The following is a 115,343-nucleotide window of genomic DNA, read 5'->3' on the forward strand; positions in this document are numbered from 1 at the left end:
TCGGCGATGGCATCGAAGCTGGATTTGTCCACCCAGGCAACCGTACCCACTGCATCGGTAACCAAAACTTTATCGTTACCACCTGAGGAAATATCCTCTGTTAAAATGGTACCGTTCAATATGTTTTCTGTCTGGACAGCGTCATCCGCCAATTTAGCATTGGTCACGGCATCGTCTCCTAATTTTACGGTAGTAACCGCTCCATCGGCCAATTTTGCCGTTACTATGGAAAGGTCCTCCACCTTGAAAGGATCCAAGGTGGTACCCACTCCAGTTATAGTAACCTGATCGGCGATGGCATCGAAGCTGGATTTGTCCACCCAGGCCACAGTTCCTACGGCATCGGTAACCAAAACTTTATCGTTACCACCACTTAATATGTTTTCTGTTTGGACCGCATTGTCTGCCAATTTAGCATTGGTCACGGCATCGTCTCCTAATTTTACGGTAGTAACCGCTCCATCGGCCAGTTTTGCGGTTACTATGGAAAGGTCCTCCACCTTAAAGGGATCCAAAGTAGTACCTACTCCGGTTATAGTAACTTGATCGGCGATGGCATCGAAGCTGGATTTATCCACCCAGGCAACCGTACCCACTGCATCGGTAACCAAAACCTTATCGTTACCACCACTTAATATGTTTTCAGTCTGGACCGCATCGTCGGCCAATTTTGCATTGGTAACGGCATCATCACCTAATTTTGATGTTACTATGGAAAGATCCTCCACTTTGAAGGGGTCTGCAACTGTACCTACTCCTGTAATTGATATTTGGTCGGCGATAGCCGTAAAGCTCGATCTGTTAACCCAGACTACAGTACCAACGGCGTCCGTAACCAATACCTGGTCTACACCTCCGCTTAAAATATTTTCTGTCTGAACAGCGTCATCCGCCAATTTAGCATTGGTAACAGCGTCATCCCCAATTTCCAATACCACATCACCCAACAAGGCATTTACATCTCCACTCACGTCAATGGTAGTGGATGTAATATTACCATCACCTGTTAGACTACTCAAATCGGCATTAAAAGTTCCCCCATTCTCTAGGGTAAGTGTCAATTGATTGTTAGCGGGATTAAAACTAAAAACCTGAAGTTGCTGGCTATCCGTAGATGTTAACTCCCAAGAGCCCCCATCCCAAAAGTATATTGTTCCTGTATTTGTATTTACATAAATATCCCCAACATCTGCACCAGTAGGTGTGGTTGTTCCAGGTGCGGTGACGAGTGTACCACTCAAAACCTCACAATTACACTGGTCTTCCAAATTTACTGTGGTTTGCGCCATAGCAAATCCAGAAATTAGAAATATGATTAATAAAATCCCCTTCCTCATGGTATATACTTTACTTAAGTTGGTCATTGTTGGTGTGGTTTAATATTCGAAAATGCTCAAAACTGCTGTAATTGAACTAAACCGATTTATAACACCCTACAAAATTAGCCGTATACATGGCAGTGAGAAATAAATGTTGTGTAACGCTATATTTGTACTGTCTATACATGGATAATTGAGGTTTTGATTTATCTTAAAGCCTATTTTCGAGGGATATCACTCGTCGATTATCCCAATAATAGCAACACTTGCCGAAATTCAACTGTAAGAAAAATCTGTGGATAGAGCGGCTTTAAATCGGGGAAAATTCACCAATACTTTAAAAACCTTGGGGTTAAATTTAGATAGATTTTCATGGTGTTATCCTCTTTGAAAAACGAAAATTACCCACTCTGGAAAGTTTAATGAAACATATGGAAAGTAATACAATGAAGAATACCCAAAAACCATCAATAAACTAACTTACAATACTTTATATATTTTATTTTAGAAACACTTGAGAGAAATATATAAGCTGAATCCAGATCATTTGATTTCGAAAATCCTGTTTAGGAAAAAACAATTCTACATATATGCTTTCCCAATCTCATCACTGCCAGGGATGCCTGTTTTTTTTTAAGGAATATAATGCTACAGACCATCTAGTTTTAATGAATGTCATTTATCGACTTTCAACCTGCACATTGATACTTGTCTAATTATTGGTTTGTGGAAGTCTCTACTTAATAAACTGTTGTAAAACAATCAAAAAATCAAATTGGTTTGACCCTATACGTAATTCTTCTGTTGGTGATAAGGGTGTAGCCCTTAATCACACTTTTGGGAGAAAACTCTGAGGTAGAATTGGCAAGAGTAGCCGTTGATGTTAAAAAATTCCCTATTACTACACCGGGAGGCAATGGAATAGTAAACTTGAACCTATTGGTATTGTCCGTATTTCCATCCAAGTCCGTATAAGGCGATGTACCAGATTCAGCATCAGCCCCACTGCCCTCCACCACGGTAGCCAAATAGGTCTGACCCTCACCATAATCGGTAGACTTGACCAATTGATTGTCCCCTGCAGTAGCACTTCCTTGATTTATATCGGTCAAGAATAATTCTATGATTGCCCCTGGCCTGGCCCAACCTTCTACTACCATATTGGTACCAGCGGCGTAGGCGGCCGAAATAATTGGGAAGTTGATTAACCCATTGGGACCATTATCCCCATCACCATTATCGTTAAGTGTTACCCCATCACCGTTCATATTGGATGCATCCAAATCTATACCCAGAGAAGGAGACCTTTGGCCATTGTTATATATGGAATTTTGGGAAATCAATACTCCTGATACATTATTGGCAACTACGATTCCTTCCCCTTGGTTGCTGTGAATAAGGTTTCTAAAAACAGTGGCATTGGATGCTTTTAAACGAATACCGGAATCATCGAATATTCCTCCGCCGCAGGCGATACTGTTAATTCCATTATTGGTAATGGTATTTTCGGTAATCATAAGTCCCGCATTATAATTATCTCCTTCAATGCCTATTCCAGCTGCCTCATTGATCAAATTGTACCTAATTACCACTCCGCTACCATTCATTAACAATATATTGTCTGTGCAGCTGTCATTGGCCCCATTTCTATAGAAATGGTTGTATTCCACAACCGTAGCGGTACCACCATCCACCTTTAGGGCAGCCAAATTGGATCCGCTCAGAAAATTTCGGGAAATAGTGGCCGCACCATTTTTAGTCTCCACGGCATATTCCAAATTACCGGATTTAACACCAAGAGCATTAACCCCAAGTAAATTTTCATATAGAAACGCGGTGCCCGCATTTACTTGTATGGCCGATTTGTCATTGTTGTAAACAGCAAGGTTCCTTAAGGTTGCTCCAACCCCTTCCAATCTAAAAAGTTCCTTAGTCTCCCCATGAACCTGGATTTCGGGTAGATTATAGACCGGCAGTGACGCTGCGGAAATACCCACAGAAGAACCCCCATTCCCAACGGTCCCTAAATTGGTATCACCGGTATAAGCAGTTTGCGTCCTGCCATCAATTACAGTATTGGTTCCTATTATTTTTGAAAGTTGATTTCCGTCGGAGATAGAAATATTAAAGTACCCGCTGGCAAAATTGGCATCTGCCGCTCTGCCCAATGGATCCGATGTCGGCGGAATCATAAAAATGGAAGTCTCCTCCCCTGTCAGTGGATTGAAAATGGCATTAGCCTCTATATCCAAACCTATCTCATTTAAATTATTGGAATTGACTATAAATTGTTCCAAGGAGCCCTGCCCAAATTGATTGGTGTTGACAATCGTATTAAAGTTGAACCCAAAATCTATACCTACAACCCCATCACCTGCTACGGAGACCGTTGAAACACTCTGGGCATTATTTATTACTCCCAAAGCAACATCCTGTTGTGCGGCCGGGTTGGCTCCTCCCACCTCATCAGTCACCTCTATCAAGGAAGAAGGACCACGATATTTCCTAAAAGTTTGTACGGGATAACAAGTAGAACAATTGAGACCGCCCCTATTGGATTTAACAGTTGAATTGACCGCTTTTATACGATACGCCCCATCTGCCATTCCTCCAAAGGAATAATACCCATTAATATCCGTTGTTTTTCTCTGGATAAAAGTACCTGCAGCATTAAAAAGTTCCACTATGGCACCAGAAACTCCCAACCCCCCGGAAGTTACCCTATTCCTGCCCGGCCCACCTGGATAATTAACATCTTCAAAAACGGTTCCAGCAATTAAATTGGAGGGTACCTTGAGCACTACTGCAGCAGAAATCACAAAATCCTGCCCTACATTGACGTTGGCAGTTACCTGACTATCCGATGGTAGTATATACGAAGATATATCATAGGTATCCAAATCTACACCATGGGAAGTTGAAGAATTATATATTGGCAAAACGGTATTATCGAAAATAGTGGAATTATAGGCATTGTTGCCAGTTTGACCGCCGTCTCCCGATAGTATATAGGTTGTTCCTGATTGATTGGTTACCGAAAGTCGCTCAGGATTCGTGGATCCAGAACTAGATCCATCCAAATTGGGGTCTCCCTCCCAGGACAAAAATGTGGCTTTGGCCCCAGAACCGGCAATGGCATAGAATGAATCCAAGGTAAAGGAGGTACCTGCATTACTAAGACCGTCAAAACCTTGATATAGATTAATGTTAACGGCTGGCAAGGAAGGATCTTCATAAAACACGATCAAAGTCCAGCCCCCAAGTACCGTAGCTGTTGAGCAGTAATTACCGGTATTATCTATGTTTAGGCCACTAAAATCGTAGGTATTGGTAGATGGATTGGGAATTCCCTTTACAATGTTGGTCACATCACTGACATAGCCGTAAAAGTTCCTATTGGTCAAAGTGGTCTGGTACAAATAATTGGCAGAAACGTTCTGGCCCTCAAAGATTACATCCGGATCACGTACACTATTGGAATGTGCCCAATACAAATAAGCCCTTTCCACAGTTGCCGTAGCCGGAATAGGAGAGATTAAGGTATTGGATGAGGAGTTTGTTATGAGACAGGCGTTGCCACTATTGCTTTGAGTTCTTAATGTTCCCCCTGTAGTGGAATAGTCAAAGTACCCATCGAACTCCTGAAAAAGTGTCAAAGGGTCATTGGCCAAAATCTGGGTATTGATGGTTCCTGTTCCGGTATCCGAATAATTGATGGTACCATAGGACGCTGTAGCCCCTGTAAACCTAATGGTGAAATCTTCGGCAGTTTCCGGGATTCCATCATTAATTATAGGTACCGAAATAGTCTGCACATTGCCCAACTGACCGTTAAAGGTCAAAGTCCCGGCGGTTGCGGTATAATCGCTTCCAGCCAAAGCGGAACCGTTCACTGTTTCAAAATTAACAGTAAAAGGCACATGAATAAAACTGAACAAAAAAGAATATCCGTGGCGTACACGTGTCTGGGTTACCGTAAAAACAGCATTACCAACTGTTTCATCAAAAGAAATGTCATTTATTACTATTTTGGGACCTTCAACAACACATTTTATGGCAGCCTGCCACCCAGTTCCAGTGGTACTCCCATTAGAGGTGAACCTAAAAGTTAAACAGCCTCCTGCACCGTATGGAGAATCAATTGAGGTAGGAATATTATTGTTGTCGTAGACTCCAATTGGCGTACCCGTTGCCGTGGTGCCACCATAAACATAGAGTATATCGCCAACGGCAACATCAAAACTTGTAAAATCCACACTAATATAATTATTGGACGTGTCCGGGCAAATGGTATGGACCCTACTCTCATTATTGCTGTAATTCCCACCAACACTTCCAGAATCAAAGAAAACGGCATTACAGGTATTGGTCGTTGCCCCATTGGTAATTATGAGGGCATCATTATCCAAAATAGTTCCCGTGCCTATATCGGTAATATCTACTGTAGATAGGGATTTTCCTGTAAAACTAACAGTAAATATCTCCAAATCCTCCACTACGGTATCATCTAAAATATTTATGGTGATAGTCCTTGTAACCCCCGAGGTGCCTGTAAAACTTAAAGTTCCTGTCTTGGCCGTATAATCACTCCCGGCTGTAGCTGTACCGTTATTGGTAGTGTAGTTTACCGTAAATGCTGAAGCATTGGAACCTGTATGGGTTACGGTAAAAGAAGCCGTTCCTGCATTTTCATTTACAGATACATCGTTAATGGTCATAATAGGGCCAAAGGTGGCAGTGAACTGTACATTATCTATGTAGAAGTAGTCACTACCGTCCCAATCCCCGCTTCCGGTAATAAATCGTATGGAGGAAGATGCTGATATTTGACTAGTAGTTAAATTATAGGAAATGGAACCTATTCCATCGTTATTTAAGGTTGAAACTGTCTGCCAAGTTGATCCATTCCACAATTGCACCAATAAGGTTTCCCCTCCCCTGCTGGATCCATTATAATCGAAAGTAAGCGTAACCGTACCGGCGCCCGCCAAATTAAGATTCCTTTGGATGGTCTCATCCGTTAAACGCCTAAAACGTAATTGGCTACTATTGATCCTTATATTTCCGCCGGAAACACTGTTATCATCATTGCTTTCGGTCCAACTGGAAGAAAAATTGTTGGTCCCATTGTTGTTGGAATAGGATGATGAATTAAAATTATCCAAATAGGTTTGTTGCCCTGACATTTGGGCAAAGCAGAAGAACACCATAAAAAGAACAGGTATTCTTTTTTGAAGGCAAATCCTTGTTATCATTAAGTAGAGACGATCCTAAGAGATCAACATATCAAATGTATTCCAAGAAAAGATGCAAGTTTTGAAAATGTTGTGTACCTAACAAATATAAATGCCAAAGATTAAAATTACGACATCTTCAAAATTGAAAGCAGGCATTTTTGCCATTTAAAAGCACTTATAAGAATGTACTATTGCCCATCTTGACAACCCTCAATTCTTTTTAACCCTGTAAGTAATTCGTCTATTGGTAATTACAGTATATCCTTTTATAATACTCTGTGGTGAAAATTCTGAGGTTGAATTTGAAATAGTGGCGGTCGCAGTTATAAAGTCTCCCTTCTCTACACCCGGTGGAAGTGGAATTGAAACCTTAAACCTATTGGTGTTGTCGGTATTACCATCCAAATCTGTATAGGAAGATGTACCTGATCGGGTATCCGAACCACTGCCTTCTACGACCGTTGCCAAATAAATCTGGCCCTCACCGTAATCCGTAGTCATTCCCAATTGGTTATCCCCTGCAGTGGCACTTCCTTCGTTTATATCGGTCAAAAACAATTCTATAATTGCCCCTGGCCGTGCCCAACCTTCAACTATTAAATTGGTGCCGGTTGCATAGGCCGCTTCAATAATGGGAAAATTCAGCAAGTTATTTGGGCCATTATCCCCATCGCCGGAATCGTTTAGGGTTACACCATCACCATTCTCTTTGGAAGCATCCAAATCAATACCTAGGGATGGTGACCTTTGGCCATTATTATATATGGAATTTTGAGAAATCAAGATACCTGAAACATCTTCGGCCACCACGATTCCCTCTCCATGATTGCCGTGAATTACATTCCTATAAACAGTAGCATCTGCTGCCTTTAAACGAATACCGGAATCATCGAATACTCCCCCACCGCAGGCATTGTTATTTACACCATTATTGGTAATGGTATTTTCAGTGATCATCAATCCTGCAGCATAGTCATCTCCTTCAATCCCTATTCCTGCAGCTTCGTTGATCAAATTGTAACGAATTGTAATCCCACTACCACCCTCAATTAAAATATTATCGGAACAGGTATCGTTTGCCCCATTACTATAAAAATGGTTGTATTCCATGACAGTAGATGTTCCCCCATCCAAATGAACTGCGGCCACATTTGAACCACTTAAATAATTTCTAGCAATAGTTGTTGCCCCATCCTTGATTTCCACTGCATATTCCAAGTTACCGGATTTTGCTCCCAGGGCATTTACCCCGAGCAAATTCTCATATAGAAAAGCGGTACCGGAATTTACCTGAATTGCCGATTTATCATCCGTATATATAGCCAAATTACGCAGGGTAGCACTATTCCCTTCCAATCTAAAAAGTTCCATGGAGTCACCACGAACCTGAATTTCCGGTAAGTTATAATCGGGAAGTACTGCAGCTGCAATACCTACAGTGGTACCCCCATCCCCTATGGTTCCCGAGTTACTATCACCCGAATAGGCGGTTTGTGTCCTACCATCAATAATGGTATTGGTTCCCGTTATTACTGATAACTGGTAGGCATCAGTGATATTAATATCAAAATACCCGCTGGCAAAATTGGCATCGGCGGTTCTACCCAATGCATCTGATGTTGGAGGTATCATAAATATGGAGGTGTCTTCCCCAGCTGCCGGGTCAAATATAGAATTGGCCTCAATATCCAAACCTGTTTCATTTAGGTTATTGGAATTGACTATAAATTGTTCCAAGGAACCTTGTCCGAATTCGTTGGTGTTTACTATGGTATTGAAATTGAAACCAAAATCGATGCCTACAACACCATCTCCTGAAACAGAGACCGTTGACACGCTCTGGGCATTGTTTATGACCCCCAAAGCAACATCCTGTTGTGCAGCCGGATTTGCGCCTCCCACCTCATCCGTCACGTCTATTAATGAGGAAGGGCCACGATATTTTCTAAAAGTTTGTATAGGGTAACAAGTAGAGCAGTTGAGTCCACCCCTATTTGATCGCACTGTAGAGTTAACGGCTTTTATGCGGTAGTCCCCATCGGCCATCCCCCCAAAGGAATAATACCCATTAATGTCGGTAGTCTTTCTTTGAACAAAATTACCAGCGGAATCAAAGAGCTCAACTACGGCTCCTGATACTGCCAATCCCCCAGAAGAAATTCGGTCCCTACCAGGCCCTCCTGGATAATTCACATCCTCAAAAACCCTACCGGCAATTAGATTGGAGGGTACCTTAATAACCACTGCGGCCGAAATTACAAAATCCTGACCCACGTCCACATTGGCGGTAACCTGAGTATCCGATGGTTGTATATATGTTGATATATCATAAGTATCCAAATCTACACCATAAGAATTTGCCGTATTATACACCGGACTTACAGTATTGTCGTATATGGTGGAATTATAGGCATTGTTCCCTGGTTGCCCTCCATCCCCGGTAAGTACATAAGTAGTACCCGATTGATTGGTGATGGATAGTTCTTCCGGGTTACTGGAACCAGAACTGGAACCGTCTAGGTTGGGATCTCCTTCCCAAGATAAAAAAGAAGCTTTTGCCCCAGAACCTGCTATGGCAAAGAAAGAATCCAAGGTAAAGGAGGTCCCTGAGTTACTTAGACCATCAAAGCCTTGGTACAAATTAATATTTACAGCAGGCAAAGAGGGATCTTCATAAAACACTATTAGCGTCCATCCCCCAAGTACCGTAGCTGTGGAACAGTAATTTCCAGTATTATCTATGTCCAAATCGCTAAAGTCATAGGTATTTGTGGACGGATTGGCAATCCCCTGTACTATACTGGTTACATCACTTACATACCCATAAAAATTACGGTTGGTCAGTGTAGTCTGGTATAAATAATTGGCAGATACGTTTTGCCCTTCAAAGGTTACGTCAGGGTCCCTGACCGTATTGGAATGCGCCCAATATAAATAAGCCCTTTCCACCGTGGCCGATGCTGGTATGGGAGAAACCAATGTATTGGAAGAGGAGCTTGTTATGGCACAAGCATTACCGCTGTTACTTTGCGTTCTCAGCGTACCACCTGTAGTTGAATAATCATAATACCCATCGAATTCTTGGAATAATGTCAAAGGATCATTGGCCAAGATCTGCGTATTGATAGTTCCCGTTCCGGTATCCGAATAATTGATGGTGCCGTATGAAGCTGTAGCCCCTGTAAACCGAATCGTAAATTCTTCGGCATTTTCAGGAACCCCGTCATTGGATATCGGTACTGAAATGGTTTGGACATTTCCCAACTGACCGTTAAAGGTCAATGTCCCACTGGTGGCGGTATAATCACTACCTGCCAAAGCGCTGCCATCAACCGTTTCAAAATTTACTGTGTACGGAACATGCACAAACCCAAACAACCAACTGTACCCATGTCGTGCCCGGGTCTGTCTTACCGTAAACACCGCATTACCTATATCTTCATCAAAAGAAATGTCGTCTATAACTATTTTGGGGCCCTCTGGATAACAGTTAACCTCGGCTTCCCAGCCTCCAGCCGTATTGGAACCATTGGAAATAAACCTAAAAGTTAAACATCCTGAGCTATGGGTTGACTCTATTATATCCGGCACATTATTATTATTGTACTGTCCTATTAATGTGCCAGATGTTGTAGTCCCTTCATAAATATATAAGAGATCGCCATTGGCAACATCGAAGCCAATAAAATCCAAACTAATGTAATTATCTGCAGTATCAGGGCAAATAGTATATACGATGTCCTGGTTGTTGCTATAATCATTAATCCCCCCAGGATCCAAAAAGGTGTCGCTACATGTATTTACCGTAGTGCCATTGGTCATTATTATACCATCATCATCAACAATGGTTGCAATAGCCGTATCCGCAAGATTAACACTGCCATCGGATGATGATGTAAGCTGTATGGTAAAGGTTTCGTTACTTTCAATTATGCCGTCATCATTTATGGCGACGGTAAAGGATTCGGTATCTCCAGACGTACCATTGAAACTTAAAGTTCCCGTAGTAGAGGTATAATCACTTCCTGAACTAGCAGTACCATTTACCGTTTGATAATTTACGGTAAAAGGACCTGTTGCGTTCGGACCGTTATGGGTAACGGTGAAGATTGCGGTTCCTGCCCCCTCATTTACCATAATATCCTCAATATTCATCCTTGGTCCTCGTGGCTGACATGAAATTGATGCCTCCCATCCTGCGCCAGTTACACTATAATCGGAAGTAAACCTAAAAGTTAAACATCCTGAGGCGTTGGTTGCTGTTATCGTAGATGGCGGTGGATTGCCATTATGATATTGACCAATTAGTGTGGCCGAAGTGGTTGTCCCATCATATACATATAAAAAATCATATCCTGATTCAACGTCAAAACTATTGAAATCCAATTTTATATCTGTATTGGCGGTATCAGGACAAAGAGTATATATCAGGTTTTCATTATTTGAATAATTTCCAGTTCCTCCAGAATCGAATAAAGCACCACTACAACTATAATCAGTGACGCCATTAGTAATTATTTTGGTATCATTATCGACAATTGACGCAGTACCTGTATCTGTAATAATTACTGAAGGGTTAGATCTCGCCGTAAATTGAATGGAGAAGTTCTCTAAATTTTCGACCTCCGTATCATCCAATATATTAACAACCATGGATCTTGTAACTCCTGAGGTGCCCGTAAAAATTAAGGTGCCAGTAGTAGCGGTATAATCGCTTCCTGAAGAGGCAGTGCCATTCACGGTAGTATAATCCACTGTAAAAACACCAACGGTATTTGCTCCAGTATGTGTAGCTGTAAAGGTAGCCGTTCCATCCCCTTCGTTAACGGTAATATCGTCTATAGTAATTACTGGGGCTGTGGAATACTCTATGGTTAACACAGGAGCCCCTGAGGAACTGCCATCATGTGACTCTGCTGTACGTTGACCCGAACCGGTAATAACAAAGACCATGGAATTACCACTACTCCATCCGCCCCGATCTACAATTTCCTGTACAATAGCACTCAAATTTGGTGTCTGTTGATTTGGACCGGCCTGACCTACAGTATTCCAGGCTGGTATATTGTTCCATGCCACAGATGCAGAAGTGAGTGTTCTGCTAGATATATTGTAGTCCCCATTTCCAAAATTACCCGGATTATTTTCATCTTGCCCCCTAATAACAAGTGATGTTGATTGTGAATCAGTTTCGTCCGTAGTAAACTGAATATTTGCACTAATTATAGTAGCCCCTTGGGGAACATTGATATTTCTGAACCTTATACCAACCAATTGGTCATTGCTCCCGTCTCTAATAAGTTCCAAATCCGAACTTCCTCTATCCATATCCCCATTGGAAACCCTTTCCTCGGCATCGTCATTATCGTTTGAAACCTGGGAGGTTACGGTTGTTTGTCCAAAACTGCTGGATACCGATAAAAACAGAAATAATAATAAACAGAAAGCTGAAATACCCTTGGACGGTAAAGAAGTATATGATCCTATAATTTGTTTAATAGTATTGGTAACCACAGGTAAAAACATTCTTAGAATAAGGGTCACCGCATTAAAGGGCGTTATTATACGCCTAAATGCTTTTGAACTGGCTTTATGATGGTCTTTAAGTTTGATAATATTGGTTTTTTATCCCACTTTTTAGCGTTTCAAGTTTTTCAACCTTAGTAAAACAAGTAGAATTGAGCTTAAAAATATATCGGAAGATGACAGCTACCTAAATTTTGTTGTATAACGAACGTAACCTACAGTGAATGCCATGTTTTCTGCTGTTTCCACTAAAAGAATTTTTGGAAATTGACTAATCTATAAGTGTATTTGAACGATAACCCCCTATAGTCAAGGTGCTGCTATATTTAATGTAGAATGGCAATTAAAGTAATAGTGGTTTTGAATAAAGGTCTAGGCAATACGGTTACATATCAACCCTGTAGGTTATTTTCCTGTTGGTAATAACCGTACTGACCTTAACTGTTAGCAAGGCCGAGGATGATGCTGTTGACGGACAACTTGACCCCGATTTTGAGGCCAAAACACGATACCTATATCCATTTTTATCGGCCCCTGCAGTCTTAACGGTCAAGGCTGTAGACTGCGTTCCGGCATACTCCGCACCGTTTGAAATGTTGTTGAAGACTGTTCCCCCATCTGTACTTACCTGCCATTGATAGGTATCTGCATTTGTTGCGGTTACGGTGAAAATAGCATTGCCACCTGTAAATATTGATTGGTCCGGTCCAATAGTAGCCGTAGGCGGGGTATCTTGCGTAACAACTATGGCTGTTCTGGCACCACTGCGGCAATTGGTTGTGGTATTCCGTGCTTCCGCGTAAAAAGTCCCTGGACCGCTGGGAGTATAAGTTGTATTGCCCAATAGTAATAAAGTACCTCCACTGGGCGAATCGTACCAGTCCACCGTCTCCCCAAAACCTACCGATGCGGTTATGCTTGGTACTGCATCTCCTAGGCAATAGGATTTGTTTCCTCCACTGCTAGGCGAATTCACTACTGGGCAGGCGCAATTGGGGGCAGTAACAGGTAATTGATTTGTACAACCATTGGCCCCAGTCACCGTTACCACAATGTTGGTTCCAGAAGGAACATTGGTTATGGCCCACACATTGCCCGATGTATTTGTAACAGTTCCAGCCGTACTCGTAACTGTTCCCGTACTAACAGTTACTTCCAATTGATAGGTAGTAGGTGAAAATAGCCTAAATACACATGTGGGAGGACTAGAAACGGATATTGTAGGTCTTGGAAGAATGGTTAGTTTTACAGCAGTTCTAAATAAGCTTCTGCGACTTGAATCTGAATTGTCCACACTTTCTCCGTAATAGGTTACACTACCTACCGTGTTTAAAGTTGGAGAAACCGGAGAACCACCACTTGTAGCCGTATACCATACCACATGGGCCCCGGATGGTGGGGTAGCAGATGCAGTGAGTGTCTGTATTGGATTTTGGGCACATTCTGTAATATCCCCATTGCTGGTAGGTGGAGGAAGTGCTGATTCTATTTCGTCGAAAGAATACTCATAATTGCCGTTTCCTTTACAAGAAGAAAACTCCCTTGTTCCCAAGTAAATTCTTTGGGAATTATTACAATTTTTGTCTGTATCAATATGCCCCCCATTGTTATAAATTATAGCATCTGAAGGCAAATGAAGGTCGGCATTTTGGACCCAAGTTAAAACACCATCGCTTTGTACGGCTATTAACATTATGTTGACGTAAAAATCCCCATTATTTGGTAGCGAAAGGGTGTCATCAGCACCGGATTCGTTTCCAATAATAAGCTTGTCTATAGTATAGGAAGTTATGTTCACATTTAGGGTTACAGTATTACCACTACCAATGGTTACCGTACCCACGTTACTATTTTGACCTGGATATGATGTGGCATTTACCCACGCAATACCATTATAAATTTGCCATGTGCTTGCACTACCCCAATTTCCTGTAGCCTTCGACCTATAATCTCCAGTAACCTGAGCAAATACAGGGATACTAAAAACTACAAACAAAACTATTAAAACCGTTTGTTTTAATTTCTGGCTCAAAAATTTGGATCCAAAAGACATCTATTACTCCCTATTACGACTGGCTAATAACTAAAATCAAAATTGAAGCCAAGTCTATATTTAACATTACCGAAACCATGGATTCCAGAGTCAAGTGGTGAAATTATTAAAAAATAAAAGTGCATGGAACAATATGTTGTGAAGTACCAACAAATTGTGGTAAGGAAGTCACTTAAGAGGATTTTCGGACCAAATGATCAGCAAACATTAATAAAGTCAATGGACTTATAATACTATTAATACTATCAACATGTATTAAACCTTGACAATTGTGCATAAAAAAGCAGCTGTTTTCACAGCTGCTCCAAATAATATTTAAAACCGTAAATTTATTCCAAGATCAGGAATTCGGACCTTCTGTTCAGTTGATGTTCAGCTTTGGAGCATCTTACACCATTGACACACCTATTCACTAAACGGGTCTCACCAAAGCCTTCACCCTGCAAACGTTCCTTAGCAATTCCTTTTGAAACCATATAAGCAACGGTAGATTCCGCTCTTTTTTGTGACAACCATAAATTATAGGCATCAACCCCTTGACTGTCCGTATGGGAAGTAACCTTAAGTTTTAAACTTGGATACTTTTCCATGGCAGCAATTACCTTTTGAATTTCAATTTCAGCATCCGGCCTAACATTATATCTATCAAAATCAAAGTATATGGTGCTAAGCTGTAATAATTTGGCCAGATCGTCGCCATAGCCCGCTGTTACGGTATCTCTTTCCAAATAGAAATCTACGATCAATGGCTTGCTATCGGATATATTTAGGTACTCTTCGGAAGGCACATATCCTTGCATGGTAGCCCTGACAAAATTACCTTTATTACAGTCTATTGTAATACTATAGTTGCCATTTGAATCCGTAATTGCCGATGCCAATTCCTCATTGTTTTCATCTATAACCTTTACCGTTGCCCCTACCAAGACTTCATTGGATATTTTATCCCTAACGGTACCTGTAATTGGTTTTATACAATCGAATTCCAATTTTTTAGTCTCTACAAAACTATAGATATCGTCCTCACCCACTCCATTCTCCCGGTTCGAAGCAAAATAGCCGTTTCTGGTCTCTTCATTTATAATGAAGGTAAAATCATCCAACTCGCTGTTTACGGGTTTTCCTACATTTAAAACGGTCCCTATATACTGACTGTTGGAAATTTTCGTAGCAAATATGTCCAAGCCACCTAAGCCAGGATGACCGTCGGAAGAAAAATATAGTACATTTTCACTGGTAACATAAGGGAAGGTTTCCCTAGCTTCCGTATTGATAATATTTCCCAAATTTACTGGAGTTCCATAAGTACCATCACTATTAATGGCTACTTTAAAAATATCCGACTCCCCATAGGTACCTGGCATATCGGAGGCAAAATATAATATTTTTTCGTCTGGACTAAGGGTAGGGTGTGCTATGGAATAGGATTCACTATTAAATGGAAGCTCCTCAATCTGGGACCATATTCCGTTTTCTTTAACTGCCTTGAAGATCTTTAGGCGTACAACTCCCTTCTCATCCTTTACTGTTTTGCCATCAAATAGATTATTTCTGGTAAAATAAAGGGTGTTACCATCCTTTGTAAAAACCGAAGTAGATTCGTGATATCTGGTATTTATATTGTCTCCAAATTTAACCACCTTGTTTTCAGAGATACTATCTGCATTTACCTTGTACAAATCCAAGAAATCTTTGGAATTCCAAGTATGTCTATATCGAGCCAAATTACCGGTATCCCTATCTGAGGAGAATATCAGCCCTTGCCCATAAAAGGAAGGGGCAAAATCCGAATACCTGGAATTGAAAGCAAATTTACCAATTTCATATCTCCCTGAATTTTTCTCAATTTCTGCCAAGTAGTCCCTTTCGGCCATATAAAGGTTGGCCCTAACATCTGCTGAAGTTATTTGGGAAAACTCTGCCATTACATCCTTGGACAAATCATATTCCCCCAACGATCTCAACGTCTGAGCATATCTAAAATAGTACTCCGGTCCAATTCCCTCCTTATATTCAGTTAGGAGTCTTTTGTAAATTTCGGATGCCTCTTTGTATTCAGCATTAAAATAATAAGAATTTCCTAGTTTCATTAACAGATCCGCTGACGTATATCCCTTGTCCAAGACACGTTTATAGATATCAATGGCCGGGCTAAAGGAATAGTCCCGGTATTTTTCATCTGCCTTATTTATCAACCTATCCTGGGCAATGAGCACATTACCTAGGACAGAAAATAATACTGTCAGCAAAAAAATTCTTTTTATCATTTTATTTTTTTTAAAAGAAACGCGGAGAAACCATTCTTCGGAACGATTTAACCAGTTCAAATCTTAAAAACACTTCAAAGGACCCGTCATTAAATTGTGTGCCTCCCAACTCCGTAGTTTCCCTATCATAAGCCAGACCAATCATGAACTGATCACTTAGCTGAAAGCCAAGCAGACCACTTACAGCAGCATCCCATCTATAGGCGGCTCCAAAGCTAAATTTGTCATTGAACAAGAAACTGGCCGATAAATCTATTTGTAAGGGTGCCCCGCCCACGACTTTGGTCAAAACTGCAGGCTTAAACTTAAAATTATTATTTAGGTCAAAGACATAACCAGTAATCAAATAAAAATTCATTCTCTCCTTGGAAAGAAACTGAACTGAATTGGCATCCCGTTGGGAATTATCAAAATATTCGGTTTCCACCATATTGGGGGCCGAAAGACCGGCATAAAACTTATCCGTATGATAATATACCCCTACCCCAAAATTTGGGGAAAACTTATTGTCGATGTTCTCGCCCTGTATATTTTCAGAATCAAAATTGTTCAATCCATTAAAATCCAGACTCAACATATTCCCCCCTACTTTTAATCCAAAGGATAATTTGGCATCCAAGGCAACATCAACGGTATAGGACAACACGGCATCGAACTGGGTTTCCTGAACCACACCATCCCCAATATTATCATTGATAATAGAAATACCGTAACCCAATCTACTATTCCTTATTGGCGAATGCAGATTTAAGGTCTGTGTTTTAGGCGCACCTTCCAAGCCAACCCACTGGGAGCGGTAGAGTGCCGCTGCACTCAATTGTCCCCTAGACCCAGCATAGGCCGGGTTTACACTCATAGTATTGTACATATACTGGGTATATTGCGCATCCTGCTGGGCGTACAGTCCTGCAAAAAGGGAAAACAACATTAAAACGGTAACGAGGAGACTCTTTTTATATATCATCTACAATAAAATATTTTATTTACTCACATAAATATAACCACTATCTGTAATATTCTGCTGTTTATTTTCATATTGGAAAATATAATAATAAACTCCTGCGGGCAAATAATTGTTTCCAGTTACAGTAGATCTTGCCTTGGATCTACCGTCAAATACATTATTTTGGTTGTTATACCCTTTACCTTCGTAAACGGAAACACCCCATCTATTGAATATTTTTAAGGTATTGTTATTGGCATTTCTAACTCCCCTAATAAATAGGAAGTCGTTTTTGCCATCAGAATTAGGGGTCACAAGTTGATTTACTTCAATTTTTTCATCCTCATCCCCTTCTTCAATAATAACTGTTACCGTGCCAGTATCACAATTCTCCGCATTGGCAGCTTCACATATCATGTAGTCGATAGTGTAAGTACCATCGGCAGTGCCGGGGGCCACACTTACACTTCCATCCTCATTGATCGTTAGAACAGCCGTTGGCGTAGAAGTGAGCACCACATCTGTAGCAGCTACCGGATCGCCATTAAGGGTATCGTTGTCCAGCACGTTGCTACCAAGGATCAGTCCAGTGTTATCCGTATCTGTTGTATATGCGTCGTCTACCGCAACAATTACATTGTCCATATCAGGGCCTACCTGAACGGTTACCGTACCAGTATCACAATTGTCCGTATTGGAAACTTCACAGATGGTATATTCTATGGTGTAGATGCCATCGGCAGTACCCGGGGCAATGCTAACGCTGCCATCCTCGTTTATGGTAAGTTCGTCCGTTGCTGTGGAAGTAAGAATTACATCCTCAGCGGCTACCAACTCGCCGTTGATGGTGTCGTTGCCAAGCACGTTGCTATCGGGTATAACACCACTAACTCCGGTTTCCACGCCATAGGTGTCATCCACGGCATCGATCACATTGTCCATATCAGGACCTACCTGAACGGTTACCGTACCCGTATCGCAATTGTCCGTATTGGTTACCTCACAGATGGTATATTCTATAGTGTAGGTGCCATCGGCAGTGCCGGGTGCCACGCTAACGCTGCCATCCTCGTTTATGGTAAGTTCGTCCGTTGCTGTGGAAGTAAGAATTACATCCTCAGCGGCTACCACCTCGCCGTTGATGGTATCGTTGCCAAGCACGTTGCTATCGGGTATAACACCACTAACTCCGGTTTCCACCCCATAAGTGTCGTCCACGGCAACAATTACATTGTCCATATCGGGACCTACCTGAACGGTTACCGTACCGGTATCACAATTGTCCGTATTGGAAACTTCACAGATGGTATATTCTATAGTGTAGATGCCATCGGCAGTGCCGGGGGCCACGCTAACGCTGCCATCCTCGTTTATGGTAAGTTCGTCCGTTGCTGTGGAAGTAAGAATTACATCCTCAGCGGCTACCACCTCGCCGTTGATGGTGTCGTTGCCAAGCACATTGCTATCGGGTATAACACCACTAACTCCGGTTTCCACGCCATAAGTGTCATCCACGGCATCGATCACATTATCCATATCGGGGCCTACCTGAACGGTTACCGTACCAGTATCGCAATTGTCCGTATTGGCCACCTCACAAATGGTATATTCCATAGTGTAGGTGCCATCGGCAGTGCCGGGGGCCACGCTAACGCTGCCATCCTCGTTTATGGTAAGCTCGTCCGTTGCTGTGGAAGTAAGAATTACGTCCTCAGCGGCTACCAACTCGCCGTTGATGGTGTCGTTGCCAAGCACATTGATATCGGGTATAACACCGCTAACTCCGGTTTCCACGCCATAAGTGTCGTCCACGGCATCGATCACATTATCCATATCGGGGCCTACCTGAACGGTTACCGTACCAGTATCGCAATTGTCCGTATTGGCCACCTCACAAATGGTATATTCCATAGTGTAGGTGCCATCGGCAGTGCCGGGGGCCACGCTAACGCTGCCATCCTCGTTTATGGTAAGTTCGTCCGTTGGTGTGGAAGTAAGAATTACGTCCTCAGCGGCTACCACCTCGCCGTTGATGGTGTCGTTGCCAAGCACATTGCTATCGGGTATAACACCACTAACTCCGGTTTCCACGCCATAAGTGTCGTCCACGGCATCGATCACATTATCCATATCGGGACCTACCTGAACGGTTACCGTACCCGTATCACAATTGTCCGTATTGGCCAACTCACAGATAGTATATTCTATAGTGTAGGTGCCATCGGCAGTGCCGGGGGCCACGCTAACGCTGCCATCCTCGTTTATGGTAAGTTCGTCCGTTGGCGTAGAGGTAAGCACTACGTCCTCAGCGGCTACCACCTCGCCGTTGATGGTGTCGTTGCCAAGCACATTGCTATCTGGAATAACACCACTAACTCCGGTTTCCACCCCATAGGTGTCGTCCACCGCATCGATCACGTTGTCCATATCGGGACCTACCTGAATGGTTACTGTGGCCGATGCACAAACATTAGGATCGGGAATAACGTTACATACTTGATAAACTATAGTTACAGTTGTATTGGATTCCGATTCAACAGGAGTATAGTTCAAGAAACCAGTTTCTTCATCAAAAAGAACAGTTCCTAAGGCGCTGCCACCAATCATGGATAAAGAGGTAATACCCAAATTGTCAGGGTGATTATTAGGCAAGTAATCATCATTTTCCAAAATATTGATCGCTACTTCTGTCAAGGCAGGGGTTGACCCGGAGTCATCCCTCGCAGTTGCAACAAGTGGATCAGGATCTGTTCCATTTGGATTTCCGTCATTGTCACAATCAAGAACCTCCCAATCTACACTAGGTGTTAGGGTTACACTTTCGGGAAGGTAATCACATGGATCTAAAGGATCTGTACCATCAGTTTTCTCGTCCTCATTGGTTACCCCATCCCCGTCGCAGTCAGTATCGTTCCATGTACTGGAAGGAGCTACAGTTTGGTGGGCCAAAACAAAATCGCAGGAATCCAAGGGATCAGTTCCATCAGTTTTCTCATCTTCATTGGTCACCCCATCCCCGTCACAATCAGCAATTAAATATGCGCCACTTTGCGGCAAGGTTATATGTTCAGGATTATAATCACAGGGATCCAAAGGATCCGTGCCATCGGTTTTCTCGTCCTCGTTAGTTACCCCATCACCGTCACAGTCCTCATCGTTCCATGTACTGGAAGGAGCTACAGTTTGGTGGGCCAAAACAAAATCGCAGGAATCCAAGGGATCAGTTCCATCAGTTTTCTCATCTTCATTTGTCACCCCATCCCCGTCACAATCAGCATCTAAATAAGCGCCACTTTGCGCCAAGGTAATGTGTTCAGGATTATAATCGCAGGGGTCCAAAGGATCTGTGCCATCGGTTTTCTCATCTTCATTGGTCACCCCATCCCCGTCGCAATCGGAATTTTTCCATTCCGTTGAAGGAGAACAGTTTTGATGCGCCAAAACAAAATCGCAGGGATCCAAAGGATCTGTGCCGTCTTCTTTTTCTTTTTCATTGGTCACCCCATCGCCGTCGCAATCGGCATTTTTCCATTCCGTTGAAGGAGAACAGTTTTGATGGGCCAAAACAAAATCACAGGGATCCAAAGGATCTGTGCCATCTTCTTTTTCTTTTCCATTAGTTACCCCATCCCCATCACAATCCGCATTTTTCCATTCCGTTGAAGGATCACAGTTTTGGTGAGCCAAAACAAAATCGCAGGGATCCAAAGGATCTGTGCCATCTTCCTTTTCTTTAATATTCGTTACACCGTCACCGTCACAATCTGCATTTTTCCATTCAGTTGTAGGAGCACAGTTCTGGTGGGCCAAAACAAAATCGCAGGAATCTAAGGGATCTGTACCATCGGACTTTTCTTTATTGTTCGTTACACCGTCTCCGTCACAATCTGCATTTTTCCAGGTGTTTGAAGGTGTACAATTCTGGTGCGCCAGAACAAAATCGCAGGAATCCAAGGGATCTGTACCATCGGCCTTTTCTTTATTATTGGTTACACCGTCACCGTCACAATCCGCATTTTTCCAGGCATTTGATGGAGTACAATTCTGGTGGGCCAAAACAAAATCGCAGGGATCATTAGGGTTCGTACCATCCTCATTTTCTTTATCATTGGTCACCCCATCCCCGTCAGTATCCATCGTAGTAGCAAATGATGAAACTTCAAAAACTGATGGAATAGGACTTATTTTATTTATCGCGTTAGAATTAAAGATTCCTGAAAAATCCTTTACATTACTGGATAAATCAAGATCACCAAAAGAGAAAAGATCCCAAAATTCGTTTGAAAGATTCTCCTTTACATTTGATGTCGCATTAACATAGTCTCCATTTTCTATGGATATCCCATTAATGGATTTAAAATTATAGGCAGGAGTATTCCCATAGGAGGACGAACTTCCAAAAACTAATATAACAGTGATAAGTGAAAAATAACGAGCCAATTTGCCGAAACATTTCACAAAAGTAAAATTCTCCATAAATGATAGTTTTATAACAACTCATCACCATGGCATAATAGGTAATATAGAAAAGTAAGAAGTTGGGGCCAACTCCAATATTACATGCAAGATATATCTAAAAAATCAATAGTCATAAGGTTTTCAAGCCATAAATCATATAAAATCTGCCAACAACCGTATTACTCGACAAAGTGTTAATTGTTTTATAAAACGACCTCAAAGATATTGCGTTTATGAGTTAAAAATAGATCGTAAAGCAATCATTCATTGTAAGTTTTTTCCTAGTTAAAAAGTAGACAAAAGACTAATTTAATCCCGAAATTGAACAATTATTATTTTCCAAAATGACTCTAGTTAGTCAGCTTTAAAAGCGGAATAAAGTTTGCTGAAATTCCGAAACTTCGTAAAAAGAATCCCAAAGAATTAATTGCCAACCTGAAAAAAATTAAGCTAAAAAAACGACCCTAAACCTACCCAATCATACACCCTAAACTCAAATGAACTAAAACCAAGTATGAATGAAATGCAGCGTTTAATCCAGAATATCTACCAATAATTATTTCTTTGCCTTATTTACCGGTATTTGCTGGTTGAAAAAAATTAATTTGACTTATTTTTGCCGAAATCAAATAATCAATGAGTTTTAGGGAACAAATTGAAAGAAGAAGGACTTTCGGTATAATATCACATCCCGATGCGGGGAAAACAACGCTCACGGAAAAATTACTACTTTTCGGGGGTGCCATTCAGGAAGCGGGAGCCGTGAAAAACAATAAGATAAAGAAGACGGCCACCAGTGACTTCATGGAAATTGAAAAACAAAGGGGTATTTCGGTAGCCACCTCTGTTCTTGCCTTTTTATACAAAGACAAAAAAATAAATATCCTGGATACCCCAGGTCACAAGGATTTTGCTGAAGATACCTTTAGAACCCTTACGGCCGTTGATAGCGTAATTGTTGTCATTGATGTTGCCAAAGGTGTGGAGGAGCAAACTGAAAAATTGGTAGAAGTTTGTAGAATGCGTAACATCCCAATGATCGTATTCATTAACAAATTGGACCGGGAAGGGAAGGATGCCTTCGATTTATTGGACGAAGTTGAACAAAAATTGGGCCTTTCAGTAACTCCTTTAAGTTTCCCCATTGGTATGGGGTATGATTTTAAAGGAATCTACAATATTTACGAAAAAAACATAAACCTTTTTAGCGGGGATAGTAAAAAGAATATTGAAGATACCATTGCTTTCGACGATATAAATAACCCTCAGCTTGAAAAAATCATCGGAACCAAAGCAGCCACGGAACTTAGGGACAATTTAGAATTGGTTAATGGGGTATACCCACCATTTGACAAGGAAAGTTACCTCAAGGGAACACAGCAACCCGTATTTTTTGGTTCCGCCCTTAACAATTTTGGGGTAAGGGAACTATTGGACTGTTTTATAGATATTGCTCCCTCGCCGCGGGCAAAAATGGCAGAAGAACGTCTGGTCCAAGCCAATGAAAAAGAATTAACGGGCTTTGTATTTAAGATACACGCCAATATGGATCCCAAGCACAGGGACCGGCTTGCATTCATAAAAATAGTTTCCGGTACTTTTGAAAGAAACAAACCCTATTTACACGTTCGCCAAAACAAAAATTTAAAATTCTCCAGTCCCAATGCATTTTTTGCCGAAAAAAAGGAAATTGTGGATATTTCCTATCCAGGGGATATTGTTGGACTGCATGATACCGGGAATTTCAAAATTGGGGACACTTTAACGGAGGGTGAAATTTTACATTATAAAGGCATACCCAGTTTTTCCCCGGAACATTTTAGATATATCAATAATGCCGATCCTATGAAAGCCAAGCAGCTTAACAAGGGAATTGATCAGTTGATGGATGAGGGTGTCGCCCAGTTATTCACTTTGGAAATGAATAATAGAAAGGTAATAGGAACCGTGGGCGCCCTACAATTTGAAGTGATACAATACCGTTTGGAGCATGAATATGGCGCCAAATGTACGTATGAGAATTTCCCGGTTTACAAAGCGTGCTGGGTAGACCCAAAAGATAAGAATAGTGAGGAATTTAAGGAGTTTAAACGAGTAAAACAGAAGTTTTTGGCCAAGGACAAGAGAAAACAACTCGTTTTTCTTGCGGACTCCCAGTTTTCATTGCAGATGACACAGCAAAAATATCCCAATGTAAAACTGCATTTTACTTCAGAATTCGACTAATAGCATTTGGATTCCCTTATAATTAAAAAACCTTCTGTAACTACAGAAGGTTTTTTGATTTTTAAGCCTCACCGGTTGGTCCAAAATTTAATGGAATTGGGGGCTGCTCATAATCTTTTATGGTTCCATGGGCCTTTTCAAAGCGACTAACATTATCGCCTAGGGCCTTTAAGAATTTCTTGGCATGCTGCGGGGTAAGCACAATTCTACTTTTTACCTTTGCCTTGGGAGCACCGGGCATCATACTAATAAAATCCACTACAAACTCCGAAACAGAATGATTGATTATAGCCAAATTGGAATATATTCCTTCAGCTGTTTTCTCATCCAATTCTATATTGATCTGTTTTTGGTTCTGGTCTTTATCACTCATTATATAAAATGATTATCTATTACTATTTAATTAAATGGTAAAGAACAATTAATTTGTCAATTGTCCAAAAAAAAACCTCGGTGAATAACACCGAGGTTCTAATTATTTAGAATTTCAATTCCTCTTTTCGGGCCATGATTTCATCGTATTCCTCTTTGGAGCCTACAATGATATTTTCATAATCCCTCATACCCGTACCTGCTGGTATTTTATGACCAACAATAACGTTTTCTTTCAATCCTTCCAGAGTATCTATCTTACCGCTAACAGCAGCTTCGTTAAGTACTTTGGTCGTTTCTTGGAAAGAAGCGGCCGAGATAAATGATTTCGTCTGCAAGGAAGCACGTGTAATTCCTTGTAGGATAGGTGTAGCAGTTGCTGCTACAGCATCCCTAGCCGTCACCAAATTCTTATCGTTACGTTTAAGAATAGAATTTTCATCCCTTAATTCACGGGCACTTACAATCTGACCTGGTTTTAAATTTTCGGAATCACCTGCATCTTCTACCACTTTCTGTCCAAAAATCTCGTCGTTCTCTTGGATGAAATCATCTTTGTGAACCAATTGATTTTCCAAGAAGATAGTATCTCCCGGATCTTCTATACGTACTTTACGCATCATTTGACGAACTACCACCTCAAAGTGCTTATCATTGATCTTCACCCCTTGTAAACGATATACTTCCTGAACTTCGTTCACCAAGTATTGTTGTACAGCTGAAGGTCCTTTGATTGCCAAAATGTCCTCTGGAGTGATTGATCCATCGGATAATGGCATCCCGGCACGTACATAATCATTTTCTTGAACAAGAATTTGATTAGACAGTTTCACCAAGTATTTCTTAACCTCACCCAGTTTGGATTCAATGATAATCTCACGGTTACCTCTCTTTATCTTACCAAAGGAAACAACACCATCTATCTCGGAAACAACCGCAGGGTTGGATGGGTTACGAGCTTCGAACAATTCGGTAACTCTTGGAAGACCACCGGTAATATCCCCAGCCTTAGCCGATTTACGCGGTATTTTTACCAAAATTTTACCTTCGTTGATCTTGTCACCATCATCAACCATAATATGCGATCCAACCGGAAGGTTATAAGAACGCAACACTTCATCCTTATTGTTCTTGATCAATAAGGTAGGTATCAATTTCTTGTTTCTGGATTCAGAAATTACTTTCTCTTGGAAACCAGTTTGTTCATCAATTTCTACCTGATAAGTTATACCTTGTTCTATATTCTCATAGGCGATCTGCCCAGGGAATTCTGAAACAATAACCCCGTTATATGGATCCCAAGAACAAATAACTTGACCTTTCTCGATTTTTTCACCATTCTTAATGAATAACTGTGAACCGTAAGGAATGTTATTGGTACTTAGCGTTATTCCAGATTTTGCATCTACAACCTTAATCTCTGATGTCCTAGAAATTACTATTTCAGATTTTTTACCTTCTCCATCTTGACTGGAAACTGTCCTTAAATCTTCAATTTCTGCAATACCAGCAAATCTGGCTTCCAATTTATTTTCTTCAGAGATGTTACCTGCAATACCTCCCACGTGGAAAGTACGCAATGTTAACTGTGTTCCTGGTTCACCAATAGACTGTGCAGCTACTACACCAACAGCCTCCCCTCTTTGTACCATTTTATTGGTAGACAGGTTTCTTCCATAACATTTACCACAGATACCCTTCTGGGCCTCACATGTCAATGCAGAACGTACCTCTACTTTTTCAACTGGGGATGCTTCTATCTTCTTAACATCCGATTCCATAATTTCCTGACCTGCCTTTAAAAGCAATTCTTCAGAAATAGGATCGTAAACGTCATGTAAAGAAACCCTTCCAAGGATACGCTCCCCTAATGTTTCAACAATCTCTTCATTTTTCTTAAGAGCCTCAACCTGAACCCCTCTAAGAGTCTCACAATCCTCAATATTAATAATTACATCTTGTGAAACATCCACCAAACGACGTGTTAGATAACCTGCATCCGCCGTTTTCAACGCCGTATCCGCAAGACCCTTACGTGCACCGTGGGTAGATATAAAGTATTCAAGGATGGATAGACCCTCTTTAAAGTTGGATAAAATGGGGTTTTCAATGATTTCCCCACCTCCTGCAGTAGATTTCTTTGGTTTCGCCATTAATCCACGCATACCGGTCAACTGGCGAATCTGCTCCTTGGAACCCCTTGCACCAGAATCCAACATCATATACACAGAGTTAAATCCTTGCTGATCCTCACGAATACGCTTCATTGCCAATTCTGTCAACATAGCATTGGTAGATGTCCAAACGTCAATTACCTGATTGTAACGTTCGTTATTGGTAATAAGACCCATGTTATAGTTGGCCATAATACCATCTACCTGTGTATTGGCATCGGCAATCATTTCATGCTTTTCTGGTGGAATAATAATATCCCCCAAACTAAAGGACAATCCACCTTTAAAGGCAAATTCATACCCCATAGTTTTGATCTTGTCCAAGAACTCGGCAGTGGTAGGAACATCGGTAACACTTAATATATTACCAATAATATCCCTAAGCGATTTCTTGTTCAATACCTCATTAATGTAACCCGCCTGCTCTGGAACTACCATGTTAAACAATACCCTACCAACTGTTGTTGGAATGATCTGATTAACCAATTCACCAGCTTCATTAAAATCCTTGGCACGTACTTTAATACCGGCGTTAAGATCTAATTTTCCCTCATTAAAGGCTATAACCACCTCTTCATAGGAATAGAATGTAAGACCCTCTCCTTTCACCTGTACTTCTGGAGTAGACTTTCTTTCTTTGGTCATATAATAAAGACCCAAGACCATATCCTGTGATGGTACGGTAATAGGCGAACCATTTGCAGGGTTCAAGATATTATGTGATGCCAACATTAGAAGTTGCGCCTCCAAAATAGCCTCAGGTCCCAAAGGCAAGTGAACTGCCATTTGATCCCCGTCAAAATCCGCATTAAATGCAGTACATACCAATGGGTGCAAACGTATAGCCTTACCTTCAATAAGCTTTGGCTGGAACGCCTGAATACCCAATCTGTGCAATGTAGGAGCACGGTTTAGCAATACCGGATGTCCTTTTAAAACATTTTCAAGTATATCCCAAACTACAGGCTCTTTCTTATCTATAATCTTCTTGGCAGATTTCACCGTTTTTACAATACCTCTTTCAATCAGCTTACGGATTACAAAAGGTTTGTATAATTCAGCGGCCATATCTTTTGGCAAACCACATTCAAACAACTGCATTTCAGGTCCAACGACGATTACCGAACGAGCCGAATAATCCACACGTTTACCCAAAAGGTTTTGACGGAAACGACCTTGCTTTCCTTTCAATGAATCCGAAAGTGATTTAAGTGGCCTATTGGATTCGGTTTTAACTGCAGATGCTTTACGTGTGTTATCAAATAAAGAATCCACTGCCTCTTGAAGCATACGTTTCTCATTTCTAAGAATTACCTCAGGGGCCTTAATTTCGACCAATCTCTTAAGACGGTTATTTCTTATAATAACCCTTCTGTAAAGATCGTTCAAATCCGAAGTTGCAAAACGACCACCATCCAATGGTACTAATGGACGCAATTCTGGCGGAATAACAGGAATTACCTTCATGATCATCCAATCCGGTCTGTTCTCCCTATTTTCTTGGGATTCCCTTAAAGCTTCAACTACCTGAAGCCTTTTCAAGGCCTCGGTCTTACGTTGTTTTGAAGTTTCCGTATTGGCCTTATGTCTCAATTCATAAGACAATTGGCTCAAGTCTATTCTTGCCAAAAGGTCAATAAGACATTCCGCACCCATTTTAGCGATAAACTTGTTTGGGTCGGTATCTTCCAAGTACTGATTCTCTTGTGGAATGGATTCCAATATATTCAAATACTCCTCTTCGCTCAAGAAATCCATTTTTTGGATTTCCTCACCGTCGGGTCCCTTGGCAATACCTGGCTGAATTACTACATAACGCTCGTAGTAAATGATCATATCCAATTTCTTGGAAGGCAAACCTAATAGGTAACCAATTTTATTGGGCAGAGAACGGAAATACCAGATATGGGCAACAGGAACCACCAAATTAATGTGTCCTACCCTATCTCTACGTACCTTTTTCTCTGTTACCTCTACCCCACAACGATCACAAACGATACCACGGTAACGGATTCTCTTATATTTACCACAAGCACATTCATAATCCTTTACAGGACCAAAAATACGCTCACAGAATAGACCGTCCCGCTCAGGCTTGTGCGTTCTATAGTTAATAGTTTCAGGTTTCAAAACCTCACCTCTTGACTCTGCCAAAATAGCTTCTGGAGATGCCAAACCGATTGAAATTTTATCGAACCTTTTAATGGTATTATTATCTTTTAGTCTAGCCATAACTATATTCTGATACTAATTTAATTCTTGTTATTAGGAATAGTGTTCAAAACCAATCCTTATTATTCTTCCAATCTAATATCCAAACCTAATCCCTTAAGTTCGTGCATTAATACGTTGAAAGATTCTGGCAAACCAGGTTCTGGCATGGTCTCTCCCTTCACGATAGACTCATACGTTTTAGCCCTACCTATAACATCATCCGACTTAACGGTCAATATTTCACGTAGAGTAGCAGAGGCACCATATGCTTCCAGTGCCCAAACTTCCATCTCTCCAAAACGCTGTCCACCAAATTGTGCTTTACCACCCAATGGTTGCTGCGTAATAAGTGAGTATGGTCCTATTGAACGAGCATGCATCTTGTCGTCTACCATATGTCCTAGTTTCAACATATAGATAACCCCAACTGTCGCTGGCTGATCAAAACGCTGACCTGTACCACCATCATAAAGATAGGTATGACCAAATCTTGGAATTCCAGCTTCATCGGTATAGGCATTGATTTCATCCAATGTAGCACCATCAAAAATTGGGGTCGCATATTTCTTCCCTAATTTTAATCCGGCCCATCCTAATACAGTTTCATATATCTGTCCAATGTTCATACGTGAAGGTACCCCTAATGGGTTCAATACGATATCCACTGGTGTCCCATCCTCCAGGAACGGCATGTCCTCATGACGTACAATTCTGGAAACAATACCTTTGTTTCCGTGACGACCCGCCATTTTATCACCAACCTTTAGTTTACGTTTTTTAGCAATATAAACTTTGGCCAATTTCATAATACCTGCAGGCAATTCATCTCCTACAGAAATCGTGAACTTGTCCCTTCTAAGGTTACCTTGAAGGTCGTTCAACTTAATCTTATAGTTATGTAAAAGGTCGGTTACCATGGTATTGCTTTCCTTATCCGTAGTCCAACTTCCACCAACCAAATGGGCAAAATCATCAACGGCATTCAACATTTTCATGGTATATTTCTTCCCTTTTGGCAACACTTCTTCCCCAAGGTCGTTCAATACCCCTTGAGAAGTTTTGCCGTTGACCAATGTAAATAGTTTTTCAACCAATACATCTTTCAACTGTTGGAACTTTACTTCGTATTCCAACTCCAATTTGGAAAGTTCTTCCTTGTCCTCGGAACGCTTACGCTTATCCTTAACAGATCTTGAGAACAATTTCTTGTCTATAACAACCCCTCTAAGAGATGGGGATGCCTTTAAGGAAGCATCTTTTACATCACCGGCCTTATCACCAAAAATGGCGCGCAATAATTTTTCTTCCGGAGTAGGATCGGACTCACCTTTAGGAGTGATCTTACCGATCAAAATATCCCCAGGCTTAACTTCCGCTCCAATACGGATCATTCCGTATTCATCCAAATCCTTGGTTGCTTCTTCAGAAACGTTAGGAATATCATTGGTCAACTCTTCAGCTCCCAATTTGGTATCCCTTACTTCCAAAGCGTACTCATCAACGTGGATAGACGTAAAGATATCCTCACGAACCACTTTTTCAGAAATTACGATAGCATCCTCAAAGTTGTAACCTTTCCATGGCATAAACGCCACTACCAAGTTTCTACCCAAGGCCAATTCGCCACTTTCCGTTGCATAACCTTCACAAAGGACCTGTCCTTTTTTAACCTTGTAACCCTTCTTAACAATTGGTTTAAGGTTAATACTTGTTCCTTGGTTGGTTTTTCTAAACTTCACCAATTCATAAGTTTTGGAATCCTCTTCGAAGCTTACCAATCTTTGCTCTTCGGTACGGTCGTACTTAATAGTGATTTTTTGGGAATCAACATATTCTATAACCCCATCTCCTTCTGCATTGATCAATACTCTTGAATCTGACGCTACTTGACGTTCCAAACCTGTACCTACGATAGGTGATTCAGGCTTCAATAATGGAACTGCCTGACGCATCATGTTAGATCCCATCAAAGCCCTGTTGGCATCATCATGCTCCAAAAACGGAATTAAAGATGCCGAAATAGACGCTATCTGGTTTGGCGCAACATCGGTATACTGAATTTCAGCAGGATCAACCACTGGAAAATCCCCTTCTTCCCTTGCAATTACCTTCTCTGCAGTGATGGTTCCTTTTTCATCCATAGGAATGTTTGCCTGGGCAATTTTCATTCCTTCCTCTTCTTCTGCACTTAGGTAAGTAAAGTCATTAATGTTTACTGTTCCGTTATCAACCTTACGATATGGTGTTTCCAAGAAGCCCATTGGGTTCACCTTGGCAAATACCGAAAGTGAGGATATCAATCCAATGTTTGGTCCTTCAGGAGTTTCAATAGGACAAAGTCTACCGTAGTGCGTATAGTGAACGTCACGTACCTCAAACCCTGCTCTTTCCCTTGAAAGTCCCCCTGGTCCTAATGCAGATAATCTTCTCTTGTGCGTAATTTCGGCCAATGGATTGGTTTGATCCATAAACTGTGATAACTGGTTGGTACCAAAGAAAGAGTTGATCACCGAAGACAAGGTCTTGGCATTGATCAAATCTATCGGGGTAAACACCTCATTATCACGTACGTTCATACGCTCGCGAATTGTTCTGGCCATACGTGCCAGACCAACACCAAATTGCTGTGATAACTGCTCACCAACAGTCCTTACCCTACGGTTGGAAAGGTGGTCAATATCATCGATCTCAGCTTTGGAGTTGATCAACTCGATCAAATATTTTATAATGGTAATGATATCTTCCTTGGTCAAGACCTGCTTGTCCATTCCAATATCCAATCCCAATTTTTTGTTCATTCTATAACGTCCAACCTCACCTAGGTTATAACGTTGATCGGAGAAGAACAATTTATCTATAATACCACGTGCTGTTTCCTCATCTGGCGGTTCAGCATTACGCAATTGACGATAAATATGTTCAACCGCTTCTTTTTCAGAGTTTGTTGGATCCTTTTGAAGGGTGTTATGGATAATGGCATAATCGCTTTGTGCATTATTCTCTTTATGCAAAAGAATAGTCTTCACATCAGCTTCCAATATCTCATTTATGTGATCTTTTTCTAAAATAGTATCACGGTCCAGGATAATCTCATTTCTCTCAATAGATACCACTTCGCCAGTATCCTCATCCACAAAATCCTCATGCCATGTATTCAATACTCTAGCCGCCAATTTACGACCCAATACTTTCTTTAATCCGGCATTGGAAACTTTAACCTCTTCAGAAAGGTCGAATATCTCCAAAATATCCTTATCCCTTTCAAAACCAATAGCTCTGAACAGGGTAGTAACCGGTAATTTTTTCTTTCTATCAATATAGGCGTACATAACACCATTGATATCCGTTGCAAATTCTATCCAGGAACCTTTAAACGGAATGACCCTGGCAGAATACAATTTAGTTCCGTTGGCATGGAAAGATTGACCAAAGAAAACTCCAGGAGAACGGTGTAATTGGGAAACCACAACACGTTCTGCGCCATTGATAACAAAGGTACCACTAGGCGTCATGTAAGGAATAGTCCCTAAGTACACATCTTGTACAATGGTCTCGAAATCCTCATGTTCGGGATCTGTACAATATAATTTTAATCTTGCTTTTAATGGAACACTATAAGTTAGTCCACGCTCTATACATTCTTGAATGGAATATCTCGGTGGATCAATGAAATAATCTAAAAATTCTAATACGAACTGGTTCCTTGTGTCTGTAATTGGAAAGTTTTCCATGAAGGTGTTGTACAACCCTTCATTGCCCCTTTCGTCAGATTTAGTTTCAAGTTGAAAAAAATCTTGAAATGATTTAATCTGAATGTCCAAGAAATCCGGATAATTCGGCGTGTTCTTAGCGGATGCGAAACTTATTCTTTCAGTCTGATTTGTGAACATCTATGGACAAAATTTTGATCGTGAATACTATAATTGGGTAGTGTACGCCTCTATACACGGTATGTATAAAAAGGCTTAGGTCTAGCCACAAAAAGCGGAAAGACCTAAACCAAAATATTAATGGTTGTTGTTGCTATTATTTAAGCTCAACTTCCGCTCCTGCTTCTTCCAAAGATTTTTTAATTCCTTCAGCTTCGTCTTTAGAAACACCTTCCTTAACGGCTTTTGGTGCGCTATCAACGATGTCTTTAGCATCTTTCAATCCTAAACCAGTTAATTCCTTAACCAATTTAACTACTGCCAATTTAGAAGCACCAGCTGCTTTCAATATAACATCAAATTCTGATTTTTCCTCAGCAGCCTCACCACCATCGGCAGCACCGCCACCAGCAGCAACAGCAACTGCAGCAGCTGCAGGCTCTATACCATATTCATCTTTTAATATATTAGCCAACTCATTTACTTCCTTTACTGTAAGGTTAACCAATTGTTCTGCGAAATCTTTTAAATCTGCCATTTTTCTATCGTTTAATAAAATTTTAAAATATAATTGTTTTTAGTGCGTACGTATTATCTTTCTGATAATGTCTTAAGGATTCCGGCAAGTTTTCCTCCGCCAGATTTAAGTCCAGAAATAACATTCTTGGCTGGGGATTGTAACAATCCGATAATTTCTCCAACCATTTCTTCTTTAGACTTAATGCTTTCTAAAGCATCCAATTGATCATCACCAACATAAATTGCTTCGGCAATATATGCTCCCTTCAACAAAGGCTTGTTGGACTTTTTTCTAAAAGTCTTGATCAGCTTTGCAGGTGCATTTCCGGTTTCCGAAAACATTAAAGAGGTATTCCCCTTCAATACTGATGGAAGTTCACCGAAATCCTTATCCGAAGCCTCCATTGCTTTTGCAAGCAAGGTGTTTTTAACTACAGCAAGTTTTATATCAGCCTTGTAACAAGCCCTTCTTAAAGCTGAAGTAGTTTCAGCATTTAATCCGGAAATATCGGCTAAATATATAGTGGAGCTATCCCCTAACTGCGCAGTTAAATCTTGTATAACATTTAATTTCTCTTCTCTTGTCATAATAAAAATTTTTAACTACCAGTTAAACTGCTTTTGGATCCAATGCAACACTAGGACTCATGGTACTGGACATATATATAGTTTTTACATATACTCCTTTGGCTGCAGTTGGCTTTAATTTTACCAATGTATCCAACAGTTCGTTGGCATTGTCCGCAATTTTATCAGCTGAGAAAGATACTTTCCCAATTGCAGCATGCACAATTCCTGTCTTATCCACTTTAAAATCGATCTTACCGGCTTTTACCTCGGCAACCGCCTTGGCAACATCCATAGTAACCGTACCTGTCTTTGGGTTCGGCATAAGACCTCTTGGTCCCAAGACCCTACCTAAAGGACCTAGCTTACCCATAACACTTGGCATTGTGATGATTACATCAACATCGGTCCAACCGTTTTTAATTTTATCCAAATACTCGTCCAGTCCTACGAAATCAGCTCCGGCTTCTTTAGCCTCTGCTTCTTTGTCCGGTGTTACCAAAGCCAAAACCTTAACATCTTTACCGGTACCATGGGGAAGTGTAACAACACCACGAACCATTTGATTGGCTTTTCTTGGATCAACGCCCAAACGTACAGCCAATTCAACAGATGCATCGAATTTTGTATTGGTTATTTCTTTTACTAAAGCAGATGCCTCTTCAACAGAATAGAGTTTGTTCTTATCTATTTTGCTGTGGGCTTCCTTTTGCTTCTTTGTTAATTTTGCCATTCTAAATTGCTTTTAAGATTTTAAAAAGGTCTGTTGCCTGCAACTTTTAAACCCATAGATCTTGCTGTACCTGCAACCATACTCATTGCCGATTCTACCGTAAAGGCATTAAGATCTACCATTTTGTCTTCAGCGATCAACTTGATCTGGTCCCAAGATACACTTGCAACCTTGTTTCTGTTAGGCTCGCCAGATCCTTTTTTAATCTTAGCCGCTTCCATTAATTGAACTGCCGCCGGCGGTGTCTTTACAACAAAGTCGAACGACTTGTCTTTATAAACCGTGATCGCAACTGGCAATACTTTGCCTGGCTTGTCCTGTGTACGCGCATTAAATTGCTTACAGAACTCCATAATGTTGACCCCGGCAGCACCTAAAGCGGGTCCAACCGGTGGCGACGGATTCGCTGCACCTCCCCTAACTTGTAGTTTAACTACTTTACTTACTTCTTTTGCCATTGTTTAAAATTAAATTTAAAGAGTGTTAATTTGGAAGCAACACTTCTTTTATCTATGTAACAGTTCTTATTAAACTTTTTCTACTTGCATATAACTGAGTTCCAATGGAGTTTTTCTTCCAAAAATCTTCACCATAACTTCCAGCTTACGCTTTTCTTCGTTAATTTTTTCAACGGTTCCGTTAAAACCATTGAATGGCCCATCAATAACCTTTACGGTCTCACCAAATACAAAAGGTATGGCAACACTATCGGTCTTAACAGCCAATTCATCCACTTTCCCAAGCATTCTATTGACTTCGGACTTTCTCAAAGGAACGGGATCCCCGCCTTTGGTCTCCCCCAAAAACCCAATAACATTGGTAATAGAACGGATAATATGAATCATTTCACCCCCAAGGTTAGCCTTGATCATAATATATCCAGGAAAATAAACACGTTCCTTATTAATCTTTTTTCCGTTCCTTATTTGCACCACTTTTTCAGTAGGAACAAGAACTTCCTCCAAATAGTCTTCAAAACCAAGCCTAGCAACTTCCGCCTCTATATAGCCCTTAATTTTGTTTTCCTGACCACTTACAGCCCTTACAACATACCATTTCTTATCCAATACTTCTGACATACGGTGCTTCTTAATTGATTATGTTATTGAAATACAGTTGTATCAATTTACTAAACAAACTATCAACACCCCAAGTCGCAAGCGCAAAAATTATAGAAAACACCGCTACGATTACCATCAAGTTGGAAGACTCCGCCCTTGTAGGTAAAGTAACGTTATTCCTAAGTTCGTCTATAGATTCTCTTATATATGTAATCATGCTGCGAAAAATTTATTTTCTTAACTATAAAACAAGGCCTTAAAAAAATACTGACGACATCATCCCAATCAGAAAAGAACCCATTGTATTTTGCACGGGCGGAGAGGCTCGAACTCCCGACACCTGGTTTTGGAGACCAGTGCTCTACCAACTGAGCTACACCCGTTTATATTTACATTGAAAGGTATCCCGCTTTAGCAAGACACCCTCAATGTAAACAATACTATATTAAAATATTAATCTAATATCTTGGTAACCTGACCTGCACCAACTGTTCTACCACCTTCACGGATAGCAAAACGCAAACCTTCGCTAAGTGCAATTGGAGACAATAAGTCAACAATAATAGTAAGGTTATCCCCAGGCATAACCATCTCAACTCCACTAGGAAGATTGATAGTACCGGTAACATCTGTAGTTCTTACATAGAACTGAGGACGATAGTTATTGTGGAATGGAGTGTGACGTCCACCTTCTTCTTTCTTAAGGATATAAACCTCAGCTTCAAATTTAGCGTGTGGCTTAACAGAACCTGGCTTACAGATTACCATCCCTCTTTTTATTTGAGATTTTTCAATACCTCTCAAAAGGATACCAACGTTATCTCCAGCTTCACCTCTATCCAATATCTTACGGAACATCTCAACCCCAGTAATAGTAGAGTTCAATTTCTCAGCTCCCATACCGATGATCTCAACAGGATCTCCTGTATTTGCAACTCCTGTTTCAATACGACCAGTAGCAACAGTTCCACGACCTGTAATAGTAAATACATCTTCAACAGGCATCAAGAAAGGCTTATCAACATCCCTAGTTGGCAATTCGATCCAGCTATCAACAGCTTCCATCAATTCCATTACAGTATCAACCCATTTTTGCTCACCGTTAAGTGCTCCTAAGGCAGATCCAGAAATAACAGGACCATTGTCACCATCATACTCGTAGAAAGAAAGCAATTCCCTTACTTCCATTTCAACCAACTCCAAAAGCTCCTCATCATCAACCATATCCACTTTGTTCAAGAAAACAACGATTCTTGGAATACCAACCTGACGACCTAATAGGATGTGCTCGCGAGTTTGTGGCATAGGACCATCAGTAGCAGCAACAACCAATATAGCACCGTCCATCTGAGCAGCACCAGTAACCATGTTCTTTACGTAATCCGCGTGACCTGGACAATCCACGTGAGCATAGTGACGGTTCGCGGTAGAGTATTCTACGTGTGAAGTATTAATAGTAATACCTCTTTCCTTTTCTTCTGGAGCGTTGTCGATAGAATCGAAACTTCTCATTTCAGAAAGTCCTGCGTTTGCCAATACTGTAGTAATCGCAGCAGTCAATGTAGTTTTACCGTGATCCACGTGTCCAATAGTACCTATATTTAAATGCGGTTTGGAACGATCAAATGTTGCCTTTGCCATGTTTGTTAATTTTAATTCTTAGTTTATATTAGTGTACAAATAATGCCTTAATTGAGCCAATGATGAGATTTGAACTCATGACCTCTTCCTTACCAAGGAAACGCTCTACCCCTGAGCTACACCGGCATCTTTAATTTTAACCATTGGGCCAGGCCCAATCTAAAACTATAACCCTATACCCAAAGTTTAAGAGCGTTGACGAAGTTTACCCTCGGCGTCGCTCAGGACAGGATAATTAAATCTTGTCCATTTAATTTTAATTGCGCAAAGCCCCATCAAAGGAGCTTTTGCTTTTAAAATTTAGAGCGGGAGACCGGGTTCGAACCGGCGACATTCAGCTTGGAAGGCTGACGCTCTACCAACTGAGCTACTCCCGCTTTTATAATTTTTAGGCAAACCTAAAAATTAATTTCATCATTTCAAAAAAAACTTTCTGTATTTTCATACAAAGACCTTTTAAGGCCTTTTGTGGGGAGAGCAGGATTCGAACCTGCGAAGACGTAGTCAGCAGATTTACAGTCTGCCCTCGTTGGCCGCTTGAGTATCTCCCCAAACCATATTTTAAAGAACCTAAGAAAATATAAATTTTCTTTTTTTTTGAGCCGATAGAGGGACTTCCCTCTACTACGCTCGGGATAAACTTCTCGTCCCGATCGCTTTTTAACCCTGTTTCAATATTTCAAACAAAAATAACACTATTTCTGTTTTCTTTTTGAGCCGATAGAGGGACTCGAACCCACGACCTGCTGATTACAAATCAGCTGCTCTAGCCAGCTGAGCTACATCGGCTTTTGTTACTTTTTTCCTCAAAAAAAAGTCCGCTATTTCTAACGGACTGCAAATGTAGATATTTATTTATTTAATCAAAACATTTTTTAATAATTTTTTTATGCATTTAATCTTATTTTTTCTTTTCGCTTAACCAACTTCCTTTCCAAAGAACTACATGCCGTGTCCACAGCCTCTTCAAAGGACTTGCATTGTTTTTTTACCACAAACTTATCTTTAGGAACCAACACCTTGATTTCCACAATTTTATTCTCCTTGGCACTTGTGTTTTCAACCTTAAGATACACATCAGAACTAATTACCTTGTCATAAAACAGTTCCATTTTATTCAATCTTGCCTGAATAAAGTCAATAAGCTTTCCGTCTGCAGTGAAATTCACCGATTGTGCATTTACTTTCATAGAATGAAGTTTTAAAAGAGTTAAACAATATAAAGATAAAGACTGTACTACTTCTTACTTCTAGGATGAGCCGAGAAATGTACCTTCTTTAATTCCGCAATACTATTATGGGTATAAACCTGTGTTGACGCCAAACTGGAATGCCCTAATAATTCCTTTACGGAATTTAAATCCGCACCCTTATTTAGCAAATGTGTAGCAAAGGTATGTCGTAAAATATGCGGACTCTTTTTCACCTTGGCCGACACTAAACTAAAATACTTATTTATAATTCTATAAACAAGCGTTTCATACATTTTATTGCCTTTGCCAGAAAGAAAAACATAGGCTCCATCCTCTATTGCTTTCAACCTGCTACGTTCCAGATTATATTCCAAGAACAATTCCTTGGTAGCTTCCAAAAGAGGAATGATCCGTTCCTTATTTCGCTTCCCCAATACTTTTATTGTCCCGGCCTGATAATCCACATCCTTAACCCTAAGACCTATCAGTTCTGCGCGCCTAATTCCGGTGGTATAAAGCAATTCGATTATCAACTTGTCACGCTTACCTTCAAAATTATCCTCGAAGGGAATTTGGGAAATAACATTTTCCATCTCAATTTCGGAAAAGGGAATCTCGATTTTCTTTGAAGTTTTAAGCGCTTTATGTTTTGCCAAGGGATTGATGGTCAAAATTCCAACTCTCAAGAGAAACTTATAATATGCCTTTAAGGATGCAATTTTACGATTTACTGACCTGTTGGATACACCTGATTCTACCAAGATAACTATCCAACTCCTAATAAGGTTGTAGGATACTTGGTTAATCTCCTCTAGTTGAAACTGCTGCCTACAATAATTTTTAAATTCCACTAAATCATTCCGGTAAGCTGTTATGGTATGCGGAGAATAGTTCTTCTCCAGTGATAAATAGGAAATAAATGATTCTATGGACATATACCAAAGTTACAAAAGATAAACCCTGCTAAGTGTAGGATACAAAAAAAAAGTCCCACATTAAGTGGAACTTTTTAGACTATTATAAATTCAAGTAGATCTAGATTTCTTCTTTATCCCTTAGACCTTGAATATATTGAGCTTTCTGAATCTTCGCTCTGTTCTCTACAGATGGCTTAGTAAACTGCTGACGTTTTCTCAACTGTCGCATTGTACCTGTCTTGTCGAACTTACGCTTGAAACGCTTTAAAGCTCTATCGATGTTTTCTCCTTCTTTTATTGGTATTATTAACATGGGCAATAACCTCCTCTCTTTTGTGATTAAGGCTGCAAATATATACCTTAAAAATGAATTACAAATAATTATTTTAAAATTTTTCTGGCAATGACCACTTTTTGTATCTCGGTAGTGCCTTCCCCAATAGTACACAACTTGGAATCCCTATAGAATTTCTCTACTGGGAAATCCTTGGTAAATCCGTATCCACCGTGTATCTGCACTGCCTCATTAGCTACTTTTACACATACTTCAGAAGCATACATTTTGGCCATAGCTCCCAATTTGGTAACATTTCGCCCTTCATTTTTCAAGAAAGCCGCTTTGTGCAAAAGCAATTCCGAAGCTTCAATTTCAGTAGCCATGTCCGCAAGTTTAAAGGAAATACCTTGAAATTGGCTAATCGGCTTTCCAAACTGCACCCGCTCCTTGGAATATTTCAGGGCTGCTTCGTAAGCGCCTTTGGATATTCCCAAGGACAAGGCTCCAATGGATATTCTTCCACCGTCCAAAATCTTCATGGATTGCACAAATCCTTCGCCTATACCCCCCAATCTATTGGAATCTGGGATCTTGCAATTATCAAATACCAATTCAGCGGTTTCACTAGCCCTCATTCCAAGCTTGTTTTCTTTCTTTCCACTGCTAAAGCCGGGTGTTCCCTTTTCCACTACAAAGGCGGTCATGCCATGGCTATCCCCTTTCTCCCCAGTTCTTACCACAACCACCGCAATATCTCCACTCTTACCGTGGGTAATAAAATTCTTGGCTCCGTTCAAAATCCAGGAGTCGCCTTCCTTGACCGCAGTAGTACTCATACCGGCGGCATCGGAACCGGTATTATGCTCCGTAAGTCCCCAGGCCCCAATCCATTCGGCAGTAGCCAATTTTGGAATCCATTTTTTCTTTTGAGCCTCATTGCCAAAACTAAGAATATGATTGGTACACAAGGAATTATGCGCTGCTACCGATAATCCTATGGAAGGATCCACTTTGGAAATTTCCTCAATGATAGCAACATATTCATGATAACCCAAGCCGGAACCACCCAGTTCTACAGGTACTAAAACCCCCATAAAACCCATTTCCCCAGCTTTCTTAAAAACCTCAACAGGAAATGTTTGGGCCTCATCCCACTCCATTACATAAGGCCTAATATATTGTTCAGCAAACTCCCTGGCAGAGGCAGCCACCATTTGTTGAGTTTCAGAGTAATCAAAACTCATTGTAGAAGGGGTATCGATAACCATTATTAGCAATTTTTTTATAATTGCAAATATAACTTAATTATATCTAATCTTTCCGAAGGGAAATCTTCGATTTCTATTAATTCATCAAATGTAGTAATGCCCCCGTTCGCTTCCCTAAAAGCCACAATACGCGCTGCCACTTCATATTTTATGTAAACAAGTTTTGAGATATCCCTTGGTGTAGCTTGGTTAATATTGATTTTTGATATAGCCGGACTATGCAATATCCTGTAGTCCTTAAGAACTTTTGCAACCACCTCGGGCTCTAGGCCATAAACATGTCCTAATTGCTCCTCAACCAAAAAACCTCCCAAGTGGTCCCTAAATTTCACAATGCGCTGGGACAACTTTTCCCCAATTCCATTCACGGACCTTAATTCTTCTGCGGTAGCACTATTAAGGTCCTTGACCTTTCCAAGTTTAATGGCATTGATAACCGGCACGGATTCCGATTTCATTGAAGAGCTGGCCCCAGCACCAACCAACGACTCCCTACTTCCTTTTTGAGTCCATTCGGGAAACTTAAAATAGGGCTGCAAACTTTCCAATAGGGAATCGGATATCAATGTTACCTTCTGAAATTCCTCCCCGGAATTCACAAACTGGTTTTTAGCCCTAAATGCATGTAAACGGTCTATTTCCTCTGTAGACAGACCCAAAACGTAACCTTTGTAATCTGTTATAAAATTGGGATTAAATGGATACAAAGTGATGGAATCCTTCTTTTGGTTGCGACTTCTAAGTTCATCGATTTTCGCTTGGTATTCCCCATCCTCCAAAAAGGAATTGGTCTTTTCCGTCACAGGGTATGATTTAACGACGAAATATACTATCTGGAAAATAACTATAAGAAGCAACAAAAAGAAAATCCCACTTCGCTCCTGTTTATTGAACTTAAAGTGGGATTTAAACGATTTTCTGTTCACGAGTCAAACTTAATATCTTAAAAGCACTTTTAATTTTCACAGAATATGATCCAAAGACCATTACTACTTACTGCTACCAAGGCATCGCTATAAAAGCGGCTAAATTCAAAATATCAACCTCTCCCAATACCGGGCTAGTTATAAACTAAATATAGTAAAATATGACCGTATTACTTTACTGTATTAAAAAGAAAATCCCACCTCACTCCTGTTTACGGAATTTAAGATGGGATTAATACTTATTATTCTAAGCCTTTAATTATGCCTTTCCCTTTTTTTTGTAAAGCATATTTGCCTTGAGTTTTACCAAATAGTCATCAAGATCTCTTTTCACCTCACCGGACATTAGATATAGTCCGATGATGTTTGGAAAGGACATGGCCAAAATCATCATGTCCGAAAAATCCAATACCGCTCCTAAACTTACAGATGCACCTACCACCACAAAAACTAGAAACAACATCTTATATACAAACTCTACTTTTTTACTTTTTCCAAAAAGATAGGTCCAAGCCCTCATTCCATAATAGGACCAGGAAATCATGGTTGAAAAAGCAAATAAAAATACCGCTAAGGCCAGTACATATGGAAACCATGAAAGTACACTTCCAAAGGCATCCGATGTTAATTGGGCACCTGCCATTCCCTCTACTTCATGCATTCCAGTAAATATTAAAACCAAGGCGGTTAAAGTACAAACCACGACCGTATCTATAAACGGCTCCATGAGCGCCACAAAACCTTCTGAGGGCGGATGGTTTGTCTTCGCCGTACTATGCGCAATTGCAGCTGAACCAACCCCGGCCTCGTTGGAGAACGCGGCCCTCTGAAAACCAACGATCAAAACGCCTATAACACCCCCTTTGAGTGCACTTGGGCTAAAAGCCCCATCCACTATGGCCGCAAATGCAGGGCCAATATTTTCTATATTGATGATGATTACCGTTAAGGCGGCCAAAATATAAATAGAAGCCATAATTGGAACTACCCTTCCGGTTACATTGGCAATACTATTAATTCCACCAATTATGACCACCCCTACAAGAATTGCCGTAATTACCCCAAACCAAAACCCATTGCCCTGTAATGCCGGGAATTGTCCCGAAAGTTGTTCAAAAGATTGATTGGCCTGAAACATATTTCCACCTCCAAAGGAAGCCCCCACAGCCAATACGGCAAACAGACCGGCAAGCGCCTTACCTAAACCTTTTAGATTCCTTTTCTCCAGACCATAGCGCAAATAGTTCATTGGACCTCCAAAAACACGGCCATCAGGAAGTATATTACGGTATTTAACCCCTAATGTACACTCCACAAATTTGGAAGACATTCCCAATAGACCGCAGACAATCATCCAAAAAGTTGCACCTGCACCACCTAGGGAAACGGCCACCCCTACCCCAGCAATATTACCAAGTCCCACCGTACCGGAAACTGCAGTCGCCAAGGCTTGAAAATGTGTCACTTGTCCTGGGGCATCCGGATCGTCATATTTACCTTTGGCCAAATCAATTGAATGTCTAAATCCCCTAAAATTGATAAAGCCCATTCTCAACGTAAAGAAAATAGCTCCTATTACCAACCAAATTACGATAAACGGAATAGCCTTTTGTTGTGGATCACCATTAGGATGGGTTATAATGACAGGCTCATCATACTTCACCTCTGCCAAAAAATGAGCTCCTTGCTCAATTACGTGTTCCGTATTCTCTGAATTGTATATCACCTCTCCTTCCTTGGCCAAATATTTTAATTGACCGCTGACGGGTGTAGTTATTGTTTCGGTAGTACCATTACTTTTAGAGATAATTGCAATATCGTCCCCTTTTTTTACTTTTTGACCTTCGGGCTTCAACCATTCCTTTAGAATAAACTTATCCTTAGTTTCGGGTGACCAACCTGGAATCCCAATACGTTTCACATCCGCATATACAACGGGATCATAAATACCAATGGCAGCAAAAGGATCCCAAAAAAGTACGGACCCCAATGCACTAACGGCAGGTGTCATAACTCCATTAAAAAATTCAGTAATTGCCTCGGTAGGTACTTTGTAGACCTTGGTAACCTGTAACCCCTTGGCATCGGTAATTGTTACGGTATAAGGAAGGCCTTCTATAAGATTTGTGGCTTGATTGGCTGATAGCGGAGTGTTTTGATTACTCCATTTATACTGATAAGGTGGGGTACCACCGTCAACCTCTAATTTTACTACGCCATCATTGATGTTGTTCGAAGGATTGTATATGGACTCCTTTACAATAAGTTCTTGGGAAAATAATACAAACGAAAACAGTAAAAAAATGGAAGATATATATTTCTTCATAAGTAGCTTGAAAAGTTAATTTTGTTGGTTTAGCTTCAAATATCCCGGCAATATCCTAAAAATAATGCTTGGAATCAAATATAATTGTTTCTAAGCTCAATCTATATGGAACATTTCATTTAATTTTTTTATTTGTTCCGGTCTCCCCAATACTATAACCTTACCCTGCGGTTGCAATTTTAAATCGGCCTCTGGGTTAATAATATAATTGCCATTGGGCTCAATATATCCAATTATAGTACAGCCTGTCTTTCTTCTCAAATCTAGATCGCGCAACGAATGGTTGTCTATCTTGGTCATAAAACTTTCTATGGTGACCTCTTCCAAATTGGTAGTATTTTCCCCATCCGTTGAAAGCTTGTCCATAAAGGTTATAAGATCCGGTATTACCACTAAGGACGCCATATGATCCCCTCCTATCTTATCTGGCATAATAACCTTGTCCGCCCCCGCTAACCTTAACTTCTTTTGGGAAGTGATTTGGGAAGCCCTACTGATGATAAATAGGTTTTTGTTCAATTGCCTTGCGGAGAGTACTACAAATAGGTTGGCAGCATCATCTGGCATGGCGGTAATCAGGTATTGGGCCCTGTCTATTCCAGCTTCTATCAAAGTATCATCTTCATTGGCGTCCCCTTCAACAAAAAGGATCTCATCTTCAAATTTCTCTATGACTTCCTTATTTTTTTCAATAACCACAAATGACCGGTTATAAGCCTTTAATCTTTCCGCAGCCTGATTTCCATTTCTGCCAAAACCGCAAATAATTACATGATTGCTCAAACTATTGATTTTGTTTTTCACCTTTTTTTTCTTTAGAAGTTGAAGCGCATTTCGACTTAGGATATATTCGGTTATTACCGAAATTGCGAACGCAAATATAAATACACTTGTAACAATTAATAGGACTGTAAATATTTTTGCTTCGGCATCCAACGGACGTACCTCGGAAAAACCAACGGTGGTAACCGTAATAATGGTCATATAAAAGGCGTCTATCCAGGTATAGTCCGATAGGAACCTATATCCGAGTACTCCGAACAACAAGACCATGACCAATAAAGCCAACGCCAAATACATTCGGGAGCGAAAAAGTCTTATCATACTTAAAGATCAAAAACAGAGGTTCTTTTGGTGTAAAGCAAATCCTTTATCCTTAGCCAAAAAGCCATAAACAAATAAAGGGCAAACCCAAAGCCCAAGGTAACGAAGGTAAGATATATAAAGGATGTACGAACTACTCTGGTACGTATGCCCAAACGCTCCGCTATTCGCCTACAAACCTCAAATCCTCTTTTCTGAAAATAATATAGTACCGTATAGAAAATGTTCATGCCTTAAAATTAGGGTTTTCTATTCAATAATTGATGGCCCACAGCACATTGTAAACATTTATTTTTTGTACAGTATTCGTTGTACAGCTGTATTACGGCCTGACTTTCCTTGGCTGAGGGAAATTGTAATTTAAGCGACTTAAACTTAGAAATAACTGTATTGCTTTCTGATGTTATGCCCGAAATAATATCAATGATCTCGTCCGGCACATCTCTTCCCATATGCTTTGCATAACTCAATTTTATAGGAAGAATGGTATTGACAATCAAGAGATCCACAAATTTCTTGGTAAGTTTCTTGACATTTCCCTTGGTGACTTTTCCGAAAGTATAATGATTGTCCCAATATTCGCTGGCAGAAACTTTAAAAACCAAATAAATTTCCTCAACACTTTTGGCATTGATAACCAAACTAAACAAGTTTTGGTGCAGCACATACAAATTGGCCAACTGGGAAAGTCTGATTGTAGGGAAATTGGACGGGCGCAGTTTAAAAAACTCGGGTTTTTGATGCGGTGCGTCCAAAAAATGGAACTTGGCTTTTAGAAAAGCAAATTCCTTTTTTAAACTATCATAATATTTATCCCCTACAATATCATCATCCAAGAATCGGGCAAAGCCGTAGAACAAACTTTCCATTTGAAGTATATTGTCCTGTATTTTGCGCACTACCTGGAAAGGAAGCTGATTGGCTATTTCAAAAAAGGGCTCACCATTAATTTTGAGTCCAAAATTTTTAAAAAGCAATACAAAAAATACGCGCTCCCAATCGTTATTGGAGGACTTTAAAAGCTGCGCCACCAATTCCGTTTTCCTTTCCAAACGTTCAAAATAGAGAACTTCCAACCAATTCTGTAAAACAAAGTCAGAAGTATCACCAATCCCATTTTCGCAATTAATAAATAGTTGCTCTTTGTGAAAAAATAATTTTTGATACTCTTTAAGGAGACCGGATGAGATATAATCCTTAAGTACCAATGTGGGAATAACTGTATTATCACTCCTGAATACGTCACAATCGTCCTCCCAAACTACATGAAGTATTACGTTTTGATAATTGGGGTCTGTTTCATGATTGTGGGCATACCAATCAGAAGATTTAATATGCATCTCCACCGTGCCTGCCCACAACTGTTCATCTATTTGAATCTTGGCATTAAAAAAATCTGGCCCGGACAAAAGATTATGGGATCCCACGTCCAATATTTGAATGGCTTCATTATTGGAGCCTTTTAAATTCCCCAATTGAAGTTTTTTATACTTCCAAATAAAGTGCAAAAGATCTTCCCGCATAATCCAATGTAAAGAAAAAACCAATACTCCACAAGGTTACATATAAAGTATGATACTTTATGCCAAGAAGTCCGTTAGACCTTAATTATAAGGTCTGCCCTCAAATATGTTATTCCGCTACTTCGCCTTCCCAGTTCATAAACCCGCCTACTAAATTGTAAGCGTTTTCAAAGCCCAACTTGTTCATAATGGCACACGCCTGGCCACTGCGTTGTCCGGACCTACAATAGACGTAATAGTTTTTACTTTTGTCCAACTTTTCCAGTTCGGCAACAAACTCTTGCCCTAAATAAATATCTATATTGGTTGCATTTGGTATATAACCTTCCTCAACCTCTTCCGGAGTCCTAACATCCAACAAGAAGGCATTCTCGTCGTTTTCAAATTGTTCACTCCACTCCTCTTGTGATAAATCTGCCATTTGTGTTATTCTTTAATTCCCAAAAATAATGCATTTAAAAAAAATCATCCAATATTTAAAGCATAAATATATAAGGAAGCCCTTTACCACAATAAAGTATCCCCATGTTACCCATAGAAACGGGTACAGCAGTATTTAACAAATTTTTATCACTAACAATGTTGGGGAACTTAATTTAATCCATACATTTGTATATACAATTGTTGTAACGACATGAATGTAGAAAAAATTATAAAAACCGATAAGCAAATTCCTATAACAAGTAGGACCATTATCCATTTAAGTCTTGTTGAAACCAAGATTAACGAGATGATGACCGCGGCACTTAAACCCCATGGCGTATCATTACAGCAGTTTAATGTCTTAAGAATCCTAAGAGGGCAAAAAGGCAAACCCGCCAATCTTTCCACCTTAAACGAAAGAATGGTGACCAAGATGAGCAATACCACTAGATTGGTAGACAAGTTGATACTAAAGGGATATGTAGAACGAATGGTATGCCCCAGTAACCGCAGAAAAGTAGAAATAAATATAACCTCTAATGGTGAAAGCGCATTATCCCTAATGGATTTGGCCATGAAAGAAACCGAGGAAAAATTGTTGGAAAACTTTTCGACGGATGATCTAAGGTCCTTAAATGATTTACTGGATAAATTTTAAAACAATAAAAACTAGTTCAAATAATTAATATATTCAAAACATGAATTCATACATAGACAATTTAAATTGGCGTTATGCCACAAAAAAATTCGACACTTCCAAAAAAGTTTCCCAAGATGATTTAGATAATTTGTTGGAAGCCACCTCCTTAAGCGCTTCCTCCTACGGATTGCAACCATATGAAATATTGGTTGTAGAAGATGCTGCATTGAGAGCTAAATTACAACCAGCAGCTTGGGGACAATCCCAAATAACAGAAGCCTCCCACTTAATTGTATTGGCCAACCAGTCCACTTTTGGGGAAGAATTGGTAGATAATTATTTAGACAATGTAAGTGAAACACGTGGTATACCGTCCAATGATCTTCAAGGGTACTCAGACTTTATGAAGTCAAAATTAATGCCACTATCCGAATCGGCCAAGGCCACTTGGACAGCAAGACAAACCTATATAGCACTGGGAAATTTATTGTCGGCCGCTGCCGATTTAAAAATAGATACCTGCCCTATGGAAGGTTTTGATAGTGCCCAATTCAACGAAATACTTGGACTCTCCGAAAAAGGCCTCAACGCGGCCGTTATTGTAGCCATTGGCTATAGGTCCACGGAAGACAAAACACAACATTATAAAAAAGTGCGAAAAACTAAAGAAAGTCTAATTACTTATATATAAACAGGAACATTAACAAACATTATCTTAAAATTGAAATTATGAAAAAAAGTGCATTAAGTTTAGTATTGGCAGTATTTACAGGTGTAACAACCATGGCATCCACTCCTGTGGACAACGAAGTAAAGCAAGTGAAAACAACGGAAAGTACGGTTACTTGGAAAGGATACAAAGTTACTGGATCCCATCACGGTACAATTGCCCTTAAAGCAGGCTCCCTAATTTTTGACGGGGATAAATTAACCGGTGGAGAATTTGTGGTTGATATGCCTACCTTGGTTTCCAACGACTTGGAAGGTGAATCCAAAGGCAAATTGGAAAGACACTTAAAATCAGATGACTTTTTCGGAGTTGAGGCACATCCTACTTCCAAATTGGTCTTTAGCAGCGTAAAAGCTACAGGTAAAAACTCTTATGAGGTAACTGGAGATCTTACCGTAAAGGGAAAAACCAACCCTGTAACTTTTGACATCTCTATCTATGGAAACAAAGCTACCGCTACCATGAAAGTAGACCGATCTTTGTATGACGTTAGATTTGGATCAGGTAGTTTCTTCGATAATTTAGGGGATAAAACTATATATGACGAATTTGATCTAGTGGTGGATCTGGTATTCTAAAAATACCCAAATAACACTGTTTAAAACCTCACAATTGTGGGGTTTTTTATTTTTTACGTAACACAGGTTTGTAAATTTGAAATTCCTTCTTATATTTGGCCTGCAATGAAGAACATGGTATCAAATACTTGGTGGTGGAGCAACTTACGAAAAACATCGTGAGCAAAGCATCATTGTAGTATAACTATATAAAAGGCTTGTCATCACGACAAGCCTTTTTTTCGTTTATCATAGAAATCAAAGAACCCATTGGCATAGAGTAGCAATTAAAAGAATTAACATGAAATACCAGTTAGTATCACATCACAAAAAAATACTTGCGGACACCATTACCCCTGTAAGTGTTTATTTAAAAATTAGAGATCGTTTCCCCAACAGTATTCTACTGGAAAGTAGTGACTATCACGCCAATGACAATAGTTTTTCCTATATATGCTGCAACCCCATTGCTTCCATAAAAGTAGAAAACGAGACGGTCACCCAACAATTCCCTGACGGTTCCATTGAGAAAACCAGCATTGATTCACAAACGGATATCCCTAGTATTTTACATGATTTTAGTCAAAAATTTGAATCCCAGAACAACAATTTCAAATTTATAAACAATGGCCTGTTCGGATATATGGCCTATGACGCAGTGCGGTATTTTGAAGACATAAACATTTCCAAAAAAGAGAACAGTATCTCCATTCCGGACATCTATTATGCCGTTTATCAAAATATAGTAGCCATAAACCATTTTAAAAACGAAGCCTATATTTTTGCGCACTGCTATGAGTCCGAAAATAATATTGGGGAAATAGAACAAATTCTCAACGCCAAAAATTTTGCCTCCTATAATTTCTCCAAAGAAGGTAATCCGGCATCCAATCTAAAGGACGAGGATTATAAAGAGCACGTAGAATTGGCTAAGAAGCATTGCAATAGAGGTGATGTTTTTCAATTGGTATTATCCAGAAGATTCTCCCAAGAATTTAAGGGCGACGAATTCAACGTATACAGAGCACTGAGATCTATAAACCCATCTCCTTATTTGTTTTATTTTGATTATGGTGATTTCAAAATCTTTGGAAGTTCTCCCGAGGCCCAATTAATTGTTAAAGATGGCAAGGCCGAAATTCACCCTATTGCCGGAACCTTCAAAAGAACAGGGAATGATGAACAGGATGCGGAATTGGCCAAAAAATTAAAAATAGATGACAAGGAGAACAGCGAACACGTTATGTTGGTCGATCTTGCAAGAAACGACTTAAGTCGCAACGGCACCATGGTTAAAGTGGAAAACTATAGGGAAGTTCAATTCTTCTCACATGTTATACATTTGGTATCCAAAGTTACCGGTCTAAAGAAAAAAGACATCCCAACCATGAAAGTTGTTGCCGATACCTTTCCTGCAGGCACTTTAAGCGGGGCCCCAAAACACATGGCCATGCAACTTATTGAGAAATACGAAAAAACCAGCAGGGGCTATTACGGTGGGGCCATAGGGTTTATGGATTTCAATGGAAACTTTAACCATGCCATCATGATCCGAACCTTTTTAAGTAAGAATCACCATTTGCATTATCAGGCCGGAGCCGGTTTGGTGGCCGCTTCAAATCCCGAAAATGAACTACAGGAGACCTATAACAAATTGGGAGCCCTGACCAAAGCCTTGGAAATAGCGGAAACTATATAATAACATCAATTAATTTTCCATGTCCTTTCTTATCGGGACATATGAATAGATCAATATAAATGTTCAATAGAGAACATCAAATTATGAAAGATAATACAGATAATAAATCAAACACCAAATCCGCGGGCAAAGGAGAAGGAAAGTCCATATTGGTAATAGACAACTACGATAGTTTTACCTACAACCTTGTCCATTATTTAGAGGATTTGGATTGCGCCGTAACCGTAAAAAGAAATGACCAAATAAGCTTGGAAGAGATCGAGGCTTTTGACAAGATCGTTCTTTCCCCAGGCCCGGGCATCCCAGATGAAGCAGGTCTTCTAAAAGAAATTATAGCCATGTATGCGCCTTCGAAAAGTATTTTTGGAGTATGCCTGGGTCAGCAGGCCATTGCCGAGGTATTCGGAGGGTCATTGGTCAATATAGACCAGGTCTACCACGGAATAGCAACCAAAATAAATATTGTTAAAGACGATATTCTATTTAATGGATTGCCAAAAGAAATTGAGGTGGGCCGTTATCACTCATGGGTAGTTGATCCCCTTCTTCCAGAAGTATTGGAAGCCACCTCCTTTGATGAGAATGGACAAGTAATGTCCTTGCGCCACAAAACATTTGACGTTAGTGCGGTACAGTTTCATCCAGAATCGGTATTGACACCACATGGTAAGAAAATATTGGAGAACTGGGTAGCCTCCCCTAACCGCTCATAAGGTGTAGAACCAATTAAGAGCTTTTAGACAAAAAATAATTATAACCAAAAAAAACCCTTACATTTTAAAAGGGTTGGAGAGAGACTTATGAAAGATATTTTAAACAAACTGATCAATCACGATGTACTTCCAAAAGAGGATGCAAAACAGGTTTTGGTCAATATTGCCAAAGGAGATTACAACACAAGTCAGATTGCCGCCTTTTTAACGGTATATATGATGCGTAGTGTTACCATAGAAGAATTGGAAGGCTTTAGGGACGCTTTGTTGGAGCTTTGTTTGGCAGTGGACCTATCACAATACAACCCCATAGATTTATGCGGTACGGGTGGTGACGGCAAGGACACTTTTAACATCTCTACTTTGGCCAGTTTTGTTACTGCAGGGGCCGATGTTAAGGTAACCAAACACGGCAACTATGGCGTATCCTCAAAGTGTGGCAGCAGTAATGTTATGGAATTCTTGGGGATTAAATTCAGTAATGAGGCCGGATTTCTTGAAAAATGTATAGATGAGGCAGGTATTTGTGTGCTACATGCCCCGTTATTTCACCCAGCCATGAAAAATGTAGCCCCCATACGTAGAGAATTGGGGGTAAAAACTTTCTTTAATATGTTGGGACCCATGGTGAACCCAGCCTTCCCAAAAAACCAAATGGTCGGGGTATTTAATTTGGAATTGGCAAGAATGTACGGTTATCTATACCAAAAGACCGATAAGAATTTTACAGTATTGCATGCCTTGGATGGTTATGACGAAATTTCATTGACCGGAAATACCAAAACCATTACCAACAAATCCGAGGGGATGTTAAAACCATCAGATTTTGGTGTTGAAGCCATTTCCGCCTCAGATATAGTTGGGGGAGATAGTATTGAAGAATCAGCTCAAGTTTTTCTTAATGTCTTACAGGGAAAAGGTACTACGCCACAAAATAATGTGGTCTGTGCCAATGCGGGTATTGCCATTGCAACTGTCAAAGGGATTAGTCCAATAGAAGGCTTTGAGGAAGCCAAGGAATCTCTTTTGAGCGGAAGAGGACTTACTACACTAAAAAAATTACAGGCCTTGAGTCAATAATAATCGGCTTTACCCAAGCCAACTTTATAGTATCATGAATATACTGGATAAAATAGTTTTGGATAAAAGAAAGGAAGTGGATTTAAAAAAATTCATTATCCCGGTTTCCCAGTTGGAAGCTTCCGTAATATTTCAAAGACCTACCGTTTCCTTGGCCAATGCCCTTAGAAATAGTAATAGTGGGATAATTGCGGAACACAAAAGGAGGTCTCCGTCCAAGTCGGTCATAAATCAAAAAAACAGTGTCGCCGATGTAGCGGTTGGCTATGAAAAAGCCGGAGCCTGTGGCATGTCTGTTTTAACGGATGGGAAATATTTTGGTGGATCATTGGACGACCTATTACTGGCCAGGGCATCTGTGCAAATGCCATTGCTCCGCAAGGAATTCATCATTGACGAATACCAATTGTTGGAGGCCAAGGCCCATGGCGCAGATGTAATATTGTTGATTGCAGCCATATTGACCAGAGCTGAAATTAAGACCTTATCCGAATTGGCTAAACAATTGCACTTGGATGTATTGTTGGAGGTCCATGACGAAGAGGAATTACATAAATCCATAATGCCCAGTTTGGACATGTTGGGAGTGAACAATAGGAATTTGAAGACTTTTGAAGTAAGCTTGGATACCAGTAAAACATTATCCAAATTAATTCCAGACGATTTTGTGAAGGTTTCCGAGAGTGGTATTAGTTCTACGGAGGCCATACAAGAGTTAAAACCATATGGCTATAAAGGATTCCTTATTGGGGAGAATTTTATGAAAACCGATAATCCTGGACTAAGCGCCCTTCAATTTATTAAATCGATAAAACAATAGCCATGAAACTGAAAGTGTGTGGAATGAAATTGAATACCTTGGAGGTAGCCACCCTTGATCCAGATTATCTTGGTTTTATATTCTGGGAACCCTCCAAAAGGTATTTTGAAGGAACTATTCCCAAATTACCCGCCTCCATAAAAAAAGTAGGTGTATTTGTAGATGCTCCCCTTGAAGAAATTTTGAAGAAAGTAGACACTTATGATTTACAGGCCGTACAGTTACATGGAAAGGAAAGTCCGGAATTCTGTATCGACCTAAAAAAAATAAATATAGACCGTTCTAAGGCCTTAGAGGAATCCAACTTAGAAATCATCAAAGTTTTCTCTATTAAAGATGATTTTGATTTTAGTATTTTGACTCCCTATGAAAATGTATGTGACTATTTTCTTTTTGATACCAAGGGCAAATTACCTGGGGGCAACGGATTCACCTTCAGTTGGGAAGTGTTGAAAAGTTACCCCTCTACCAAACCCTATTTTCTAAGTGGAGGCATTGGATTGGAGGAGATTGAAAAAATTAGGGAATTTCAACAAAGACCGGAATCAAAATATTGCCACGCCATTGATATCAATAGTAAATTTGAATCCGAACCAGGATTAAAGGATGTTAAAAAATTGAAGGAATTTAAAGAAGTATTAAGCATTGAATAAGGGGAATCCCGTACTAATACTTAATACTCAGTACTGAATACTATACAATAAAACCATGAATTACAACGTAGACGAAAAGGGATATTACGGAGAATTTGGAGGAGCTTTTATTCCTGAAATGCTCTATCCCAATGTTGAAAACCTTAGACAGCAGTATCTAAAAATAATGGCCGAACCATCCTTTAAAAAGGAATTTGATCAATTATTGAAGGATTATGTAGGTAGACCTTCACCCTTATATTTTGCAAAACGTTTATCCGAAAAGTATAACACCAAGGTATATTTAAAGCGTGAAGATTTAAATCATACCGGTGCACATAAGGTCAACAATACCATTGGTCAGATCTTAATGGCCAAGCGCCTCGGCAAGTCCAGGATCATTGCCGAAACGGGCGCCGGTCAACATGGCGTTGCAACTGCCACGGTTTGTGCCCTTATGGGAATGGAGTGTATTGTGTACATGGGAGAGATAGATATCGCTAGACAGGCTCCCAATGTTGCCCGTATGAAAATGCTCGGAGCAAAGGTAAGGCCGGCTAAGTCCGGAAGCAGAACCCTAAAGGATGCTACCAATGAGGCCATTAGGGACTGGATCAACAATCCTGTGGATACCCATTATATTATTGGGTCGGCTATTGGCCCTCACCCATACCCTGATATGGTAACCCGATTTCAGTCCATTATTTCCGAAGAAATAAAATGGCAATTGAAAGAAAAGGAAGGTAGGGAAAATCCAGATTACGTAGTGGCTTGCATAGGTGGTGGCAGTAATGCGGCTGGCACCTTTTATCATTTTCTACATGAAAAGGAAGTTGGCATAATAGCTGTGGAAGCGGCAGGACTTGGTGTAGATAGCGGTGAAAGTGCTGCAACCTCCGTCTTGGGTAAAATGGGAATTATCCATGGATGTAAAACCTTATTGATGCAAACTACCGATGGACAGATCACTGAACCGTACTCTATTTCCGCAGGACTTGATTATCCTGGGGTTGGTCCAATGCATGCCCATCTATACAAAACGGGCAGGGCCGAATTTATTGCTGTCACGGACGATGAAGCTATGCAGGCCGGGATGGTATTATCCAAATTAGAAGGGATTATTCCTGCCATTGAGTCCTCCCATGCTTTCGCCATTCTGGAAACCAGAAAATTCCAGCCGGAGGATGTCGTAGTCTTTAATCTCTCAGGACGTGGTGATAAGGATTTGGACACCTATATAAAATATTTTAAGCTGTAAGCTATATGTACATTGCCACCTTAATGGGAATGCAAAAAATAATTTTAGAATGAACAGAATACATCAAAAATTACAAGAGGATAAAAAGATATTGTCCATTTATTTTACAGCGGGCTACCCTTCCTTAAACGATACGGTAAAAATTATTCAAGATCTTGAAAAAAATGGTGTGGATATGATTGAGATAGGATTGCCGTTCAGCGATCCTTTGGCCGATGGCCCTACCATACAGGCCAGTTCTACCCAAGCCTTGAAGAATGGAATGACCACCTCGCTATTATTCCAGCAGTTAAAAGATATTCGCGAATCGGTTTCCATACCCTTGATCCTTATGGGATATTTCAATCCTGTTCTACAATATGGCGTAGAGGAATTTTGTAAAAAATGTCAGGAAATAGGAATAGACGGACTTATTTTACCCGATCTGCCATTGGATGTATACCAAGAAGATTATGAAACAATCTTTAAAAAATATGGCCTTGTAAACGTTTTCTTGATAACCCCACAAACCAGCGACGCCCGTATCCGTCAAATCGATGCGGCCTCAGACGGATTTATCTATATGGTAAGTTCCGCAAGCGTTACCGGCTCCCAAGATGGTTTTGGAAATAATCAAGAAACCTACTTTGAGCGGATTGCGGATATGAAATTGAAGAACCCACAGGTGGTCGGTTTTGGCATCAACAATTCAGAAACCTTTCTGCAAGCCACCAAACAAGCAAAGGGAGCCATTATTGGATCGGCCTTTATTAAATTTCTAACACAACATGGTGTTGACAAAATTGGAGATTTCGTGAAGGGAATTCGAAAATAAACTACAGCGATGGACATTATAAATAATAGGAAAATAGTTCTGCTTTTGTGCCTTACCCTTGGTCTGGCGCCTTATTTTCCGGAACCCCATATCCTTGGTAAGGTAAAATGGATATTGGGCGGAGCTGCCGGAATGAAACCCATGGACTGGTTTGATGTGGTTCTACATGGATTTCCGCTTGTTTTGCTAATTAGGCTATTGGTCATAAAAGTCCTTAAAAAGTAAGTTTCTACCGCGTTTTGGATTCCTGCGCAGGCAGGAATCCAATGGTCCAAAATTATTTTTGGACCTCTATTTTATTTAACCATAAAGCAGATTGTTAATCCAGATTTAACATCTACCTTTAATACTATATACAAATAATTATCCGCTCTTTGAATACCTTAAAAAAGTAATTGCCCCCTGAATAAGATGAATATCCAAATTGTCATTAATATAAATGTCATGAGAAAAATTCGCTTACTTCTTGCATTACTACTTGTCAGTTCTATTTTAATAGGACAGACCAAAGAATTCTCCAAAGATTATTTTTTACAAAAAAGCAAAAAACAAAAGACCACAGCTTGGATATTGTTAGGAGGGGGAACGGCAATGGCTGTTGGAGGATTCGCTAAATTTGATTCCAGCTGGGAAAGTGAATCCGCCAGTACCACCGACATAGCTGGCATTATCGGCACGGTCGGATTTTTGACCGGTTTAGCCAGTATTCCCTATTTTATCAGTGCCGGCAAAAACAAAAAGACAGCCATGTCCATTACATTTAATTATAAACCAATTTGTTTATCCAGTGATAACTTGGCCGCAACACAATCTTATCCAACGATGTCCCTGAAAATTAAACTATGAGCCTTAACATTCCCTAACAAAGGTTTAATAGGGCTTTAACGGCATTTTAGAGATAGTTTTATTAAGTTGGAGTTGAACCTTAAAACTTAAACAGAATGGGAATTATTAATGATAAGAGAAAGTTTAAAAGAAAAGTGGAACAATCCAATCCTACTAACCCTACCGGGAATACCAATGTTGATACCAATAACTTTGACATTGAAAAGGATACCATAAAGGATCAGCAGAACAAGCATTAATAGCTGCTAAGTAATTCCACAAGTTGAACATATAATGGAATTATTCTAAAAAAAATCTTTATACTGTAAAACCCTGAAATCGATCGTATTGAATTCAGGGTTTTCGTCTTTCATTTTTTTATATAATTTCAAGCTTCCTACTGCCCTGTTGGCCGCCCCTGAAGGTGCCGTTAAGGATACTGTTTTAATTACCCTCTTCTTGTTGACTTTTAGTTTTAACGGGGGTTTGGACGAAATGTCCAATTTGGCAGATGGTAGAACGAACTGATGAATACGGGGTACCTCATTGGAAACCGATTCCAGGCTAATTGCTTGTTCCTTCAGATATTTTCTAAAAAAATACTCTGGACCATTTTTACTATTTCCGCCCGTAAACAATAAGGTATCCACTTTGGGATACTGTTCAATATATCCCAACATATCCCTCAATACAATATTTTCCATCCCCAAATCCGAAGCATCTACCTTGGAACGTTGCGCACTTTGCACTATATCGCATATTCCTATTTTTCGCTCCTTAAGAAAATCCATGCGTTGCCTAATGGCTTTTTCTGTAGTTTCAAAATCTAAATCGAGTCCAAAAATTCGATCTAAAATCGGCCACAATTGGCCATCCCGGCTACCGTAACAAAAATTAACGTCCCCCTCCTTTAAATCACCTGTAGTAAATCTTGGCGGTGGCAAGGTTCCTACTATCAACTTGGTGACATCCTTGAATAAAAAGGGTTCATATGGATGTGTATGCAAGAACATGTTGGACAATTTAATTAAGTTAAAGGGCTTAGCGACTACAAAGGTAAAAGGATAAAACAAAAAGTTGCAGGGATAAGCCCAAGTATCGGCAAATTCCCTGCAACTACAATATTTATTACACTTAGTTTATTATTTTAATACTAGCACCAGATCCTCGGAATTGACAAGGGAACCTCCGTTTAATTGTACTATATCTACAACACCCTCTTCCGTTGCGGTTACCGTTGTTTCCATTTTCATGGCTTCAATAACAAATAAGGGCTGGTTCTTTTTCACTTCTTGGTTCTTTTTTACCAAAACACTGGACAACAATCCCTGCAATGGGGCACCTATCTGCTTAGGATTGGAAGCATCCGCCTTAACATTTTCAACCTTGTCCACCTTAACGGATTTATCCTTTATAATTACGTTTCGTAATTGTCCGTTTACCTTAAAGTATATGCTAACATTTCCAGCTTCATCGGGTTCCCCCTTAAGCATAAGTGAAACCAGAATATTTTTTCCCCTATCCAACTCTACAATGATCTCTTCCCCAATTTCCATCCCATAAAAGAAATTCTTGGTTGGGATATTCATAACATTGCCATATTTTACGTGGTGGTTATAGGCGTCCGTGAAAACCTTTGGATATAATTTATAGGAAAGGAAATCTGTTATAAGCAACTCACGCCCCATTCCCGAACTGAATTTTCTTTTGAAGGCATTGAATTCCTTATCAAAATCTATAGGTTCCAAATGTGCATTGGGCCTATCCGTAAATGGTTTTTCATCCTTCAGAACAATTTTCTGTAGTTTAGCGGGGAAGCCACCAACCGGTTGACCCAATTCCCCTTTAAAGAAGCCTATTACAGATTGGGGAAAGGAAATGCTATCACCCCTTTCCAAAACATCCTCTGCCGTAAGTCCGTTACTGATCATATATTGAGCCATATCCCCTACCACTTTGGAACTAGGAGTTACTTTTACAATATCGCCGAACAGTTTATTTACTTCACCGTACATCTTGGTGACCTCAGGAAATTTATCCTCCAATCCCAAAGCTATTGCCTGCCCTTTTAAGTTGGAATACTGTCCGCCCGGTATTTCATGACTGTATACCTCCCCTGTACCCGACTTTAATCCGGACTCAAAAGTATAATAGTAATTACGGACGGTTTCCCAGTAATTGGAATACTCGGCCAATTTATCGGTATTCATAATATTCTGGCGCTCGTTAAAACGCAACATCTCCACCACCGAATTGAAATTAGGCTGGGAAGTAAGCCCGGACAATCCGCCCAAGGCAACATCAACTACATCCACTCCGGCCTCTATAGCCTTTAGGTACATGGCCGATTGGGTAGAGGAGGTATCGTGGGTATGTAGATGTATAGGGATATTAATTTCCGATTTTAAGGCGGAAATCAATTCATAAGCGGCATAGGGTTTTAATAAACCTGCCATATCCTTAACTCCCAAAATATGTGCGCCCGCGTTTTCTATGTCCTTGGCCAATTGCACATAATATTTTAAGTCGTACTTTGTTTTGGAAGGATCCAAAATGTCCCCTGTATAACAAATGGAGCCTTCGGCCAGACCCCCAGTTTTGGTACGTACATATTCAATACATGGAGCTAGGGATTTCATCCAGTTGAGCGAATCAAATATTCGAAATACATCCACTCCGGACTTATAGGATTCCTCTACAAACCGCTCTATTAAATTATCTGGGTAAGCAGTATACCCCACACCATTGGATCCCCTTATCAACATCTGCAATAATACGTTGGGCATAGCCTTACGCAATAGTTCCAAACGCTCCCAAGGGTTTTCCTGTAAAAATCTAAGGCAGACATCAAAGGTGGCGCCTCCCCAGACCTCCATACTAAAAATTTCAGGGTGGTTCTTGGCATAACCCTCGGCCACTTTCAACATATCCACTGTTCGCATACGCGTGGCCAACAAACTTTGATGGGCATCGCGCATGGTAGTATCTGTAAAATGGACCTTTTTTTCATTCTTTAGCCATTGTGAAAATTGTTCCGGACCCAATTCCGTTAAAAGATCCTTTGTACCCTTTGGATAACCTTCGAACTTAGCAAAAGAAGGAACTTTTGGTTTGGAAAAAATATGATCCTTATCCAATTTCTTCACATCGGGATTCCCGTTAACAATAACTTCCCCCAGAAACTCTACCAATTTATTGGCACGGTTTCTTGGCTCCACGAACTTGAAGAGTTCTGGTTCATTCTTAATAAAATTCACGGTAACCTTGCCTTCCCTAAAAGTAGGATGCTTTAGGATGTTGTCCAAAAATGCCATATTGGTCTTAACACCACGGATACGGAATTCCGCCAATGCCCTGCGCATTTTCCTGCAGGATCCGTCCAAAGTTCTGCTGATAGCAGACACCTTGACCAACATGGAATCGAAAAATGGCGATATGGCCACCCCCTGATAAATACTACCGGCGTCTAGCCTAATACCCAATCCGGAGGCACTCCTATAAGTAGTAACTACCCCATAATCGGGCTTAAAATCGTTTCCTGGATCCTCGGTGGTTATCCTACATTGCAGGGCATAGCCAGTAACTATCACGGAGGCTTGATCCTGAATCTTAATCTGTTTATCGGACAGTTTATACCCTCCTGCTATAAACAGTTGAGCCTTGACCAGATCAATATTCGTGATCATTTCGGTCACGGTATGCTCTACCTGGATCCTGGGGTTAACTTCTATGAAATATATACTTCCGTCATCATCTACCAAAAATTCTACCGTTCCAATATTGTTATAGTCTACGGCCTTGCAAATATCTATGGCGTACTTGTATAGGTTATCCTTGGTTTCCTGTGGAAGACCAATGGAGGGAGCAAACTCTATAACCTTCTGGTAACGTCGTTGCACGGAACAATCACGTTCATATAAGTGCACTATATTGCCATGGGTATCCGCAACGATCTGAATTTCTATATGTTTGGGGTTTTCCACAAATTTTTCAAGGAAAACTGTATCATCACCAAATGCGTTCAGGGATTCCCTCTTTGCCTCAGGAAACCCTTTTTTGAGTTCATCCTCCGTACGGATCACCCTCATTCCACGCCCGCCACCACCTGAAGCAGCTTTAAGCATTAAAGGATAACCAATATCCTTAGCTTCGGAAAGGGCAACATCTATATCGGTCAAGTCCTTATCACTACTTCTTATAATAGGTATATTATTGGCTACAGCAACGTCCTTTGCAGTAATCTTATCCCCTAAAGCCTTTAGTACCGATACCTTTGGACCTACGAAGATAATGCCGTTGTCGTCACATTTTTGTGCAAATTTGGCATTCTCGGATAGGAAACCATATCCAGGGTGTATGGCGTCCACATTATTGTCCTTAGCAACCTTGATAAGGGCATCCATATCCAAATAAGGCTTTAAGGGTTCATTGTCCTCCCCTATCTGATAACTTTCATCAGCCTTATAACGATGCAGGGAATAGCGGTCTTCATAGGTATATACTCCTACCGTCTTAATTCCTATTTCTACACATGCCCTAAATATTCGAATGGCAATCTCACCCCTATTTGCTACTAATACCTTTTTTATTTTCAACCTATTACGTTTTTAGAATTACTCAATTTAACATAATTTCACAATTCTACAAACTTAGCATATTAGGGCTAGGAAGCCAATATGTTAAAAGTATATCTTTTAAGAAATTTGTTACAAATCCAAATTATATGCCAAAAGTGTTTCTATATGAAACTTGCCATTAAGATATTAATACTTTAATTTTAAAGAAGATAAAATACAGACAAAATGGGAAAAGGAGATAAAAAATCGAAAAGAGGCAAAATTATTAATGGCACCTATGGAACAAGGCGCAAAAGAAAAATTAAAAAAAGACCCACTGTAGAAGAAAAAATAAATCCCGGTAAGAAAAAATAAGGGCAATGTCTATAAGAGCTTAGTCCACTATAAAATTAAGGACTACATCCCCCTCCTCGGGGATACTTAAGCCATAGGTGTAAAATCCATTTTCCAAGGGTGTTTCACCTACAAAATCTATGGGCTGAAAAACGTAATTCTCCTCACCGACCATTATATTTATATAGGCATAGGAATAAGCCGTTTCATATTCCAGATAACCGGAATATTCATCAGGACCTATATTCTCATGAATCATTTCATCACTGCCCACCTGCACGGTATCAAAGATAACATTGCTTTCATTTTTAATCCTGATATTCACCCCTTCCAGATTGTCATCCCTATCCGAACAACCAATAAACACAGCAGCAATCAAAAATAATAAAGCGAATCGTTTCATATCAATCTCAATTAAGTAGTAGTACTTATTTGAAAATAACGCTTTTTTTTCTGAAATATTCTATCGGATAAACACGGGTTGATTTTCCTTTAAGGTGTGTTCCTTACTGTACAGGTAGCCATCTCTGTCAAACCCCTTAACATCGTCCAAGGTTTTGGCATCGGTGTCCAAAATATAGCGCACCATTGTTCCCCTAGCTTTTTTAGCGAAAAAGCTTATTATCTTTAAATTATCATTCTTCCAATCCTTGAATATTGGGGTAATTACAGGTACCTTAAGTTGCTTTTCATCTACTGCACTAAAATATTCATTGCTAGCCAGGTTAAGGAAAAGCTCATTGTCCTCCAATTCTGAATTTAAATAATCTGTGATCTGTTTTTTCCAGAACTCGTATAAATTCTTTTTGCGTCCTATCTTTAATTGTGTCCCCATTTCCAAACGATAGGGCTGCATTAGATCCAAAGGTTTTAAAACACCATATAAACCGGACAATATCCTAAGTTTCTCCTGAAGACTTTCCAATTTATCCGTGGCCAGGGTATATGCGTCCAGACCTTGGTAAACATCCCCATTAAATGCATAGATCGCCGGCCTGGCATTTGCTTCTGTAAAGGGTACCGCAAATTGCTGGTTCCTTTCCCAATTAAGTTCTGCAAGATTGGCAGAAATGCCCATTAACTCGGATAAGGCCTTGGGCTTTTTCTTGGACAGAACCTTGTTCAACTGTTCCGCCTCTTTTATAAAATAGGGTTGTGAAAATTCCTTAGTAGGCAATTTACTTTCAAAATCCAAAGATTTTGCAGGTGATATTACTATTTTCATACTTGCTGGGATCTTTTTTAAGAATTGGATCAAAAATAATGTCTGAACATTAAATTACCTAAGCCTTTAAAATCTTGTTATCAATATCGGTATAAACGAAACCTATTCAACTTGGCTATGTTTGGCGTATTGCTTCCATTTTTCGATGCAATTGGCCATGTCCTCAGGAATTTCGGAATCGAACCTCATAAATTTTCCGGAAACGGGGTGCACAAACCCCAAGGTCTTTGCATGTAGAGCCTGTCTAGGTAAGATTTTAAAGGCATTATCCACAAATTGCTTGTATTTGGTAAAAGTGGTCCCCTTTAATACTTTTTCCCCACCGTAGCGCTCATCGTTGAACAACGTATGGCCTATATGTTTTAAATGCACCCGTATCTGATGTGTCCTACCTGTTTCCAAAGTACAGGAAAGCATGGTTACATATCCGTATCGTTCCAGAACCTTATAATGGGTAACCGCTTCCTTGCCCTGCTCTCCTTCTGGAAAAACATGCATCTGCAATCGATTTTTAGGATTACGGCCTATGTGACCCTCAATGGTTCCTTCATCCTCTTCCACATTTCCCCAGACCAATGCTATATATTCCCGTTCGCTAGATTTTTCAAAAAACTGCTTGGCCAAATGCGTCATGGCAGCTTCAGTTTTTGCCACGACCAATAGGCCAGAGGTATCCTTATCTATTCTATGCACCAATCCGGGACGTTCATCACTATTCTTTGGTAAATTGTCGAAATGATAGATCAGGGCATTGATCAAAGTTCCTGAATAATTTCCATGCCCGGGATGTACCACCATACCAGCTGGTTTGTTCACCACCAAAAGAACATCATCCTCATAGACGATATCCAAAGGTATATTCTCTGGTGTAAGTAAGTTTTCATGGGGCGGGTGCGCAAACATGACCCGGATATGGTCACCTGCCTTTACCTTGTAATTTTGTTTTACCGTAGCTCCGTTTACCCAGACATTTCCATCCCTTGCGGCCTGCTGAATCTTATTGCGCGTTGCGTTTTCAATGAAATTCATTAAAAACTTATCTATCCTTAACGGATCCTGACCTTTGGAAGCCTTAAAACTATGATGCTCAAAAAGTTCCTCCTCATTTAATTCAAAATCATCCTGTACTTCCATAATTATTCGGACTCTGCCTTTACTTCTGCTCTTGAGGTAATATTACCGTTGCCGCATATCAACTCTATCTTAGAGGTTTTTGGCAGCTTGTCACCTGGGACAATATATTTTCCTTTATACTTAATGTTGTAGACCATGTCTTTTCCCAATTCGTCCACATAAGTAACCCTTTCCACTTCCAAACCGACCGCTTTGAGCATTGAGCTTGCATTTCTTTGGGTAACCTGAATAATATTGGGAATAGTAACTTTTTTATATCCGGATGGATTAACGGTTATATAAATTTTCCTGTTCTCTTTAACCTTGCTCCCTGCACGGGGAGTTTGGTCAATAATGGAAAACCTAGGATAGGTTGGATTGTAATTGGCCGAATCCAATACCTCATATCTCAACTGTGATTGATCAATAATAGACCTCATCTCCGTCACCGACATTTTGGATAGATCCGGAACCTCCACAAACTTACCGTGATTGGTAGTGGCTTTTAAATACTGCATTGCCCCAACTACCAACAAAACAGAAACCACTAATGCCAGCACCAACTGAATCAAAAAAGTTTTACTCGTTAAAAAATTAAAAAAATTTCGCATGGTATATTTTCTTGTGCCACAAAGATAGAAAACCGGACGCTTTTTCTTTACTTTGAACGCATGTTATTTGATTATTGATTTTAGCCATTGGACAGCTTTAAAATAAGCCAGAATAAATATGGGCATTTTAAAGTATCCTTGCAGGCAATAACTCACTTTGACTAGCTGTTTTTACCAATTTTTAAATTTAGTTCTATCCAATGAAAAAAAATATTGCAATTATAATGGGCGGCTACTCCAGCGAGTACAAGATTTCCTTAATTAGCGGAGGTGTGGTATATGATTATTTGGACAAAGAAAAATTCAACGCCTATAGAATACATATTTTTAAGAATAAATGGGTCTATGTAGATGCCGACCAAAAAGAACATCCTGTTAATAGGCACGATTTTACAGTTGAACTTGCTACGGAAATTATAAAATTCGACTGCGTGTTTAATGCAATCCACGGTTCCCCCGGGGAGGATGGCCTTATGCAGGCCTACTTTGAGCTGATCGGGATACCACAAACTTCCTGCGATTACTACCAGGCTTCCCTGACCTTTAACAAACGAGACCTATTGAGCGTTCTTAAACCTTATGGCATTAAGTCGGCACCTTCGTATTATATTAATTTGGGAGACCCGATTGACGAAGATGGGATAATAGCAAAAGTAGGATTGCCCTGTTTTGTAAAGGCCAACAAGGCCGGAAGCAGTTTTGGCATTTCCAAAGTGTATAAAAAGGAAGAATTACTTAAAGCCATTGACAATGCCTTTAAAGAGGATAATGAAATACTTATAGAATCTTTTTTGGACGGAACCGAGGTTTCCGTAGGCGTTATCAAATACAAAGGGGAGACCAAAGTATTGCCGATCACGGAAATTGTATCGGAAAACGATTTTTTTGATTATGAAGCCAAATATGAAGGTAAATCACAAGAAATAACGCCGGCAAGAATAACAATGGAACAAGAACAAAAGGTGAGCCAAATAGCCAAAAAAGCCTATGAGGTGTTAAAAATGAAGGGGTTTTCTAGAAGTGAGTTCATTTTTGTAAATGACGAGCCTTTTATGCTGGAAATGAACACTACACCCGGACTTACCACAGAAAGTATATTGCCCCAACAGGCAAAAATTGCAGGTATCTCCCTATCCGAACTTTTTGAAAGTGCCATTTGGGAAGCTTTGAAAGAAAATAATTAATTCTAATACCATGCCCGGTTATCATATAATGGGTATTTTAGTTAACCATTCATTTCCGGCTACTTGTTATGCCAATGGAGATTGACAATTTTAATTTTGCAATAATGAAGAAAAGACGTGCTATTTTTCCAGGTTCTTTTGACCCTTTAACCTTAGGCCATTATGATATTATTAAAAGGGGAATAACCCTTTTTGATGAACTAATCATTGCCATAGGGGTTAATACCGATAAAAAATACATGTTTACTCTCGAGGAGCGCAAAAGATTTATTTCCGAGGCATTTAAGGACGAACCACAAATAACCGTTCTAACCTATCAGGGGCTAACGGTCGACTTCTGCAAAAAAGTCAATGCCGGTTTTATACTAAGAGGACTTAGAAATCCAGGGGATTTCGAATTTGAAAAGGCAATAGCCCATACCAATCGTAAGCTTTCCGAAATAGAAACCGTATTCTTGCTTACCTCTTCGGGCAAATCGTATATTAGTTCATCCATTGTAAGGGATGTCATCAGAAACGGTGGGGACTACTCTGGCTTGGTACCTGATTCGGTACGGACAAAATAATAAATTCTCCCCTGTCCTTTTCCTCCAGGAAACCAAATTCAAATATGGCTTAGCCATATAATTGTCACTCCCTGACGACCACATTTTTCTAGTTTCTAAAGGGCTACGGACATCCAAAATAGACTTGAAATTTCTTGATATTACCATTACACAACTAATTTCGTCCAATTCACAACAATCTATTCGCTGTATTAAATAATCGGACTACTATTGTAGGAAAATGCGACAGATGATTATGAATACCCCCATCGTATCAAACCAATTCCTAATAAAACAGCTGCCTAAGGCAACGGCTTTTATTAATAAGGAATTTAAGGTTGTGCTCGCGTCGGATAAGTGGGCCGAAGATTTTGGTTTCCAAGGCAAGGATTATATTGGAAAATCCATTTATGAACTGTTCGGCAGTACGAGCAAGAAATGGTCCAACAATTTGTTGGCTTGTTTCGATGGAAAATTTCCAGAGTCTGAAATAGAGGTCTATCCAGATAACAGCTCTAAAGAAAGGTGGTTCGAATGGACCAATATTCCATGGTACGATGAACAGGAAAACATAATTGGGGCCATTGTTCAAACGGAAGATGTAACGGATAGGGTTAAAAACGAATTAAGAGTAGAGAAACTGGAGTTCCTACAAAAGGAAACCGGAGAGCATGGTAAAATAGGTAATTGGGAATACCAAAAATCCAAGGACAAGTTTACGTGCTGTGAAATGATAAGACGCATTTTCGAAGTCGATGATGATTTTGAAATCAATATAGACAACTCTGTAAATTTTTATAAGACCGGCTATAGCAGGAATACTATTTCCATGGCCATTTATTCCGCAAACCAGAAAAAAACTCCTTGGAACGAAAAATTGCAGATCGTTACCGCCAAAGGCAATGAAAAGTGGGTGAATGTTTCCGGAAAGCCATTATACAAAAATGGCGAATATGTGGGACTCATTGGAATTGTTCAAGATATTACGGATTTTGTTCAGAAAGAACAAAAGACCAAAGACAATGAACATCTATTAAAAACACTAATAAATAACCTACCATTACAGATCTATATAAAGGACACCCAATCCAAAAAGTTGCTGGCCAATAAATCCGAGCTGCAATTTCTTGGAATTGAAAATGAGTGCGATATTATTGGCAAGGATGATTTTGACCTGTACGACAGGGCCACGGCTCAAAAATTTAGGGAAGAGGACATTGAAGTGATGATTTCACAAATCCCCATGTTGAACAAGGAATTGACCCGAACCAACCCAGATGGTTCCGTTATTACCTTTCTAACTTCCAAAATTCCATTAATTGGGGAAAATGGAGAAGTTACCGGACTTGTAGGAATCAGCATGGACATTTCGGAACAAAAGCAAAAACAGAAAGAACTTAAAAGCCTAATATCCGTAACCTCCTCACAAAATAAGAAATTAATTAATTTTGCACATATTGTATCGCACAATTTAAGGTCCCACTCTGCCAATTTTGCCATGCTATTGGATTTCCTGGGCAATGAGGAAGATGAAAATGAAAGAACCAAAATAATGGAAATGCTCATGGACTCCTCCAAGCACCTTATGGAAACACTTCATAATTTAAATGATATTGTTGCCATAAATACCGAGTCCAACATAATTAAGAAAGAGGTCAACTTTAATAAAAAGCTAAACGCTGTTCTTAAGCAAGTCAATAATCAACTTAACAAGGCCAAAGCCACTGTAATTAGCGAAGTATCGGATGATGTTTACATAAACGTGGTACCTGATTACCTGAAAAACATATTGACCAACATAATTACCAACGCCCTTAAATATAAAAAACCAGATGTTGACCCAATTATAAAGTTGAGTGTTAATTATGTCCAAAATTATACGGTCATAAGTATCGAAGACAACGGCCTAGGTCTGGATTTAAAAAAATACGGAACCAAGTTATTTGGAATGTACAAAACCTTCCATGGCAACTCGGACGCAAAAGGTCTGGGGCTATACATTACCAAAAATCAAATTGAAGCCATGCATGGCAAAATAAGCGCCACTAGCCAAGTAGGTGTTGGAAGCACTTTTAATTTATATTTTAATGACAAAAATTAATTCAATATTCATTGTCGATGACGACACTATAACGATCTACGGAATTAAAAAAATCTTAACTTCTGTCGCCACGTGCAAGGATATTTTTGAATTCAAAAACGGACAAATGGCACTTGACCGTATAAAGGAAATGGTTATCGAAAAATCGGAACTGCCCGATTTAATTTTTTTGGACATCAACATGCCAATAATGGACGGCTGGGAATTTATGGAAGAGTTCATTAAACTACCTATAAACAAAAAAGTAAATATAAATATCGTAACCTCCTCCATTGACCAATTTGATATGGACAAGGCCGAAAATTTCAAGTCCTTGACACACCACACCGTTATTTACAATAGCAAACCTATTAGAAGGGCCGATATAGAAAAAATTACCGCTGCCATTTCTGTTTAATACCCAAGTTTTAGCTAACTTTGAATTCTTGAAGATTATTTTGGACCTCCTTTGCTAAGGAGTATTATCCATTCAATACCTAATTTTCCAAGTGAACTTCAAAGTCTTTTTTTTTGAGTTTTAAACAAATTATAACGTAGCATGAAACTTCTGGTAAGACTTTTTTTACTGCTTTGTCTTATTTCCTGCGAGACCAAAAAAGAAAGAAAAATTGAAGACATTAAAACTGTTTTTGAGCGCAGTAACGGAGAAGAAACGGCAACCTATCTACAAATAATAGACTTCTATATTCAACTTGCCAAGGAGTTTCCTGAAATAAATATACAGATCATTGGCAATACCGATAGCGGAAACCCCCTGCATGTGGTAACTTACAACCCGGATGCAGATTTTAATTTCCAAAAAATAGGGCGCGACAAGAGTATCCTATTTATAAATAACGGCATACATCCCGGAGAAAGCGATGGCATAGATGCAACCATGTTACTATTTAGGGATTTGGCATTAAAAAATATGGATGCCCCAAAAAATACCGTGGTAGTCACCATACCCATCTACAATGTGGGTGGTGCATTAAAAAGAAATTCTACCTCCAGGGTAAATCAAAATGGTCCTAAATCCTATGGTTTTAGGGGCAATGCAAAAAATTATGACCTTAATCGCGATTTTATAAAAGTGGATACTAAAAACGCCCACACCTTCGCCAAAATTTTTCACTTAATAAAACCGGATATCTTTATAGATAATCACGTGAGCAATGGGGCCGACTATCAATACACCCTCACCCACCTATTTACCCAACATAATAAATTGGGAGGCGAATTGGGCAATTACCTTCATGAAGAGATGGTTCCCACATTGGAAAATTCTTTAAAGGAATCGGATTGGGACATTACCCCCTATGTCAACGTATTTAACCAAGTACCCGAAAAAGGCTTTTCCCAATTTATGGACTATCCAAGATACTCCACAGGCTACACCGCCCTCTGGAACACCTTGGGCCTAATGGTTGAAACACATATGCTTAAACCTTACAAACAAAGGGTAGAGGGCGTATACGCCTTAATGACAAAAATCCTGGAAATCTCTGAAAAGGATTACAAGAAAATCAAGAACTTAAGGGAGAATGCCTTTGAAGTATATCTAGAAAAACAAAACTACCCACTGCAGTGGGCCATCGACACCACAAAAAGTACTATCCTGGAATTCAAGGGTTACGAAGCCGATGAATTTAATAGTGAAATAACAGGCTTCCCAAGGCTTAAATATGATAGGAACAGACCTTTTGTAAAAGAAGTTGAATACCAAAACTTTTATAATTCAACCCACGAGGTGGAAATTCCCAAGGCCTATGTTATTAAGAAAGGATGGGACAAAATAATAGATCTTTTATCGGTAAACCAGATAAGCTATAAGACCTTAAAACAAGATACTTCCATAGCGGTTGAGTCTTATAAAATAGATAGCTACAATACTGCCGAAAATTCATTTGAGGGCCACTACCCACATTATAATACCAAAGTACTGCGCAGCAACCAAAAAGTCAATTTTACAGCTGGGGACATCCTGGTCCCAACCAATCAGAAAGGCTTGCGCTATTTATTGGAAACCTTGGAGCCAGAGGCTACGGACTCTTTCTTTAATTGGAATTTCTTTGATGCCATTTTACAACAAAAGGAAGGTTTTTCCCCTTATGTTTTTGAAGACCTTGCCCTAGAAATCCTTCAAGAGAACCAAGAAATGAAAACCCAATTCAATTTAAAAAAGGAAATAGACAGTACTTTTGCCGGCGACTGGTACGCCCAACTGGATTGGATCTACAAAAGATCCAAATACTATGAAGCGGAACATATGCAATATCCCATTTATAGAATTTTAAAGGAATAATCCTTTAATCTTCAAACAGAATTCTAATATTGGCATAAGAATTATCCAAGGCTTTTTTTATTTTATCGGGGCCTTTCCATTTTACCTTTACAATCCCCTCAGAGGCTTCGCCCACTAAATTTCCTTTGTAATTGGTCTTCATGGCGAACCAATGTACCTCCTTTAATTTATAATTCCCATTCCTCTTAAAAAGGTGGTAGGTAGTCCTTAGAAAATTTTCAATTTTTAAACCCTTTACCCCGGTCTCCTCTTCTACTTCGCGCAATGCACATTCCTCTATGGTCTCCCCCTTGTCCAATTTCCCTTTAGGAAGGTCCCATTTATCGTTTCTATAAATAAAAAGTACTTTCCCTTCCTTGTTGGTTACCACTCCACCAGCCGCGACCACTAGCGGTATTTTCTTCGAAAATTTCTTTAATATCTCCTCATTATTAGGGTGATAAATAAAAGCTTCATTAAGTTTTTTGCTAGCCAAGGAGTCTATTGCCTCATTAATAGCAGACCCGTTCAACAAAAAATATTTATTATTTGCCGTATCTGATAATTTATTTGTTAAAATCAGAGGTGACTCATTAACAAAAACTTTATACATTTGCGTCATGGTTTTAGACAAAGACACCGCCAAAAAAACTGCAGAGCTTCTGCTGCAAATTAATGCAATTAAGTTGAAACCTGAAAATCCTTTTACATGGGCTTCAGGATGGAAATCTCCAATTTATTGCGATAATAGGATAATCCTTTCGTACCCAAGCATTAGGAACTATGTTCGGGAACAAATGGGAAAGCAAGTAGAAAGTCTGTACGGGAAGCCGGATGTAATAGCCGGAGTGGCCACCGGGGCCATTGGAATCGGGATGCTCGTAGCCGAGTATTTGGGACTTCCTTTTATATATGTAAGACCGGAAGCCAAATCGCACGGTCGTCAAAACCAAATAGAAGGCCGGTTGGAGGCCAATCAGAGTGTCGTTGTCATTGAAGACCTTATCAGTACCGGAAAAAGCAGTCTAAATGCTGTGGATGCCCTAAAGAGCAATGGCGCAAATGTAAAGGGAATGCTGGCTATTTTCACCTATGGCTTTGATATAGCCAATGAAAACTTTAAGAAATACGGGCTGGATCTACATACCTTGAGCAATTACGATTATTTAATTCAGCAGGCCTCGGACACCAATTATATAAAAGAGAATCAATTAAAAACTTTACTAGAGTGGAAAAGTAGCCCCTCTACCTGGCAATCTTAAATTATGTATTTAGAAACTCCCAAGAAAAAAGTTAATAAAAGCAGTAAGGAAGTTTTTGATTTTCTGAACGATGTGAAGAATTTCGAAACCTTAATGCCAGAAAATATCAGTAAGTTCGAGCTTATAAATGAAAATAGATTTTTGTTTGCCCTTAAAGGAATGCCCGAAATTGTATTGCAAAAAAAACAGCAGACACCGCATTCGCAATTGATTTTAGGTGCTGCAAGTGACAAATTACCCTTTACCCTGACTGCCGATATTACTGCCATAAATGATCAGGAATCAGAGGTAACCTTGAGTTTCGAAGGAGAATTCAATGCCATGATGGCCATGATGATAAAATCTCCAATCAATAATTTTATAGGTACGCTGTCCGAGAATCTTTCCAAAATATAAGCATAAGCCCTTATTTGGCGTAAAATACTCAATATAGCAGCTTAACCTCTTTTAGGTTGAATTCCTTAAGGATGTTATCCTCCAATAAAATCTTTAGTTTACCTGCACTTGAAACGCCCTTAATAAATCCCATAAACATTTCATCATCCTGATTTTTAAAGGTGGAAGGTTTATCCTTTCTAAAAAGTGCGGTCTCATAACGTTCAACAAGATTTGCCCTGTCCACTTTCTTGTTCTTGGTGAGTAAACTTTTTAGATTTTCCACAATACTCAATAATAGTTCGTCAAGATCCAATGACCTACCCAAAAGCAGCTTTAAAGAGGACACATTGGGAAGGCTATTGAATGTTAATTGATTTACATTTAAACCAATTCCGACAATTGACGCCTGAATATGTTGTCCGGATAAAATATTTTCGATAAGAATTCCACAAATTTTGGAATGTCCTGACATTATGTCGTTAGGCCATTTAATCTTTAAATCGGGTACTTGAAGTTGGGCCAAAGTATCATAAATTGCCAGTGAAACATAAATATTCAAAAGAAACTGCTCTGAGACTGGCTCCTCTAAAGATTTTACTAAAACACTAAAGGTCAGGTTCTTACCTGGTTCCGAAAGCCAACTTGTCCCCATTTGCCCGCGCCCCTTCAATTGTGTATGGGCCATCACTGCCGTAAAATCCTCGATCTTATTTTGGAACAACAAATCTTTTAAATAGGCATTTGTTGAGTCCGTGGCACTAAGTTTGATTAATTGCATTTACAATCTTATGATTATTATATAATGTATTGTTAAAAACAATAGTTAAAAAAACAAAAAAATAATAACTTTGTAAAAATTTAAAATTTTTGAATGCAGAAAAGGAAAAGTAGCGCAGATGAGTTAATTGCCTTAATTTTAAGTGGAATAGAAGAGGTTAAAGGACATGATATAAATTTACTTGATCTTAGAGATATTGAGAATACTGTTTGTGACTACTTTATTATTTGTAATGGTACTTCCAACACACATGTAAATGCCATAGTAGGCTCCATCCAAAAAACCGTCAGTAAAGCAATTCAAGACAAACCTTGGCATGTAGAAGGTTCTGACAATGCAGAATGGGTATTAATGGACTACGTAAACGTAGTGGTACATGTATTTCAAAAACAAGTTAGAGAATATTATGATATAGAAGGACTTTGGGGAGACGCCAAAGTAACCTCAGTTGAAAGTAGCTTCAATCAGTAAAAAAAAATAATGGCAAAAGAAAATAATACAGGTCCCAAAAAACCCAAATTCAATACTTGGTGGATATATGGCGTAATAGCAATATTATTAATCGGTTTTCAATTTTTCGGCAGCGGAAACTTCGCGAATACCAAAAAAGCGAGTACTTCCGAACTTCAGGAGTATCTTAGAAATGGGGATATCAGAAAAATACTGGTCATTACCAATACCAGACAAGCAAAAATATTCCTTACCGAAGAAGCCTTAAAAAAGGAGGTTCACAAGGATGTGTCCGATCAGCCTTTCTCTTTGACGGCCACTGCTACGCCCCAATATGTAGTAAACTATGGGGATCAGCAGAACTTTGAAAATGAGATCAATGACATTAAAAAGGAAAACAATTTAGACACGGAGCTTACCTACGACCAAGAATCGAATGTGCTTACCGAACTCCTTTTAACCTTATTGCCATTTGTACTGATCATAGGCATTTGGATCTATTTGATGCGTCGTATGTCCGGTGGAGCCGGTGGAGGCGCTGGCGGTCAGATTTTCAATATTGGAAAGTCCAAAGCCAAATTGTTCGACGAAAAAACGGATACAAGAACCTCGTTCAAGGACGTTGCCGGATTGGAAGGCGCCAAGGAAGAAGTAGAGGAGATTGTGGAATTCTTAAGAAATCCGGACAAATACACCTCCCTAGGGGGTAAAATCCCTAAAGGAGCCCTATTGGTAGGACCTCCAGGAACCGGTAAAACCTTATTGGCCAAAGCTGTTGCGGGGGAAGCAAAAGTTCCTTTCTTTTCACTTTCCGGTTCGGATTTCGTGGAGATGTTCGTAGGGGTCGGAGCCTCTAGGGTAAGAGACTTGTTTAAACAAGCCAAAGACAAATCACCGGCCATTATCTTTATTGATGAGATCGATGCCATTGGTAGGGCCAGGGGCAAGAATAATTTTACAGGTTCCAATGATGAAAGGGAAAATACCCTTAACCAGTTATTGACCGAAATGGATGGTTTTGGCACCAATACCAACGTTATTGTTTTGGCAGCTACCAACCGTGCAGATGTTTTGGACAAGGCATTAATGAGGGCTGGCCGATTTGATAGACAGATATACGTAGACCTTCCGGACATTAGGGAAAGGAAAGAAATATTCGAAGTACACTTAAGACCTATAAAAACGGCCGAAACATTGGATTTGGATTTTCTGGCCAAACAAACTCCTGGTTTTTCGGGTGCCGATATTGCCAATGTATGTAATGAGGCGGCATTGATCGCAGCACGTAAGGAGAAAAAGGCTGTTACCAAACAGGACTTCTTGGATGCTGTGGACAGAATTGTAGGAGGGCTTGAGAAAAAGAACAAAATAATTACTCCAGGAGAAAAGGAAACCATTGCCTATCATGAAGCCGGACACGCCACAGTAAGTTGGATGTTGGAACATGCCGCTCCTTTGGTAAAAGTGACTATTGTGCCCAGAGGACAATCCTTAGGTGCCGCATGGTATTTGCCAGAAGAACGCCTTATTGTTCGTCCGGAACAAATGAAAGATGAAATGTGTGCTACCCTAGGTGGTAGGGCTGCCGAAAAAGTAATCTTCAACAAGATATCAACGGGCGCACTTAGCGATTTGGAAAAAGTGACCAAACAAGCCAGGGCCATGGTAACCATTTATGGATTAAACGATGAGATTGGTAACATTACCTATTACGACTCATCTGGTCAAAATGAATATGGTTTCTCCAAACCTTATAGCGAACAGACGGCATTGACCATAGACAGAGAGATTTCCAAGCTTATTGAAGAGCAATATAAAAGGGCGGTTGAACTATTGTCCAAAAACAAAGATAAACTTACCGAATTAGCGCAACGTTTATTGGAAAAAGAAGTTATATTTAAGGACGATTTGGAAAAGATTTTCGGTAAGCGTCCTTTTGAAAAAGACAAAAGACTGGAAGCTGAGGAAGCAGCAGAAAAAGAGGAAAAAGCCAACAAGGATCTTCCAAAATCAGAAACAGAAAAATAAAACAATAAATAATTCGTTGTTCCTAAACAACTAGGGGCTTAAGGCTCCATTTAGACATTAATGGGATTATTTGATAAACTTTTCGGGGGAGGAAAAAGAAAGGTTTCCAAGGAAACTGTGGAAACGAGAGGGCAACATATGCCCGACTTAAACATTCCTGTCGACGAAAAGTTTACCATTAATTTTAAACACAACGGAGGCAAGTTCCTTTATTGCGATTCCATTAATGAAGTTTTCACCAATTTGGACAACATTATCATTGAAAATAAATGGCAGGACCAAACCTTTTTTTCAATGGACAAAAGATTGGAGGAAAAGTTTGCCAAACAAGAAATTAATTTCACCAATCTCCCCAATAACAGCGAAATATTTTTTACTACCTGTGAGCATTTAATTGCCCAAAATGGTTCCATTTTGGTCTGCTCCAATCAACTGAAAGAAAGAAAGCTTCACGAATTACCATCAAATGTTATTGTTTTTGCTACAACCAGCCAAATGGTAGAATCTATTGGCGAGGGATTAAAGACAATTAAAAAGAAGTATAAAAATGTAATTCCTGCCAATATTACTACCATTAAACATTTCCAACCCACGGCTGAAAATTCAGACGATTTCTTAACTTACGGAAGTAGTTCTAAAAATCTTTATCTTTTACTTCTGGAAGACTTATAACATGAGAGAAATTTTAAGGCGCTTACTTACAGGTGCAGTCTATGTAATTCTGCTACTTTCCGCCGTATTCCTAAGCTCCGATGCGTTTGATTTTTTATTTATGACCTTTGGTCTCGCCTGTCTTTATGAGTACAAACGAATGATTAAACTGCCGGGCTACCATATTTTCATAGCCTATTTGGCACTTTGGTGGGCATTTATTTATATTATAGATGATAAGATTCCCGTCAATATTTTGATGTTCATTACAATATCGATTAATTTTATACTGTTGTACTATCTCTTTTCCGGTAAGGAAAAGCTGTTCAACAATTTGCAAAAGTTTATTATTGGTTTATTTTATATAGGGGGAGGATGTATTTTCCTTACCATGATACCGTACAAGGACAATGAATTTGCAAAATTTCTGATCATGGGGGTATTTATCCTTATCTGGGTCAACGATACTTTTGCCTATTTGGTAGGAAAAAGTATTGGTCGCAATAAATTGTTCCCGTCCATTTCCCCTAAAAAAACAATAGAGGGAGCTATTGGAGGTTTTGTTTTTGCCTTGGCTGCATCTTATTTTTTATCGAAATATGAGACCAATATTTCATTGGGACAATGGTTGATCCTAGCAACGGTGATTGTCATTACGGGAAGCTTGGGCGATCTTATAGAATCAAAATTTAAAAGGACCGCTGGGGTCAAGGACAGTGGAGCAATTTTACCGGGACATGGCGGCATGTTGGACCGATTGGACAGTTTGGTTTTTGCCGCACCTTTCGCATATTTAACTTTAATTATTTTTTCCCATGTTTCATAAAGAAGGACAAAGAATTATTATAACAACCTTTATTATAGTTTGTTCCATTATAGTGTTGGCCAATTATTTTATAGATTTAACTTGGCTAAAATTTGGACTTCAAATAATTTCCCTGCTTATCCTTATTTTGATTCTACAGTTTTTCAGAAATCCCAAAAGGAACGTTTCCAAGAATTTTGATGAAATATTGGCGCCCGTAGATGGCAAGGTGGTTGCTATTGAAGAAGTGGAGGAAACCGAATATTTTAAGGCAAAACGGATACAAGTATCCATTTTTATGTCTCCAATAAATGTGCACGTTACAAGATACCCGGCAAGTGGACTGGTTAAATTTTCAAAATACCATGCCGGAAAATATCTGGTAGCTTGGCATCCTAAATCAAGCGAAGAGAACGAAAGAACTACCATTGTTATTAATACTCCCAAGTTTGGGGATATCCTCTACCGCCAAATTGCCGGTGCCTTGGCACGACGTATAGTCAATTACGCTGAAGTGGGTGAAAGCGTTCAACAAGGGGAAGATGCAGGATTTATTAAATTTGGCTCTAGGGTAGATTTGTTCTTACCTTTGGATAGTGCAATTACCGTGAAATTACACCAAAAGGTGACCGGAGCAAAAACATGTATTGCAACTACAAGGGTTAAAAAAGAAAATGAAGACTGATAAACTAAAGAAAGATTTTATAGCAGCGGTCGATTTCGTTAATGATTATACAGACCCGTTGCCTGCCGATCTTTTATTAAAACTATACGCCTATTTCAAAATTGCCAATCGCAATTTTAGCCATCCAGGCAGCAGGACGCCCTTAATAAACGCATTTAAGGCCAATGCCCTGATCCAAGCAAAAAATGTAAGCATTGAAGAAGCTATGGAACGCTACATAGAACTGGTGGACAAAGAAATAAGGAATAACAAAAAGTAAAGCTCAAATTCTATTTGGGATATTATAAAAAGCCTTCTAACCAACCTTAAATTTGATTTGGCAGATAAGACAAGAAACGGTTATTATCCGAGCCTTCCCATTCCTAGAAATGCAATATATTATTTTTTGGCTTGAATAAAGTCTTTAGGCAGCCATCCCCATTTCGGTTTCCCTATTTTCAAAATAGGTGAAATATATACCTGCTAAAATCGTGATCAGAAAATAGGCCCCAATCCACGCATTGCCCATTGGAAGGAAAGCATTTAAGCCGAACCAATCACCAAAATAAACTATCCACAAAATGCCGGCCACCCCTCGGATCACCTCAACAGCAACAGCATATTTTTTCCTATCCATAAGGGTAGTATATCCATAGATACCAATAAAAATAAAGCCACTAAATATAAGCAGTCCCTCAAAACCAATTTCTGTGTAGTTGTAGAACATAAACATCATTAGCCCCAAACTTATTAGCATCTGGAAAATAGCATATCCCTTCAACCCACTGGTAGCATTGGAAGCATATCTTTTAAAATTGTAAACGTCCCCTATAATGGCAATGGGATACTTTTCCTTAACATCATCGGGCCGCCAGCCAGTAGGCATAAACCAAATACGCAATTTGTCGCGAAAGCTCTTGGTTCGCCATGCATCTTGTAATATCCTCCACAAATGCTGAAAATTGATAATTATAGGGTTCCAAGTCCCTGCGGGTTTCAATACTCCAAATTGGGGCGGAACCTCCTCCAGCTCCTCCTGAAAAGTACCGAACATACGATCCCAAACACACAGAATCTGACCTAGGTTCTTATCTATATATTCCGGATTGATGGCATGGTGCACCCTATGTTGGGAAGGGGTGACCAAGATATATTCCAACCATCCCATTTTGCCGATATGCCTGGTGTGATACCAGAATTGCGCAAATAAGTGTATCGGGGCCAAAATGGCTATGACCATGTGGGGCACGCCCAAAACCGCTGCTGGAATAAGGAACAGCGAAAAATAACCCACTAGGTTGCTGATAGGTTGCCTAAGGGCACAGGCAAGATTGAACTCTTCACTGCTATGGTGAATTACATGTTGATTCCAAAAAATATTTATTTTATGGCTAAGCCTATGGTTCCAATAACCCGCAAAGTCCAGAACAATAAATGCAATTGTCCACACCAACCAAGTAGCCTTAATTTCGGTTATGGCCAAATGCTCCAATAAAAATGGATAGGAAACTACGATCAGCGCCAGGCCCAAGGTATCCTTGATTATATTGGTCAACCCCGAACTTATACTGGAAACCGTATCCATAACCTTATGCATTTGTTTTTTTACAAAATAGCCATAGGTTATTTCTATTGTTAAAAGGATTACAAAAAACGGGATGGCATATAAAAGTGCCGTTGCGTAGGTCTCCATAAAGCAAGGTAAATTCTGAAGTACATAACAAATATAGTGAAAATCGTTATTTTTTTACCAGCCCTTAATTCAGTAATAAGAATCAAATCATCTTAATATAGTTAACCAACAAAATAAACGAAGTTTGAGATACAATTGGATTCCGCATAGAAAGGCCTCCATGGCATTCCGCTAAAGCCTTTGTTTTCAATTTAAATAAAGTATAAATTAGTCCTATATACCCTATATTCGCCTTTAGATGAATTTAAGACATTCCATAGTTACCCGATTTGCGCTTTTCTTCACGGGCCTAATCATTTTCTCCATTCTTTTATCCGGGTATTTGGTCTTTAGAAAAGCTTCACAAGTAATTACCGCGCATTCCAAAGAACGTATTATGCATGCTTCCGAATTGGCGGAACAGTCCTTTTATGCCTTATTAAATGAGGTCACCAATGACATTGCGGTAATAGCATTGAGTCCAACCTTACAACAACATATATTTCAACCCTCAGAAAAAACCACCAACGATATTGACCAGCTCTTCCGAATTATACTGGAAAACAAAGAAACCTATTTTCAGATCAGACTATTAGAGGCGGATGAGAACGGTAAGGAGATTATTCGTTTCGATAAGTTGGATGGCCAAGTACTAAAGTCGACCAATCTACAGCAAAAAGGGGACCGTGAATATTTTAAGGAGGCGCTTCAAATAGGAAAAGGCGAACACTATTTTTCCAATATCAATTTAAATGAGGAATACGGCGTAATCAGCACTCCTTTTACCCCTACCCTACGTGTTGCCAGCCCCATTTTTGATAATGAAAACTTAAAAGTTGGCATTTTGATAATTAATATAAACCTTAGTCCGCTATACCTTGGTCTTGATCAAATTGCCGGTACTGACAGTCAGTTCTATTTAATAGATACCCAAGGTCAGTATTTATACTCAGGTGACAGGTCCCAACAGTTTGGCCAACAGACCCGAAAGTTTCAAAATTTTTATTCTGATTTCAATGTTGACGATAGTTCCCGGACCCCCCCGAAGGATGGTTTCCAGCAGCTCACAGGACAGAACGGCAGTAGTTATCTAAGTTATTTTAAGGAATTGCCTTATTTTGATGGAAAACGAAAAATATTTCTGATTTCCAATATGGATCAAAATATATTGTTGAAAAATGCCCTTAGCGTACGATCGGAAAGTATTCAGACATTGCTGTGGGTATGCCTATTTTCAATTCTTTTGTCTTGGTTCTTTACCAATTTATTTTCAAAAAAAATTAAGAAAATCACAAAAGCGATCAGCAACTACGATCAGGGTATTCCCGATGACAACACCCTACCTACCAATAGAAAGGACGAAATAGGGATCTTGGCCAATACCTTTACCAAAATGAAGGTAAAAATAGATCAAAATGTCCTTGAATTAAACACGGCACTGGAGAAGGAACAGGTGGCCAGAAAACAAAGGGATGAATTTTTACAAAATATGAGTCACGAAATGCGAACCCCTCTCAACGCTATTTTGGGCCTTACCAAATTGTTGTACAAAAACGCCTCGGAACCACAATTACCCATTATTAATGCACTGGAAAGAAGCTCCAATAGCTTGGCCGGCCTAGTATATGACGTTCTGGACCACCAAAAATTAGTTGAAGGCAAGCTGCACATTCAATTGGAACCTACCAATATTGCTGAGCTTTTAAGGGATATTCACTCCACTTATTTGTACGAAGCTGTTCAAAAAGGACTTACTTTCAATTTAAGTATAGACGAAAAGCTTGAAACTACCCTCATTCAGACCGATGCCTTAAGATTGACACAGATAGTTACAAATCTCGTGGTAAATGCTATAAAATATACCAAAAAGGGTAGTATAAGCTTAATTGCTTCCATCAATGGTACGGAAAATAAAACCTTAAATATAAAGGTGAAGGATACTGGTGTAGGGGTACTTCCAAAAAACCTGAATAGGATAAACGACCGTTTTTTTATGGAAAAAAACGATCTATCCGGAAGGTATGGCAGCTACGGCTTAGGACTTTCCATTGTTAAACAGTTGACTACACTATTTGGGGGTACTTTGGTGGCTTCTTCCGTGAAAGGCAAAGGTTCCGAATTTCTGATCAGCATCCCTACCATTTCTCTAGCCACCCCTAAATTAACAAAACCAATTACCTCTTCAGTACTGCCTCTTCCGAAACTAAGTGGCAACTACAATATCCTGCACATAGAGGACGATGCATCTACTATGGAGCTGATAAAGCATATTCTAAAATTGGACAACATTGCCTTGCACCAAGCCAAAACCATAGACGAGGCCTTAAAACTTATAAATTCAGAAACACCAGATTTGATCATAAGCGATCTAATGCTGGCAAATGAAAAAATAAACACTAGCCTGGAACGTTGGATCAAAGCCAAAGAAATAAACTGTCCCCTAATTATTATTTCGGCCTTGGATGCTACGGAGGCCGACACCCCATTCGGCGAATATTTTCAAAAACCCTTCCAAATAGACCAATTAAAAGATACGGTCTATAAAATTTTAGGGAGCAATGAATTCAAGGCTCCCGATTTTTCAAATATCTATAACAATTATGACCATGACATTCCCAAAATAAACAAAGTTCTAAAATTACTGGAGAAGGAATTTGAAAACTATCTTAAAGGAATAAACAAAATTGGCGAAAGTAAGGATCAGGTGAAATGGGAAGCCATAATCCACAAAATAATAGCCCATATCAATAATCTTCAATTGACCGATCTAAAAGAGGCTCTCCCGGACAAAATAGCAATCGTTGATAAGAATCATCTTCACAAAATAAATAACATTTTTGCCTTTTATTTATGCTGTATCAGAGCGGAAGGACACCTTAATTCAAAAGTTGGATCTTCCTGAGCAATTCCTGGGCGTAACGCTGACTTACGGGGACATGGTCTTTATTAATTTCCACTGCACCGGTATGTATAACGTCTAACATATTAAGATTAATGATGTAAGACCGATGCACACGTTGAAAAAAATCCGGAAGTTTGGGTTCAAGGTCCTTGAGGGCCATTAGAGTCAATATTTTCTTGTTTTTGAAAACAATGGAAATGTAATTGGCCTCCGATTTAAAATAGGCTACTTCCTTCAATTTTATTTTCACCAATTTTCCACCTTCCTTTATAAACAATCTGGCATCCTTTTCCGGCGTTTTTTGGCTGGCGGAAAGAAATTCCTTCGCCCTTAAAAAACCCTTATAAAATCTAGGGAAATCTATTGGTTTAACCAGATAGTCCACAATTTTTGGGTAATTGTAGGAATCTATGGCGAAATCCTTATTGGAAGTAATCATAATAACAGCGGAGCTGGGATTTAAATCCAAAATATCCCTGCCCGTAATGTCCGGTAAATTATAGTCCAAAAAAATGAGATCAAACGATGAATTATGAATAAGGTTAATAGATTCAAAACCGGAAACCGTCGTAGTTACACCTTTAATTTCATTGATCTTACTGCAAAAGTGCTCAAGCAAATCACAAATCAACGGATCATCATCTACAATTAAACACCTCATGATCTTATCCAATAAATTACCATTTTCATAAAGCAATATAATCATTTCATATAAAAAATAATTTTCGAGCCATCTAAAATTCTACTATTGTTGGTAACTAAACCAACTAACATGAACCTTAAAAGACTTTTCTTACCTGTACTTGCTATCTTATTTTTTGGAATGATGGGCTGTAAGCAGTCCAAGACTTCCAAGAATATGGCGGATAATCTGATGGCCATGGCCGAGGAACCGCGGGGAAAGGATAACGTGGCCTACCAATGGGCCTTTATGGCCTTGGAAGGAACTGCTTTGGACACAGATCGGTTTAAACCTAGACCCACGGTTACTTCCAGATATCTTGGCTTAATATGTACCGCCATGTTCGATGCCTGGACACGATTTGATGAAAAGGCACAACCCCTATACCTAAAAGGTGTTGATCGTTTCCCAGAAAACAAAAGAACACTTAAAAACAAAGAAATAGCGGTAAGCTATGCCGCATATAGGGCCCTAAAGGAATACTATTATTCCGACAGTACATTGTTCAAGGAAAAAATGATCGCTTTGGGCCTTGACCCAGAAAATCAATCCCGTGATGCCAGCACGCCAGAGGGCGTTGGCAATCTTGCCGCAGATTTGGTAATCAATGCGCGTAAAAACGATGGCTCCAACCAGTACGGGGAAGTGGAAGGTTCCAATGGGCAGCCCTACTTTGATTATACCAATTATGCACCGGTAAATGACATTGACAGAAATATTGACCTCAACAGATGGCAGCCAAAGTATTTTATTGATGAGGAAGGCAATAAATACAATCCAGGTTGCCTAACACCCTATTGGCAAAAGGTAAAACCTCTATTATTGGAAACGGCAGATCAGTTTAGGCCTGGTCCACCGCCTATGGTCGGTTCCGAACAATTGGAAAAAGAAGTTCAGGAAGTTATTGACCTTCAGGCTAATTTAACCCCAGAAAACAAGGCCTTGGTAGAATTCATGCGAGATGGGCCCAAATCCGTACAACAGGCAGGACATTGGTTGAAATTTGCGCAAGACGTATCTACCCGGGACAACCATACCCTGGATCAAGATGTAAAGATGTACTTTTTAGTAGAATCTGTAGCCATGGATGCCTTTATCTCCTGTTGGGATTCCAAAATGTACTATGATTATACACGCCCCTATGCCTTGGTTCACGATTACTATCAAGACAAGGTAATTAAGGCCTGGGGAGGCCCAGATAAAGGAATGATTGAAATGAAGGGTAAGGATTGGAGGCCTTATTCCCCAGATGCCTTTCTTTGTCCACCTTTTCCAAGCTATGTTTCCGGCCACAGTACCATAAGCGGAGGATGTGCAGAGGCCTTGCGCTTGTTTACCGGGGACGACCATTTTGGAGTGGAAGTTGAACTGGTGCCGGGAGCACTTACAGAGCCCAATAATCTTGACGACCCGGTTATTATAAAATTTCCAACTTTTACAGAAACGGCCGAAATGGCAGGGATATCCAGAGTAATGGGAGGATATCATATCCAGGCCGATAATGTTGCAGGATTGGAATTGGGTAGGCAAGTAGCTAGACACCATTATAAGAAATACCTAGAGCTTATAGGTGAAAATGGTAAAGGAGCAGCTCTGGCAAACTAATAATATATTCCTTCAAAAAACCCCTACCCTGATCAGGAAATCCTTCATCTATCCGGAAAAATTAAATCTATAGAAAAAACTGTATTATTATGGTTCGTTTATCCCAAAATGGCAGAATACTTGGCATAAGCATAGGCATAATCTACCTATGGTTCGGATTGCTAAAATTTTTTCCTGGACTAAGTCCGGCGGACATACTGGCCAAACAAACCATTTCGTTATTGACCTTTAATTCTATTCCGGAAAATATTGGCATCCTGTTACTGGCAATAATTGAGGTCGCCATTGGGTTGTGCTTAATCTTTAAAATTCAGCTCAAAATAGTTATTGTTGCTGCGCTGATACATCTTGTATTAACTTTTATTCCAGTGGTATTTTTTCCTGAAATTTCCTTTTCCCAAGCCCCATTTTCACTTACTCTGGTAGGCCAGTACATTATTAAGAATATCGTAATAATCAGTGCGCTGTTTCTTATTTATCCACGGTCGTACGAAAAAGTTCCCCAACAATAAGTACATAAAGGGTTTGAGTCCTTAAACGCACAAGGCACTTTAACGATCATTATAATAGAAAATTATTTGGTAAAATAAACTAATTAAAGTCTATCCCAACCATGAAAATACTACATGCTAAATTATTATTGGGCAGCATGCTAATTACCCTTTCAATTAACCCCATTGCACTAAATGCCCAAGGCTGCGTAGCTATAAGGCATTTCTCCTCATGTGTAGGTAATAGTTTGGAAAACAATTTACTGGGCAATGGAGATCTTCAAATTGGCATGAATTATAGGTATTTTAAATCTTTTCGGCATTTTAGGGGAACGGAAGAGGAGTCCGATCGAGTAACCAACAATACTGAGGTAATAAATCATTCACATGCGTGGGATTTTTTCCTGACCTATGGCATCTCTGACCGCTTCTATACCAGTATTACCATACCCACGGTAATAAATGCCAGGTCCTCACTTTACGAGCACGGCAGGGAAGAAAGAAACAGTACTTTTTCCAGAGGCTTGGCCGATATACGGGCCGGGGTAGGGTATTGGTTATTGGACCCCATTAAACATTCAGGTGGTAACATGGCCGTTGGCATAGGCATAAAACTACCTACCGGCAACTACAATGCAACAGATATATTTTATAACGTTGGTCCAGAAGGGAGTCCAGAAGTGCGTCCAGTTGACCAATCCATTCAACCTGGGGACGGTGGTTTTGGTCTTACAGTAGATTTCCAGTTTTATAAAAAAATGACTACCGGCCTTTTTGCCTATGGTGGTGGCTTTTACCTATTGAACCCTCGGGAAACCAACGGAATAAGAACGTTTAGGGAAACCTTGAGCCCTCTTTTGGAAAACGAAGCCATCATGGCCGTACCGGACCAATACTCTGTACGTACAGGATTAAGCTATAGTTTGTCCAACGCACTATCTACTTCCTTGGGGGCCCGCTTCGATGCTGTGCCCGTTAAAGACCTAATTGGTGGCAACGAAGGTTTCCGAAGACCTGGTAATGTACTGTCAATTGAGCCGGGCCTTGCCTATTTTCTTCACAATCTAACCCTAAATCTAAATGTACCTTTTGCCGTTCGGCGAGATAGGCCTCAAAGTGTTACGGATAGGCAAACCGAAATAAGCACTGGAACTCCCAGAAATGGGGATGCCGCTTTTGCAGATTATTTAATAAATTTTGGCATCTCCTATCGCTTCACCAAAAGCAAAACCATGGAAATAGACCCTTCATTGATGGATACCTTTAATTAAAAAAAGACTACCAGTCTATGGGGCGGTAATCCTTTAGAAATTTACCACACCAATGTTTACCTGTGTTAATGCCATCTATCAATGGATCCAAGACCCTAGCAGCACCGTCCACAATGTCCAATGGAGGTTGAAAATCATGGATTTCTTCCTTTCTTGTGGACAGCTCTACGGGATCTTCGTCAGTGACCCAACCAGTATCCACAGCATTCATATAAACACCATCCTTTGCAAAATCAAGAGCAGATGTATGCGTCATCATATTCAGTGCAGCCTTGGCCATATTGGTATGGGGATGACGATCCTCCTTGTAAAATCTATGAAATTTCCCTTCCATAGCCGAGACGTTGATAATATGTTTTTTTCCAGTATTCTCCTGCCGCATAAGTTTAGACAAACGGTTACAGAGCACAAAGGGGGCAATGGCGTTCACCAATTGTACCTCTATCATTTCCGGAGTTTCAATCTCCCCTAATTTTAGGCGCCAGCTGTTGGTCTTCCTTAGATCTATTTGCTGCAGATCGGCATCCAATTCCCCTTCGGGAAAAACTTCCTTGGCAGAAAGGGAGCTATCAAAACTGTAGGGAATCTGTGACAATTTCGCAGAGGCCCTAATGCCAATACCAGGTTCCGGTGCATGCCAATTAACAGGTAAGGTATTATTTTGGGTACTCGCGGTACCCTTGGTAAGGTTATTTAATTCCTGTAGGCAAAAATCGTGGTCGGACAATACCTCTCGGGCCCTTGGGGGTAAATCCTGAAAAGGAACTTCCTCGTTTTTCATAAGGTGTTGATAAAATCCTGCCGGTCTTCTAACGGTTTGCGCCGCATTATTGATCAGGATATCCAATCGGTCGTACTGTTGTTCTATAAAATTACAAAAGATCTCAACGCTAGGGATATGTCTTAAATCCAGACCATGTATTTTTAGTCTATGACCCCATTCATGAAAATCTTCTTCCTTGGAGAAGCGCAGCGCAGAATCTACCGGAAACCTCGTGGTAGCTACCACAGTTGCCCCTGCCCTAAGCAATATTAGGGTAATATGATATCCTATTTTTAACCTAGACCCCGTAACTATGGCTACCTGTCCACTAAGATCGGCCGTCTGAAAGCGTTTTGCGTAGTTAAAGTCGCCACATTCCGGGCACATGGCATCATAAAAATGATGTAATTTGGTATATACGGTTTTACAGACATAGCAATTCCTTGGGGATTCCAACTCTAGCTCCTCCAAGGTTTCCCTGACGGGAGCAGCCAATAATTTGGGAGCTACAAACACGGCAGCTTCCCTAGCGCTTCTTATACCTGTTTCCTTACGCGCATGCTTATCGCGCTCTATAATCTTGCGCTTAGCAGCCTTGGCTGCGTCCTTTTTACGCTGTTTAAATTCATTTTTGGCCGGTCTGGACAACTGGCCCGCAGCCTTCAGCAAGGCCACCCGTTTATCTTCCGGAAGTTCAAAAACCTTATGTCCGCTACCTACCAACTTATTAAGTAGAAAAATACACTGATCTATCTCTTCCGAACTTATTGCCTCCCCAACATTCTCCTGCCTGTCTACCAGATTATTACCGCCCATTTTCCAAATATTTTCTGAAAATTAAAAACGTGCAAATGTAAGGTTTAAATTAGATTGCACAAACAGAACCATTTAGCGAAAAAACAAGACCAGTACAAGCTTGTTCTCGCTCGAATAACCTTGTAAAAATACATGAAGGCAGTGGTAGTTTAAATAAACTGCTTTAAAAAATATATCCAAAACTTGGACATAGACCTGAAATGTTTTGAAGGATCTACAACTTTAATCAAAAGGGCCGACCATAATATGCGCCCTATGGGTACCGGGATCCATTAACCATGGCATTCCAGGAGCGTGTGGCTTGTCGGGCAAACCCGTAGATTCCGTGGTTGCAAAGGGTGTATAAATAACGTATCTAAATTTTCCATTTTGCAACTCTCCGGTAGTACTATCATAATCCTCGGATTTTCCATAATAAACATACATCATGCTTGGTTCCTTGGGCATTTTTAATTTTCCAGATGCTACTTCCTTGGCACGGATTTTTTCCCGCTCTTCCCCAGAAAGATCCTTCGCCGATAGTTCCCTACCACGGGCCATGAAAGGTTCAAGTTTTTTGGAATAACATGCCACATTAATCCCATCCTTACTTGGGTTATCACCTATGCAGACCAAATTATTGGTTCCCTTTCTCAAAACTACCAATTCTCCCGAGCTATTATAGCCATAAACCATAGCTCCATCCTTTTTTTCATCAGGAGCGGGCAGAACAGCAGTTTTAATCTGAATTTCATTAAGAGGAACTTCTTTTTTAATTTCCTGCGCCATAAAAGGAAAAGCTGATAATAGCAGCATACCTAAAATTAGTTGTTTCATGTGTATCTATTTTTAGTACCGATTAATTATTGAAAATGAAACCCTACCACAATTATCAAACAACTGGATTGGATTTTATTTATTTTCCTTAAAGATAAAAAATATAGACCTAACCAATTTGAGAAATGATGTAATAATTAACTTCACATATCCTACTTGATTCTTGATTGGATAATCTAAATTTACGGCCTAAACTTAAATCCCATCGAACAATGACGGTTTACGAATTTCTAGACAAACTTAGAAAGACTCCAGAAGAGATAACCTTTGGGGACACCATAGGTATTATTGATGCCTATTATAATTTTTCGCCTTCAAGATTCACCAATGGGGAAGTGATCAATGAAGCGGGTCAAAATTCAGGTTCCTGTAAAGTATTTTCTTTTGCACTACATCACAAATTGAGCAAGGAGGAAACCTTGGCTTGCTTTGGTTCCTATTACCGAAAAGATGTCCTTGAAAATCCAACGGGTACGGACCACCAAAACATTCGCAATTTTATGATCAGTGGCTGGGAAGGTATTTCCTTCGACAATGAGGCCCTTAGCATAAAGTAAGGACAAGCAATACCTTGTTCGGCTCCTTCATGTTCAGTTATAGGGCAACGAAGAATGACCAATTATTTGATCAAGGATGCCGATGCTTTATCCAAAAACAGGACGGTTTCGGGGTGCGTCCTAAGTATTGAAGCCGGACAGCTGGTACTTATATCCCCGTACAGGCTATTATAAACGGCCTGGGCCTTTCTTTCGTCCGGCACCACACAACTAATGGCCTTACAGTTCATTATGGCCGAAATGGTCAATGTAACGGCTTCCTTGGGCACATCGGCAAAAGTTGGAAACCAGCCCTCACCAAGCTGTTGATTTCTGCAAGCTTCATCCAGCTCTACCACCTTCACCAATTTGGGATCTTTAAAATCGGCAACAACGGGATCATTAAAGGCTATATGTCCGTTTTCTCCTATTCCAATACAAGCTATGTCTATTGGATGTGCCTTCAAGGCCTCTTCATAATTTTGGATTTCCAATTGTAAATTTGCTGCATCGCCATTTAGGAAATATATCTTTTTAGGTGCTACCTTATTTAAAATGCGCTCTTTGAGATACTTTCTAAAACTCGCGGGATGCGATTCCGATATGCCTTTGTATTCATCCAAGTGAAATACGGTTATTTTCCCCCAATCGATTTCCTTGGTCTGCAACTCCTCTAAAAATGAAAACTGGGATGCACCAGTAGCCAAGATAAGATTGGCCCTGCCCTTTTTCTCGATTGCATCTTTCAATTTCCTTGTAACATAATCAGCTGCTGCTGCCCCCATTTCCTTTTTTTGCCCATAAATTTTTACGGACAGATTTTCAATTTGAAACGATTTTTCCATTGTTTAATATTATAAAAATTCGGTTATAGCGAACCATGTGGTCAGCAGTGAAAAAAGGATTACCGCTATTAGACCAAGATTGATCTTTGTACTGGCCTTGTTACTCCCCATTAATTTCTGTTTGTTGATCAATATAAACATAGGAATCGCCACTGCCGGAAGGATACAGGCTTGAAAAGCTTGTGAGAATACCATAAGTGCGGGAGGTCTTTCCTCCAAAAAGACTGTTCCAAAGGCAAATACCATGGCGCCAAGTATTAGCATTCTGGAAGACTTGGAATGAATGTTTCTTGGAGTCCCCCTATAATCGGCCAGCAACCAAGGGGCTATAAGCACGATCGGAAAAATAGTGGACAGTCCGGCCCCTGTAATCCCTATAATCAGAACAAAAGCCGCCAATTTACCCCCCAATGGTTCAAAAAGGGATATCATTTCTACGGTATCGTCCAGCTTCATCCCGGAAATATGTAGGGTTCCTGCGGCAACCGCCATGATGATACCGCTCAAGAAAAGCATCATAAAAGCCGATACAAAAGCATCTGTCTTTTCCTTTTTTAGATCATTTATACCCCATCCCTTTTCTGCCACCACCGTACTTCTCATTACAAAAACAGCCGCAGAACAGGTGGTACCCGTAATGGCCGCAATAAGCCCCAACGCACCGGGAGTATCCGGAATACTCGGAACCATACCCGATAGAATATCCATCATATCCGGGCGGACCATAATGAAAACGACCATAAAGGAAAGTCCCATCAGGATCACCAGAACGGTCAAGACTTTTTCAAATGCCTTATAACGTCCGAACCATAAAAAAAATGTGAGTATGGCTACGAAAAAAAGAATAATCCACCCTCTTTGGATTATCTCCCCGTTAAATGCCAAGCGTACCCCTTCCTGTACCAAATCGGCCACTATACCCATTACCCCCATAAGAGCCAATAATTCACCTATAATCAATACCAAAATGATATAGAGCGAAAGTATCCAGCCCCATTTAAACTCCTGTTTAAAATTAAACAGCGCGGTCCTACCTGTCACCAAGGTTACTTTGCCATAGGCAACCATTAAAATGTAAGTAAAAATACAGGAAAGCACTACTGCCCAAAAAAGACCCATACCAAACTCCGCACCGGTCTTGGCCATTGTGGTAACACTACCGGTTCCAATGTTGTAGCCAATAAGAAACAAGCCCGGACCTACCGCGCTAAGTCCCAATAGTATTTTTTTGAATAGTGATTTATTGCCCATATGTTGCTTTTATAGATTTAATTTTCAACCAAGTACCCTAACATTCAACACTGTAGAAACCAATAGGAAGTTAGTCTTTGGAATATACCAACTGTCCGGACACAAAAGTCTTGTGAATTATCACCTTATTATCGTCCAACTCAAAGAGAATAAGATCGGCTTGTTTTCCCTGTCCTATTTCGCCAAGTTCATTAAGGGAAAACATCTTTGCAGGATTGGTGCTTGCCATTTGTATGGCATCATTCAAAGTACATTGGGTATAATCCATAATTACCCCTACACATGCACTTATTGGTGATGCTGCCCCGGCCAGAACATTTTCCTTTGGTAATTTTACCACATTGGGGGTCAGCAATAGTGTACGCTCTCCCCGGGTATACTCTCCGGGAGGAAGACCAGCCAAGTCCAGGGCATCGGAGACCAAAATCGTTTTATCCGGTCCTTTTACCTTATAAAAACTTCGTACCTCTTCCTTGGTCAAATGAAATCCATCTGCTATAATGCTAGGCGTAATCCTATCATCGGCCAACTGTGGCCAAAGCGGATTATGGTGCCTATTAATCTCGTTGGCACATCCGTTACCGAGGTGGGTAGCCATTTTTGCCCCGGCATCTATGGCACGTTCTATATCCTCCGCACTGCCATTGTGATGTCCGAGCGCCACAATAATACCATTGGCAACGCAATTACGGATAAAGGGTATGGCCCCTTCCAATTCAGGTGCCAGGGTTATTAATTTTATACCATTGTTGGCTGCCTTTTGCAACTCCTGAAATTCCTCCCAATCCGGATTTTTGATGTATTTCTCCAAATGCGCACCCCTATAGCCGGGTAGCGGTGATATATATGGGCCTTCCAAATGGAATCCTGGAATTGAACCTCCTATTTCCGGATCTTTTTGTGCTTCGGCCAGAATGGCAAAATTCCTTTTCATTCTTTTGAAATCACTGGTAATAATGGTCGGAAAATAAGTAGTTACACCAGCTTTCCATAAGGCCTTTGTAGCTTTCCTCACCCCTTCCATCGTAAGATCGGGACCGGAAAAATCTACTCCCATATAGCCGTTGATCTGGACATCTATTAAACCGGGAGCTACATATATTTTTGAATCCCTATCACCTTTCGACAATCTGTTTATTCCCGAAATTTTTCCGTTTTTAGTCGAAATGTTGACCCATCCCTCATCGGAATACAAAATGCCCTCCATACCGCTTTTATCCATAGACTGTGATATTCCCATGATGTAAAAAAAGAATAGTGCTATAACTAATGTATATTTAATTATCATAACAATTTGTTGAATTTATAATTTCCAGATCCTTATCAATGTTATCGGAAACTAACTTCCCGATTTAATCTTGCGAATCTTAATATTCCTAAACCAGGCATCGTCCTTATGGTTTTGTAAGACGATATGACCCGTTCTTTTTTCCAAAAACCCCGGATAATCCACATACTTGCTTTTTTGGTAAAGTGAATCCAAATACCGGGAACCGAATTCATATTCAACTACCTTCTTCCCATTAAGCCAATGTTCTACATTCTTATCATTGACCACAATACGGCTGGAATTGTACATCCCGGCCGGCCTAACATCGGCATTGTCAGCGGCAATCATATCATAAAGACTCCCTGTGTACTGGGAAGGCTTTAGTTTGCCCGCATAAAGGGTGTCGGAATCATCCAATAATTGGTATTCAAATCCCAGGGCGGAATATTGGGAACCGTACTTCTGGGACATTTCCTCGGACACATTATACTTAAGGCCAGTGTTGCCCGCCTTTAATATCTTCCATTCAAAATACAATTCATAATTATCAAAAGTATCCACCGTCATTAGATCGCCCCCTTCCAAGGGTTGCCCATCCGGCATGGAAGGCACTTCTCCACTATTCAGTTTACGTATGGCCCCATCCTCAATTTTCCATAGTTGGGTCTGAACATCCTTTCTACCCAAACCACGCCAACCATTAAACGACTTTCCATCAAAAAGCAGTTCCCAGCCCTGCTCCTTCTCCAATTCAGTAAGGCTATTTTGCAGTAATTCCGGCCCCTTCATTGCTTCCTGTGGCTTTTGCCCATTGTTTCTGCAGCCTATCAATACCAATCCTATTATTAAGGCAAGAGCCAAGAAACAGTTTATTAAATGCTTTTTGCTCCTCTTCATTATGCTATAACGGATTCCCAATTACCAGAAATAATGGATTTTTGAATTGCTTCCAACACGGCTATACCATGAATAATGCTCTCGTGGCTTCGCGGTTCCTTTCCGGTGCTGAACATGTTTACCATATCTACATAATTTTTGTCCGGCTCAATAGTCTTCACTCTAGACTTCAATTCTACCACGCCTTCATCTGTCTCTACAAAGGTCTGCCAGCCATACTTTTTGGTAGTAATGACCAAAGTGGCCATCCTTCCATTTTCAAATATTAGACTAGCACTACTATTCAAATTCTCCTTTTCGTTTTTATTGAACTTGGCCGAAATAATTTTTTCATCAAAAAGATAGATAAGAGGTTCTACCATATGCACGCCATAAAAGAAAAAGCCTCCATAAATGGAATTGATATCGGCCTTGCCGTAACAGGTTACTTGATTTATATCCTTTTTTTCCGCCAATTGCCTCCTCATATCTTCGGTGGCATAGCTATGGGCTATTGAACTGTAGGATGTGACCGGAGTACCCACCGCCCTTGCCATTTCAAGGAATATTTTCGCGGCCTGACTGCTATAACAAAATGGTTTATCTATAAATGTGGGTATCCCAGCTTTTACAAACGGCAAGGCCGCATCCAAGTGAAGATCGCCATGTCTATGGTCTACGATCAATGCATCTATCTTACCCATCATTTCCAAGGGGTCTTTTACAGTATTGGGAATGGCCCCCTCTGTTTTGGCCTGTTGTGCAAATTCTTCCTTTTCACCCCATACATACTTAACCTCCCATCCCGGAAATTTTTTATCCAAATTGAACATCTTCCCAAAACCTCTGGTATGCGAATTCTCGGCACCAATGATACCGATAATCTTGTTTTTCACTACCGTGGCTTTTCCCAATTTTATCTGGGAAAACAATGTTGACGGCAAGGACAGGGCCAAGGTTGAAAATGCAGCCCCTTTTCCAATTTTTTCTAAAAATGATCTTCTGTTTGCCATATATTTTTTTTTACAATTTCATTTCCCAACCGTTTTCATAAGCTCGACTCCATAATTTCTGGGCATCGCTATCCTGCAAAATATGACCATTATTGGGATCTATATTCAAAGACCTGCCCGTGCGCTGGGCAATATTCCCCAATTGCACCAACAAGGTACTTTTGTGACCAGAGTCTATATCCGCATTGAGGCTTGTACCGTTCTGGATGGCACTGAACATATTCTGTATGTGCAAGGCATCCAAAAGTTCTGCTGGATTGGAATTATTTCTGGGGTCTATTTCCTGAGTATTTTTGACCTCTTTAACCAAATTGCCCTCCAAATCGAAAATGCTATAGCTATTGCCCCCAGGGATAAGCATACTGCCATTTTCCCCATAGAACATAACTCCTACCGAACTCCCTTCTATAGGTTTGCCATTGCAACTCCTACCCTCCCAGGACATGGACAATCCTTCGGCAAAATCCAAATTGATCACCTGTGTATCCGGGGTCTCCCAATCGTCCTGATACCTATACCTACCGCCGTTTGAACCCACTTTAATGGGATAGTCCACCTGCATGCCCCAGCGCAATAAATCTATCATATGGGTACCATTATTAAGGGCTTCCCCTGTACCCCAATGCCACAACCAATGCCAATTGTAATGTACAATATTGTCCTTGTACTTCATTCTTGGTGCCGGACCTTGCCAAAGATCCCAATCCAACCATTTGGGCACCTCAACTTCCTTCCCTATACCTATGGACGTACGATTGTTGGTATACCATCCTTTACCAAAATATACCCTCCCTATGGCACCGGCCTTCAGGGCATTTATTCCTTCAACCACATTGGGCCAAGAGCGACGCTGGTTCCCCATTTGTATAACCTTCCCATATTTTTTAGCCGCCCGCACCAAAATTTCCCCTTCATTGGGGTTGTGGCTACATGGCTTTTCCACATACACGTGTTTTCCTGCTTCCATGGCCAAGAGCGATGCTGGTGCATGCCAATGATCGGGTGCAGCTATCACCATGGCATCCACATCCTTGCTTTCCAAAGACTTGCGGAAATCGGTATAAGATTTTGGCACCCTGCCTTGACGCTCTTTTACGACAGACAGACAATTCGCTATTGCCCTACTATCCACATCGCAAACATGGATGACCTCAGCATTATTTTGACTTGCAAAATTTTGGGCCAAGGCCTTTCCCCTACTATTCACCCCCATCATGGATACATTGATACGATTATTGGCACCTAGAATACGGGCATAACTTTTGGCACTAAATTGGGGAAGGATTCCGGCCGCCGCTATAAAGGCCGAACTGGCCGCGGTTTTTTTAATAAAACTTCTTCTTGAACTTGAACTTGAATTTGATTTCATGCTATCCAGGTTTGATCGTTATTAACTTTATTTATTTTTAGGTCATTAAAATGGGGCTAATAAAGGCCCGAAAACTCCATCCCCAAGGCATTGATCTCTTCATCGGAGATTTCTCCCGAGCACACCAGCGTACGAAAAGCAAAACGTACGGAATCTCCTTTTTTCAAACTTAAGTCCATAGTTTCCTTTCCTTCCGAAAATACATTTTGACCCAATGGGTTTACAGCAAAAAGTCCATAGCCCCTAGCATGCCAATAGGCCGGATAACCAGGATTCTTTTTATGGTCTATAATTACCACCGCAACCTTTCCTTTCTTATATTTGCCAAAAAGTTTCATCCATTTGGCCCGGGTGCCCCAAACATCTTCCCCTTTAATACCTTCACTACTCAAATAGTCTCCAGAAACCACATCATTATTTATGACTTTGATGGTCTCCGGGTTTCCATGTGCATCCGTTAATGTCAAGGGATTATCTGAAGGTAATTCCAATTCTCTACTTACCCTAATGGCAAACATTCCCTCTTTGGTATCCTTGAACAAAATATCCTCTTGGGCGTTTAAGGTACTTATCCAATCTATGACCCTTACCTTGCCCTTGTCCATAAAGTGAAGTTCTATATCTTCCTTTATCTGCGTACGTCCCTGAGCTTCCCAGTTGGTTTGTACCCGTATGGTTCCTTGGGTACCATCGGCATCGGCTTGGACAACCTCTTGATGCCTGATAACGCCACTGAATGGCTTACGATCTTCAGGGGTAGCCTCAGAATGTCCCCAGTAATCAATACCGTTGACATCTCCATAATTCATCCACATGCCTATGTGATGGGGGTGATCAGCACGCTCACCGGCAACTGCCTTCAATGGGTATTTACGTGTAATTTCCGTACCTTCAGATGTCACTATAGGCCATAAACAGGGTTTCATAATATTATCGGGGTAGATATAAGAAGTAAACAATTCATCCCCGAAGAAGATATCCACTTTTTGTTCAGTCACTTTATTTTCTACCCTAATGCCAGTCTTTTCCAATTCCTGTGATGGAATTACATCATTCTTTTTAGACTTGCTTTCGCCACAAGAACCAAAAAAGACCAATAACAATAAGCAACCAAGTACTCTTATTCCCATAATATATATTTCTAGTTTAAAGAAAGCCCTTGCATTTACCAAGTTATGGCTATTGCATAAGACCTTTATTGAAAATTAATATAATAATCTACGTTTTCCTTAATAATTATATCCAAAGGCACATACTGCACAGCGGTCGGTGATTTTTTATAAACAAAAAAATCGAACAAGGTCTTTACCGCGGTTACTCCTTGAAATACTGGTCTTTGGGAAATAATATAATCGATATTTCCATTTTTCAACTCGGTCACATTTCCCGGAACTATATCAAACCCTACCACCTTTATATCCAATTCGTGCAAAGCGTGATACTTGGAAATTAAATGCGCCCTGGAATTGGTAACGAATACTCCCTTTGTACCCGGGTTTTTAATATAATAGGTTGTCAGCTCCCTGTTTACTTCGGTCTCGGCCGTTGAGGGTATTGTAATGGAATTTACACTCCTTTTCGTCCGTAATCCATGTTCCTTGAAATAATCCCGAAAGCCATTTTCCACAAGGGCAGTGTGGGCACTATTTTCGAATCCCTTAACCATGTTTACAATAAGTATATCATCTGAAGGTTCCAGAAGGGAATTCAATAATTTCCCGGCTATATAACCGCTACCTTCCAGATCAGGGCCTATGTAACTGAGATTTTTCTTGTTTTTGATATTGGCATCTATAAAGACATAAGGAATATCCCTTTCTTCCAACTTCGCTATAAATTCTAGACTTTCCTTTTCAAATAAGGGTGCCAAGATTACGCCACTAGGATTCTTCCCAAGGATGGCATCTGCACTTTTAACAAAACTGGATTCGTCAAACAAACTGTACTCATAAGTATGAAGCTCCATTCCAAAATCCCTGTATACTTCCACCCCCTGGTCTACCCCTATTTTCGGTAACGCCCAATAACTATGTACATTGGTAGCTTCTGGAAACAGGCTACAAACCTTAAACTGTCTTCCCAAGGCCAATGTTCTTGCCAGGAGATTGGGATTAAAATCCAACTTCTCTATGGCCTCTTCTACTTTTTTCCTTTTGGCAAGTGACACCTTCCCCCTATTGTGCAGAACCCGGTCAATGGTCCCTATGGAAACATTGGCATAGTTTGCCAAATCCTGAATGGTGGTCTTTTTATTCTTTGCCATCTAAAATATACTTATATAATTGTATGACCTCTAATGAATTAAAAAAGTGTGTAGGCACACAAATATAAAAATTATCATGACATACGAGCCATTTTTTATAAAAATTACAGCTTAATATAGGTAAATTTCAACAAAAATGTGTAAGCACACACCTAATTGCCAAAACCCGAAATACCGTTTTAGAATGCCTAAATCAACAACTTTGACCTCGTGAAATATATGCTAAAGAAAAACCAGAATGTATGTTGGCCTACAACGACTTTCTTATGGCGATAAACAAAAAAATAAATAATGAGTACATTATAAAAAAGGGTATTATGTAGTCTGCCCAGCCCAAAACCAGCATCACACTTATTATTAAGAGCTGAAACCCAAGACCAAAGGTAGATACGGCCGTCATAAGCCAATTAGGCAGATGCCTTCCATTGGCAGCTTCACCATCCAACTTATAAATTATTCGGTCAAAACTACCATAAAGTACCCTGTACCACCAAAACAGAACATTCACATTGCGCTGATGTTCCCCTACCATTGCCACCGGAGTCCCAGATTCAAAAATTCGGCTTGTAACATCACCTTGAAACTTATTTCTCAAGATTACGTAATAATAATTATATAGGGTACCCTGAAGCTGCAGTCCCAAGAACGCCAATACCGTATAACCAATACCTACCCTGGTTATACGCCATAGGACCAAAAATATAAGGATATTCAACACAAAATCAGAAAGGGAATCAAAATACCTGCCAGTGTAGGAGGGCGTATCCTTGATCCGAGCCAATTCACCATCGGCGGCATCCAAGATAGATTTTAAAATAAAAAAAAAGGCAGCGTACCAATTATAGCCATAATACATGCAAGCCACTGCTATAACACCCGAACAAAGGAATCCAAAAGTAACCTGAATAGGCGTAATGGTGGTTTTCTTTAGTCCGTTCGCAATAATCCTGGCAATTGGTCTTCCATAGTCAGAAAGGTCTAAAAATTTATGATCTTCCGGTAATTTAGACATTCTCAGCTTTTTTTATGGAGCATTTTTAATGACTTAGCTACCTAAATTAAAACAGCACACTTATTTATTCTTATTAAATATACGATTAAATAAGATGCGATTTCTTTAGGCTTCCGTAAAACAAGGGAATGGCCCTAATAATTATGAGAGAAAATTACACTGTAATTATAGACATGGCAACCAGCAAAAGTAAAACTCCGCCATCTACCCTTCCAAAATCTCAATTTGCCGTATGATGTCTTTTTCGGTAATAGGATAGGGAACGCCTTCAATAATGGATTTGTAAACATCTTCGAACAAATTAATATAAGAGGATTTTGCCGATTCTATTTCTTCCGTATGCCTTTCACCGTTCTCGGAAATGGTAGTGAGTACACCATTTCTATTGGCATCCTCTATACCAAACAAAGGGTTTCCCGGACTCATTCCCGCCAGAAGCTGCTGCTCCTGAATGTCCGTTCGCTGTTTCACAAATGTACCCTTGGTTCCGTTTAGAACAAAAGCGGCTTGCGGTTGCACCACCAACATGCTCATTGTTAAAAACACCTGCACGCCCTTTGGATACACTAAATGTAAATGCACATAATCATCCACCTGGGTATTGGGCCTAAATTGCCCAGTGTACTTGCTCCATTGCAAGGGGTATCCAAATAATGCAAAAGTGGCGTCCAATAAATGTGGGGCCAGATCATACATGAGACCACTACCAGGCACTGGGGTTTCCTTGGCAATCTTAGGACCTATATGATGTCGGTACCGATCGTACCGCATATGGGCCTCTACCAAGGATCCAAGCTTACCGGACTCCAATACACTTTTAACGGAAAGAAAATCACTGTCATACCTTCTATTCTGATATGGCAGAATACTACGATCAACCCTTTTTGCCTCTGCAAAAAGTTCCTTGGCCTCAGCACTGCTAACACAAAATGGCTTTTCTACCAAAACGTGCTTCTTTGCCCGGAGCGCCTTTAGCGCAAATTCGAAATGCGTATAATTGGGGGTATTTACCACTACCAGCTCAATGTCCTTATCAGCTATAAGGTCATCAACACTGTCATAACTTGTTATATTGGGATACGCCCTAGATGCTATTTTTTTACTCCTCTCAACCACTGCGGTTAATTGGAACCCAGGATGTTCATTCAAAAATGGAGCATGAAACAAGGTGCCCGACATTCCGAATGAAAGAATACCCGTATTTATCATCTTTTTAGACATAATTTAAGTTACTTTCATTAAAAACATGGGCATTCCCCTTACCCAGAAACACTGTAATTACAGACCTTGGCAATTACTTTAAACTAGCCAAACTCTTCTCCAAGGTATCAATTTTAGCAATAGCGTCCGCTTCCTTCTGCCGTTCCAGGTCAATTACCTGCGCTGGGGCGTTGGCCACAAAACGTTCATTGGAAAGTTTTTTTCGCACGGACACCAAAAAGCCCTTTATATACTCCAATTCCTCTTCCAACTTCTTAATTTCCGCCCCAATGTCAATGGCCCCTACCATGGGAACAAAGTATTCATTGGACTTCACCCTGAACGTTAGAGCGCCGTCTACTGCGCTGTCAACATAATCAATAGCTGATAAATTAGTGAGCTTGGCAATTACCACGTCCCAATCCCTGGAAATATCCCCGTCATTTAAAACCGCCAATTGTAGCGCATCTTTCATAGGAATATTCTTTTCTTTTCTAATGGTACGTATTCCGGCAATAACCTCCGCAGCAAAATTAAAGCCTTCTATTAGGTCCTCGTTTACAGGCTGTACGCTTGGCCATTTAGCAATGACCAATGCCTCTTCCGGGGTACGTTCGGCAATGTGCTGCCAAACCTCCTCTGTAAGAAAAGGCATAAACGGATGCAATAGTTTTAGGTTTTCTTCAAAAATATGGATTACGGCATCAAATGTAATCCGATCTATAGGCTGCTGGTAAGCCGGTTTAATAATTTCCAACAACCAAGAACTATAATCGTCCCAAACCAATTTATAAATGGCCATTAAAGCATCCGAGATACGATACTTACTGAAATGGTCCTCTATCTCTTCAAGAGTTTTATTGAATTTGGAGGTATACCATTCAATACCCAACTTGGAAGCCTCCGGTTGTGGCAGATCTGCCACTTCCCAGCCTTTTACCAAACGGAAACCGTTCCATATCTTATTGGCGAAGTTTTTCCCCTGTTGGCACAAGGCTTCATCGAACATTAGATCGTTACCTGCTGCGGAACTCAATAAAAGTCCTACACGAACACCATCTGCTCCGTAATCTTCGATCAATTGTAGCGCATCAGGCGAATTTCCGAGCGACTTGGACATTTTTCTTCTTTGCTTATCGCGCACCAACCCAGTAAGATATACGTTCTCAAAAGGTCTTTCATTTCGGTATTCATAGCCTGAAATAATCATTCTGGCCACCCAAAAGAACAATATATCCGGCCCGGTCACCAAATCATTGGTAGGATAGTAATACTCTATTTCCTTATTATCGGGCTCCAAAATCCCGTTAAAAACACTTATAGGCCATAACCAAGAAGAAAACCAGGTATCCAGGGCATCTGCATCCTGTTTTAGGTCCTTCAATGTTAAATTGGAATTTCCGGATTTTTTCCTGGCAAGATCCAAAGCCGCTTCCTCGGTTTCGGCCACGACAAAATCATCCTGACCATCTCCATAATAATAGGCCGGGATTTGTTGTCCCCACCACAATTGTCGTGAAATGTTCCAATCGCGGATATTTTCCATCCAATGGCGATAGGTATTTTCGAATTTTTTAGGAAAAAGCTTTATATCGTCATCCTCCAAAACCGCCTTTATAGCTGGTTTGGCCAGTTCTTCCATACTTAAGAACCACTGATCGGACAACCTTGGTTCAATGACCGCTTTGGTCCTTTCCGATGTACCAATTTTATTAATATGCTGTTCTGTCTTTACCAAAAAGCCCTTTTCTTCCAATTCTTTTGAAATGGATTTACGAACCTCAAAACGGTCCTTACCTTCATAATGCAGTCCAAAACTATTTAAACTGGCATCCTCATTAAAGATATCTATGGTCTCCAGATTGTGTTTCTCTCCTAGGGCCTTGTCATTGATATCGTGCGCTGGGGTCACTTTTAGACAACCCGTTCCAAATTCAACATCAACATATTCATCCTCTATTATGGGTATGATCCTATTGCATATGGGCACTATGGCATTTTTTCCTCTCAGGTGGGCATAACGCTCATCATTTGGGTTAATACAGATTGCCGTATCCCCTAAAATGGTCTCCGGCCTAGTCGTGGCAATGGTAACGGTCTCCTCCGAACCTTCTATTTTATAGGACAAATAATACAACAAGCCTTGTCTTTCCTCATATACAACTTCCTCATCGGACAGTGTAGTTTTTGCCTCAGGGTCCCAGTTTACCATACGATAGCCCCTGTATATGAGCCCTTTATTATAAAGATCCACAAAAACCTTGATAACGGAGGCGGACATATTGTCATCCATGGTAAACTTGGTACGCTCCCAATCGCAGGAACAGCCCAATTTCTTCAACTGTTCCAAGATGACACCACCATATTCATGGGTCCAATCCCAAGCATGCTTCAAAAATTCCTCACGGGTGATATCCTTTTTATCTATCCCCTGTTCCTTTAGTTTGGCAACCACTTTGGCCTCCGTAGCTATGGAAGCGTGATCGGTACCAGGAACCCAGCAGGCATTCTTCCCCATTAAACGGGCCCTACGGATCAAAACGTCCTGTATGGTATTGTTTAACATATGCCCCATATGCAATACACCGGTAACATTGGGTGGTGGTATAACTATGGTATATGGCTCCCTATCATCTGGTGTGGAATGAAAATAATTATGTTTGGTCCAATACTCGTACCATTGGCCCTCTACTCTGTGAGGCTCATATTTTGATGGAATTTCCATTATTTGGAACAGTTTTTGCTTGCCCTATACGGACGATTACTAAATGAGTGCAATATTAAGGTTAAACTTGAAGTAATTCTAAGGTTTTCGACCATTTTGAAATACGAAACAAAAATAAGTAACGTTATTACATAACAAAAGAATTTTGGAGGTTCATTAAAAACATTTACTTTTGAAATTCACCAAAAACTAAAAATATGAAAAAAATAGTACTAGTTCTATTTATTGGTCTCTTAGGTTTTGGCCTAACCGCTCAAGAAAATGTAGCGAAAATCAAATTCAAAACAGAAACCGTTGATTATGGTGAAATCGCTAAAGGAAGCGATGGTGTAAGGATATTTGAATTTACGAATACAGGGGATGCCCCACTTGTTATAAGCAAGGTTAGCTCTAGCTGTGGATGTACCATTCCAAAAAAACCGGAAGGTCCTATCTTACCAGGTAAAACTGGACAGATACAAGTAAAATATGACACTAATAGAGTTGGACCAATCGCAAAAGCGATTACTGTTATTTCCAACGCTGACACCCCAACGAAGGTGTTAAAAATTAAAGGAAAGGTATTGCCGGCAGAAGGTAAATAAATACCATTCATAAATATATAAGCTTGTTAAGTACCAATTGTGGGTATTTAACAAGCTTTCTTTTTTAAGGGACCCATATTGCTAAAGCCACCGCTGGATTGCAGGTGATAGGTGAACAAATCCAGACTCATTTATTTGAACAAACCTTTAAGCACATAGGTTATCAGCATGTCTTTTTGGTAACGCTCTATAAGCACCTTCACCCGTTTTCCTTCCTTTTCATTGAGCATGTGCAGGATTTGTTGAAGTTTGTAATGGTGTACCTTTTTCCCATTTACGGCAAGAATAACGTCCCCTTCCTGCAAACCGGCCTTATGCCCTGGACTTCCCGCACGTATACCGGACACTATAATTTCCGGCACCATACTTAGTCTAGTCATGTTCTCGAAGAGAATTTGCACATCCCCGAACGACTTGCCACTATCCACCAATACCAATCCACCTGCATCGGCTATACTTTCGGAAATATAACGCATCCCGTTATGCTGGATATCTATCCCGCTCAAATTAAAATCGAATGGGTGATCAAAAAGTGCATTTTTACGCAAGCTCAGGGTACGCTCACCATAATTGAATACTAGGGTAAATCTTTTTAGGACTTCTCCGCCCAAACTACCATTTCTATTCCCAAAGGCGGTAATGGAATTAAAATACTGTAAATCTGGAAATGCCGTTTTGGCATCCCTTAACTGAAAGCCACCCAAGCTAATTCCGTCTATTTTGGTCCTTTTTCCGTAAATACCACCACTTAGCCCTTGGCCCAGAAAATCCACATAATTATCTTCAGGAATTCCTAATCCCTTATCCATATCCTCAAAAAGCCATACCGCATCGGAACTCCCCGAATCTATTAATAGCTCCACAGGAATACTGCTTTTATTTTTCATAAATACATGACCTTGTACATATGCTTTGTTCTGCACAATGCGCAAGGGAATTGTACGGATTTTAGAGCTTTTTTTGGACTTATACAGTTCACGGTCATGAAGCTTTAAAAATTTTGATGAATAATTTATCTCGACCACAAAGTCCCTAAAGAGGTCATAACCAATAATTCCATGGACCGGTAAACCCAGCCTAGGGGAAAGGTTCAGATCAGGGTCCATGACCACATAGAGCAACTGATCCTTATTGACAACTTTACCAATCTTAAAAATATTGGAATCTGAACTCAGGGCATCAATTGGTTCACCTTCACCAAGGCCTTTTATTACAATTTCCGATACATTGTTGATTTGAATGGAATCCTTATCCGATAAATTAAAAAGAATGGGCTTGTTTACCCCAGAATCCAAAATAAATGAAAGTTCCGCGCCGTTTACCTCTATTGGAATTATAATAAGATTGTTCACCAATTGAAACTTCACCTTTTGAAACTTTTCTCCAACCGGTAATTCAAAATTTTGCGATAACAACAGAACTGGACAGCACCAAATAAGGAAAACCATATGTCTTAAGAAAGCCATCTTATTTCCATTTTTAAGTAACCTAACCCTCTAATTTACAAACAAAACCCTTGACAATAGAATCATTTAACATATTAATATGGAATCAAATAAGGCCGTTTTATTGTTTTGTCCATATTGATTTCTCATTTTTGTCTAAAATTAAAATCGATATGCCATCAATTTCACGGAGAGGCGAAACAATGCCGGAATCTCCAATAAGAAAACTAGTGCCTTTTGCTGAAGCTGCCATAAAAAGAGGTATTAAGATCATCCACCTAAATATTGGCCAACCCGATATAAAAACTCCCAAAGTTGCCTTGGATGCCGTTAAAAACAATACTTTGGAGGTCCTGGCATACAGTAGAACAGAGGGTTCCGAATCCTACAGGGAAAAGATTGCCGCATATTACGCAAAGAACAACATTCATGTTAATGCGGACAATATTATAGTCACTACAGGTGGATCGGAAGCATTGTCCTTTGCATTGGGAAGTATTGCGGATAATGACGACGAAATTATTATCCCCGAACCTTTTTATGCCAATTACAACGGATTTGCCAATGCCAGTGGAATAAAGGTAGTACCGGTGGTTTCCAACATCGAGAATAATTTTGCATTGCCTCCCATTGATGAATTTGAAAAACTAATAACACCAAGGACAAAGGCAATCCTAATATGTAATCCGGGAAATCCAACAGGCTATTTATATACAAGGGAAGAAATTAAAAAACTTGCCGCAATAGTAAAAAAACACAACCTCTTCCTGATTGCCGACGAGGTATACCGTGAATTTATTTATGAAGGTAGGGAGCATTATTCCATTCTTCAGGAAGAAGGCTTGGAAGAACATGCCATTATAATAGACTCTGTTTCCAAAAGATATAGTATGTGCGGGGCTCGAATTGGATATTTGGTCTCCAAAAATAAGGAAGTTATAAAGACCGCCCTTAAATTTGCCCAGGCCCGACTTTCCCCACCAACCTACGCCCAGATTGCAAGTGAAGCTGCCTTGGACACCCCTCAATCTTACTTTGATGATGTAAAAAAGGAATACGAGGAACGCAGAAACATACTTATATCGGAACTGAACAAACTTGACGGTGTGGTAGTTGCCCAGCCACAGGGGGCATTCTATTGTATTGCACAACTTCCCATTGACAATGCCGATGTTTTTGCCCAATGGCTACTGGAAGATTTCAATTTGAACGGGGAAACCGTAATGGTAGCACCTGCAGCGGGATTCTATGCAACAAAAGGTTTGGGAACCGACCAGATCAGAATTGCCTATGTCTTGGAAAAGGAAGATCTAAAAAGAGCTGTTCACATTTTAAAGGAGGCCTTAAAGGTATATGCAAATTAATGGATATACAGGAAGACATATCCCTTAAAGAATACAATACTTTTGGAATTGACGCCAAGGCAAGATTCTTTTGTGAAATAAATTCGATCGCCGAACTAAAACAAGCACTGGAGCTTAAGGGATATCCCAATTTATTTGTACTTGGGGGCGGTAGTAATATGCTCATCACCAAAGATTTGGAGAACCTGGTACTGCATATCAACCTTAAGGGAATTGAGGTAGTTTCAGAAAATAAGGATGAGGCCATCATAAAAGTCTATGCCGGTGAAAATTGGCACAATATGGTATTGTGGACCTTGGACCACGATTATGGTGGATTGGAGAATTTATCCCTCATTCCAGGTAATACGGGTACCGCTCCAATTCAGAACATAGGCGCCTACGGAGTTGAACTAAAGGACACCTTTGTATGTTGCGAGGCCATGGAAATAGCCACCCGTGAACTTAAAACCTTTACCAAGGACGAGTGCCAGTTTGGCTATCGCGATTCCTATTTCAAAAATGAAGGGCTTGGAAAATACATTATTACTTCCGTTAGTTTTAAATTGACCAAAAGAAATCACAAGCTAAATGTGGACTATGGGGCCATTGTTTCCGAATTGCAGCATAATGGTATTACCAATCCCGGCATTAAGGATGTCTCCAATGCGGTAATTGCCATAAGAAAAAGTAAGTTGCCAGACCCAAAGGAATTGGGCAATAGCGGAAGTTTCTTCAAAAACCCGGTCGTAGATAGACAACAATTCGACAACTTCACTAAGCTGAACCCCACTGCCCCTTTTTACAAGGTATCCGAAAATGAGTTCAAGATACCGGCAGGCTGGCTCATTGAACAATGTGGATATAAGGGAAAGCGATTTGGCGATGCCGGAGTACACAAAAACCAAGCCTTGGTGCTGGTCAATTACGGTAATGCCTCGGGAGCCGATATCATTGAACTGGCCGAAAAAATAATTGAAAGTGTGTCGCAGAATTTCGGAATTACAATTAGTCCGGAAGTCAATATAATAAAATAACCCCTGACAAAGAATGCCAGGGGCTATACCAAACCAAACTAACCAAAAATTAAATGCACAGTTACCAGCTGTCCATTTATCCAATTAAAACGCTAAGTATAACAATCAATTTTATAATTTAGCGTTTGTGTATATACGATGAAAACTAAGTAATTGGATGATTGCTTGGCAACTTTTTTTTGAGAACACACTAATTATATGAGCATATTACTGGAAAATCATATTGTTGAGCTTCTACAGGAGCGAAATGACAAGGCCATTTCCCTTCTTTATGAACACTACGGCGATACCTTATACGGGGTTGCCTATAAGGTAGTACGCGATGAGGAATTGGCTCAGGATGTGGTTCAGGAAAGTTTCATTAAAATCTGGAAGAAATCGGATTCATACGACCCCACAAAAGCTAAATTGTTCACTTGGCTGTTTAGGATTACGCGCAATACGGCTATAGACAAATTAAGAAGTGCAAACAACAAATCCGATAAGGAAATCCAAATGGACGTTTCGGACGTATATAAACTAGGAACTGAAGGTATAATCCCTGACTTAATGGACGTTCAGGATAATTTGGATAAGATAGATTCAAAATATCAAATTGTATTGGACGCCCTATTTTTTCAAGGAATGACCCAGCAGGAGGCAAGCGAAGAATTGGACATACCTCTAGGTACCATTAAATCTAGATTAAAGATTGGACTTAGGGAGCTAAAGAAAATATATGGTTCAACGATGGTTATTGCCTGTTTACTAAGTTTATTTATGAATTAAAGCACAACCTTGATAAGACTAAGACCTAACAATTAAGCTGACGTTACAGCATAGCCGACCAAATTGTGCTACAAATAATAAAGCCATGAAAGAAAAGATTAGAATATTTTTAGAAACAGACCTACTAGAGAAATATCTATTAGGCACCACTACCCAAGAGGAAGCATTCCAGGTAGAAAGATATATTGCCATGTATCCCGAGGTTAGGAATACCTATATTGAGCTTCAGGAAAACCTTGAAATATTTGCCAAGTTGCATGCCTTAAAAACTCCGGAAGGCCTTAAGGAAAGAATTCAAACCAGAATCAAAAAGGAAAATTCCGGACGGTCAAAATTCTTTAGGTATGCCATTGCAGCCAGTTTTGCTGCCCTGATTTTTGCTGGAGCATCCTATTTCTTTTGGAACCAGAATCAAAACTTGCAAGAGGAAAATGTTATTGTCAACAATAAGATTCAGAACTTGGAAGAGAATATGCGTTTACAGTTGGAGGATGTTAGAAATCAATTTATTGTACTCAACAACCCTAAAACAAAGAGACTTACGGTTAAAGGCAATAACAAGGCCAAGGAACTTAAGGCCGTGGCCTATGTTAATCCTGTAAAAAAGCTTTCCTATATCAATGTAAGCAAATTACCGAACCTTCCGGAAAACCAATGCTATCAAATGTGGGCAGAGGTCAACGGACAGATGCTCAACCTTGGAGTGATAGAGGAAGCCAGCAATAGTGAAAAACTAATGGCCCTGCCCTATGGCGAGAATGCCGTTGGATACATCACCATTGAACCAACTGGTGGTAATTCCAAGCCTACCGTGGAGAATATTGTAGCCAATATCTCCTATTAAACAAAGGACTTAAAGTAATCCTAATCCTTATTGTTAAGGTTATAAATTTCATATCTTTGCATTAAATAATGCAGGGATATGAAATTATTATTTTTAACAATAGGTCTACTAGCACTTGCTTTTGCAGGTATTGCAATAAAAATATGGTCTAAAAAGGATGGTAAATTTGCGGGAACTTGCGCCAGTCAGAGCCCGTTTTTAAACAAGGACGGAGAAGCATGTGGCTACTGTGGAAAACTCCCCACAGAGCAGGATTGCAGAAAGGATTCAGTTACACGATAGAAATCCGGTTATTATCACCCTTTACAAATTCTCATCTTGGACAAAACCGAAGAACCACTTCCCAATCTTATTGAAAAAGCCAAATTAGGCAATCAGATGGCCTTCAGTGCGTTATTAAATAACTTTTGGAACGACGTATACGGCTTTCAATTGATCAGGACCAGAAATGAGAACGATGCCGAGGACATTACCATCCAGACATTTTCCAAGGCTTTTGACAAGATACATACCTTTAATGAAGATTATGAATTTAAGACATGGCTGATCGCCATCTCCAAAAATTTGCACATAGACCTTATCCGCAAAAGCAAAAGAAACGTGCTACAGGGCAACCAAGAAGGTAGCAGCGAAGCCATAAAGAAGGTTTTGGATGATGCCCCTTCCCCGGAAGACAGTTTAATTACGGAACAAAATTTGGCCGCTTTGTTGGAATATATAAAAAGGCTAAAACCACATTACCAAGAGGTAATAAATCTTAGGTATTTTCAGGAACTGCCCTATGCCGAAATTGCCGAAAAACTAGGGGAACCCATCAATAATGTAAAGGTTAAACTACTTAGGGCAAAAAGGCTGCTAGCAGAAATTATTAAAAATAACAATTAGTACTGTTGGATTACCCTTGTTTTTTGAAGAAACAACCTTCGAACCGGGATACCTGCCACAGATGTTGGACATTAGAATTGGAACCTTGTAAAAAACAGGTTTCATAGGCAATTAAAACACCCCACTTCTGGCAGTTTTGCAAATTCTACCGGCCCTATTACCCCCTATCACATTTCACATGATTATTTACTTGGCCACAATAACCAACCCCTTATATAGGCAGTAACAACTTCTAGAATATTGCATTCCCATACTTTGCCTGCATTTGGTATTTTAACTATCTCCCATTTCGTATATTTGCACAAAATCATAGTATGAGTATCGAAACTATAGACAGTGTAATCCCACCAAAAGGCAAACCCAAATGGTTACGGGTAAAACTTCCTACGGGCAAAAAATACACCCAGTTAAGGGGATTAGTGGACAAGTACAACCTTCACACCATATGCACCTCGGGCAGTTGCCCTAATATGGGTGAATGTTGGGGGGAAGGCACTGCAACTTTTATGATTTTAGGAAATGTATGCACCCGTTCCTGTGGATTTTGTGGCGTAAAAACAGGTCGACCAGAAGATGTAGATTGGGCGGAGCCGGAAAAAGTGGCCAGATCCATTAAAATAATGGACATTAAACATGCCGTAATAACTTCTGTGGATCGTGATGACCTAAAAGATATGGGCTCCATTATATGGGCCGAAACTGTGAAGGCTATACGAAGAATGAACCCCACTACTACATTGGAGACATTAATTCCAGATTTTCAGGGTATCCATACCCATTTAGACCGAATCCTTGCCGTTGGGCCTGAAGTAATATCCCACAATATGGAAACCGTAAAACGATTGACAAGGGAGGTTCGCATACAGGCAAAATACGAAAGAAGTCTAGGAGTCCTTTCCTATTTAAAGGAAAACGGCGCCAACCGCACCAAGTCCGGAATAATGTTGGGACTTGGCGAAAGGGAGGAAGAGGTAATCCAAACCATGGAGGACCTTAGGGCAGCCAATGTTGACGTGGTCACTATAGGCCAATATCTGCAGCCCTCTAAAAAGCATTTACCGGTAAAGGAGTTTATTCTGCCGGACCAGTTTAAGAAATATGAAGAAATAGGCCTTCAATTAGGTTTTAGGCATGTAGAAAGTGGAGCTTTGGTACGTTCATCATACAAGGCACACAAGCATATAAAGTAAGTAGCCCTTACACCCCTTATCTAGAATATCCATCCGTGATTATGCGGATAAATTGGCTTGACCCTATTTATGAAACAAATTAATATTGGTATAAACGGCTTTGGTAGAATTGGTCGTACCCTATTTAGACTCCTAAGCGAGCAACCTCATTTAAGAGTGGTGGCCATTAACGATCTGGCAGATGCCCCTACATTGTCACATTTATTGAAATACGATAGTATCCACGGAGTATTTCAAAAAGAAGTATCCCACAGCAACAATCATATAATCGTAGACAATAATAAGGTTGCACTGTTAAATTACAATTCTCCGAAAGACATCCCTTGGTCCGATCATAAAGTTGATATTGTTGTTGAGGCCACTGGGAAGTTTAAGGACAGGAGAATCTTGGAATACCACATTAAGAATGGGGCCAAAAAGGTTATTCTAAGTGTACCTCCAACCGAAGATGACATAAAGATGGTGGTATTTGGAATAAACCACGAAACCCTTGTCCCAACAGATGACATTATTTCCAATGCCTCCTGTACCACGAACAATGCCGCACCAATGATAAAGGTTATTCAAGATCTTTGCGGTATAGAGCAGGCTTATATAACCACCATCCATTCCTACACCACGGATCAAAGTCTGCACGACCAGCCCCATAAGGACTTAAGAAGGGCAAGGGCGGCCTCACAATCCATTGTCCCTACCACGACCGGGGCGGCCAAGGCCCTAACCAGAATATTTCCAGAACTATCGGATGTTATTGGAGGCTGCGGCATAAGGGTTCCAGTACCAAATGGCTCTTTGACCGACATTACTTTTAATGTAAAAAGGCAAACCTCCATTGAGGAAATTAATGATGCTTTTCTAAAAATATCGCAAAAAGAACTTAAAAACATTCTATATTACACTAAAGACCCCATAGTTTCCATCGATATAAACAATACTTATTACTCTTGTACGTTTGATTCTCTGATGACTTCTGTAATCGGTAAAATGGTTAAAATTATTGGATGGTACGATAACGAAACCGGATACAGCAGCAGAATTGTAGATTTAATTAATTATATTACAAGTAAACGATACGTTTGAGACCTAAATTCTTACATATTAATTTGAACAGAAAATTGTGGCTCCTTACGGTTCTATTGTTTTTTTACTTAAATCATTCCTATACCCAGGAAAGTCAAGCTGCCGGACAGGATATAGAATATCATTTTGATAAGGCAAGGGAATTGGGCAACAAGAATAACATTGAACCTGCCCTTGAGGAATTGAATACTGCAATGGAGATTGCCTTTAAGAACAATGATCAAAAGGCCCTGATAGATACCTACCATAAATTCGCCATTTTATATTTACGACTTCAAAAGGATGAAAGCGCGGAATATTATGCGGACAGGTCCAAATCACTTTTAAAGGATATTTCTTATCCCTATGGTGAAGCTACACATAAATACATAGATGCCATTATTTCCTATAGGGACGGTAAAAATTTCTTGGCCATCTCTATGCTCAACGAAGCAAAACAGATCAACAACGACAGAAATTTACTGAACAATATTCTTTTTGTAGAAGGGATTATTTTCTTAAATCTGGAAAAATACGAAAGTGCCACAAAAAATTTCAATGCCCTGGCCGTAAATACGGACATTTACGAAAAGGACTATCTGGCCGCCAAAGCCCACATTAAATTGGCGGAGATCAACAACAGGACAGAAAATTACGAGGAGAGCATTAAAAATGCGCAGAGTGCCTTAAAATTGGCAAAGGCCAACAACTTCTATTTGGAAGTACTGGAGGCCAATAGACTTCTTACAGAGACCAATGAAAAACTTGGGCTTTTTGAATCTGCACTGGCCTATAACAGGAACATACTGAACATTAAGGACTCTATTTTTACCATTGAAAAAAGTTTAGCGGAGACCAAAACGGCAGATAACATCCAAACCAAGTTTATGAAGGATGAGATTGGCCGTCAGGAAGCCAAGATAGAAGAACTTAACCAATCCAAAAATAGAACGGAAATAACGGCAATTTTAACTGCCGCCTTTTTAATAGTAATTTCCATACTGGCCATTTCGTTATACAGAAATAACCAGATAAAGTTAAAGACAAACGACCTGTTACATACCAAAAACAATGAATTACAGGCCGCAAGGGATGCTGCGGTAATGGCCATGGAGGCCAAAACCAATTTCCTTTCCACGGTAAGCCACGAATTGCGAACACCACTATATGCGGTCACTGGCCTAACACATTTATTACTGGAGGAGAACCCCAGTGAAAATCAAAAAGAACATCTAAAATCGTTAAAGTTTTCTGGTGACTATTTATTGAATTTCATTAATGACATTCTTCAGATCAACAAAATTGATGCTGATAAGCTGGAAGCCCTACAAATAGATTTCAATCTTAAAAAGATACTTTCAGAAGTAATCAATTCCCTGCACCAAAGTGCCAAGGCCAACAAAACAAAAATTGTACTGGAATTTGATGAGGATATTCCGTCGCATCTTTTGGGCGACCCCCTTAAACTTTCACAAATTTTTATAAACCTTATCGGTAATGGAATAAAATTCACCAAGGGAGGTCAAGTTACGGTTATCGCCAAGCTTGCCAAAAAAGTGGAAGAGAATCTAACCATTTATTTTGAAGTAAAGGATAATGGTATTGGGATTGATAAGGAAAGACAGCTTACCATTTTTGACAGCTTTGAACAGGGATCTATCCAAATTAACAGGGAATATGGAGGTACCGGATTGGGATTGACCATTGTAAAGAGTTTGTTGGGCCTATTTGGTAGTAAAATTGGACTTAAGAGTGAAATAGGCAAAGGGAGTTCCTTTTTCTTTGAATTGGACCTAAAAAGCAAGGATGATCTTATTGATGATATCCCGTTTGAAATTACCGAGGTGGAATACGATTTTACAGGTCTACATATATTGGTCGTGGAGGATAACAAAATCAACCAAGTGATTACCAAGAAAATGCTTAACAAAAAGGAAATCACCTGTGATATTGCCAATAACGGTCTGGAAGCAGTGGCCATGGTCAGAAAAACAGATTATGACTGTATCCTCATGGATATCCATATGCCCGGAATTAGTGGTGAAGAGGCTACCATAGAAATCAGAAAGTTCAACAGATTGGTACCCATCATAGCCCTTACCGCAATTTCCCTGGATGACAGTTTGGAAAGTTTTTATGCGGCCGGTTGCAACGACGTGGTTACAAAACCATTTAAACCTGAGGTATTCTATCAAAAAATAGGAGAGAACATCTTTGATGTGAAAAAAAAAATTGAAGCCTAAGGAGTAGTAGTGCTTTCGTCCAACAAATTCAATAATACTTCCTCTCCCCCATTCATGAATTTGTGCCTTACCCCTATATAATAAAAATTTTCACCTCTACCCTCCATTCTTACATAATCCTTTTCGGTAGTAAGTACTATCTCCCTGTTATTGAACAAGGCGATTTCCTTCTCCGTAAAAAAATGGTGGTCAGCGTAGGCCAAATGTTCAAACACAATTCCTTGAGCCTCAAGAAAGCTTACCAACTGCTGCGGATTGGCTATCCCCGTAACCAGGGTCACTTTTTTATTTTTAAGCTCGGCCAAGTCCATTTCCCCTAAATTACCTTTTAATTTAGTTTCATATTCCAAAAAGCTAAAAATCACTTTCTGACTTGGACCAGGAATCAATTTTTTCCGTATTCTTTGTTGCTCGGCTACACTCAAATTTGATGGACACTTGGTAACCACAATAATATTGGCCCGCCTTGCTTCCCGTTTGCTATCCCTTAAATTACCGGTAGGCAAATACCAATCGTCTACATATAAACTGTCGTAAGAAGTCAGTAACACATATTGATCGCATCTTACTTTTCTATGCTGAAACGCATCATCCAACAATATAACATCTGGCCCAATGGTTTCTTCCAATATGGAAATACCATGTTGCCTGTCCGCATCCACAGCGACAAAGGCATTCGGGAATTTTTTATAAAT

General features: G+C 39.9%; 95 protein-coding genes and 5 tRNA genes (1 of these 100 running past the window's edge). 43 read left to right on the forward strand and 57 right to left on the reverse strand.

The window, feature by feature from the left end; translation table 11 throughout:
* The 7 genes from BUA60_RS15525 to BUA60_RS15555 all read right to left on the reverse strand — a co-directional run.
* Positions 1-1,364 (reverse strand): hypothetical protein (locus BUA60_RS15525; RefSeq protein WP_218587932.1); only part of this gene is annotated, 1,364 nt, incomplete at its 3' end.
* 725 nt (positions 1,365-2,089) lie between these two features.
* Positions 2,090-6,574 (reverse strand): Calx-beta domain-containing protein, encoded by a 4,485-nt coding sequence (locus BUA60_RS15530; RefSeq protein WP_072863270.1) that lies wholly within the window; start codon positions 6,572-6,574, stop codon positions 2,090-2,092.
* A 192-nt stretch (positions 6,575-6,766) separates the two neighbouring features.
* Complete coding sequence (locus tag BUA60_RS15535; protein ID WP_072863272.1) at positions 6,767-12,082, reverse strand: Calx-beta domain-containing protein; 5,316 nt, start codon at positions 12,080-12,082, stop codon at positions 6,767-6,769.
* 385 nt (positions 12,083-12,467) lie between these two features.
* The gene (locus BUA60_RS15540; protein ID WP_143153209.1) at positions 12,468-14,114 is read right to left on the reverse strand and encodes an immunoglobulin domain-containing protein; all 1,647 of its coding nucleotides are present in this window, start codon (positions 14,112-14,114) and stop codon (positions 12,468-12,470) included.
* A 350-nt stretch (positions 14,115-14,464) separates the two neighbouring features.
* Positions 14,465-16,402, reverse strand: coding sequence for an OmpA family protein (locus tag BUA60_RS15545; protein ID WP_072863276.1), 1,938 nt, complete (start codon positions 16,400-16,402; stop codon positions 14,465-14,467).
* 10 nt (positions 16,403-16,412) lie between these two features.
* Positions 16,413-17,366, reverse strand: a complete 954-nt coding sequence (locus tag BUA60_RS15550) for a PorP/SprF family type IX secretion system membrane protein (protein WP_072863278.1) — start codon at positions 17,364-17,366, stop codon at positions 16,413-16,415.
* 15 nt (positions 17,367-17,381) lie between these two features.
* Positions 17,382-21,821, reverse strand: a complete 4,440-nt coding sequence (locus BUA60_RS15555) for a T9SS type B sorting domain-containing protein (RefSeq protein ID WP_072863280.1) — start codon at positions 21,819-21,821, stop codon at positions 17,382-17,384.
* 618 nt (positions 21,822-22,439) lie between these two features.
* Here BUA60_RS15555 and BUA60_RS15560 point away from each other — a divergent pair.
* A complete protein-coding gene (locus BUA60_RS15560; protein ID WP_072863282.1) occupies positions 22,440-24,029 on the forward strand; it encodes a peptide chain release factor 3 in 1,590 nt (529 codons plus the stop codon).
* A 61-nt stretch (positions 24,030-24,090) separates the two neighbouring features.
* Here the strand turns inward: BUA60_RS15560 and BUA60_RS15565 are convergent, their stop codons facing one another.
* The 25 genes from BUA60_RS15565 to BUA60_RS15685 all read right to left on the reverse strand — a co-directional run bounded on the left by BUA60_RS15565 (position 24,091) and on the right by BUA60_RS15685 (position 47,134).
* Entirely contained in the window at positions 24,091-24,402 is a 312-nt protein-coding gene (locus BUA60_RS15565; RefSeq protein WP_072863284.1) for a DUF3467 domain-containing protein, read from the reverse strand.
* 106 nt (positions 24,403-24,508) lie between these two features.
* The gene (rpoC, locus tag BUA60_RS15570) at positions 24,509-28,807 is read right to left on the reverse strand and encodes a DNA-directed RNA polymerase subunit beta' (RefSeq protein WP_072863286.1); all 4,299 of its coding nucleotides are present in this window, start codon (positions 28,805-28,807) and stop codon (positions 24,509-24,511) included.
* 62 nt (positions 28,808-28,869) lie between these two features.
* On the reverse strand, positions 28,870-32,679 hold the full coding sequence (rpoB, locus tag BUA60_RS15575) for a DNA-directed RNA polymerase subunit beta (protein WP_072863288.1): 3,810 nt from the start codon (positions 32,677-32,679) through the stop codon (positions 28,870-28,872).
* A 136-nt stretch (positions 32,680-32,815) separates the two neighbouring features.
* Positions 32,816-33,196, reverse strand: coding sequence for a 50S ribosomal protein L7/L12 (gene rplL, locus BUA60_RS15580; protein WP_072863290.1), 381 nt, complete (start codon positions 33,194-33,196; stop codon positions 32,816-32,818).
* 53 nt (positions 33,197-33,249) lie between these two features.
* Positions 33,250-33,765: a 50S ribosomal protein L10 gene (gene rplJ / locus BUA60_RS15585; RefSeq protein ID WP_072863292.1), complete on the reverse strand. Its 516-nt coding sequence runs from the start codon at positions 33,763-33,765 to the stop codon at positions 33,250-33,252.
* A gap of 22 nt (positions 33,766-33,787) precedes the next feature.
* Positions 33,788-34,477, reverse strand: a complete 690-nt coding sequence (gene rplA / locus BUA60_RS15590) for a 50S ribosomal protein L1 (RefSeq protein ID WP_031444829.1) — start codon at positions 34,475-34,477, stop codon at positions 33,788-33,790.
* A 20-nt stretch (positions 34,478-34,497) separates the two neighbouring features.
* Entirely contained in the window at positions 34,498-34,935 is a 438-nt protein-coding gene (gene rplK / locus BUA60_RS15595; protein WP_031444830.1) for a 50S ribosomal protein L11, read from the reverse strand.
* 69 nt (positions 34,936-35,004) lie between these two features.
* Complete coding sequence (gene nusG, locus BUA60_RS15600) at positions 35,005-35,556, reverse strand: transcription termination/antitermination protein NusG (RefSeq protein WP_072863294.1); 552 nt, start codon at positions 35,554-35,556, stop codon at positions 35,005-35,007.
* A 10-nt stretch (positions 35,557-35,566) separates the two neighbouring features.
* Complete coding sequence (secE, locus tag BUA60_RS15605) at positions 35,567-35,755, reverse strand: preprotein translocase subunit SecE (RefSeq protein ID WP_072863295.1); 189 nt, start codon at positions 35,753-35,755, stop codon at positions 35,567-35,569.
* 93 nt (positions 35,756-35,848) lie between these two features.
* Positions 35,849-35,921, reverse strand: a tRNA-Trp gene (locus BUA60_RS15610).
* 70 nt (positions 35,922-35,991) lie between these two features.
* Complete coding sequence (gene tuf, locus BUA60_RS15615) at positions 35,992-37,179, reverse strand: elongation factor Tu (protein WP_031444833.1); 1,188 nt, start codon at positions 37,177-37,179, stop codon at positions 35,992-35,994.
* 54 nt (positions 37,180-37,233) lie between these two features.
* A tRNA-Thr gene (locus tag BUA60_RS15620) sits at positions 37,234-37,305 on the reverse strand.
* A gap of 178 nt (positions 37,306-37,483) precedes the next feature.
* Positions 37,484-37,556: transfer RNA gene (locus BUA60_RS15625), tRNA-Gly, on the reverse strand.
* A gap of 92 nt (positions 37,557-37,648) precedes the next feature.
* Positions 37,649-37,730: transfer RNA gene (locus BUA60_RS15630), tRNA-Tyr, on the reverse strand.
* Between the two features lie 164 nt (positions 37,731-37,894).
* Positions 37,895-37,968, reverse strand: a tRNA-Thr gene (locus BUA60_RS15635).
* A gap of 98 nt (positions 37,969-38,066) precedes the next feature.
* Complete coding sequence (gene hpf, locus BUA60_RS15640; protein WP_031444834.1) at positions 38,067-38,369, reverse strand: ribosome hibernation-promoting factor, HPF/YfiA family; 303 nt, start codon at positions 38,367-38,369, stop codon at positions 38,067-38,069.
* A gap of 47 nt (positions 38,370-38,416) precedes the next feature.
* Positions 38,417-39,307, reverse strand: coding sequence for a tyrosine-type recombinase/integrase (locus BUA60_RS15645; RefSeq protein ID WP_072863297.1), 891 nt, complete (start codon positions 39,305-39,307; stop codon positions 38,417-38,419).
* Positions 39,308-39,407: 100 nt separating this feature from the next.
* On the reverse strand, positions 39,408-39,602 hold the full coding sequence (gene rpsU, locus BUA60_RS15650) for a 30S ribosomal protein S21 (RefSeq protein WP_031444836.1): 195 nt from the start codon (positions 39,600-39,602) through the stop codon (positions 39,408-39,410).
* A gap of 68 nt (positions 39,603-39,670) precedes the next feature.
* On the reverse strand, positions 39,671-40,810 hold the full coding sequence (locus tag BUA60_RS15655) for an acyl-CoA dehydrogenase family protein (RefSeq protein WP_072863730.1): 1,140 nt from the start codon (positions 40,808-40,810) through the stop codon (positions 39,671-39,673).
* A 38-nt stretch (positions 40,811-40,848) separates the two neighbouring features.
* Positions 40,849-41,637 carry a ComEA family DNA-binding protein gene (locus tag BUA60_RS15660; protein WP_245802565.1) on the reverse strand — a complete coding sequence of 263 codons (789 nt, stop codon included), beginning with the start codon at positions 41,635-41,637 and terminating at the stop codon, positions 40,849-40,851.
* 382 nt (positions 41,638-42,019) lie between these two features.
* Positions 42,020-44,086, reverse strand: coding sequence for an amino acid carrier protein (locus BUA60_RS15665; protein ID WP_072863302.1), 2,067 nt, complete (start codon positions 44,084-44,086; stop codon positions 42,020-42,022).
* A 96-nt stretch (positions 44,087-44,182) separates the two neighbouring features.
* Positions 44,183-45,190 carry a potassium channel family protein gene (locus BUA60_RS15670; protein ID WP_072863308.1) on the reverse strand — a complete coding sequence of 336 codons (1,008 nt, stop codon included), beginning with the start codon at positions 45,188-45,190 and terminating at the stop codon, positions 44,183-44,185.
* Positions 45,191-45,192: 2 nt separating this feature from the next.
* Complete coding sequence (locus BUA60_RS15675) at positions 45,193-45,420, reverse strand: PspC domain-containing protein (protein ID WP_031444841.1); 228 nt, start codon at positions 45,418-45,420, stop codon at positions 45,193-45,195.
* Positions 45,421-45,429: 9 nt separating this feature from the next.
* The gene (locus BUA60_RS15680) at positions 45,430-46,713 is read right to left on the reverse strand and encodes a DUF2851 family protein (RefSeq protein ID WP_072863310.1); all 1,284 of its coding nucleotides are present in this window, start codon (positions 46,711-46,713) and stop codon (positions 45,430-45,432) included.
* Between the two features lie 109 nt (positions 46,714-46,822).
* Complete coding sequence (locus BUA60_RS15685; RefSeq protein WP_072863312.1) at positions 46,823-47,134, reverse strand: rhodanese-like domain-containing protein; 312 nt, start codon at positions 47,132-47,134, stop codon at positions 46,823-46,825.
* A 213-nt stretch (positions 47,135-47,347) separates the two neighbouring features.
* On the opposite strand from BUA60_RS15685, the gene BUA60_RS15690 reads away from it, so the two are divergent.
* The 13 genes from BUA60_RS15690 to BUA60_RS23060 all read left to right on the forward strand — a co-directional run bounded on the left by BUA60_RS15690 (position 47,348) and on the right by BUA60_RS23060 (position 57,164).
* A complete protein-coding gene (locus BUA60_RS15690; RefSeq protein ID WP_072863314.1) occupies positions 47,348-47,794 on the forward strand; it encodes a MarR family winged helix-turn-helix transcriptional regulator in 447 nt (148 codons plus the stop codon).
* A gap of 40 nt (positions 47,795-47,834) precedes the next feature.
* Positions 47,835-48,467, forward strand: coding sequence for an NAD(P)H-dependent oxidoreductase (locus BUA60_RS15695; RefSeq protein WP_072863316.1), 633 nt, complete (start codon positions 47,835-47,837; stop codon positions 48,465-48,467).
* A 38-nt stretch (positions 48,468-48,505) separates the two neighbouring features.
* Positions 48,506-49,084: a YceI family protein gene (locus BUA60_RS15700; RefSeq protein WP_072863318.1), complete on the forward strand. Its 579-nt coding sequence runs from the start codon at positions 48,506-48,508 to the stop codon at positions 49,082-49,084.
* A gap of 280 nt (positions 49,085-49,364) precedes the next feature.
* Positions 49,365-50,762: an anthranilate synthase component I family protein gene (locus tag BUA60_RS15705; RefSeq protein ID WP_072863320.1), complete on the forward strand. Its 1,398-nt coding sequence runs from the start codon at positions 49,365-49,367 to the stop codon at positions 50,760-50,762.
* Between the two features lie 83 nt (positions 50,763-50,845).
* Positions 50,846-51,475 carry an anthranilate synthase component II gene (locus BUA60_RS15710; protein WP_072863731.1) on the forward strand — a complete coding sequence of 210 codons (630 nt, stop codon included), beginning with the start codon at positions 50,846-50,848 and terminating at the stop codon, positions 51,473-51,475.
* Positions 51,476-51,562: 87 nt separating this feature from the next.
* Positions 51,563-52,555 (forward strand): anthranilate phosphoribosyltransferase, encoded by a 993-nt coding sequence (gene trpD, locus BUA60_RS15715; protein WP_072863322.1) that lies wholly within the window; start codon positions 51,563-51,565, stop codon positions 52,553-52,555.
* 34 nt (positions 52,556-52,589) lie between these two features.
* Positions 52,590-53,375: an indole-3-glycerol phosphate synthase TrpC gene (gene trpC / locus BUA60_RS15720; protein ID WP_072863324.1), complete on the forward strand. Its 786-nt coding sequence runs from the start codon at positions 52,590-52,592 to the stop codon at positions 53,373-53,375.
* 2 nt (positions 53,376-53,377) lie between these two features.
* Positions 53,378-54,028 carry a phosphoribosylanthranilate isomerase gene (locus BUA60_RS15725; protein ID WP_072863326.1) on the forward strand — a complete coding sequence of 217 codons (651 nt, stop codon included), beginning with the start codon at positions 53,378-53,380 and terminating at the stop codon, positions 54,026-54,028.
* Between the two features lie 55 nt (positions 54,029-54,083).
* Positions 54,084-55,265: a tryptophan synthase subunit beta gene (trpB, locus tag BUA60_RS15730; protein ID WP_072863328.1), complete on the forward strand. Its 1,182-nt coding sequence runs from the start codon at positions 54,084-54,086 to the stop codon at positions 55,263-55,265.
* Positions 55,266-55,314: 49 nt separating this feature from the next.
* The gene (gene trpA / locus BUA60_RS15735) at positions 55,315-56,079 is read left to right on the forward strand and encodes a tryptophan synthase subunit alpha (RefSeq protein ID WP_072863330.1); all 765 of its coding nucleotides are present in this window, start codon (positions 55,315-55,317) and stop codon (positions 56,077-56,079) included.
* Positions 56,080-56,088: 9 nt separating this feature from the next.
* Positions 56,089-56,304 carry a hypothetical protein gene (locus tag BUA60_RS15740; protein WP_072863332.1) on the forward strand — a complete coding sequence of 72 codons (216 nt, stop codon included), beginning with the start codon at positions 56,089-56,091 and terminating at the stop codon, positions 56,302-56,304.
* A 186-nt stretch (positions 56,305-56,490) separates the two neighbouring features.
* Positions 56,491-56,925, forward strand: a complete 435-nt coding sequence (locus BUA60_RS15745) for a hypothetical protein (RefSeq protein ID WP_072863334.1) — start codon at positions 56,491-56,493, stop codon at positions 56,923-56,925.
* A gap of 95 nt (positions 56,926-57,020) precedes the next feature.
* Complete coding sequence (locus BUA60_RS23060; protein ID WP_178347011.1) at positions 57,021-57,164, forward strand: hypothetical protein; 144 nt, start codon at positions 57,021-57,023, stop codon at positions 57,162-57,164.
* 45 nt (positions 57,165-57,209) lie between these two features.
* Here BUA60_RS23060 and BUA60_RS15750 read toward each other — a convergent pair whose 3' ends face one another.
* Both BUA60_RS15750 and BUA60_RS15755 read right to left on the reverse strand, forming a co-directional pair.
* Positions 57,210-57,917 (reverse strand): uracil-DNA glycosylase family protein, encoded by a 708-nt coding sequence (locus BUA60_RS15750; protein ID WP_072863733.1) that lies wholly within the window; start codon positions 57,915-57,917, stop codon positions 57,210-57,212.
* Positions 57,918-58,046: 129 nt separating this feature from the next.
* Positions 58,047-61,499, reverse strand: coding sequence for a pyruvate carboxylase (locus BUA60_RS15755; RefSeq protein ID WP_072863336.1), 3,453 nt, complete (start codon positions 61,497-61,499; stop codon positions 58,047-58,049).
* Positions 61,500-61,706: 207 nt separating this feature from the next.
* On the opposite strand from BUA60_RS15755, the gene BUA60_RS15760 reads away from it, so the two are divergent.
* On the forward strand, positions 61,707-61,835 hold the full coding sequence (locus BUA60_RS15760; protein ID WP_072863338.1) for a 30S ribosomal protein THX: 129 nt from the start codon (positions 61,707-61,709) through the stop codon (positions 61,833-61,835).
* Between the two features lie 19 nt (positions 61,836-61,854).
* Here BUA60_RS15760 and BUA60_RS15765 read toward each other — a convergent pair whose 3' ends face one another.
* From BUA60_RS15765 to BUA60_RS15780, 4 genes are all read right to left on the reverse strand, one after another.
* On the reverse strand, positions 61,855-62,217 hold the full coding sequence (locus tag BUA60_RS15765) for a hypothetical protein (protein WP_072863340.1): 363 nt from the start codon (positions 62,215-62,217) through the stop codon (positions 61,855-61,857).
* A gap of 60 nt (positions 62,218-62,277) precedes the next feature.
* On the reverse strand, positions 62,278-63,039 hold the full coding sequence (gene yaaA / locus BUA60_RS15770; protein ID WP_072863342.1) for a peroxide stress protein YaaA: 762 nt from the start codon (positions 63,037-63,039) through the stop codon (positions 62,278-62,280).
* Between the two features lie 102 nt (positions 63,040-63,141).
* The gene (locus BUA60_RS15775) at positions 63,142-64,173 is read right to left on the reverse strand and encodes an RluA family pseudouridine synthase (protein WP_072863344.1); all 1,032 of its coding nucleotides are present in this window, start codon (positions 64,171-64,173) and stop codon (positions 63,142-63,144) included.
* Positions 64,174-64,175: 2 nt separating this feature from the next.
* Positions 64,176-64,763: a PASTA domain-containing protein gene (locus tag BUA60_RS15780; RefSeq protein WP_072863346.1), complete on the reverse strand. Its 588-nt coding sequence runs from the start codon at positions 64,761-64,763 to the stop codon at positions 64,176-64,178.
* A 200-nt stretch (positions 64,764-64,963) separates the two neighbouring features.
* Between BUA60_RS15780 and BUA60_RS15785 the strand changes: the two genes are divergently transcribed.
* From BUA60_RS15785 to BUA60_RS15805, 5 genes are all read left to right on the forward strand, one after another.
* The gene (locus BUA60_RS15785; protein ID WP_072863348.1) at positions 64,964-65,947 is read left to right on the forward strand and encodes a D-alanine--D-alanine ligase; all 984 of its coding nucleotides are present in this window, start codon (positions 64,964-64,966) and stop codon (positions 65,945-65,947) included.
* A gap of 104 nt (positions 65,948-66,051) precedes the next feature.
* The gene (gene coaD / locus BUA60_RS15790; RefSeq protein WP_072863735.1) at positions 66,052-66,513 is read left to right on the forward strand and encodes a pantetheine-phosphate adenylyltransferase; all 462 of its coding nucleotides are present in this window, start codon (positions 66,052-66,054) and stop codon (positions 66,511-66,513) included.
* 229 nt (positions 66,514-66,742) lie between these two features.
* Positions 66,743-68,593, forward strand: a complete 1,851-nt coding sequence (locus BUA60_RS15795; RefSeq protein ID WP_084532628.1) for a PAS domain-containing sensor histidine kinase — start codon at positions 66,743-66,745, stop codon at positions 68,591-68,593.
* A complete protein-coding gene (locus tag BUA60_RS15800) occupies positions 68,580-68,990 on the forward strand; it encodes a response regulator transcription factor (RefSeq protein ID WP_072863351.1) in 411 nt (136 codons plus the stop codon). The genes BUA60_RS15795 and BUA60_RS15800 overlap by 14 nt, the downstream gene beginning before the upstream one ends.
* 141 nt (positions 68,991-69,131) lie before the next feature.
* Positions 69,132-70,877 (forward strand): M14 family metallopeptidase, encoded by a 1,746-nt coding sequence (locus BUA60_RS15805; RefSeq protein ID WP_072863353.1) that lies wholly within the window; start codon positions 69,132-69,134, stop codon positions 70,875-70,877.
* Positions 70,878-70,881: 4 nt separating this feature from the next.
* Here the strand turns inward: BUA60_RS15805 and BUA60_RS15810 are convergent, their stop codons facing one another.
* A complete protein-coding gene (locus BUA60_RS15810) occupies positions 70,882-71,469 on the reverse strand; it encodes an NUDIX hydrolase (RefSeq protein WP_031444868.1) in 588 nt (195 codons plus the stop codon).
* A 7-nt stretch (positions 71,470-71,476) separates the two neighbouring features.
* Here BUA60_RS15810 and pyrE point away from each other — a divergent pair, with 7 nt between their 5' ends.
* A complete protein-coding gene (gene pyrE, locus BUA60_RS15815; RefSeq protein ID WP_072863355.1) occupies positions 71,477-72,118 on the forward strand; it encodes an orotate phosphoribosyltransferase in 642 nt (213 codons plus the stop codon).
* A 3-nt stretch (positions 72,119-72,121) separates the two neighbouring features.
* A complete protein-coding gene (locus tag BUA60_RS15820; RefSeq protein WP_072863357.1) occupies positions 72,122-72,514 on the forward strand; it encodes an orotate phosphoribosyltransferase in 393 nt (130 codons plus the stop codon).
* A gap of 28 nt (positions 72,515-72,542) precedes the next feature.
* On the opposite strand, the gene BUA60_RS15825 is transcribed toward BUA60_RS15820, so the two are convergent.
* The gene (locus tag BUA60_RS15825) at positions 72,543-73,274 is read right to left on the reverse strand and encodes a biotin--[acetyl-CoA-carboxylase] ligase (protein WP_072863359.1); all 732 of its coding nucleotides are present in this window, start codon (positions 73,272-73,274) and stop codon (positions 72,543-72,545) included.
* Between the two features lie 93 nt (positions 73,275-73,367).
* Between BUA60_RS15825 and rsfS the strand changes: the two genes are divergently transcribed.
* The 6 genes from rsfS to BUA60_RS15855 are packed head-to-tail and all read left to right on the forward strand — an operon-like array spanning position 73,368 to position 78,152.
* The gene (rsfS, locus tag BUA60_RS15830) at positions 73,368-73,745 is read left to right on the forward strand and encodes a ribosome silencing factor (protein WP_072863361.1); all 378 of its coding nucleotides are present in this window, start codon (positions 73,368-73,370) and stop codon (positions 73,743-73,745) included.
* Between the two features lie 9 nt (positions 73,746-73,754).
* Complete coding sequence (gene ftsH, locus BUA60_RS15835; protein WP_072863363.1) at positions 73,755-75,752, forward strand: ATP-dependent zinc metalloprotease FtsH; 1,998 nt, start codon at positions 73,755-73,757, stop codon at positions 75,750-75,752.
* Positions 75,753-75,812: 60 nt separating this feature from the next.
* Positions 75,813-76,424, forward strand: coding sequence for an LUD domain-containing protein (locus BUA60_RS15840; RefSeq protein WP_072863365.1), 612 nt, complete (start codon positions 75,813-75,815; stop codon positions 76,422-76,424).
* 1 nt (position 76,425) lies between these two features.
* Complete coding sequence (locus BUA60_RS15845) at positions 76,426-77,229, forward strand: phosphatidate cytidylyltransferase (RefSeq protein ID WP_072863367.1); 804 nt, start codon at positions 76,426-76,428, stop codon at positions 77,227-77,229.
* The gene (locus tag BUA60_RS15850; RefSeq protein WP_072863369.1) at positions 77,219-77,893 is read left to right on the forward strand and encodes a phosphatidylserine decarboxylase family protein; all 675 of its coding nucleotides are present in this window, start codon (positions 77,219-77,221) and stop codon (positions 77,891-77,893) included. Before BUA60_RS15845 ends, BUA60_RS15850 begins: the two co-directional genes overlap by 11 nt.
* Positions 77,883-78,152 carry an acyl-CoA-binding protein gene (locus BUA60_RS15855; RefSeq protein ID WP_072863371.1) on the forward strand — a complete coding sequence of 90 codons (270 nt, stop codon included), beginning with the start codon at positions 77,883-77,885 and terminating at the stop codon, positions 78,150-78,152. Before BUA60_RS15850 ends, BUA60_RS15855 begins: the two co-directional genes overlap by 11 nt.
* A 144-nt stretch (positions 78,153-78,296) precedes the next feature.
* On the opposite strand, the gene BUA60_RS15860 is transcribed toward BUA60_RS15855, so the two are convergent.
* Entirely contained in the window at positions 78,297-79,565 is a 1,269-nt protein-coding gene (locus BUA60_RS15860) for a sterol desaturase family protein (protein ID WP_072863373.1), read from the reverse strand.
* A 238-nt stretch (positions 79,566-79,803) separates the two neighbouring features.
* Here BUA60_RS15860 and BUA60_RS15865 point away from each other — a divergent pair, with 238 nt between their 5' ends.
* Entirely contained in the window at positions 79,804-82,446 is a 2,643-nt protein-coding gene (locus BUA60_RS15865) for an ATP-binding protein (RefSeq protein WP_072863375.1), read from the forward strand.
* Here the strand turns inward: BUA60_RS15865 and BUA60_RS15870 are convergent.
* Complete coding sequence (locus tag BUA60_RS15870; RefSeq protein ID WP_072863377.1) at positions 82,421-83,152, reverse strand: LytR/AlgR family response regulator transcription factor; 732 nt, start codon at positions 83,150-83,152, stop codon at positions 82,421-82,423. The genes BUA60_RS15865 and BUA60_RS15870 overlap by 26 nt on opposite strands.
* A gap of 66 nt (positions 83,153-83,218) precedes the next feature.
* Here BUA60_RS15870 and BUA60_RS15875 point away from each other — a divergent pair, with 66 nt between their 5' ends.
* From BUA60_RS15875 to BUA60_RS15885, 3 genes are all read left to right on the forward strand, one after another.
* Positions 83,219-84,733, forward strand: a complete 1,515-nt coding sequence (locus tag BUA60_RS15875) for a vanadium-dependent haloperoxidase (protein ID WP_084532629.1) — start codon at positions 83,219-83,221, stop codon at positions 84,731-84,733.
* 89 nt (positions 84,734-84,822) lie between these two features.
* The gene (locus tag BUA60_RS15880; RefSeq protein ID WP_072863379.1) at positions 84,823-85,245 is read left to right on the forward strand and encodes a hypothetical protein; all 423 of its coding nucleotides are present in this window, start codon (positions 84,823-84,825) and stop codon (positions 85,243-85,245) included.
* A 101-nt stretch (positions 85,246-85,346) separates the two neighbouring features.
* Positions 85,347-86,495, forward strand: a complete 1,149-nt coding sequence (locus BUA60_RS15885) for a protein involved in meta-pathway of phenol degradation (RefSeq protein WP_072863381.1) — start codon at positions 85,347-85,349, stop codon at positions 86,493-86,495.
* Positions 86,496-86,502: 7 nt separating this feature from the next.
* Here BUA60_RS15885 and BUA60_RS15890 read toward each other — a convergent pair whose 3' ends face one another.
* On the reverse strand, positions 86,503-88,074 hold the full coding sequence (locus BUA60_RS15890; RefSeq protein WP_072863383.1) for an SDR family NAD(P)-dependent oxidoreductase: 1,572 nt from the start codon (positions 88,072-88,074) through the stop codon (positions 86,503-86,505).
* 222 nt (positions 88,075-88,296) lie between these two features.
* On the reverse strand, positions 88,297-88,890 hold the full coding sequence (locus tag BUA60_RS15895; protein ID WP_072863384.1) for a type 1 periplasmic-binding domain-containing protein: 594 nt from the start codon (positions 88,888-88,890) through the stop codon (positions 88,297-88,299).
* 212 nt (positions 88,891-89,102) lie between these two features.
* Between BUA60_RS15895 and BUA60_RS15900 the strand changes: the two genes are divergently transcribed.
* A complete protein-coding gene (locus BUA60_RS15900) occupies positions 89,103-89,447 on the forward strand; it encodes a HopJ type III effector protein (RefSeq protein WP_072863386.1) in 345 nt (114 codons plus the stop codon).
* A 62-nt stretch (positions 89,448-89,509) separates the two neighbouring features.
* Here BUA60_RS15900 and BUA60_RS15905 read toward each other — a convergent pair whose 3' ends face one another.
* The 11 genes from BUA60_RS15905 to BUA60_RS15955 all read right to left on the reverse strand — a co-directional run bounded on the left by BUA60_RS15905 (position 89,510) and on the right by BUA60_RS15955 (position 103,250).
* Positions 89,510-90,271: a glucosamine-6-phosphate deaminase gene (locus BUA60_RS15905; RefSeq protein ID WP_072863387.1), complete on the reverse strand. Its 762-nt coding sequence runs from the start codon at positions 90,269-90,271 to the stop codon at positions 89,510-89,512.
* Positions 90,272-90,280: 9 nt separating this feature from the next.
* On the reverse strand, positions 90,281-91,522 hold the full coding sequence (locus BUA60_RS15910; protein WP_072863389.1) for an Nramp family divalent metal transporter: 1,242 nt from the start codon (positions 91,520-91,522) through the stop codon (positions 90,281-90,283).
* A 70-nt stretch (positions 91,523-91,592) separates the two neighbouring features.
* The gene (locus BUA60_RS15915) at positions 91,593-92,762 is read right to left on the reverse strand and encodes an N-acetylglucosamine-6-phosphate deacetylase (protein WP_178347012.1); all 1,170 of its coding nucleotides are present in this window, start codon (positions 92,760-92,762) and stop codon (positions 91,593-91,595) included.
* 99 nt (positions 92,763-92,861) lie between these two features.
* Positions 92,862-93,689 carry a 3-keto-disaccharide hydrolase gene (locus BUA60_RS15920; RefSeq protein ID WP_072863392.1) on the reverse strand — a complete coding sequence of 276 codons (828 nt, stop codon included), beginning with the start codon at positions 93,687-93,689 and terminating at the stop codon, positions 92,862-92,864.
* On the reverse strand, positions 93,689-94,681 hold the full coding sequence (locus BUA60_RS15925) for a Gfo/Idh/MocA family protein (RefSeq protein ID WP_072863394.1): 993 nt from the start codon (positions 94,679-94,681) through the stop codon (positions 93,689-93,691). The genes BUA60_RS15920 and BUA60_RS15925 overlap by 1 nt, the downstream gene beginning before the upstream one ends.
* A gap of 10 nt (positions 94,682-94,691) precedes the next feature.
* A complete protein-coding gene (locus tag BUA60_RS15930) occupies positions 94,692-96,050 on the reverse strand; it encodes a Gfo/Idh/MocA family protein (protein ID WP_178347013.1) in 1,359 nt (452 codons plus the stop codon).
* A gap of 56 nt (positions 96,051-96,106) precedes the next feature.
* Positions 96,107-97,180 carry a DUF6807 domain-containing protein gene (locus tag BUA60_RS15935; protein WP_143153210.1) on the reverse strand — a complete coding sequence of 358 codons (1,074 nt, stop codon included), beginning with the start codon at positions 97,178-97,180 and terminating at the stop codon, positions 96,107-96,109.
* A gap of 65 nt (positions 97,181-97,245) precedes the next feature.
* Entirely contained in the window at positions 97,246-98,313 is a 1,068-nt protein-coding gene (locus BUA60_RS15940) for a LacI family DNA-binding transcriptional regulator (protein WP_072863398.1), read from the reverse strand.
* Positions 98,314-98,563: 250 nt separating this feature from the next.
* Positions 98,564-99,325 (reverse strand): CDP-alcohol phosphatidyltransferase family protein, encoded by a 762-nt coding sequence (locus BUA60_RS15945; protein ID WP_072863400.1) that lies wholly within the window; start codon positions 99,323-99,325, stop codon positions 98,564-98,566.
* A gap of 204 nt (positions 99,326-99,529) precedes the next feature.
* Entirely contained in the window at positions 99,530-100,546 is a 1,017-nt protein-coding gene (locus BUA60_RS15950) for a Gfo/Idh/MocA family oxidoreductase (protein ID WP_072863402.1), read from the reverse strand.
* Between the two features lie 73 nt (positions 100,547-100,619).
* Positions 100,620-103,250 (reverse strand): valine--tRNA ligase, encoded by a 2,631-nt coding sequence (locus tag BUA60_RS15955; protein WP_072863407.1) that lies wholly within the window; start codon positions 103,248-103,250, stop codon positions 100,620-100,622.
* A gap of 197 nt (positions 103,251-103,447) precedes the next feature.
* On the opposite strand from BUA60_RS15955, the gene BUA60_RS15960 reads away from it, so the two are divergent.
* Positions 103,448-103,834 (forward strand): DUF1573 domain-containing protein, encoded by a 387-nt coding sequence (locus tag BUA60_RS15960; protein WP_072863409.1) that lies wholly within the window; start codon positions 103,448-103,450, stop codon positions 103,832-103,834.
* Between the two features lie 131 nt (positions 103,835-103,965).
* Here BUA60_RS15960 and BUA60_RS15965 read toward each other — a convergent pair whose 3' ends face one another.
* On the reverse strand, positions 103,966-105,300 hold the full coding sequence (locus tag BUA60_RS15965; RefSeq protein ID WP_072863410.1) for an aspartyl protease family protein: 1,335 nt from the start codon (positions 105,298-105,300) through the stop codon (positions 103,966-103,968).
* 152 nt (positions 105,301-105,452) lie between these two features.
* Here BUA60_RS15965 and BUA60_RS15970 point away from each other — a divergent pair, with 152 nt between their 5' ends.
* The 9 genes from BUA60_RS15970 (at position 105,453) to BUA60_RS16010 (ending at position 114,648) form a co-directional block, all read left to right on the forward strand.
* Positions 105,453-106,643: a pyridoxal phosphate-dependent aminotransferase gene (locus tag BUA60_RS15970; protein ID WP_072863411.1), complete on the forward strand. Its 1,191-nt coding sequence runs from the start codon at positions 105,453-105,455 to the stop codon at positions 106,641-106,643.
* Positions 106,643-107,659, forward strand: a complete 1,017-nt coding sequence (gene murB / locus BUA60_RS15975; RefSeq protein WP_072863412.1) for a UDP-N-acetylmuramate dehydrogenase — start codon at positions 106,643-106,645, stop codon at positions 107,657-107,659. Before BUA60_RS15970 ends, murB begins: the two co-directional genes overlap by 1 nt.
* Before the next feature lie 198 nt (positions 107,660-107,857).
* Entirely contained in the window at positions 107,858-108,427 is a 570-nt protein-coding gene (locus tag BUA60_RS15980) for an RNA polymerase sigma factor (protein WP_072863413.1), read from the forward strand.
* An 85-nt stretch (positions 108,428-108,512) separates the two neighbouring features.
* Entirely contained in the window at positions 108,513-109,271 is a 759-nt protein-coding gene (locus BUA60_RS15985) for an anti-sigma factor (RefSeq protein ID WP_072863414.1), read from the forward strand.
* A gap of 78 nt (positions 109,272-109,349) precedes the next feature.
* Positions 109,350-109,553, forward strand: coding sequence for a membrane or secreted protein (locus BUA60_RS15990; protein ID WP_072863415.1), 204 nt, complete (start codon positions 109,350-109,352; stop codon positions 109,551-109,553).
* Positions 109,554-109,589: 36 nt separating this feature from the next.
* On the forward strand, positions 109,590-110,156 hold the full coding sequence (locus tag BUA60_RS15995) for an RNA polymerase sigma factor (RefSeq protein WP_072863417.1): 567 nt from the start codon (positions 109,590-109,592) through the stop codon (positions 110,154-110,156).
* 314 nt (positions 110,157-110,470) lie between these two features.
* Positions 110,471-111,346: a lipoyl synthase gene (gene lipA, locus BUA60_RS16000; protein ID WP_072863419.1), complete on the forward strand. Its 876-nt coding sequence runs from the start codon at positions 110,471-110,473 to the stop codon at positions 111,344-111,346.
* A 69-nt stretch (positions 111,347-111,415) separates the two neighbouring features.
* Entirely contained in the window at positions 111,416-112,426 is a 1,011-nt protein-coding gene (gap, locus tag BUA60_RS16005; RefSeq protein WP_072863421.1) for a type I glyceraldehyde-3-phosphate dehydrogenase, read from the forward strand.
* A gap of 23 nt (positions 112,427-112,449) precedes the next feature.
* Positions 112,450-114,648, forward strand: a complete 2,199-nt coding sequence (locus BUA60_RS16010) for a response regulator (protein ID WP_245802566.1) — start codon at positions 112,450-112,452, stop codon at positions 114,646-114,648.
* Here the strand turns inward: BUA60_RS16010 and lpxK are convergent.
* On the reverse strand, positions 114,645-115,343 hold the 3' portion of the coding sequence (gene lpxK, locus BUA60_RS16015; RefSeq protein ID WP_072863741.1) for a tetraacyldisaccharide 4'-kinase. Its footprint extends 306 nt past the window's final position; 699 of the gene's 1,005 nt are visible here — the last part of the coding sequence; its start codon lies off the right edge, out of view — the gene reads right to left on this strand; its stop codon occupies positions 114,645-114,647. The two genes, BUA60_RS16010 and lpxK, sit on opposite strands and share 4 nt — an antisense overlap.

Origin of the sequence: Arenibacter palladensis (genome assembly GCF_900129275.1) — a bacterium.
Classification (GTDB): Bacteria; Bacteroidota; Bacteroidia; order Flavobacteriales; family Flavobacteriaceae; genus Arenibacter; species Arenibacter palladensis.

Bases quoted from the DNA above. Each gene is read 5' to 3' on its own strand.
- BUA60_RS15530 (WP_072863270.1), bottom strand. From the start codon at position 6,574: ATGATAACAAGGATTTGCCTTCAAAAAAGAATACCTGTTCTTTTTATG.
- BUA60_RS15535 (WP_072863272.1), bottom strand. From the start codon at position 12,082: ATGTTTTTACCTGTGGTTACCAATACTATTAAACAAATTATAGGATCA.
- BUA60_RS15545 (WP_072863276.1), bottom strand. From the start codon at position 16,402: ATGATAAAAAGAATTTTTTTGCTGACAGTATTATTTTCTGTCCTAGGT.
- BUA60_RS15550 (WP_072863278.1), bottom strand. From the start codon at position 17,366: ATGATATATAAAAAGAGTCTCCTCGTTACCGTTTTAATGTTGTTTTCC.
- BUA60_RS15555 (WP_072863280.1), bottom strand. From the start codon at position 21,821: ATGGAGAATTTTACTTTTGTGAAATGTTTCGGCAAATTGGCTCGTTAT.
- BUA60_RS15560 (WP_072863282.1), top strand. From the start codon at position 22,440: ATGAGTTTTAGGGAACAAATTGAAAGAAGAAGGACTTTCGGTATAATA.
- BUA60_RS15565 (WP_072863284.1), bottom strand. From the start codon at position 24,402: ATGAGTGATAAAGACCAGAACCAAAAACAGATCAATATAGAATTGGAT.
- rpoC (WP_072863286.1), bottom strand. From the start codon at position 28,807: ATGGCTAGACTAAAAGATAATAATACCATTAAAAGGTTCGATAAAATT.
- rpoB (WP_072863288.1), bottom strand. From the start codon at position 32,679: ATGTTCACAAATCAGACTGAAAGAATAAGTTTCGCATCCGCTAAGAAC.
- rplL (WP_072863290.1), bottom strand. From the start codon at position 33,196: ATGGCAGATTTAAAAGATTTCGCAGAACAATTGGTTAACCTTACAGTA.
- rplJ (WP_072863292.1), bottom strand. From the start codon at position 33,765: ATGACAAGAGAAGAGAAATTAAATGTTATACAAGATTTAACTGCGCAG.
- rplA (WP_031444829.1), bottom strand. From the start codon at position 34,477: ATGGCAAAATTAACAAAGAAGCAAAAGGAAGCCCACAGCAAAATAGAT.
- rplK (WP_031444830.1), bottom strand. From the start codon at position 34,935: ATGGCAAAAGAAGTAAGTAAAGTAGTTAAACTACAAGTTAGGGGAGGT.
- nusG (WP_072863294.1), bottom strand. From the start codon at position 35,556: ATGTCAGAAGTATTGGATAAGAAATGGTATGTTGTAAGGGCTGTAAGT.
- secE (WP_072863295.1), bottom strand. From the start codon at position 35,755: ATGATTACATATATAAGAGAATCTATAGACGAACTTAGGAATAACGTT.
- tuf (WP_031444833.1), bottom strand. From the start codon at position 37,179: ATGGCAAAGGCAACATTTGATCGTTCCAAACCGCATTTAAATATAGGT.
- hpf (WP_031444834.1), bottom strand. From the start codon at position 38,369: ATGAAAGTAAATGCACAATCGGTGAATTTCACTGCAGACGGAAAGCTT.
- BUA60_RS15645 (WP_072863297.1), bottom strand. From the start codon at position 39,307: ATGTCCATAGAATCATTTATTTCCTATTTATCACTGGAGAAGAACTAT.
- rpsU (WP_031444836.1), bottom strand. From the start codon at position 39,602: ATGTTAATAATACCAATAAAAGAAGGAGAAAACATCGATAGAGCTTTA.
- BUA60_RS15655 (WP_072863730.1), bottom strand. From the start codon at position 40,810: ATGAGTTTTGATTACTCTGAAACTCAACAAATGGTGGCTGCCTCTGCC.
- BUA60_RS15665 (WP_072863302.1), bottom strand. From the start codon at position 44,086: ATGAAGAAATATATATCTTCCATTTTTTTACTGTTTTCGTTTGTATTA.
- BUA60_RS15670 (WP_072863308.1), bottom strand. From the start codon at position 45,190: ATGATAAGACTTTTTCGCTCCCGAATGTATTTGGCGTTGGCTTTATTG.
- BUA60_RS15675 (WP_031444841.1), bottom strand. From the start codon at position 45,420: ATGAACATTTTCTATACGGTACTATATTATTTTCAGAAAAGAGGATTT.
- BUA60_RS15680 (WP_072863310.1), bottom strand. From the start codon at position 46,713: ATGCGGGAAGATCTTTTGCACTTTATTTGGAAGTATAAAAAACTTCAA.
- BUA60_RS15685 (WP_072863312.1), bottom strand. From the start codon at position 47,134: ATGGCAGATTTATCACAAGAGGAGTGGAGTGAACAATTTGAAAACGAC.
- BUA60_RS15690 (WP_072863314.1), top strand. From the start codon at position 47,348: ATGAATGTAGAAAAAATTATAAAAACCGATAAGCAAATTCCTATAACA.
- BUA60_RS15695 (WP_072863316.1), top strand. From the start codon at position 47,835: ATGAATTCATACATAGACAATTTAAATTGGCGTTATGCCACAAAAAAA.
- BUA60_RS15700 (WP_072863318.1), top strand. From the start codon at position 48,506: ATGAAAAAAAGTGCATTAAGTTTAGTATTGGCAGTATTTACAGGTGTA.
- BUA60_RS15705 (WP_072863320.1), top strand. From the start codon at position 49,365: ATGAAATACCAGTTAGTATCACATCACAAAAAAATACTTGCGGACACC.
- BUA60_RS15710 (WP_072863731.1), top strand. From the start codon at position 50,846: ATGAAAGATAATACAGATAATAAATCAAACACCAAATCCGCGGGCAAA.
- trpD (WP_072863322.1), top strand. From the start codon at position 51,563: ATGAAAGATATTTTAAACAAACTGATCAATCACGATGTACTTCCAAAA.
- trpC (WP_072863324.1), top strand. From the start codon at position 52,590: ATGAATATACTGGATAAAATAGTTTTGGATAAAAGAAAGGAAGTGGAT.
- BUA60_RS15725 (WP_072863326.1), top strand. From the start codon at position 53,378: ATGAAACTGAAAGTGTGTGGAATGAAATTGAATACCTTGGAGGTAGCC.
- trpB (WP_072863328.1), top strand. From the start codon at position 54,084: ATGAATTACAACGTAGACGAAAAGGGATATTACGGAGAATTTGGAGGA.
- trpA (WP_072863330.1), top strand. From the start codon at position 55,315: ATGAACAGAATACATCAAAAATTACAAGAGGATAAAAAGATATTGTCC.
- BUA60_RS15740 (WP_072863332.1), top strand. From the start codon at position 56,089: ATGGACATTATAAATAATAGGAAAATAGTTCTGCTTTTGTGCCTTACC.
- BUA60_RS15745 (WP_072863334.1), top strand. From the start codon at position 56,491: ATGAATATCCAAATTGTCATTAATATAAATGTCATGAGAAAAATTCGC.
- BUA60_RS23060 (WP_178347011.1), top strand. From the start codon at position 57,021: ATGGGAATTATTAATGATAAGAGAAAGTTTAAAAGAAAAGTGGAACAA.
- BUA60_RS15750 (WP_072863733.1), bottom strand. From the start codon at position 57,917: ATGTTCTTGCATACACATCCATATGAACCCTTTTTATTCAAGGATGTC.
- BUA60_RS15760 (WP_072863338.1), top strand. From the start codon at position 61,707: ATGGGAAAAGGAGATAAAAAATCGAAAAGAGGCAAAATTATTAATGGC.
- BUA60_RS15765 (WP_072863340.1), bottom strand. From the start codon at position 62,217: ATGAAACGATTCGCTTTATTATTTTTGATTGCTGCTGTGTTTATTGGT.
- yaaA (WP_072863342.1), bottom strand. From the start codon at position 63,039: ATGAAAATAGTAATATCACCTGCAAAATCTTTGGATTTTGAAAGTAAA.
- BUA60_RS15775 (WP_072863344.1), bottom strand. From the start codon at position 64,173: ATGGAAGTACAGGATGATTTTGAATTAAATGAGGAGGAACTTTTTGAG.
- BUA60_RS15780 (WP_072863346.1), bottom strand. From the start codon at position 64,763: ATGCGAAATTTTTTTAATTTTTTAACGAGTAAAACTTTTTTGATTCAG.
- BUA60_RS15785 (WP_072863348.1), top strand. From the start codon at position 64,964: ATGAAAAAAAATATTGCAATTATAATGGGCGGCTACTCCAGCGAGTAC.
- coaD (WP_072863735.1), top strand. From the start codon at position 66,052: ATGAAGAAAAGACGTGCTATTTTTCCAGGTTCTTTTGACCCTTTAACC.
- BUA60_RS15795 (WP_084532628.1), top strand. From the start codon at position 66,743: ATGATTATGAATACCCCCATCGTATCAAACCAATTCCTAATAAAACAG.
- BUA60_RS15800 (WP_072863351.1), top strand. From the start codon at position 68,580: ATGACAAAAATTAATTCAATATTCATTGTCGATGACGACACTATAACG.
- BUA60_RS15805 (WP_072863353.1), top strand. From the start codon at position 69,132: ATGAAACTTCTGGTAAGACTTTTTTTACTGCTTTGTCTTATTTCCTGC.
- BUA60_RS15810 (WP_031444868.1), bottom strand. From the start codon at position 71,469: ATGTATAAAGTTTTTGTTAATGAGTCACCTCTGATTTTAACAAATAAA.
- pyrE (WP_072863355.1), top strand. From the start codon at position 71,477: ATGGTTTTAGACAAAGACACCGCCAAAAAAACTGCAGAGCTTCTGCTG.
- BUA60_RS15820 (WP_072863357.1), top strand. From the start codon at position 72,122: ATGTATTTAGAAACTCCCAAGAAAAAAGTTAATAAAAGCAGTAAGGAA.
- BUA60_RS15825 (WP_072863359.1), bottom strand. From the start codon at position 73,274: ATGCAATTAATCAAACTTAGTGCCACGGACTCAACAAATGCCTATTTA.
- rsfS (WP_072863361.1), top strand. From the start codon at position 73,368: ATGCAGAAAAGGAAAAGTAGCGCAGATGAGTTAATTGCCTTAATTTTA.
- ftsH (WP_072863363.1), top strand. From the start codon at position 73,755: ATGGCAAAAGAAAATAATACAGGTCCCAAAAAACCCAAATTCAATACT.
- BUA60_RS15840 (WP_072863365.1), top strand. From the start codon at position 75,813: ATGGGATTATTTGATAAACTTTTCGGGGGAGGAAAAAGAAAGGTTTCC.
- BUA60_RS15845 (WP_072863367.1), top strand. From the start codon at position 76,426: ATGAGAGAAATTTTAAGGCGCTTACTTACAGGTGCAGTCTATGTAATT.
- BUA60_RS15850 (WP_072863369.1), top strand. From the start codon at position 77,219: ATGTTTCATAAAGAAGGACAAAGAATTATTATAACAACCTTTATTATA.
- BUA60_RS15855 (WP_072863371.1), top strand. From the start codon at position 77,883: ATGAAGACTGATAAACTAAAGAAAGATTTTATAGCAGCGGTCGATTTC.
- BUA60_RS15860 (WP_072863373.1), bottom strand. From the start codon at position 79,565: ATGGAGACCTACGCAACGGCACTTTTATATGCCATCCCGTTTTTTGTA.
- BUA60_RS15865 (WP_072863375.1), top strand. From the start codon at position 79,804: ATGAATTTAAGACATTCCATAGTTACCCGATTTGCGCTTTTCTTCACG.
- BUA60_RS15870 (WP_072863377.1), bottom strand. From the start codon at position 83,152: ATGATTATATTGCTTTATGAAAATGGTAATTTATTGGATAAGATCATG.
- BUA60_RS15875 (WP_084532629.1), top strand. From the start codon at position 83,219: ATGAACCTTAAAAGACTTTTCTTACCTGTACTTGCTATCTTATTTTTT.
- BUA60_RS15880 (WP_072863379.1), top strand. From the start codon at position 84,823: ATGGTTCGTTTATCCCAAAATGGCAGAATACTTGGCATAAGCATAGGC.
- BUA60_RS15885 (WP_072863381.1), top strand. From the start codon at position 85,347: ATGAAAATACTACATGCTAAATTATTATTGGGCAGCATGCTAATTACC.
- BUA60_RS15890 (WP_072863383.1), bottom strand. From the start codon at position 88,074: ATGGGCGGTAATAATCTGGTAGACAGGCAGGAGAATGTTGGGGAGGCA.
- BUA60_RS15895 (WP_072863384.1), bottom strand. From the start codon at position 88,890: ATGAAACAACTAATTTTAGGTATGCTGCTATTATCAGCTTTTCCTTTT.
- BUA60_RS15900 (WP_072863386.1), top strand. From the start codon at position 89,103: ATGACGGTTTACGAATTTCTAGACAAACTTAGAAAGACTCCAGAAGAG.
- BUA60_RS15905 (WP_072863387.1), bottom strand. From the start codon at position 90,271: ATGGAAAAATCGTTTCAAATTGAAAATCTGTCCGTAAAAATTTATGGG.
- BUA60_RS15910 (WP_072863389.1), bottom strand. From the start codon at position 91,522: ATGGGCAATAAATCACTATTCAAAAAAATACTATTGGGACTTAGCGCG.
- BUA60_RS15915 (WP_178347012.1), bottom strand. From the start codon at position 92,762: ATGGGAATATCACAGTCTATGGATAAAAGCGGTATGGAGGGCATTTTG.
- BUA60_RS15920 (WP_072863392.1), bottom strand. From the start codon at position 93,689: ATGAAGAGGAGCAAAAAGCATTTAATAAACTGTTTCTTGGCTCTTGCC.
- BUA60_RS15925 (WP_072863394.1), bottom strand. From the start codon at position 94,681: ATGGCAAACAGAAGATCATTTTTAGAAAAAATTGGAAAAGGGGCTGCA.
- BUA60_RS15930 (WP_178347013.1), bottom strand. From the start codon at position 96,050: ATGAAATCAAATTCAAGTTCAAGTTCAAGAAGAAGTTTTATTAAAAAA.
- BUA60_RS15935 (WP_143153210.1), bottom strand. From the start codon at position 97,180: ATGGGAATAAGAGTACTTGGTTGCTTATTGTTATTGGTCTTTTTTGGT.
- BUA60_RS15940 (WP_072863398.1), bottom strand. From the start codon at position 98,313: ATGGCAAAGAATAAAAAGACCACCATTCAGGATTTGGCAAACTATGCC.
- BUA60_RS15945 (WP_072863400.1), bottom strand. From the start codon at position 99,325: ATGTCTAAATTACCGGAAGATCATAAATTTTTAGACCTTTCTGACTAT.
- BUA60_RS15950 (WP_072863402.1), bottom strand. From the start codon at position 100,546: ATGTCTAAAAAGATGATAAATACGGGTATTCTTTCATTCGGAATGTCG.
- BUA60_RS15955 (WP_072863407.1), bottom strand. From the start codon at position 103,250: ATGGAAATTCCATCAAAATATGAGCCTCACAGAGTAGAGGGCCAATGG.
- BUA60_RS15960 (WP_072863409.1), top strand. From the start codon at position 103,448: ATGAAAAAAATAGTACTAGTTCTATTTATTGGTCTCTTAGGTTTTGGC.
- BUA60_RS15965 (WP_072863410.1), bottom strand. From the start codon at position 105,300: ATGGCTTTCTTAAGACATATGGTTTTCCTTATTTGGTGCTGTCCAGTT.
- BUA60_RS15970 (WP_072863411.1), top strand. From the start codon at position 105,453: ATGCCATCAATTTCACGGAGAGGCGAAACAATGCCGGAATCTCCAATA.
- murB (WP_072863412.1), top strand. From the start codon at position 106,643: ATGGATATACAGGAAGACATATCCCTTAAAGAATACAATACTTTTGGA.
- BUA60_RS15980 (WP_072863413.1), top strand. From the start codon at position 107,858: ATGAGCATATTACTGGAAAATCATATTGTTGAGCTTCTACAGGAGCGA.
- BUA60_RS15985 (WP_072863414.1), top strand. From the start codon at position 108,513: ATGAAAGAAAAGATTAGAATATTTTTAGAAACAGACCTACTAGAGAAA.
- BUA60_RS15990 (WP_072863415.1), top strand. From the start codon at position 109,350: ATGAAATTATTATTTTTAACAATAGGTCTACTAGCACTTGCTTTTGCA.
- lipA (WP_072863419.1), top strand. From the start codon at position 110,471: ATGAGTATCGAAACTATAGACAGTGTAATCCCACCAAAAGGCAAACCC.
- gap (WP_072863421.1), top strand. From the start codon at position 111,416: ATGAAACAAATTAATATTGGTATAAACGGCTTTGGTAGAATTGGTCGT.